We start from the raw sequence: 115,343 nt of genomic DNA, 5'->3' as shown, positions 1-115,343 counted from the left end.
CATTTGGCCATGATTGCTGCCCAAAATACTATCCCAATGAATAGTTCGCCGTCGCAAAATCATGCTTTATTGACAGAAATCCTGATCAATTCTGGCTATACCGGGCCAATCATCCACAAAGTTATCCACAGGTCATATTACAGGCCATATCACAACGTGGATCATGGCCCTGTTCCGTCATTTACCTGCCCGATACATCACCCGCCGGGTATTTGTCCGACCAATCTCTCCTTTGGCCCCATACAATGCGGGGCAAACCGATCCTTTACCGCTTCATCAGGGAACAGTGTCGCAATCAAATTGCTGCCACTGAAAACCGCCAGATATAAAAAGACTGGCCGTTGCGACGCAGCATTGCTAATCAGGGACAAAGACAAACGAAGGGATCTGACATGACCGCCGAAACCGCATTGAACGGACCGATGCTGCCGGCCGCATCGGGCACGACCAAAAGCATCGTGATCCTGCTGCATGGCTATGGCGCCGATGGCAATGACCTGATCGGGCTGGCACCGCATTTTGCTCGTGCCCTGCCCGACACCGCGTTTTATTCGCCCAATGCCCCGTTCCCGTGTGAAATGTCGCCGTTTGGGCGGCAATGGTTCAGCCTGGCCGAATATGATCCGGAATTTCTCCGCCGTCAGCCCGAAACCATGTCGGGCGCGCTGCGCGCCATGGCCGAGGGGGCAGCGAAAAACTCCGCCTATATCGACCGCTTCATCGATACCCTTCTGGCCGAACATGACCTTTCGGCAGACAAACTTGCCCTGATCGGCTTCTCGCAGGGCACGATGATGTCGCTGCAAACCGCACCGCGTCGCGATCCGGCTCTGGCCGGTGTCGTCGGTTTCTCGGGCGCGCTTCTGGGTGACGAGGCATTTGCAAGCGCGATCAAAACCAGACCGCCGGTTCTGCTGGTACATGGCACCGCTGATCCGGTCGTCCCGATCGAGGCATCCCGACAGGCACTTGATATCCTGACCGCCAACGGCTTTGCCGCCGAACTGCACGAACGTCCCGGCCTTCAGCATGGCATCGACGAGGAAGGCATTCTTCTGGCGATGAAATTCCTGCAATCGCATCTTGGCTGAAAACGCCCGGCAATTCCGACACACCGCCAGACACCTGCCCTCACATCGAAGGCAGGTGTTTTCGTATATGATGTTACAGGATTTTTTCTGCACCTTATTGAAAGACCAACGGCCCATCCCAAAGTATAGGAAATCTGTCTGGACAGCGGCAGAAAGCCCGACAATCATATTGTCGGGGCATCTATACATTCGGAGTGGGTCGGGAGAAATCATTACATGCTGCAGAAAATCAAAATCGGCTACAAGATCGCCGGTTTGTCCATCGTGGCCCTGCTCGGCCTGATCGTCATTTCAACCTTCGAACTTATGAGTTTGCGCACCACCCTGCTTGAAGACCGCAAGGAGAAAATCCGCGCCATCACCGAATATGCGGTGTCGCAGGCCAACGATTTTCAAAAGCAGGTCAAGGCCGGCGAACTTGATCAACAGGCCGCAATCGACGCATTCTACAAGGTCGTTTCCGCAGGCAAATATGATGGCGATATCGGTTACTTCTTTGCCCTGACCAAGGACAATATCATGGTCATGCACGGGGCCAACCCGGCACTGGTCGGCAAGGATTTCACCTCTGTCCAGGACCCGAACGGCGCTTACTTCATTCGTGATCTGGTGGCAGCCGGCAGCAACCCGAATGGCGGTTTTTCATCCTATCACTGGCCCAAACCCGGCGAGCCAAAGGAACTGACATTTGAAAAAATCTCCTTTGCGCATCCCCTGCCATGGGGGGCCATTCTTGGCACCGGCGTCTATATTGATGATGTTGACGTCGCCTTCTGGGATTCCGCGATCTGGGTCATCACGTTAAGTTTGGCGATCATTGCCCTTCTGATGCTGACCGGTTTCTGGATCGGACGTGATATCACCAATGGCCTGCGCAAGCTTTCCGAACGCATGACCTACATTGCCAATGGCGATCTCGACGGTCATATCGAAGGTCAGGACCGCGGGGACGAAGTCGGCGATATGGCACGCACCGTTGTGGCCTTCCGCGAACAGGCCCGTGAAAACCTGCAATTGCAGCAACGCCAGAAACAGATGGAAACCGAAGCCGAACAGAAACGCCGCAAGGACGTTCTGGAAATGGCCAGCAGTCTGGAAAATCGGGTCAAGGGCCTGATCCAGTCGATCTCGGCATCGATCTCGGACATGAAAAAGGCGACGGCAAACATGCAGTCCGCGACCGAAATGAACAGCAAGCTGTCAGGTGCCGTTGCAACCGCCACCGCCCAGACATCAGGCAACGTTCAAACCGTCTCTGCCGCGACCGAGCAACTGACCGCCTCGTCCGATGAAATCGCCCAGCAGATCGCCCGATCTGCCGACATTGCCAATCAGGCCAATGACGAAGCCACCCGCACCAATGAAACCGTCACCGGCCTTGCTGATGCGGCACAGAAAATCGGCGATGTCGCCAAACTGATCGGTGACATTGCCGAACAGACCAACCTTCTGGCCCTGAACGCCACCATCGAAGCCGCCCGCGCGGGCGATGCTGGCAAGGGCTTTGCCGTGGTTGCAAGCGAGGTCAAAAACCTTGCCAACCAGACCGCCAAGGCGACCGAGGAAATCAATCAGCAGATCACCTCGGTCCAGAACGAAACCGGCGAGGCGGTTGACGCCATCCGCCGCATTTCCGAAACCATCGCCAAAGTCGCCGACAGTTCAACCGCGATTGCCGCTGCGGTCGAGGAACAGCACGCTGCCATCGGCGAAATCGCACGCAACGTAGAAGAAGCCGCCAACGGCACCCGCGAAGTGTCCGAGCGGATCGAAACCGTCAATGACAATGCCGGCAAGGTTTCATCAGGCACGACCCAGCTTGCCCAGACAGCCGAGAAACTCGTCGCCGAAGCCGTGTCGCTGGATCAGGCCGTCGAAAGCTTCCTTGCCGAACTGCGCAAAAACGCAGCCGCCTGATATCGACTGCCGCGCCGAAATGAGAACAGCCGCCCGGTTGGGCGGCTGTTTTTTTGTTCATCGGACTATCGCGCTATCGGCATCATGACCGGGTCGCATCAATATCAATGCGGATGGTCACATCATCACCGACCTGGCTGGTGTCGCTCCACTGGCCCTGCCCGACGCCGAAATCCGTCCGCTTGATCGTCACCGTCCCCTCGGCTTCCGCCTCGTTGCCCTCGATCTCAAGCGTAAAGGGCAGAACGACTTCCTTGGTCACATCCCGGATCGTCAGATCAGCCGTCGCCTCATACTGGCCCGGCGCGATTTCGCGGAAGGATTTGGTTTCAAACTTTGCGGTCGGCCACTGCGCGACATCAAACCAGTCTGCTGAAATGATCTGGCTGTCGCGATCGGCATTTTCGGTATTAACTGATGCGATATCAATCAGAACGCTGACTTTCGATCCGGCAAGATCATCCGGCGAAAAACTGATTTCGGCGGTGAATTTATTGAACTCGCCCTCGAAATCCGCGCCAAGCTGGGTGCCGGCAAATTCGATATCGCTGTCATCGGTTTTGACCTGCCACTGATCGGCGGCAAAGGCCGGGCTGCAAATGGCCATCGCCGGTACAATCGCCGAAGCACGCAGAATGTTTTTAAACAAAGACGTCATGATCAATTCCCTTTCCCCGTCCCCGGAAGCATCCGGCGGAGCGTCGCATCGCGATTGATGAAATGATGTTTGAATGCCGCTGCCACATGCAGCCCGACAAGGCCGACAATCACCCAGGACAATATCCAGTGGGTAAAGCGAAGCTGTTCATAAAGTACCTTGTCCGGCCCGACGAGGTCAGGAAGCGTGAACAGGCCAAAGACACTGACCGAAAAATTCGCCGCCGACGACATCAGCCACCCGCTTAACGGCATCGCCAGCATGACGGCATAAAGCGCGAAATGCGCCAGTTTCGCCGCCTGACGTTCCCATGCCTTTTCACCGAGCCCCGCCGGTGTCTGTTCGGCCAGACGCCAGATAATGCGCAAAATCGCCAGGAAAAGGATGGTAACACCAATCGATTTATGGCGTGAAATCCATGCCAGCTTTTCCAGCCCCAGCGGCAAAAGATCCATATACCAGCCAATCGCAAACATCGTGGCAAACAGGATCGCCATCAGCCAGTGAAAACTCTTGGTCACCGGACCAAAGCCCGTTTGCGTGCTGCGAAGCGCCATATGTGATCCTCTCAGGACAAAAAACACCAAACCGGCGGGACAATCACATGCCGCCGCCGGTTTGTCAGTATCGTTATTTCTGCTGCAGGAACTCGGTCGAAATCTGCAGTTCGACTTCGTCGCTGACAGCCGGAACCAGATAGTTCATGCCATATTCCGAACGGGTCACGGTGCCGGTCGCGCCGAAACCAAGAACATGATCGCCGGTCATCGGGTGATCGCCTTCACCGGTCAGGGTCACGTCCAGAACCAGTGGCTTGGTCTGGCCCAGAAGGGTCAGGTTGCCGGTGATGGTGGCGGTCTTATCGCCGGTCATCTCGATCGAGGTGCTTTTGAACGTTGCGGTCGGGTTCTGTTCAACATTCAGGAAGTCGGCGGTTTTCATATGGTTGTCGAGGCCCTCGACACCGGTATCGACCTTGCTGAGGTCAATCGTAATGATCGCCGACGAGGCCGCCGGGTTTTCACGATCAAGCGTCAGTTCGCCGCTCGTGCCGCCAAAACGGCCCTGGAAGTTGGAAAAACCAAGATGGTTGACGATGAAGATCACGCTGGTATGGGTCGGATCAAGCTTATAGCTCTCGGCCGCCTGTGCCGAAACGGCAGCCCCGGAAAGACCCGCTGCAATCGCCAGAACGAAACCGGCCTTCTTGATTGACGTAAACATTATGCACATCCCTTGTTTAAAAATCGTTCGACGCGAATTGCCGCATCGCAACAAAACTGGAAAAAGGATGACAGCACATGCCCCTGGCCTCAAGCCGGACAGCCCGCAACACTCATTTTCCCCAGAGGAAACAATAAACGCCGTTTGCGCCTTATTTTATCCAAAATGAGAACGCACTGATATCAGAACCAAAATCGATATACTTTCCTACAAAATCCCCGGTTTACCGGGCACAGGCGCATCTTTCCCATTGCGAATCCCCTGCATGACGTAACGTCAAATCATCTGATATCCCGTCGTCACAAATCATTCCCCAAAACAATTGCGGCCGACGCACTGTGCATCGGCCTGCATTTGGAAACAATCTTGTCGGGAATATCATTCCGCGGGGGCGGGTTGCCCCTGTTCGACGGCCCCTGATCCCTGATCATTCGGATCAATGCATTCCTTGACCCAAACGTCATAAACCGGATGTTCAAGCCCCGAAAGACCCGGTGTTGACGCAAACATCCAGCCCGAAAACAGTTCGGCAACGGTGTTTTCGGCATCTTCACGCTGGTCGGAAATTTCAAGGAAACCGGCACTTTCCGGGCGTTCTTCCGGCGGGGTGCGATAGCATGCATCAACCCGGATCGTAAGGGTGCCGAATTTCGCCGTCTGGCCGACCGGCACCTCAAAGGTCGAAATGCGGGCGGTGATTTTATCCAGCCCCTGAAGCTGGGCAATCTCGGCCGGGCGATAATCCAGCGCAAAGGCAGACGTCAAAGAAGCCACAGAAACAACCGCGGCAACCGCAGCGCCAAACACTATCTTGGTTTTCATGAATAATCAGTCCTGATCGTCTGGCTTGCCATAAGGATTGTGCAGCTCTTCAACAACGCTGCGCATCACCTGGCGGAACTGTTCCTCGTCGCAACCCATCAGCAACGCGTCTTCCATTGCTTCCTGCATCATTTCGCGCAGTTCGCCGAAATTCTCGTTCAGAACCTTGATCTTCTCCACGCACGAAAGCGGTGCCCCTTCGGGGTCCTGCCATGTGGGAAAATTCCTGTTCACGCTATCGGACTTGCTCATCAAGCGGCTCCGCTGCCTTTCGATCTGATCAGGATATCGGTGTCGATATCACGTTACGCAAGCTCTCAAAGATACTTCGCGGCAAACTGACCGGTAAAACCGGCAAAATCATGGCCGGTTTCATAGCCGCCATTCCGGCCCGGTCACCAGACTCGCCACCCGGATCAACGCCTATTCGGGGCTGTCCGAAGAACTGCCACCAGAATTACCACCAGAACCACCACCGGACGAATAAATCACCTGCCCGATCAGTTCTTCGAGGTTAACCGACCCTTGCGTATATTCAATCTCGCCGCCCGGGGCCAGCATGTCGATATCCCCGCCCGGCTCCAGCGATACGAATTTACCGCCCAGCAATCCGTCGGATGCGATCTTGGCCGAACTGTCCGCAGGCAGTTCAACATCGGAACGCACCGTCATCTTGACCACCGCCATATAGGTCTTCGGGTTCAGTTCCTGTGCCGTGACCGAGCCAACCTTGACGCCCGAAATCCGCACATCATTGCCCACCGTCAGGCCATCAATGCGGTTGAAGCTTGCCGAAAGTTCGTATCCGTCAACAGACTCGATGCCCGCCCGGGAATAGGAATAGGACGCAAAGCCCACCGCCACGGCGATTACGGCTGCCCCTGCAAGGCTCTCGATCAGTCTGTTGCTCATGGACCTTATCCGTATCTGCTATCTTGTTGATCTGCATATTGTCGCGTGCGGGCCGAAAAAACAACCGGCTCGGGCACTTCGGTGCAAAAACGCGGTAGAAACACAACCGGGCGCCAACATATTGTCGCGCCCGGTTGCAGAATATAACGATTCCCGATCAGCCTTCCGGCGACCATGCCTGATAGTCGCCAGTCGCCTTGGCGCGCTGGCCGCCACTATATTCATGGCCTTTCGGGCGATAGGCATGCTTGGTCCCGGTCAGGTTCGGCAGGTGATCTTTCTGCCACTCGTAACGGTCTTCGGCCTTTTCCGACAGCGGCGCATCAATCGTGTAATGCAGCCATGCATGCCATTCAGCCGGAACCTTGGAACCCTCGGTAATACCTTTATAAATCACCCAGCGTTTCGCACGGCGACCATTGGCGGCTTTCTTTTCGGTGTAATAGACATTTCCAAAACGGTCTTCGCCGACGCGTTTGCCATACAGCGCGGTAAAAATGCGGGTCCCGACGGTGGCCATGTGTGGTCTCTCTCCAGATCTGGTTCTTCCGCCTTTGGTGGCGCGCAGACAAAAGGCCCGTATTTGCAAAGCGGTGTTTGCTGGCGGGCCCTGATTTTGCGGCCTGTGTCCGGCGGTCAATAAGGACCTTATATGTCGTGATGTTGCTGCAAAGTCAATGTTTCAGACAGGTACAGATACCGCATTTCCCGCACAGGCCCCCGCAAAGCCGGGGCAGACACACAATATGGGGTATGACTCCGCGAAAACACCGCCAAAACAACCCACAACCACTTGTGTATGCCCGACTCATTGCAACACAATCGTCACGCGGTCTTGTCCACCTGTTTATCCACAGCATTCCAAGGTTATCGGTCCTGCATATACCCTGCCCGGCTTGAAAATTCGCGCCGGATAAAAACAATGATTTTCATATAAATATCAAAATGTTATCAGACATCCCCGTGCTAGAAACATCTCCGAAACGGCATTGTCTGTGCTTGGCGCTGGATTTCAAATGCAAACGGCGTTAGCTTTGTTTTGCGTTGTGGGGGTCATCTCGTCCCGGCACAAGATGTAGTCCGAGTCTTATGGACTTGTGATGGCCGCACCATCGCCAGAAGCGCAGTATTCCGCGGGCTTGCGGGGCGTTTAAACAATCTTAACGAGATTTTCCAAACATCAGATATGCGCGACATCGATTGAAACACTACATCTAGTGATAAAAATCGCTGTCAACCACAAAGTTTGGTGGACTACCCCGAAATTTTGGCCTTATAGTCTTGGCCACGGACCGGATGGTTCCAAGGGGGGACCACCACCACAGATTACAGATTTCCGTTCGCCCAAACATGGCCATTTTATAAAGGCCAGGGGGCAGCGTATGAGCGTTGAGCAAACTATATAATGTTCAGGCCGTGTTGGTGCTTATGCGCACGACATCAAGTCTGACCAAAACGGAGCAGACCATGCGGATCAGCAGAAAGTTCACCCAGGAAGGTGTCAGCCCATACGCCGACATCGATTTTCGTAAGTCGTCCTGCGTTATCAAAAACCCCGACGGCTCGGTTGTTTTTGAAATGAAAGATATCGACGTCCCGTCCTCCTGGTCGCAGGTGGCAAGCGACGTCCTTGCGCAGAAATACTTCCGAAAGGCGGGTGTTCCGGTCGCGCTGAAACCGGTCAAGGAAAAGGACGTTCCGTCCTGGCTCTGGCGTCAGGCGCCTGACAAGTCCAAGCTCGAAAAAATGCCAAAAGAAGGCCGCTACACCAGCGAAACCAGCGCCACCCAGGTCTTTGACCGTCTGGCTGGCACCTGGACCTATTGGGGCTGGAAAGGTGGCTATTTCGATGCCGAATCCGATGCGCAGGCTTTCTTCGATGAAATGCGCTATCAGCTTTCCCACCAGATGGGTGCGCCGAACTCGCCGCAATGGTTCAATACCGGTCTGCATTGGGCCTACGGCATTGATGGCCCGGCGCAGGGTCACTCCTATGTTGATTTCAAAACCGGCGAACTGACCAAATCGGCCAGCGCGTACGAACATCCGCAGCCCCATGCCTGCTTCATCCAGTCGGTTTCCGATGACCTCGTGAACGAGGGCGGCATCATGGATCTCTGGACCCGTGAAGCACGCCTGTTCAAATTCGGTTCCGGCACCGGTTCGAACTTCTCGAATGTGCGCGGCGAAGGCGAAACGCTCTCGGGTGGCGGTCGTTCTTCCGGCCTCATGAGCTTCCTTAAAATCGGTGACCGCGCAGCGGGTGCCATCAAGTCGGGCGGCACCACGCGCCGTGCGGCCAAAATGGTCGTGGTGGATATCAACCACCCGGACATCGAAAACTATATCGACTGGAAAGTCATCGAAGAACAGAAGGTCGCGGCCCTCGTCGCCGGTTCGAAACTGGCCGAAAAGCACCTGACCGAGGTTCTGGCGGCCTGCACCAACTGGGACGGTGCCGCCGATTCCGAGGATCGCTTCCTGCCGCGTGCCAACCCGCAGCTCAAAGAAGCCGTGCTGGCCGCCCGTGCGGTGATGATCCCCGATAGCTATATCAACAAGATCATCGAATTCGCCCGTCAGGGCTTCACCGAAATCAGCTTCAAGACCTATGACACCGATTGGGACTCCGAGGCATACCTGACCGTTTCGGGTCAGAACTCGAACAACTCGGTTCGCGTCTCGAACGACTTCCTTCAGGCTGTTCTTGATAACGGTGACTGGGAACTGATCCGCCGTACCGATGGCAAGGTTTCCAAAACCCTTGCCGCCCGCGAATTGTGGGACAAGGTCGGCGAAGCCGCATGGGCCTGTGCCGATCCGGGCATCCAGTACGACACCACGATCAACGAATGGCACACCTGCCCGAATTCGGGTCGCATCAATGCGTCCAACCCGTGCTCGGAATATATGTTCCTTGATGATACGGCCTGTAACCTCGCCTCGCTGAACCTGATGAACTTCCGTTCGGATGATGGTGGCGTTGATGTCGCGGCATATGAACATGCCGTCCGTCTCTGGACCGTCGTTCTGGAAATCTCGGTTCTGATGGCGCAGTTCCCGTCGGATCGTATTGCCGAACTGTCCTATCGCTACCGCACGCTTGGCCTTGGCTATGCCAACATTGGCGGCCTGCTCATGAGCATGGGCATCCCCTATGACAGCGACGAAGGCCGTGCGATTGGCGCGTCCCTGACCGCAATCATGTGTGGCGTTTCCTATGCGACCTCGGCCGAAATGGCGTCCGAACTCGGTGCCTTCCCGGGCTATGCCGATAACGCCAAGCAAATGCTGCGTGTCATGCGCAACCATCGTCGTGCCGCGCACGGCGAACAGGAAGGCTACGAAGGTCTTTCGATCAATCCGGTTCCGCTGGTTGCCGCCGACAGTCCTTATGCCGAACTTCCGGTTGCCGCACGTGCCGCATGGGACAAGGCACTGGAACTGGGCGAAAAGCACGGTTACCGCAACGCACAGACCACCGTTATCGCGCCGACCGGCACCATCGGTCTGGTCATGGATTGCGACACCACCGGGATCGAGCCAGACTTCGCCCTTGTGAAGTTCAAAAAGCTTGCCGGCGGCGGTTACTTCAAAATCATCAACCGCACCGTTCCGGTCGCACTGGCAACGCTCGGCTATACCGAACGCCAGATCCGCGACATTGAAAAATACGCGGTCGGTCATGGCACCCTGGTGGGTTCGCCCTCCATCACCCATGACGATCTCAAGGCCAAGGGCTTTGACGATGATGCGATTTCGAAAATCGAAGGCGCACTTGCCAACGCATTCGACATCAAATTCGTCTTCAACAAATACACCTTTGGCGAAGAATACTGCGTCAAGCAGCTTGGCCTTGATGCCAAGGCGCTCAACAGCATGGACTTTGACATGCTGGCCGCCCTTGGCTTCGACAAAAAGCAGATCGAACTGGCAAACACCTATGTTTGCGGCGCGATGACGCTTGAACAGGCCCCGCATCTGCGTGACGAAGACCTTCCGGTATTCGATTGCGCCAACCCGTGTGGCCGCATCGGCAAACGTTACCTGTCGGCTGAAAGCCACATCCGCATGATGGCCGCGGCACAGCCGTTCATCTCGGGTGCGATTTCGAAAACCATCAACATGCCGAACAATGCCTCGATCCAGGATTGCAAGGACGCCTATATGCTGTCCTGGCGTCTCTGCCTCAAGGCGAACGCGCTCTATCGTGATGGCTCGAAACTCAGCCAGCCGCTGAACGCAGCGCTGGTCGAAGAAGACGATTACGCCGATCAGCCGACCGCAACCAAGGCGGCCGCTGTTTCCGAACAGATCGTCGAAAAAATCATCGAACGCGTCATTCGTGGCGACCGTCGTTCCCTGCCGTCACGCCGCAAGGGTTACACCCAGAAGGCCACCGTCGGCGGACACAAGGTCTATCTGCGCACCGGTGAATATGAAGACGGCAAACTTGGCGAAATCTTCATCGACATGCACAAGGAAGGCGCTGCTTTCCGCTCGCTGATGAACAACTTCGCCATCGCGGTTTCCATCGGCCTTCAGTATGGCGTGCCGCTTGAGGAATATGTCGAAGCCTTCACCTTCACCCGTTTCGAGCCGTCGGGCATGGTTTCCGGGAACGACGCCATCAAAATGGCAACCTCGATCCTTGATTACATGTTCCGCGAACTGGCGATTTCCTATCTGGGTCGTAACGACCTCGCCCATGTCCAGCCGTCCGACGTTCTGCCGGACGCCGTTGGCAAGGGTGTGGCCGAGGGCGACCTTGGCGAGGAAGCCAAGGCCGAAGACCGCGCGATCGAAACCATCCGCAAGGTCGCATCCAGCGGCTTCGTCCGTCGCAACCTTTACGTTGTCGATGGCGGTGCGCCGGTTGAAGAACGCGTGATCATGAAGGCAACCGGCACCGATCATGCCCACTCGCATGATCATGGCCACAGCCATCAGGCCGAAACCGCCAGCATCGCAACCACCGCTGCCCCGACCAGCAGCGAAACCGCGATCCTGAACGCCAGCGAAGAAGTCATGTCGGCAACGGATGCCAAACTCGACCGCATCCGCGAAGCCCGCATGAAAGGCTACGAAGGTGACGGATGCCCTGAATGCGGCAACTTCACCCTTGTGCGCAACGGCACCTGCCTTAAATGCGACTCTTGTGGCAGCACGACGGGCTGCTCGTAAGAGCCCCGGCACCACCGCAAAACCGACTTAACAAAAACCGGCCGGGATTGATTTCCCGGCCGGTTTTGTTTTTCCCGTTTGCATAGGAACCTACCGCATCCGCCCCAAAAGGCTCCGCCCAAGCAAAACCGCGACACAGGCAATCCCGGCAATCAGAATGCCGATACTGCCCCAACCAAATTGCTCGGCCATGGATCCCGCAATCGCCGGGCCAACCATCAACCCGATATTATTGCCCTGCATGGCAAAGCCGATGGTCACCGCGACAAGCGCGCTTCGCGGTGCGGATCGCCCGGCGGCATCAAAAACCACAACCGGGATGAACCCGCCGACGAATGAAAAGATCAAGGCCGCAGGGAACGGCACCAGAACCGAAATCCCGTCGATCAGAATACCGGCACTGCAAACCGTCATGACCGCAAATGCCGTCATCAGGATACGCTGCGCCTGATATCCCCGCGCCAGCATCACACCACAAACGATGTTCCCTGCCGCCCCGGCCAAGACAATCACCGCGCCCAGAACACCCGAAAGTTCCGGCCCGATCTGCATGCCTTTGGACAAAAGCATCGGCAAAAATCCGAACACGGCAAAATAGCACGCCGTATAGGCGGCAAAGATACCGCCCAATATCCACGGCGCGCCTGACCGCAATGCCCAGCCAAGGTCATCGCCAATCGCCCGATGATCAAAATCATCCCTCAGATCAGCATCGGGAATGGCGCGCATATATCCGCGCAACAAAACGGCATATCCCGCCAGAAGCACAGCATTGCCAAGCCACAATCCGCGCCACCCGATCAGCCCCAGCACCGGGGCCGCCAGCATGACAAGACAGATGCCAACCGGCATGAAAGTCGCCCAAAGGGCCATGGCTTTTTCGCGCCCGCCATCGCGCGTGGCCGCTGTGATCAATGTCGGCGCGGCAACAATCAGCAACAGAAAACCGATGCCCTCAAGAACCCTTGATGCAAGGATGATATCGAAAACAGGGCTCACCCCGCCAATCGCCGATCCAACCGCCTGCATCAGAAGCCCCGACAACGCCATGCCCTTTGCGCCAAACCGCCCCACCAGCAGGCCAAGCGGTGCCGCCGCCAGTGCGCCGACAAGCGCAAAGGCCGATAACAGCCAGGACGCACTCGCCAGCCCGACGCCAAGGTCATCCTGCAAGGCCGTCATGACAACCGGCACCTTGCCGACCTGGAATGCCGATACGATGCCCGCACCGACAATCACCGGCACAACGAAACGGCCAATTGCCACCGTTTGCTGCCGGTCACCGATCATGTTCATCATGCACTTCGGGCTTTAAGCAAATGCCGCCCTTCGGAAAGCGCAATTGCGGTCCGGGCCACATGCTCCCCCTGGAACCGGGCGCCGTCCAGCTCGTTTTCCGACGGGCTGCGATCCCCGCCCTCTCCATCATCGGCAATGGTCGATGCACCGTATGGCGAACAGCCGGTAACTTCATCCATCCGCCCCTGCCCCTTGAAGGTATAAGGCAGTCCGACAATCACCATGCCGAAATGCAATAACGGGATATGGGTCGATAAAATCGTTGTTTCCTGCCCGCCATGCTGGCTGCCGGTCGATGTAAAGACACTGCCAACCTTGCCGACAAGCTTGTCCTGCGCCCAGATCCCGCCCGCCTGATCAAGGAAGTTTTTCATCTGGCTTGCCATATTGCCAAACCGGGTCGGCGTGCCAAAAATGATCGCGTCATAATCGGCCAGATCGGAAACCGTCGCGACTGGCGCGGCCTGATCCCGTTTGTATCCGGCACTTTCCGCCACGGCATCCGGCACGATTTCGGGCACGCGTTTGATATCCACAATCGCCCCGGTTTTGCGCGCGCCCTCGGCAACCGCATTGGCCATGATTTCCATATGGCCATAGGACGAATAATAAAGCACCAGAACCCTTGTCATGACCGGTCTCTTTCAAATTGTTGCGACAGGGTTCCTTGCATCGCACAGCCATCCGTTCGAAATAAGTGGCAAAAGAACGATCAAAATGTTCTAAAATATCGATCATGCTGGATGGATTGACCCTTGATCAGATGCGCGTTTTGATCGCTGTTGCCGAAACCGGAAGCTTCCGGGCTGCGGCAAAGCGGCTTGGCCGCGTGCAATCTGCAATCAGCCACGCCATCGGCAATCTTGAAACCGAACTGGGGATTTGTCTTTTTGACCGATCCGGGCACCGCCCCACCCTGACCGTCGAAGGCCAGACCCTGCTTGCCGATGCCCGTGCGGTTCTTCTGAAAACCGATGCGCTGCGCGCCCGCGCGCGCGGCATGGAACAGGGTGTGGAACTCGAACTGCGCATCGTGGTCGATACGCTGTTTCCCCTGCCCGAAATCGGTGCGGCCCTTCTGGCGATGCGAAATGCCTTCCCCACCGTTTCGGTCAATCTCTCGGTCCTGCCGCTTGGCGGTCCGGTTTCTGCTCTTGATCAGAAGAAATGCGATCTCGCCATTACGGTCGGCGAGGAATTCCGCAACCCGCATATCGAGGCAGAGGCCGTCGGCACAACCGCGATGATTGCCGTGGTTGCCGCAACACATCCCCTGGCGCATGACATTCGGGGCGACACCCTTCTGCCCCAAACCGCCCTGGCCGAACATCTGCAAATCGTCATCGAAGACCCGACCCCGCTTTCAGACGGAACCGATATCGGCGTTTTATCGCCCGGCACCTGGCGTGTCGGCAGTCTGGATGTCAAACACAGCCTTATTCTGTCCGGGCTTGGCTGGGGCCGCATGCCGTTCTGGCGCATATCGCAGGACCTCGAAGACGGCCGCCTGATCCGCGTGCCCGCCGCCTCCTTCGGAAAGGACGGCGAAACGCTACTGCACTGCTATCTCCTCCATCGCACCGATCAGACAATGGGCCCCGCCGCCCGCCTGCTGCGCCGGGAAATACTCGCACGAACACAATCCAATCTTTGAATTCCTTGGGCTTCCCCCTAATCTGTGCCGATAAATCAGTTATCGCCCCGATTAACGGAGTATCCCGTGTCCGCCGCCATCACGCCACCGATCACTGCCAATACCGCCCTTATCGTCCTTGATGTGCAAAAGGCCATCGACGATCCGAAATGGGCGTCAAAAAACAATCCCGGCTATGTCGATAAAATCGTCGATCTGCTGGCCGCTTTTCGCGCAGCCAGCCTTCCGGTGATCCATATCCGCCATGACGAACTCAATCCCGCCTCGACCTATCATACCGATGGTCCGGGCAATGCGATCAAACCCGAAGTCGCCCCGCTGCCCGGCGAACCGGTGATTGCCAAAAACGTCAATTGCGCCTTTATCGCCACCGATCTTGAAAAATACCTGCACGATCATGGCATTACGCGCCTGATCTTTACCGGTGTCGTGATCCACAATTCGATGGATGCCTCGATCCGGGTCGCGCACTGTCTGGGCTTTGATGTCATCCTGCCGCTCGATGCCACCACCGCGATTGACGTCACCGACGCCAAGGGTATCCGTCACGATGCGCAAACCGTGTTTGACCTGTTTGCTGCGGTTCTGGGATCGGAATATTGCACACTTTCGACAACGGATGATGTGATCGCCGCCCTGCCCCGGTAACGATAATCGGCCCGAAAACCGGGCCCTCTATCCACTTTGCGCAACACCTATCCACTTAGTGTCAGAAAACGACACAACCCTCCCTTTAAGCGTAGCCCTCCCCATACGCCGCCCCTAAAGCTCTTGCAACGGACCGATGCATCGGCACCGGGCAAAAAGGGTATGGGCATGGCAAATAATGAATAAGATCAGAAGCACCTTTAAACCGGAACGATCTGATCGTTCGCACCTCGCCGGGTGCAAATCTGTCGTGAAAAAAGGGCTTTATGCGCTGGCCCTGACCGGCCTGTCACTTCCCTTCGCCAACGGCGCCCTCGCAATTAGCCTGGGTTGCAGTGATTGGAACCTGACAAGCACCAACGATGGCATTGCGGGCACCGGTTCTTATAACGCGTGGGAGGTCGCCAAGGTCACCTTCACACATCAAAGCGGCAATTCGCCAAACAACTATACCTTCACCTATACCGACAACAATAACGCCGCCAATTCACGGGCGGCCACGCCCGGCAGCACCATTATCGGCGACACTGTCACCCTCACCCTGCAAATCCCGGCCGATACGACAGACGGCCAGCTTTTCATAAAGGCCCTTGGCGCGACGTACAACATAACCGCGACCTGCGTTGCCGGATCGGCACCGGTCGCGGCATCAACATCCTTCGCCAGCACCTCGTCCGCCGTTATCAATGCCGTCTCGCGCTCCCAAACCACCGTCATTCAACAGAATATCAGCGCGCGGATTTCCTCGGTGATCAGTACTGCCAACAATACCAATACCGATAACGTGCCCGCCCAAACCGCCTCAATTGTCGAAACCGGCCCCCATCGCACCAGCCCGACCGACACAACGCCCCATGATGATCGCAATACCAACAGCATCACCGACCGCGATGACGCACTGCGCCGCATGGCGATGATGGGAAGCTTCGATAGCTCCACCGGCCTTGGCATGAACATGCTGGGCCTTGGCCCGACAGATCAGGGCGATACCGGCGGTGCCAGCGGCATTGATGGACGTGCGGCCTTCGCCACCACATCCCCCTTTACGGTTTGGGGGCATGGCTCCTTTACCTCGGTCGATAACGACCATGTCAGTGGCACCAGTGACAACCGCTATGACGGCGATGTGTGGGGCTATAATGTCGGGCTGGATTACCGTTTTGCCGATGCCCTGATTGCCGGCCTGTCACTTGGCTATAACGATACCGACCTGACCACATCCTTTAACAATGGCAGCTATCAGGAAACCGGCTGGGTCGCATCGCCCTATGTCATCTACCGCCCGATTGAAAACCTGACCATCTCGGGCGAAGCCGGATATGGCATGGGTGACATTGATGTCACCCGCGACAATGGTGTCGTATCGGGCAATACGGAATCAGACATGTGGTATGCCGCCCTCACCACCTCTTATCGGACCAATCCGATCAAAGCCATGATGGCGGCATCACTGACCCCGTCACTGGCCTTTATCGCCGCGCGCAAGACGGTCGATGCCTATACCGAAAGCGACGGCACCGCCAATGCCACCACCCGATCCAACACCCGACAGATCAAACCAGCCATCGAGGCCGCCTACGATTTCACACCGACCCAAAGCCTGATCATCTCGCCTTTCATTGAAACCGGCCTGATCCATGATTTCACCGATGAAATCAATAATGACAAAACCGCGTTCAATATCGGCGGCGGTGTGCGGTTATCCGATGCCATCACCGGGCTGAATGCCGCCCTTGAAGGCAACTATCTTGCCGGGCGTTCAGATTACACCGAATACACCATCGGCGGCACGGTGACCTATGGCTTTACCCTGACCGGGGACGATGGCCGATCCCTTGGGATCGTCACACCGTTCTTTGCCAGCAACCTCAACGAATATGGCAATCAGCGCATCCGCACCGGACTTGGCTTTGATACCGGTCCGCTTACCAGCGAACTTGCACTCAGCCACATGCTGTCGGTTGCCAACGATGATGATGATACCGACACCAGCAGGCTCGAAATCCGCATGTCGATGCCTTTCTGATTTCTGGCGACCAGCCGCCTGATACAGTCGCAAAACCCCCGGTCACAGGCCGGGGGTTTTGCATTTCACCATACATCCAGCCAGATCAATTATTTACCCGCGGGAACAACTTCGCCAAAGCCGCGTTGTGATCTCTGTTACACACGTCCCGCTTTCGGGACACGAGCAAACGCAAACAAGAATAACAGGAGCCCCCATGCCTATCAGTCGTATCGCAGGAATCGTCATCTGTATCATCGGCATCGCGCTTTTGGTTGTTGGCTTTAACGCGTCTGAAAGTGCGGCCGATCAGTTGTCCGAAACCTTCCTTGGCCGCTATACCGACGAAACCGTCTGGTATCTGATTGGTGGTGCTGCGGCTGCCATTGGTGGCTTTGTCATGATGATGTTTGGCGCCAAGGCCCGCTAATCATCCCGGTCTTCCTGTTGCCATTGTTTCCGCAAATCACCCTTTCGCGTGCAATGGCAACACACTGTTGACGAACGGTGACTGGTCAGGTGGCCCAAACAGGCACATATTCGCAATTCATGTTTTGTGAATGTCGAGGTGCCCCACCATGACCAGTCCCGTTGCCGCCTCTGTTTCCAGCTCCGTTTCTGCCGCCCCGCAGGGCAATCTCGCGCCGATCTTCATCTCGCACGGATCGCCGATGCTGGTTGCGCGCCAAAGCACCCCGGCCTTTGATTTCTTTGCCCGCGATCTTGGTGATCTGTTCGATGGCGCACGCGCCATTCTGATCGTCTCGGCCCATTGGCAGACCGCGACACCGACCATCTCGACCGCGCCCCGCCCGGAAACCATCCACGATTTTTACGGCTTCCCCAAACCGCTTTATGATCTGCATTACGATGTGGCGGGCGATCCCGCACTGGCATCCGAAATCGCCGGTCTGATCGCGGCAGAAACCGATGCCGCACGCGGTCTTGATCACGGCGCATGGATGCCGTTGATCATTGCGCGCCCCGGCGGCGATATCCCGGTGTTTCAGCTCTCCATGCTGGGCCATGGCAGCCCGGCGGATCATTATGAACTGGGTAAAAAGCTGCGCGGTTTGCGTGATCTGGGTGTTCTGGTGATTGGCAGCGGGGCGATGACCCATAATCTGCGCGCCCTTGACCGTAACGAGGGCCCGATTGATCCATGGGCGCAGGAATTTACCAACTGGATGCTTGGCAAACTGGGCAGTCACGATATCGAAGCCCTGCTCGATTACCGCGCACAGGCCCCGCACGCTGCCATGGCGCACCCCGAAGACGATCACCTGATGCCGTTTTATGTTGCCCTTGGGGCTGCGGTGGGGGCGGCGGGTGATGACTTCGTGCCCGAAACTCTGCATGACAGTTTTGAATTCGGCAACCTTGCCATGACGGCCCTGCGCTTTTACGATCCCCAAAGCGCCATTGCGGCGGCCTGATCACACCGATCATTCTGGCCGCCCGAAACAAAGCGGGATGCCATGCTTACGCAAGACCAGACCACGCTTGAAATCAGCACCACCGGACAGGGCCTTGTTGAAATCACCGATCAGGTCCAGTCATGGACCCTTCAAACCGGCATCAAAACCGGTCAGGTGACAATCTATTGCCGCCATACCTCGGCCAGCCTGACGATACAGGAAAATGCCGATCCCGATGTGGTTCTGGATCTTGAAACCTTCTTTGCAAGACTGGTCGAAGAAAACCCGAGCCTCTATCGCCACACCGCCGAAGGCCCCGACGATATGCCCGCCCACATCCGGGCTGCGCTGACCGATGTGTCACTCACCATCCCGGTCACAAACGGTCGGGCGGTTCTCGGCACCTGGCAGGGCATCTATCTGTTTGAACACCGCCACGCCCCGCACCGCCGCCAGATCATCCTGCATCTGCTCGGGGAATAATTTGGGAATAAGCCCGGCTTGCCGCCTTACGCCGCCATTTCCGGCCGACGCATCCAGATGCCGCGCACCTGGACCTCAAGCATCTCGCGAAGGGTTGCGCACATATCCTCGCAATCGAAATTCTGCGCGCTGACATGCTCGTGCACGGTAAACAGGAACAGCGCCATCATGGTTTTGTAAATCTGGTCGGGATCAAGGTTCGGATTGATTTCACCGTCAAGCTGCGCGTCCTCGACAAGGGCGCGGATCGCGGCAATCAACCCACTAGTGCGCATCAGATCATGCACCGCCCCCTTGCGCGGGGAAAACACCATCTGCTGCAAAAGAACCTGCCACATGCCGGGTCTTAGCGCGATCTGGGCAAAGCGGTGCGCTGCGATATGCATCAGCTTGTCCACAAAACACCATTCCGGGTCCATGGTATGAAGCGCCTGCGCGATCGTTGCCGCCATCTGCTCGCCCACACAGCTGATCAGCAATTGTTCCTTGGTCTCGAAATGGCTGAAAATCGTGCCCTCGGCCACACCGGCCCGCTCGGCAATCATCCGGGTCGATGTCTTGTCAAACCCGGTCTCGCAAAAGCATTGCCGCGCGGCTTCAAGGATGTTTTCGCGCGTCTGTTCGCGCTTGGCCGCCCGACTGTTCACACCGGTCTGCATAAGACATCCCTTATTTAATTGAGCACACTCACTGAGTAAACTCAATTAACCCTGATACCAACTGCTGTCAATTGCCTGCTGTGCAGACTGCTGCCCTAACGCGCCTCTGCCGCGCGGAGCCTGCGGCTGTTCCGAAGCCCCAGATAGCTATGTATCGCCAGTGTCGCGATCACGATTGATCCACAAATCAATGTCGTGCTGCTTGGCACCTCGTCAACCACCAGCCACACCAGAAGCGATCCGAAAATCGCCTCGTTCAGCATGATCAGGCCCGCCTCGGCCGCCGGAATTTTCTTGGCCCCGGCAGTAATGAACAGAAACGACAGCGGCAACACCACACAGCCCAGCAGGATCAGCCACACCGGATCAAGCGGCTGAAGGGCCATCGGGCTGGCACTTGGCACCATGATCAGCGTCGCCAGAAACGCACCGACCATCATCGCGCGCACCGCATCAATATGAATGCGCGTGCCGACCACGTTGAAATAACACGCCATGCAGATCGCCGTGCCAAGGGCAAGGATATCACCAAGCGTATTGGCCCCGCCAAACCCGGCCCCGACAATCGCCGCAAGCGAGACAAACACCACAAGTGATGCAATCCATGTCCGGGCTGCCAGAACGCGCTTGAACACAAACACCGCAATCAGGGCCGATAACAACGGGGTGGCGGCAATGATCACCAATGTATTGGCCGCATCGGTATTGCGGATCGACAGGATGAAACACGCACTTGTGCCGCCATAAAACAGCCCGGCCAGCATTTCATCGCGGGTCGGCATCATGGCATGGCGCAATGACTGACGGCGACGCACCCCGCGCCAGAATGCGATCAGGGCAAGTGTGGACCCAAGGATCAGCAACCGCCAGAACGCGGTCGTCATATCATCGGCCTTGACCAGCCTGACCAGAAGCGCATCGGGACTGATGATCAGAACCCCGATCAGCACAAGCCACGCACCGTGCAAATCGGCAATTTTAAACCGTCCTGATCCCATTTCGTCCGCGTCCCCTGATTATTTTATGCCACCCGTTTCGGGCTTGGCTTTCTTGTGCGACGGATTGCGATCCATGACAAATCCAAATTTCTCATCAATCGATCAGCGTTGCTTATGAAAGGCGGCCACCCCGGCACGTCGGGCCACGCCATTTCACACAAAAGAAATGGTTTTGTTTGCGCGCCAACGCCGATAAGTTGGAACCGTTTTCGCCACACCAAATCACGAGGATCAAATCCATGGCCGGAAAAATCGACGCCCGCCTTGCCGAACTCGGCATCACCCTGCCCCAGGCAAACGCCCCGGTTGCCAATTACGTGCCCTATGTCCGTTCCGGCAATCTTGTGCATGTCTCGGGTCAGATCACCATGGAAAACGGCGAACTGAAATTCATCGGCAAACTTGGCCGCGATTATCAGGTCGAAGACGGCCAGAAAGCCGCCCGGCTTTGCGCCCTCAACCTGATCGCACAGGTCCGGGCCGCGATTGGCGATCTTGATAACGTCAAACGCGTCGTCAAACTGAACGCGTTTGTCAATTCCGACCCCGCCTTCACCGATCAGCCCAAGGTCGTCAACGGCGCATCCGACACCATGGTCGAAGTTTTCGGCGATGCCGGCAAACATGCCCGCTCTGCGGTTGGTGTCGCGTCCCTGCCGCTCGGCGTTGCAGTCGAAATCGACGGCATCTTCGAAGTCGCATAACGACCCGATCCATCCGCCAAACCACAATCGTCATTCCCGCGAAAGCGGGAATCCAGTCAGTTGTGCCACAACCTCAAACCCCGCGACAGAACCCGCAGCCCCATGAACTCCCGCCTGCGCGGGAGTGACGAACGGATGGAAAGCGCCCTGCCCAAAACCGTCATTCCCGCGAAAGCGGGAATCCATATCCCATGCTGCTTTGTGGATCGTGGCTTCGGACCAAAATTAAGCCGGGCACATGCCCGGCTTTTTCGTTACTCGACAGTTTTTGCCAACTGTTCAATCACGGCTCCCCAGCCATCAAAGAATCCCATTTCCTGATGTTTCAGGGAATCTTCGGTATTTCGGTGCAGCACATGCGCCCGGTACCGTGTTCCGTTGCCTTCTGGCGTGAAGGTGATGATCGCGGTCAATGCCAGCCACGGCTCGATGGGGCGCCATCCCTCGCGCAGGACCGTCGTCCAGACAAGCCGGCTTTCGGGAACCGCTTCCAGAAAACAGCCTTCGACATGGGGCTGAAAATCTTCGTCCCCCTGGCGCATCTGCGTCTCGAACCCGCCCCCGGCCCGCAGGTTCAGCTTGATCACCCTGCATTCCATCGGGGCCGGTATCCACCATTTTTCAAGATGCTCCGGCGTGCTCCATGCTTTCCAGACGGCTGCTGGCGATGCCTTGATGAAACGCTCGACCGTCAGTTCGGACTGATTAACTGCCATCTTCGGATCTCCCGATCATTTGGATTTCGACATAATCGGCAAGGCGATCGGCCTGCGCCTGCCAATGTCTCCGCTGTTCTGAAAGCCATGCTTCGGCCGCGGCCAGTCTCTCGGCATTGATCCGGCACGTGCGCACACGCCCGACTTTTTCCGAACGGATCAGGCCATCACTTTCCAGAACATGCAGATGCTTCATGAAAGACGGCAAACCCATGTCAAAGGGTTCCGCCAGTTCCTTGACCGATGCCGGTCCTTGCGTCAGTCGGCTCAGCACCGCCCTGCGTGTCGGATCGGCAAGCGCATGAAAGGCCGCATCAAGGGATGATTGATAGTTTTCCATTTGGCGAACCATAACCAACAGTTCTCCTTTTGGCAAACTATTTTTCCCTAAAAATTCCCACTTGACCTTACCCTTACTTGAGGTTCTATGAACGAACGCATCACGAATTCAGGAGAATGGCGATGCGTGTTTTTATTCTGGGTGGAAGCGGCCTGATCGGGGCGGCAATCGTGCGCAATCTGGTTTCGGCCGGGCATCATGTTTTTGCGCTGGCACGAAGCGAAAACAGTGTCGCCAATCTTGCCGTCATGGGCGCATGGCCGATCCGGGGCGATATCCACAATCCCGGCCCATGGTGCGATAAACTGCCCGTCGTCGATGCCGTCATTCATGCCGCATGTGATTTTTCGGCTGATATGGGCGGGGTTGATGCCGGGATGCTGATCGAACTGCTCCGTACCCTGCATCGCCAGTCCGGGCCAAAGGCCCCCGCCCTGCCACGCTTCATCTATACCGGCGGAAGCTGGCTTTACCCGTCAAGCAAATCGGGTGATCACATCCATGATGAAACCGCGCCCTTTGCCCCGCAGCCGGGCTTTGAATGGATGATCGCGGGGCTCACCAAAATCCTGTCCGATCCGGCCCTGCATGGCATGGTGATCCATCCGGCCACGGTTTACCGCACCGATCCGCCGTCTCGAACACGCCCGCCCCTGCCGGGCGGGGCGCTTCATGACATGGCACGCGTGGCGCGCGATGAAAACCGCGTCCGGATTGTCGGCGATGGTTCGGTCATCTGGCCGCTGATCCATGCCGATGATCTTGCCGAACTGTACCGGCTGGTGCTTGAAAACGGCGAACGCGGCCAAAGCTATATCGGGGTTGGCATCGAAGGCATCGCAACCGGCGATCTTGCCCGCCAGATCGCGCGGACCTTTGGCCGGACTGATTGTGGGGTCGTGCATATCAGCCCCGATGACATCGCCCGCGAATATGGCGAATGGGCGCGGGGTCTGGCGCATAGCCACCGCATGACCAGTCAAAAGGCGATCCGCGAACTCGGCTGGCAACCTCGCCACAACGATATCACGCGCGATCTTCAAAGCTGTGTCGAGGTAACGGCACCCCTGCCCGTCGCCTCATGATGTGCAATCCTAATGCTTGCCGCCCACCGCATTAAGCCCGATCACACCAGCAATGATCATCAAAAGGAATACCGCCTTGAACGCGCTCATCGGTTCCTTGAAAAACATCACGCCAATCACCGCGACCGCCGCCGTGCCAAGGCCCGACCACACCGCATAGGCGGTGCTGACCGGCAGGGTGCGAAGGGTGAGCGAAAGCACCCAGAAACTGACGCCATAAAGCGACAGGGTCAGAACCGCAAACCGCCAGTCGGTAAACCCGTTCGACAGTTTAAGCGACACCGTCCCGACCACTTCAAGGCAGATCGCACCCAACAGATAAACCCATGCCAGCATAACCAACCCTTTCACGGTCAAAGATTTTGTGCGCCCAAAATGGCCAAAACCGCCGTGCGGGGCAAGCCATCCGTCGCGATAATTTTCGTCCTGCCCCGATCTGCATCAAACCACCCGCCAAAGCCATTGCGTATAATCTCACCTCAAGGCACATTGCGGGCGCATTGCAGCCCGTACACCAACATGCGACACTGCGCCCGGATTTGAAGCCCGAATAAAACAGGGATAAAGACATGATCGAAACCGATATTCTGATTGCAGGCGGCGGCATCGCCGGCATGAGTGCGGCGGCCCGCTTTGCCGCCGACGGGCACAGGATCATGATCGTAGATCCCGCCCCCGCCGACATTGGCGAAGGAACCGATCTGCGCACCACCGCCTTCCTGCAACCGGGCATCGAAACCCTGAAAAAGGCCGGTGTCTGGGACGCGATCAAACCGACGGGTGCCGAACTTCGCGTCATGCGCATCGTCGATGCCGGGGGCAATGAAATGACCCCGCGCGAAACCGCCGATTTTGACGGGGCCGAAACCAATCAGGGCTTCTTTGGCTGGAACGTCTCGAACAAGGCCGCGCGTGTTTCGCTGATGGCGAAACTTGAAACGCTGCCCAATGTCGATTTCCGCTTTTCCACCACCGTCACCGGCTTTATGGGCACTGCCCGCTATGGCGAGGCAACATTATCCGGCGGCGAAACCGTGCGTGCCAAGCTGGTCGTGGCGGCGGATGGCCGCAATTCATCGCTTCGCGAGTTTGCCGGAATCAAGCATCGCCGCTGGGCCTATGATCAAAGTGCGCTGGTCTTTGTCGTCACCCACGACAAACCGCATGACAATATCTCGACCGAAATCCACCGCACCGGCGGGCCGCTGACCTTGGTTCCCATGCCTGATCTTGATGGCAAGCCCTGCTCATCCGTCGTCTGGATGACCCCCGCCGACCGCGCCCGACAGCTTTACAACATGGATGACGCCACCCTTTCGGCTGAAATCACCCACGACACCATGTCGATGTTCGGCCCGCTTACGGTCGCAAGCCCGCGCGCGATCTGGCCGATGATCTCACAGGTCCCGTCACGCCTGATTTCGGCCCGTTTGGCCCTGGTGGCCGAAGCCGCCCACGTCGTCCCGCCGATTGGCGCACAGGGGCTTAACATGAGCCTCCATGACATCGAAACCCTGGCCGACCTGATGGCAAAGGCCAAGCTCAAGGGCGACGATATCGGCGCGACCACGTTGCTCAAATCCTACGAACGCAAACAGCTTCCCAAAACGCTCGCACGGGTTGGCGGGATTGATCTGCTCAACCGCGCATCCATGTTCGAACCCAGAACGCTGCGCGACCTGCGCTATGCGGGCCTCACCGCCATCAACCGCATCGGCCCGCTTCGCAAACTGGCCATCAAGGTCGGGGTGGGGAAATAACTTAGCCCCACCCGGTTCAAGCATTCAAACAATCAGCTTCCCATCCGGTCCGAAAAACGGATGCGGTCCGTCATACCGGTCAAGATAGGCCAGATGCGTCATAAGGCTGTGCTGCGCAGCATCCCACACATGCAGATGCATCGCGGGCGGCTCCATGACAAAGGCCGACGGTCCATCGGCGCGTAAATCAAACGCCACCTGATGGGCAACCGACGGCCCGATCATCAGGGGCACCCCGGCCCAGATCGTATGGATCGGGCGGTGCACATGCCCACAGAAAATTGCCTTGATCCGGTCGCGATGCACCGAAACGATTGCGGCGAGTTCTTCCGCCCCTTCGCCCAGATTTTGCGCGTCCATATGGGCAATACCGGTCCGGATCGGCGGATGATGCATGAAAATCGCGCAATCGCCCCCCGTCCCGTCCAGAAGCACATCGCGCAGCCAGTCAAGCTGCGCTGCCTCTAGAACACCACCCGGCCTGCCCTCGTCAAGCGTATCAAGCGCGATCAAGCGCAACGGAAAATCATCGACAACATAATTGACGAATGCCGTCGTCCCTTTGACCGGGGTTGCATCGGGGAAAGCCGCACGAAGCGGACCACGCCGATCATGGTTCCCCGGCACCATGAAATAGGGGATCGTCAGTTTGGTCAGCATTTCGGCGACCAGCGCATACTCGTCCGGCGCACCAAGGTCGCCAATATCGCCGGTAAACAGCACCACATCCGGGCGCGGCACCATTGCCATCACATGGGCAACCGCCTTTTCAAGCGCGCCTGCGGTATCCACCTTGCGATAGGCAAGCCTGCGGCCCGCCCCGATATGCAGGTCGGTCAATTGTGCAATCAGCATTTTCTTTGATTTCTTTCTTTTGTTTTATGACTGGGCCGCAACAGCGGGAAAAACCGTCAGCCGGTCGGCATTGACCCGGCAATGCACATCGGCCCCGGCTTCAATCACGTCATCAGCATGGGTATCCATCGTGATCGCCTGCTGGCCGATCCCCGACACGGTCAGACGCAACCGTTCGCCCAGATACGATACCGCCTCGACCCGGCCGGTAAAATGCGCCTCGCTCAGGTCACAGGGCGAAAGCCCGTCCGCCCGGAAATAAAGCTCCACCGGGCCCTGATCGATAATCGCCCCGTGGCGCGGATCAAACGCATCGACCGCATCAAAAACATGGGCACCAATATGCAATCGCCCGTCGCGCATCTGCCCTGTCATCCGGTTGGCCGCGCCGACGAAATCGGCAACAAACGGGTTTTGCGGCTTGCGGTAAATCTCGCGCGGGGTGCCGATCTGGGCGATCTCGCCCTTTTGCATCACCACAATCCGATCCCCCAGCGCCATGGCTTCTTCCTGATCATGGGTGACGTAAACCGCGGTAATGCCAAGCTTGCGCAGAAGCGCATTGATCTCGGTCCGCAACCTTACGCGCAGTTTCGCATCCAGTGCGGTCAATGGCTCGTCGAGCAACAGGACGCGCGGCTGCACCGCAATCGCGCGCGCCAATGCCACCCGCTGGCGCTGCCCGCCCGAAAGCTGATCAATCCGCCGATCCGCCAGCATGTCGATATGCATCATTTCCAGCATCGCATCGACGCGTGCATCACGCTCCGCGCTGGGTACCCCATGCACCTTAAGCCCATAGGCGACGTTTTCCGCCACCGTCATATTGGGAAACAGCGCATAGGACTGAAACACCATGCCGACCCGGCGTTTTTCAATCGACTGGCGGGTGACATCATCCCCGTCAAAGCTGATCACACCGCCCGCATCGGGGAATTCAAGCCCGGCAATCATGCGCAAAATCGTCGTCTTGCCGCATCCCGACGGGCCCAGCAAAACAATCGTTTCCCCGCCCTCGATGGTCAGGTCAAAGGGCGCCAGGGCGCGCGTACCATCGGCAAAGGTTTTCGCACAATTGCGAAGTCTGATCTGCGTACTCATAACGTATCCTCCGCCGTATCGATGCGTCTGGATGCGCGCTTGCCCCGGTCGGCAAGTGCCTGCATCGCAATCAGCAACGGCATGATCAAAACAAAGAAAATCAGGGTATAGGCACTGCCGATCTCAAGGCGCATCGATGCATAGGCATCGGCAAGTCCGACCGGCAATGTCTTGGTAAGCGGCGTATGCAGCATCCAGGTCAGGTTGAATTCCCCGATGGATAACGTCACCACCATAAGCGCCCCTGCCAGAATACCCGGCTTGGCATTGGGCACGATGACACCAAAGAACCGCCGCCAGAACCCTGCACCAAGGCTTGCCGCCCCTTCTTCCAGCATCTTCATATCCATCGCCGCCATAACAGCCGCGACGGAGCGCACCATGAATGGCAGGGTGAACAAAACATGCCCGGTCAGGATGAAAAGCCAGCTTGATCTGTATCCACTCACCCCGCCATAGGTAATCAGCAACGCCAGCGCCAATGCCAACCCCGGAATGGCCACGGGCAGCGTCAGCAATTCCTCAAACAGCCGCATCATCCGGCTGGGCCGTCGCACCAGCACATAGGCCAGCGGCACACCGGCGACCAGTGTCACCACAAGACACGCCATCGCAATGCCAAGCGACAGCAGGATGCTTTGCGCATAAAGGTCCCAGACCTCAAACACCCAGCGCAGGGTCAGCCCCGACGATAGCCCCTTGAACACATTGACCGTCACCCCGGCCAGGGCCGACATTACCACCGGCACCACGATAAACAGGCACAACACAATCGTCAGGCCAAGCTGGCTGTAAAATTTCCAGTCACGCCGCATGATCACGCTCCCCCACCGGTGCCCGATGTCGCACCATTGCCAACGAAAACGCGCACCGCTGCCAGAACCGCCCATGTCATCGCGCCCAACGCGATGCTAAGAGCTGCGGCCACCGCGATATTGGCGTTTCGGGTAAATTCGGTATAGATCACCATCGGCAGCACATCGATATCGGTCGCCAGCGTAAAGGCCGTGCCAAACGCCCCCATCGCGGTCGCAAAACAGATCGCACCCGACGACACAAGACCGGGCATAAGACCGGGCAGGATCACATCCTTCACCACCCGCCATGTCGGCGCGCCCAGCGACCGGGCCGCTTCTTCAAGCTGCGGATCAAGCTTCTCGGCCGATGCCATGACGGCCAAAATCACCCGCGGGATCGAAAAATAAAGATAGCCGACAAACAACCCGGTGATCTCATAGGCAAAAACGATCTTCTCGCCCCAAAGCGCATCACTGATTGACCCGATCACGCCCTGCCGTCCCGCCAGCATGATCACCATGAAGCCAACCACCGTGCCCGGAAACGAGAGCGGCAGGGTCAAAAGGGCCGTAATCACATTGCGCCCGGCAAACCGGTTACGCACCAGAAACAGCCCGCAAATCCCGCACAGCACAAGGGCCGTCACCGTAACGCCCGCCGACATCACAAGAGTCTGGATCAGGCTTGCCAGATACCGATCATTTGTCAGGATCACGAAATAGGTCGCAAGCCCGTCGGGGCCATCGGCCACCCGCATCGCCACCAGCGCCATCGGAATGATGAAAAACGCCGCGACAATGATCAGGCCGGGCAACATCAACAATGCCAGAATGGCCGGGCTTCCCGCCCCCGGCGTTGCCCGCCCGAACAAAGAGGATGGCAAAGCCCATGGGAAAGAAGGGCGCGAACGCCCCTCTTTGATATGTTCAACCGACGACACTTACCGCACCTCGGACAGATAACGCTCGCCAAAACCGGCCTGAACTTCGGCCATCTTGGCGTAATCGACCGGCTGGGAACGCTCATATTCCGCTGCCGGAAGGAACTTTTCGGATGCTTCCGGCGACATCGCCGATGCAATCACCGGGCGCAGGAACGCATTGGCCCAATGGGCCTGCCCCGCGTCCGACATCACATAATCCAGAACCTTCTTGCCATTGTCCGCATGCGGCCCGTTTTTAACCAGGCTCATGACATAGGGAACCGCAACCGTACCCTCGGTCGGGATGACAAAGGCCACACTCGCCTCGTCCTTGTATTTCGCACGATACGCATTGAAATCATAATCGATCAGGATCGGAATTTCGCCCGACAGAACCCGCGCATAGGCGGTCTGTTTCGGCACGATCGGATCGTTTTCCTTCAGCTTCTTGAAAAACTCGATCCCCGGCGTGAAATCGTCAAGCGACCCGCCCATCGCCCGGTTGATCGCAACCGCCCCGGCATAACCGACAAACGCGCTTGACGGGTCAAGATAGCCGACCATGCCCTTGTATTCCGGCTTCAGAAGGTCCGACCAGCTTTGCGGAACCGGCGCACCGCCAAGGGCTTCGGTATTCACGAAAAGCCCAATCGTGCCGGAATGAATGGCAAACCACGCGCCTTCCGGGTCTTTCAGGCCGTCCGGGATCTTGTCGAAATTGGCCGGTTTGTAATCGGCAACAACGCCTTCCTCTTTGGCCTTGATGCCAAACGAAACCCCGTAATAGGCAACATCGGCAACCGGATTATCCTTTTCCGCCAGAAGCTGCGACAAAGTCTGACCGGAATTCTTGTTGTCCTGCGGCACATCGATCTTAAGGTCGTGCGCAATGTTTTTAAGCTGCCCGCCCCAATCGGCCCATTCCGGCGGACAGTTATAGCAAATCGCAACATCTTCGGCGAAGGCGGGCTGCGCAGCCGCAACAGCAAACGCCGCACCCATGACAAGTTGTTTGAAACGCACTTTTGATCTTCCTATACTCGGGTTGATGAACGGCGTCGGGATGATCCACGGATTGATCCAATGGATTCCCCGTCGCTTAGATGATGAGGCAGCAACAAACTCTGCGGGTTTGTCTGCCCCTTGATCAGGCCGCGCAGGAATGCAAGCGCCTGCCGGCCCATCTCCTGGGTGGGTTGAACTGCCGAACACAGCTTTGGCGTGATCAGCCCACCCACCGAAATTCCGTCAATACCGCCAACCGAAACATCACCGGGGACGGATAACCCATGCGTGCGGCACGCGCTGATCGCGGCAATCGCCAGCATGTCGGTCGAACAGACAATCCCCGTGACCGCATCCGGCCCCAACAGCAAATCGCGTAATGGCTCCACCAGATCGGTCTCGCCAAACCGCACCTGCACCAGATGCTTTTTCTCAATCCCGGCCTGATCCAGCGCCCGGCAAAATCCGTCATAACGCTGGCGCGACCGGTCCGAACTTTCAAACTGGCCCGCCACCATCACAAGCGACCGGTGCCCCTTGGCAATCATCGCATTGGTGATGTCAAAGGCGGACTTGGCGTTATCAACACTGATCGCGGCAATGTCGGCGCGTTCGGGCTGGTTAAACAGCAACACGAACGGAATTTTCTCGGCCAGCAGCAAATCCACCACCGGATTGTTGTCCGCATTGGCAAGGGTTAAGATCAACCCATCGACGCGATTGTTCAAAAGCGCTGAAACCGCCCCCATCTCGCGCTCGGGATCATAGTTCGAGGATGTCAGAAGAACCGTAAGCCCTTCTTGATTGGCTTCCTGCTCGATCCCTTGCACCGATGTCGCAAAAACCGGGTTGGCAAGGGTCGGCACCAGAACGCCCACCGTGCGGGTATGGGTCATCTTCAACCGGCGGCCATTGATGTTGGGCCGGTAATTCAGATACCGCATCGCTGCGGTCACGATGGCAGCCGTCTCCGCCGGAACCTCGCCGGGGTAATTGATCACGCGCGATACCGTCGCGATGGATAGACCGGACTTGCGCGCCACATCGCGCATGGTGGGTTTTGACGACATACCAGAACTCCTGCAACGCCCCCACCATACGGAAATTACAAGTCAGTCTGATAACGCATTTGTTTCCGTTTTATGAATGTTTGAAACGTTTACATTGGCGGAAAACTGCCACTTCTCATATCGACCGATTGCGCCGGATTTTCCCGTATCGGCTTGCCGTTAACGGGGCTTCCACGCCACGTCCTCCCCGCTTTGCCTTCCCCTTGCCCGGTTTTCCGGTGTAACCTCGGCCAAGACAATTCCGATGATCAGGAGCCCCCGGATGCGCTTTCCCTTTCTTGCCCCCGCAACTGCCCTTGTCCTTGCCTTTGCCGTTTCGGGCTGCACGGGGAAAACCGGGGAATATGCCGGGCGCGGTGCCGGGGTCGGCGCAATTTCGGGCGCGGTCGGCGGCTTTGTGACCGCCGCGATCTTTGGCGGCAACCCGGTCGAGGCCGCGGCACGGTCCACCGTTTACGGGGTGGCTGCCGGGGCAACCGCCGGGGCAATTTCGGGGGCCTCGGCCGATGCGCAACAGGAAGAAACCTTCAGGGCCGCCCAGCAGGAAAAGCAGGATCGCATCCGCGCCAAAATCGGCAATGATGCCTTTGCCGGATTGACGGCCCTTGCCAAATGCGATCACGCAACCGCCCTGTCAAACGCCGCCACCGCGCGTAAATCCGCCACCCCGGATTACGCGCTTGCCGGTCTGTGGCTCGAAGCCATCACCTATTCCGATCAGGCACGGGAAGACACCGCACGCGGCCTTTACCCCGACATCATCGCCGCCGATCCCAAAATCGATGACACCACTGGTGCCGAGGCCCGGCGTCGCGAACTCGTCGAAGGGCTCACCCGCATTCGCGGTGAATATGACCTGCCAACCGTCTGCGCCTGATCATCGCTTCCGGCCAGTAGCGCAACGGTTCAGGAGATCATCCGGTCGAGCATCGCCCGGCAATCGCAAAGCGCGCCAGTATCCTGTCGGCTTTTGGCCATTGCCATCGCCCCGGAATAGGATGCGATGACAAACCCGGCAAGCCGCCCTGCTTCCGCCGCCTCATCCACAGCACCATCGCGCATCAGGGCCTTCGCAATCCCATCTTGCCAGCGATCAAAAACCGCCGCACAGGCCACCTGAAAATCCCGATCCCCGCCCGAAAGCTCGTGCGCAAGATTGTTAAGCGGGCAACCGGTGACATTGCCCCTGGCTGACAGTTCATCAATGATCGCCGTCATCACCCCAAGGATACCTTCCTTGGTGGTGTCGGCCTGCTGCACCGGTGCGATCCAGCTTTGCATCACCGCATCGGCAACCCGTTCCTTCAGAACCGCAAGGCCAAGCTGCTTTTTGCTGGGAAAATGATGCGCGAATGCCCCGCCGCTCACCCCGGCCAGATCGCGGATGTCGTTCATCGCGGTCGCGTGATAGCCCCGCGTGACAAACGCCTCAAACGCCGCATCCAGAATGCGGTTGCGCATGCCTTCCGGGTCATTGCTGCGTGAACGCACCGGGCTTGCTGGTGATCTCTTGGGCGCGCTCATCGGTGATCTCCTGACAGATTTGGGCATATCCTTCCGCCTTCCTATCCTATCGCAGCTTGACAAAACAGGACAAACATCCTGTTAATCAAAACAGGTCATTTATCCTGTTTTGTAATCAAGGTTCCAAACCATGCATACCAGCATCATCGAACTGCGCCGTTACCGCCTGAAACCCGGCACGCGGCAGGCCCTGATCGATTTGTTTGATCGTGAATTCATCGAAAGCCAGGAAGCCTGCGGCATGTCCGTCATCGGTCAGTTCCGCGATCTTGATGACGCCAACAGCTTCGCCTGGCTGCGCGGCTTTGCCGATATGGATGGCCGCGCCAAGGCCCTTGGCACATTTTATTCCGGCCCTGTCTGGGCGCAGCATTGTGACGCGGCCAATGGCACCATGGTCAATTCCGATAATGTCCTGCTTTTGCGCCCGGCCAATGCCACCACCGGCTTTGCCACCCCCGCACAGCCCCGCCCGGCAATAATCGAAAGCATCCCGGCAACCGGCTTTGTCGAGGCCAGCATCTGCGCACTCGCCCCCGGCCGGGCTTCCGAATTCGCCGCTTTCTTTGCTGAAAAACTACGCCCTGTCTTGCGCGATTGCGGGGCGGATATTCTGGCCGAACTGATCAGCGAAACCGCACCCAACAGCTTCCCCCGCCTGCCGGTCCGCGAAGGCGAAACCGTCTTTGTCTGGCTGGCCCGCTTTGACAGCCCATCGGGTTACGCCACCTTCTCCGATCAGCTTGCCAGCCACCCGGACTGGCAAAATCATCTGGCATCCGAACTTGATCAATGGCTATGGCGTCCGCGCGAAATCCTGCGCCTTGCGCCAACCGCGCGCTCACACCTGCGATAGGGATTGCCCCTATCCGCCCATCACCCGCGCCGGGTTGCCAACAACCGTTGTGCCCGGCGCGACATTCTTGGTCACCACCGCACCCGCGCCGACTATCGCATCATCGCCGATGCTGACCCCGGCCAGGATGATGGCCCCGCCCCCGATCCAGACATTCCGGCCAATCGTCACCGGCAGGGCAATTTCAAGATGCAGCTTTCGAAGTTCCGGGTCCTTGTGATGCTGCGCGCAGTAAATCTGCACATTCGGGCCCAGCATTGAATGATCACCGATGATCACCGAAGCCGTATCAAGGATCGTACAGCCGACATTGATGAACACATCGCGCCCAAGGTGGATATTGACCCCATAGGCACAATGAAACCGCGTTTCGATCCGCACGTCTTCGGCACATTGCGCAAACAGCGCACGCAGCTTTGGCGCGATATTGCCGCGATCAGACGGCGGCAGGATGCTGTGTTCATGCACCGCCTCATGGGCACGTGCGCGCATGGCGTCCAGTTCCGGGTCAAGGCAGCTATACCACTGCCCTGCCTTCATTTTTTCAAGCTCGCTTTGGGGCATCTCGATCCGGGGCGTTGTTGATGATGGCGGGGCTCAGACTACGCCTGCGCCTTACCTCGCGCAAACAAAGAAAACCCGCAAAAAAGAAACCCGCCCAAAAAGAAACCCGCATGTGTGGGGGCACATGCGGGTCAGGTCGGCAGATCACCATGGATCGTCACAGATCATCTGATCAGGGGGGAGACGGGAAACCTGCCAATCAGTTTTTCAGGGAGGAGGCAAAAAATCGTTACTTCACCACAAGCCTGTAATTCGGCGTGGTATTAAGCGGGCAGCTATAAAGATACTCACCGGGCTCAAGCGTCACCGCATAATCCTTGGTCTTGCCCTGCAAAAGGCCACCGCCCGATACCGAAATCTTCTGGCTCAGGATCTTGTCGGTCCAGTCATAATCCTTGTCGCGCAGCCAGAAACCGACCTCATAGGGCACACCATCATTGGCCACCCGGAAAATGTAATCACCGGGGGCCAGCGTCATCTCGCCGGCCTTTTCCACGCGCTGATCACCGCTTTCCTTGTTGATCGCGACGCAATCGGCTTTCTTGGTGCTGGTGTAATGATGGTTGGTGCCCTCGGGCTCCAGAAACTGGCAGGGCACCTGCGTGATTTCGATAACCTGCGGGGCGGCCTGCGACGGGGCGGCAAACCCCGCCAGCACCACCATCGCAATCCCGCCACCCATAACAACCGATTTCAACATCTGCTTCTCTCCGGATTGATCTTTCCATCCGGTGTAAACGGCTTTGACGATAATCGGAAATCAAGCCCCGATCACAGCTTGGCGAGCAGCGCGAGAGGAACCCTCCGGCCCCGCCAAACCACACACTCCCGTCATTCCCGCGCACGCGGGAATCCAGTCCTTCGTGCCACATCCTCAAACCCCGCCACCGAGCCCGCAGCCCCATGGACTCCCGCCTCTGCGGGAGTGACGAACGGATGGAAAAGCCATACCAAAAAAACCGTCATTCCCGCGAAGGCGGGAATCCAGTCCTTCGTGCCGCACCCTCAAACCCATCACCGAGCCCGCAGCCCCATGGACTCCCGCCTCCGCGGGAGTGACGAACGGGTGGAAAAGCCATACCCAAAAAACCGTCATTCCCGCGCACGCGGGAATCCAGTCCTTCGTGCCACATCCTCAAACCCCGCCACCAAACCCGCAAACCCTCCCCCGTCAATCCGGCGCAAACAGATCAAGGTCCAGTGTCGGCCGCTCGCCAATATCGCGCCGATGCTTGCGCAAAAACTTCGCCGCCGCCTCGCGCCCCTTGTCGCGCAGCATGGTCATGAAATCCCATTCGGCATTGAGTTTCGATGATTGATCAAGCTCCAGCATCACATCGCTTGCGATGCAATGCATCCGCATCGCCCCCCATTTGCTGGCTTCACACGCATGGTCGGGCATGTCCTTGCGGAGGATCGAAATCATCCGAAGCTCTTTCATCAGGCTGCTGTTGAACGATACCTCGTTCAGGCGATTGGCAATCTCGCGCGATGTTTTCGGCACACCGGGCCGTTTGACCGGGTTGATCTGCACCAGAACCGTATCATCCGATCCGCATTCGCGCACCAGCGGCCCAAGGCTCGGATTGCCGGAATATCCACCGTCCCAATAGGGCACCCCGTCAATTTCAATCGCCTTGTAAATCGTCGGCAGACAGGCCGATGCCAGCAGCACATCGACCGTGATATCGGGGTTGCGAAACACCCGCCCCTGCCCGGTTTCAACATTGGTCGCGGTGACAAAAAGCTTGGCCGGGCTTTCATTAAGCGCCCTGAAATCGACAACCTCGTTCAAGATCGCGGCCAGCGGATTATCCCCCGCCGGGTTCAGGTCATAGGGCGAAAACACCCGCGCACTCATATCAAGCCACATATAAGCCAGCGAGTTTTCAAGCGACCAGTTGCCAAACAGGATGTCAATCGGGCTGCGCTGAAGCGGGCTGAACCGGGCGGCTTCCGATACCGCGCGCCAGAATGTCTCAAGATCGATCCGTGCGCCCTCATAACCACCCTTGGCAAAGCCCGACGTCACCACCGCGGCATTCATCGCCCCCGCCGAGGTCCCGGAAATCGCCTCAACCGTGATTTCCTCATCCTCCAGCAGCCGGTCCAGAACGCCCCACGTAAACGCCCCATGCGACCCACCACCCTGCAACGCCAGACTGATATGCTTGCGCGGCTTCTTGGCCTTGCCGTTCCCGTTGCCGCTCCCGTTCGCCTTGCTCTTCGCCGTCGACTTCTTCGCACTCTCGCTCATGCCAACTCCTGCGCCATCTCACACATGGGCCACGCCCACCCTCATGATATGTTGCACATGCGAAGAATTACCAGTTTGGAGGGGTTAAAAGAAAATGGTGGCTTTGGCGGAACGCGCTCCGTCCACCAATATATGCGACCCAGCATCCGCCCTTCCCCGTCACCCCCGCGAAGGCGGGGGTCCATCGCGCCAAAAGCTCCGCTTTCGCGCATATGCACTTGACCCGTGCCGCCCATCACCAAAATATAAACCCATGATCGAAAAAGATGGAGGCACCCGCAATGACCCCAAAGCCCCCGAAATCCGTTTCCCTGCGTGGTAAGACTGAGGCGGCGGACACCTCGCGTGACCTCACACCAACCGATCAGCTATGGGACAGCTTCTTTGACACGCAAAGCGTCTCGGATGATTTCATGAGCAACCGAAACCAGACAACTATCCCCAAAAGCGAAATTTCAAGAGAATGAAAAAATCACCCGAAACGTATTTCGTGACATGGGAGGAATTCAAATCATGCGTCAAAGAACTCCCCACTGAATCAAGTGATGAAGGGGATCCCATAGAATGGATATTCCGTGGTCAAGCCGATAGTAAATGGGATTTGCAGTCAACGCTGGAAAGGCACTTCATTGAAAATGATAGGAAATACCATCCTGTTTTCCAAAGTAAGTATGTCAATTTTTTATGCAAAAAAAAGAAAACAGATAAATGACATTTCCCAAAAAGAATTTAAATTTTTCGATGAAAAAAATATAAATCCATCGAATATTCAAATGCAGAACTTCATGGATTTGACAATTTGGCTGCGCCACAATGAATTTCCATCACCAATACTTGATTGGACCCGCAACTGGAACGTCGCAGCTTTTTTTGCCCTAAATAACATTAATAAAAGCTCTGACGCATCCATCTACGCTTATGCGGGGCTTGACGAGACGAGAAGTGGATGGACCGGCGATTCAAACTTAATTGTATGGAGCCCTGATCACCAACACTCAGTCCGTCATCAAAGGCAGGAAGCCTGCTATTTGCTGTGCACTCAAGATTACCACACAGAAAAACAAGCTTTTCCCTCATATATGCTCGGCCTTGAGAACGACGTAAAAAACCACAGATTAATAGAGTTTGTCTTATCCCGATCAGAAAAAGCAAAGGTTCTTGCCGAGCTGGAACACTCTGGATACTCCAAAAACTGGTTGCTTCCAGCAGACAACGAACATCTTGCAAAAGATTTGGCCGCAGAACTAGATTTCGACGACCTCACCCGCTTTGAATAGTTCCCTCACCCCCACTCAATCGCCGCAGGCAGATCCATTTTGGGCGCCTGTTCGATCACCATCGCAAGGAATATCCGCGCAATCGGGGACAGGCTTCTGCTTTGCCGCGTGATGATACCAATCGGGCGTTTGCGGATCGGCTCGCACAGCGGCACGAAGACCAGCTTTCCGGGTGCGGCAAGGTCGGCGACGCGCGCGGCCAGTTCCGGCAGGACGGTGATCCCCACCCCTTCGGCCACCATGGCGGCCAGCGTGATCGTGTTGGATGTTTCGACAATCGGGCGCAATTGCGCGATCGGGTCGATCATGGTGCTGCCCGATCCGTCCGCCGCACGCCCCCCGTTTTTGGCGTCCTCCGCACGCTTCGCAAGGGCGGCCTTCGCCACCCGTTCAATCGCCCGTTCGCTGGCATTCGCCCGGCGCAAGGCCATTTGCGCCTCGGGCAGGCCAAGGGCCGCAGCCCGCTTCACCGCAGGCGATGCCGCGACCTCCGCCGGGTCAACACCGGCATAAGCGGCACCAGCAGCGCCCCCCGCCTCACCGGCGAAGCTTCCCTGTGCCGCCATTATCGCGCGCGTGCCCGATTCCGGGCCCAGCCCGACAAAGGCCTGATCGGCCAGTTCCGACCACGCAATCGCGCTGCGTCTGGCAAAGGCATGGGTCGGGCGGCACAGCACCCCGAACCGGTCGGAAAAGAGCGGGCTGAAGGCAATATCGGGCAGGGCATGCCATTCCCCGGCAATGCCAAAATCCGCCTCGTTGCGCGCCACTGCCTCATGCACCTCGCCCGCGTTAAGCTCGTCCAGGCGAAGCCGTGCATCGGGATGTTCATCGACAAACCGGCTGATCACGCCGGGCAAAATGCGCGTCAGGACCGAGGGGGCAGCGGCAATACGGATCGTCCCGCCAATGCCCTTGGACAGCGCATCAAGATCGCCAAGCGCCTCTTCAAATTCGCTGATCAACCGGCGGGCCGTGGGTAAAAACCGCGCCCCGGTGGCGCTCAAGGTCACCTGTCGCGTCGTGCGATCAAAAAGCGGCGTCCCCGCCACATCCTCGAACTGGCGGATCGTCGCCGTCAGCCCCGATGGCGTCAGCCCCAAAACCTCCGCCGCGGCGGTAAAGGTGCCATGATCGGCGACCGCCACAAAAACCCGCATATGGCGCAAACTGATGGAAGACAGCATGTTTCATCCGCTAACTGATTGACCGGACTGCAACACTAACGGGTAAATTGCGCGTTGTGCAGCGTTTCCTGCACTGCCCCGCTCATCCCGCACCAAACCGCCCCAAACCACGTGGCACAACATCACAGAACGGCCCGGTGCAGCGGACTGCATCGCTCCCACCGCCCCGTCATTCCCGCGCAGGCGGGAATCCAGTCCTTGGTGCCACATCTACAAAAATCCCCCCCGAACCCGCCGCCCAATGGATTCCGGGTCTTCGCCCGGAATGACGGATAGGGCGCAGGCCTGCCCACCACAAACCTCTCCCGCCACGCTCGGTTTTATATCGCCAAACGCTACTTTAAAGGGCATTGTGGTGCGCGACTTCACCTGCGCAAAACAAAGAATGAATTCAGGGATATGACGGAAGAAACTGAACAGGAAAGACCAACTCTGGAAGGCGAAGCAGTCCTTGACCTATGGCGTCGGGGTCAGGACGCTTGGAACAGTTGGATCGATCGCCATCCAGACAGGGATATCAGTTTTTACAAATTCGATTTCTCAAATGAACAAGACGCTGAGGGAGACCTGTCCTTCGCGGGATATCATTTTGGCAACGGTGCTATATTCTTCGATTATTCCACTTTCGGCAACGGCTACGTGGAATTCCATGGAGCGACTTTTGGCAACGGTACAGTGAGATTCATAGAATCTTTTTTCGGCGACGGCGATCTAAGATTCACTCAAGCCACGTTCGGCAGCGGAGTATCCTTCCTTTACACCACTTTCGGCAATGGTAACGTAGACTTCTCGAATACCACTTTCGGCATCGGCGAGGTAGACTTCTCGTGCACCACTTTTGGCAAAGGTAACGTGGACTTCTCGGATGCCACTTTCGGTAACGGCAACGTTGACTTCTCGTGCACCACTTTTGGCGAAGGTAACGTGGACTTCTCAGATACCACTTTCGGTAACGGCAACATTAACTTCTCGAAAACCACCTTCGGCGATGGCAACGTGGACTTCTCGGATACCGTTTTTGGCGACGTCGAAATAAACTTCAGTCAGTCGCGGATCGAAAACTTAAACTTTAATCCAAAAACTATAGGAGCCAGCGAAATTGATGCAAAAGGATTGTCCATCAAGGGCCGGGCTATTTTCGATCTTCCCCCTTCTGCCACCGCACTAAAATCCTTCAATTTACACAGCGCATCTTTTGACGGACCGCTCACGCTTACGGGCGATCTGGGGATCATCCCGGACCTTCGCGCCACCCGATATTCGCATCAAGTTGACCTCAGCGCGCTAACCGTCAAACTACAGCGCCGTTGGCAGAAACCCGGTCTTCGACCCGATCAATGGCGCGTGAAAGCTGTTTCGGAAACCGGCATCATTTCGCGACTTGTATACAAGTTTGCTCCCAAAAAACGGATAAGCCTGAAGTACTTCAACAAACTGCGCCGCTTTTGGAAACACCACTGCTGGCCCATAAAACTCTCGCAAGTCGCAAAAGACCCGCAAGACAGCGCACGACTGCGTCGCCTCAAAGAAATCGCCGAAACCAACAAGGACCATCAGGCCGCGTTACGTTTTTCCGCCGATGAAAACAGAGCGAAACGATGGATTGAAACCGCGTGGCTTGGATCGGTTCTCGACATGGCCTTTAGTTTTTTCAGCAATTACGGCCAGAGTATATTGCGGCCCTCTCTCTCGCTCGGTGTCATATTTGCGGCCGGTATGTCTGCCTACAAAGCCAAGCAGATACCAAAACTCGTCACCGATGGTTGGGCGGATTGGACACAAGCCTTTATCTTATCGGCGAGCAACAGCCTCCCCTTCCTGCCGCAATCACGCGATTTGCGCACGGATGCCCTAACCGCGCTTTACGGCAAAGACCCCGGCCTATGCGTCGATGCCCTCATGATCACCCAAGGCGTTCTCAGTTTCATCTTCCTGTTCCTGATTGGCCTTGGCCTGCGCAACCGATTCCGTCTGTAAGGCGCGGCACGGTCAATCCCACCACCCCGGTCATTCCCGCGCAGGCGGGAATCCAGTCCTTTGTGCCGCATCGACTAAAATCGCCACCGAACCCGCCGCGCGATGGACTCCCGCCTGCGCGGGAGTGACGGAAATGGGGGTGGGTATGGCCTTGCTCATGAGCGGCGGAAGGGACGAAAGGAGGCAGCAAAACCGAAGAAACCGCCGCCTCACCCCGCCCGCTTCTTCGCCCCGCCATAAACCGGATGCACCGCACTCAGGCAGTCGCAAAATTCGCGCGCCATGCGCGACAGCACGGTATTGGGGAAATGCGCCATGCACATGCCGATCTTGAAGCTGAGGAAATCGGGGCGAAGCGCCTTCATTTCCCCGCGTTCTTCCCACCGGGCGGCGAAATGGGTCGGAAGGAAGCTGACGAACCGGCCGCTTAAAATCAGGTGCGCCAGCCCCTCCATATCATAGGCCGTCGCACTCGGCGGATGTTTGAAAAGCGATTGAAACGCCGTTGCCACCGAATAGCCGCGTCTGGCAAAGGTAAGCTCCGCCACGTCTTCCATCGGCATTTTCGCGGTATCGCGTTCAAAAAGCGGGTGGCGCATGCCGCAATAAAGCCGCTGTTCCTCGTAAAACAGTTGCTGCATCTGCACCGCACTGTTCATCGGCTGGTTGGGCACAATCGCCACTTCCATCTGCCGGCTAAGCAACGCATTTTCAATCTGGTTGGGCGACACGATCAGAAGTGTGACATGCACATCGGGCGCGCGTTCGTTAAACGCCGCCAAGGCCAGATCAAGCGCGCAATTGGGGTTTTCCACCACCGCATCAACAACACCAACCCGCAATTCACCGACAAGGCTGCCACGGATCGCGCCGACCTCGGCCCTGAAACTATCCTCGGCGGCAAAAAGCTTGATCGCCTCGTTATAAATCTTCTGCCCATGTTCGGTTAAGGCAAAGCCGGACCGCCCGCGCCGACACAGCGAAACGCCCAGCCGCGTTTCAAGGGCCGACATCTGCGCACTGATGGTCGAGCGCGACAGGCCAAGCTGTTCCTGCGCGGCACTAAAGCCGTTGCTTTCGACAATGGCGCGAAAAATCCGCAATTGCCGCAGATCAACATCGCTTAACGGGGGAACGGTGGCTGCCATGATAGGTTGGAAACTTCCGACGTTTACTCTTGAAGTTCGATATTATTGGACACGTTACGCTGTGGCAACGTGAATGCAATCGCTTCACGGAGAAAAAACATGCCAAGCGACACCATTCCCACCGCAAAGCCCCACACCGGCCCCATCATCAAATCGTTCGAGCCACCATCGGCCATGGAAATCCCGCGTTTTGCCGGTGTGCCGACTTTCATGCGCCTGCCATTGCTGGGCCTGTCCGACACCGCTCTTGAACAGGTCGATATCGCCATTCTGGGCGTGCCATGGGATGGCGGCACCACCAACCGCCCCGGTCCGCGCCACGGCCCGCGCCAGTTGCGCGACCTATCCACCATGATCCGCCCGCGCCATCCGGTTTCCGGGCTTAATCCCTTTGCCGCGCGCAATGTCGCCGATCTGGGTGATAGCCCGGTCAACCCGGCCGACATCATGGATACGCTCGATAAGGTCTGTGCTTTCATCGGCGCGCTCAAGGCCAAAAACATCGCCCCCCTTTCGGCGGGCGGTGATCATCTGGTGTCCTATCCGATATTAAAGGCGCTGGGGGCGGATCAGCCGCTTGGCATGGTGCATTTCGATGCCCATACCGACCTGTTTGACAGCTATTTCAACGGCTATCGCTATACCCACGGAACGCCCTTCCGCCGCGCGATTGAGGACGGCTATCTTGATCCCAAACGCGTCGTTCAGATCGGCATTCGCGGCACCATGTATGATGGTGAGGATGTCGAATGGGGCCTTGCCCAAGGGGTCCGCATCATCCGCATGGAAGAAGTCGAGGATCGCGGCATTGATGCCGTGATGGCCGAGGCCCGCGAGATCGTCGGCAACAAACCCACCTATGTCAGCTTTGACATCGACAGCATCGATCCCGCCTTTGCGCCGGGCACCGGAACCCCCGAAATCGGCGGCTTCACCAGCCGGGAGGCACAGCGCATGGTGCGTGCGCTGGATGGGCTTAACCTGATCGGGGCCGATCTGGTCGAGGTCTCCCCGCCCTTTGATCCATCGGGCGGTACCGCATGGCTTGGCATTTCGATCATGTTTGAACTGCTTTGTGTTCTGGCCACGTCACCAGCAACGCGCAACCCTAACAATAAATGACGTCCATAAAAGGGGGGCCAAAGCCCCCATCCATAAAAACATCATCAGTGAACTTCACAGCGGAGACTTGAAATGAAACATCTGTTCAAAGGACTGTGCCTGTCGGCCATCGCCCTTGGTACGGTTTTGGGCCTGTCGGCCCCGGCATCGGCCAATCAGGAACTTACCATCGCCCATTCCACATGGGTCGGGTATGGCCCGCTTTATATCGCACGTGACAAGGGTTTCTTCGAAGAAGAAGGCCTTGATGTCGATCTGGTCGTGATGGAAGACGTCAAAACCCGCATGCCGGCCCTGGCCGCCGGCCGAATTGACGTTGCCGTCACCACCATTGATACGGTGCTGGCCTTCTACAGCCCCGAACACCCGTTATCCTATCTGTTCGCGCTTGATGATTCACGCGGCGGCGACGGCATTGTCGCGGGCAAGGACATCAAAACCATCGCCGACCTCAAGGGCAAATCCATCGCCTTTACCGAGGGCTCGGTTTCGCAGTTTTTCCTGAGCGTCCTTCTGAAAGACGCCGGGATGAAGCTTTCGGATGTTAACGCACTTAATATGTCGGCCGGCGATGCCGGTGCGGCCTTTGTCGCGCAGAAGGTCGATGCGGCGGTGACGTGGGAACCGTGGCTGACGCGCGGCAAGGATACCGATCATGGGCATGTTCTGGTCGACAGCACCAAAACCCCGGGCCTGATCACCGACATCATGGTCACCACCAATGACATGCTTGAAAAAAACCGCCCGGCAATGGAAGGCCTGTATCGGGCATGGTCCAAGGCGATTGCATGGCAGAAGGACAATGTCGAAGAAGCCGATGAAATCATGGCAAAGGGTGTTGGCGGCTGGCTTGAAGACCCGGCGGTGTTTGCCGAAACCCGTGCCGGTATCGTTTTCTATGACGATGCGATGAACAAGACCTTCATGGACCCGGCCAACGAAGGCGGCATTCTCGGCACGATCAAAAATGCCAAGGTGCTTGGCGAAGAAGGCGGCCTGTTTACCATTGATGCCGAACCGGCAAGCCTGATTGCCGCTGACATCGTGAAATAAGCAGTACTTTCCCGTCACATCGCCACCTTCCGACGACCATAAAAGAGCAAGCACCATGTGGACCAGATCGCTGTTTTCGCCCAAGACCGAAATACCGAAATCCGCCTTTATCGGATTGTCGCTCTGTTCGGTTTCTCTTGTCCTTGGTCTCTGGTGTTTGCTCACCTATGGCGGCATCACGCCAAAGGACTTCCTTGCCGCCCCGCACGAGGTGATCGAAGCCGCGATCAAGCGCATCGGCAATCTGTCGCTGTTTCATCATATCGGGGCCAGCCTCTCGGTCATTCTCTCGGGCTTTATCCTTGCTTCCATCTTCGCCGTTCCGATCGGCATCCTGATGGGAAGCTTCCGCGCCGTTCAGGCGCTGGTCGAACCGCTGACCGGTTTCATGCGCTACATCCCGGTATCGGCCCTGATCCCGCTTCTGATCCTCTGGGTCGGGATCGGCATCGAACAGAAAATCATGGTGATTTTCCTCGGAACCTTCTTTCAGCAGCTCATCCTGATTTCCGATGTCTCGGCCCGTGTGTCCAAGGATCTGATTGACTGCGCCTATACGCTCGGTGCCAACCGCAAACAGGTGGCGCTTCGCATTCTGGTTCCGGCCTGCATGCCCGGCGTGATGGATAACCTGCGCGTTACCATGGGTTGGGCCTGGACCTATCTGGTGGTGGCCGAACTGGTCGCCGCCGATACCGGCCTTGGCTATATGATCCTGAACGCCATGCGTGGCCTGTTTACCGACGTCATCCTGCTGGGTGTCTTCACCATCGGCATCCTGGGCCTGATCACCGATTTCATTTTCAAGGTGCTGCGCAAAAAGCTCCTGCCCTGGTCTGCGGATTTTTAAGACCATGCAAGACGGATACGCTCACATGCACCGTGACATGCATCAGCAACGCGCACAGCAGATGCCCCCAAAACGGCATCAGCAACCACCCGCAGCACGGCAACGCCCAAGCCTTGACCAAGAGTTATACGCTGCCTCCCGCAAGGCCCACACAACAAACCCGGCCCGGATCTATGCTGCCGATTGCAGGGCGAAAGCAGCACTCCCCCACCCGGCGACCAAACCCGCAACACGCCAACCGCGACCGCGAATTCTACGCTGCCTCCCGCAAAGCCCGCGCAACAAACACACCCCGGATATACGTTGCCCCGCGCACCGTTCCAACGCCCCACGCGGCCACGGCACGGGCAGGAACGGCAACACCAGCAATCCCGCAAGGTCCAAACCCTGGCCGAACGTTCTACGCTGCCGATTGCAGGGCTGGCGCGACAACCTCCGCCCGGCGACCCAGTCCGCAAACCCCAAACCTCCGTCGGCATCCATACGCTGCCTCCTGCAAGGTCGACGCGATAGCCCCCCCCCCCCTTTACCCTGCCCCGTGCAACCGGGTGCCCGGTTCCCGAACACATCAAGGATAACATCATGAGCATGCTCACCCTTTCCGATATCATGGTCCGTTTCGAGCCCAAGGGAAAGCCGCCGGTTCTGGCCCTTGATGATGTGTCACTTTCGGTTGCCCATGATACGTTTTCGGTGATTGTCGGCCCGTCGGGCTGTGGCAAATCAACCCTGTTGCGGCTGGTAGCAGGGCTGGAGGTCCCGACGTCGGGCACGATGGCGCTTGATGGGCAGCCGATTGCCGGGCCATCGGCCGACCGGGGTATGGTGTTTCAAAGCTACACCCTGTTTCCGTGGCTGACCGTGCGCGAAAACATCATGTTCGGGCCGCAGCTTAAAAAACTGCCGAAATCCGAATGCGAAGACATTGCCGATGATCTGATCCGGGCGGTGCACCTGACCGGGTTCGAGGGATCATATCCCAAGGAACTTTCGGGCGGCATGCGCCAGCGTGTGGCACTGGCGCGTGCGCTTGCCAATGATCCGCGCATTCTTCTGATGGATGAACCCTTTGGCGCGCTCGATAGCCAGACCCGCCAGCTGATGCAGGAACTGCTGCTTGATGTCTGGCAAAGCCGCCGCAAAACCGTGCTGTTCATCACCCATGACATTGACGAGGCGATCTTCCTTGGCGACGAGGTCCATGTCATGACCGCGCGGCCGGGCAAGATCAAACAATCGCTTGCCATCAACATCCCCCGCCCGCGCAGCATAGATGCCCTGACCTCGTCCGAATTCATGCGTTACAAAAAGACCATCCTGTCGCTGATGCATGATGAATCTGTGCGGGCCGATACGCCGGAACCGGCGATGGCGTGACAAGCGCAAATGGACATTTCCGGCACACGAACCAAAGGCGCGGATAGGGAACCCTGCGCCTTTCGCATTCCAGTCACACGTTGAAACTGAAACGCGGAGCGCCACCGCAAGGGTAACTTTTTGCTGGTGTCTTCTATACCAAGCTGGAACTCTCAAGACTTATTTCAAAAACATCAGAATTTCTTCTAATTCTGCGTTTTCATCTCCAGATTGATCGATTCCAATAAAATATTCGCAGAAAATGCATTTGGATGATTGCTGTCCTTATAAAGTATATAACCGTCACGCATCACTTCACACGCCCCATCATCGCAGTAGATATCTTGCGGATTAATCCATTTTATTTTACCTGGATGTTTTTTCTCCACCTGATACATGGCGCCTAAAACCGCTTCATTCAGGCTCTGGTAAGAGTCTTCCGAGATTTTGACCGCATTTTTGCTGTCCCCTTTCCAAATGTTCTGCGCGACCACGCCAGGGATATAAAATGAGGCTTCAGGAATGGGCATGACAATATGTACATCTTTCCCGAGGCTCACGACCTTCTCCATAGTCTCCTCATAAGACTTACGGAATAACTCAACGCGTTCCCGCTCGCTCAATCGACGGCCGTTTGCATCCATCAAATGGATCATTTCCCTCTGCCCGTCAAAGCCCCCGGTAGAGGTGCCGTACAGATACATGGAGTACCGACTGAGAATAACCACATGCTTGATCTCAGGATTGTTTGCGATCCGATCAAAAGCATGCTGATTATGGATTTTGCATGTCCCCGATAGATAAAATGTCACATTTACATTCAATAGCGCGGGACAACCGTGCAGCCCCAGCAATAACGCCGATGCTTTGTTCTTCTTCAAGCTTTGAGAAAGCGGTCCACTTAAGCTCCGCGCGTGGCTGTCCCCCCACAATGCCCATGTAGGAGCAACATCCTGGTCTCCAATGATGCAATAAGTATCCGTGAGGCTTCGGTGGATAATATCGTAGCCAAAATCAGGACATGTGGTTGGAATACGGTATTCAGACTGCTCAAGCACAGTAAGCGCCTCATCTGGAAGGCGATCAGGAAAGCCTTTGAAGTGGGTAAAGACACTGCCAGCCACAAGAAATAGAAGCAGACAACAAAAACTCCCCCCCCACAGAATCCTCGAATTGGAAATGATTTTCTTTTTATAGAACGGGTTTTCAACAAACCACCAAGACAGCCATCCAATTGAAAATATCAAGACCAGAAGAGTGATCACGTCACTTGCAATCAAAGATCTGTTCAAACTGTATTCGTAGAATAGAATAATCGGCCAATGCCAAATATAAGTTGAGTAAGAAGTCTTCCCCACCCATGAAAAAACGGAATTGCGCAAAAACTTTATAACGACCGCGTCACTATCGACGCAGTATAGAAGCATCGCCGTTCCAAGACAGGATGGCAGTGCGGAGTACCCGGGAAACAACCATGTGGCGTCATAGATAAACATGGGGGCAAGTACGAGAAGCAATCCCGTCACGCTCACGACATTATCAGATATCTTATGCCTAATGAACGGCACCAGCCCCAACGAGACCAGAGCCCCCAGACCAAACTCCCAGAGCCGGAAAGGAGTGAGATAGAAAACAGGGTTTAAGTGTTTTCCAACAAGAAGAACACTCGCCCCAAAAGACCCCAAAGAAATCAAAGATATTATAAGTATACTTTTATCGATTTTTTTTATTTTGCACAAAAGGACAAAAAATAAGGAAACCCCGACATAGAACTGAACCTCAACGCCAATACTCCACAAATGAATTAGCGGGGAACCAGAAGAAGCAAAATAATTAAATTCCTTCTCAAATAAAAAATTCGGAATAAAAAGAGAAACTCCGACAAGAGACGAACCATAAAATTCCAAATCTTCGGGAAGAAGGATGAAAAAAGATGCCACGGAGACGACGAGAAGCATAACAACAATAACCGGAACGATTCTCCTGAATCGCCGTTCCATATATTGCTTTAACGAGAATTCATCTTTCTCCAGTCTTCTGACAATACTGGAAACAATCAAATATCCCGATATCACAAAAAACACGTCGACGCCGGTATACCCTCCGGAAACAGTCGCAAGTCCGCAGTGATAAAAAATAACACCAAGAATAGCGATTGCACGAAGGCCATCTATAGACTTGTAATAAGCATTCATATCAAAGTTCTACATAACCATTATGGCCGATAACATGTTATAAAGCCGGTGCAAAACCGCTCTTTTCGCCACCCACAATATGAAAAGAATATCCCTCCGGGCGATTAAATACATGTCATAATGATAGGCTGATGCAAAATCAAACAGTCGCTCACCATCAACATCCCCCGCCCCCAAAATTCACACCCGGACCTCCCCGGAATTCATGCATTACAAAAAGACAATCCTGTCGCTTATGCATGATGAATCTGTGCGGGCCGATACGCCGGAACAGATATTGGCGTGACCCAGACGAATACCGGGACGGAAATGTGGCTCAGACAGCATTAAAAAACTCATATGATAATACTTTTATGATTCTCCGCGCTGACGGAGCCTCAAAGCTCTGAACATCGCAGGTTTCCTGGTGGATCGGCACCATTTGCGCGCTAAAACGGCGGTATAATTTATACAAAATTCACTTTAATCATATGATACGATTTTAACAAAACCGATCCCGGAGCCCTTTTTTGCCCCCTCGGCACGGTCGGCATGCGGTTGCCGACCGAGTTGAAAAATCGGATTATTCACTAAAAATGAATAATCCTTCGGAATTTTAAATTTGTCTATTTAATCCGCCTCCTGTCAAATGGGTCAAATGACGCCGCCCGCGCGCCGAACAAGAGACCAGAGAGACATCATGACCGCGCCCGCCCCGACCGCCAGATCAACCCCCGCCCGCCGCAGCTTTTCCCGGCTCAACCGCCTGCCGGTTCTGACCCCGGACCGGTCGCTTGACAGTCTCACACTTGGTTTCCTCAAAACCCTTGAAAAAGAAGGGAAATTTGCCGGTGAAATCCATGCCGATTTCCCGTCCCGCCTGATCAATGCGACAGATAACAGCGTCTATCAGGTGATGCCAACCGCCGTCCTGCAGCCAAAAAACCGCAATGATATCAACGTTGTGATGGAACTGGCCGGGCGCGAGGAATTCAGCGAGGTCAAAATCACCCCGCGGGGTGGTGGCACCGGCACCAATGGCCAGTCGCTTAACAACACCATTACGCTCGATACATCCAAGCATCTCAACAACATACTGGGTTTTGATGCCGAAAAGGGGCTGGTCCATGTCGAGCCCGGCGTGGTGCTGGATCAGCTTAACGCGTGGCTGAAACCGCATGGTTTCTTCTTCCCGCCCGCCGTTTCCACCGCCAGCCGGGCGACCATTGGCGGCATGATCGGGTCCGATAGCTCCGGCAAGGGATCGCGGATTTATGGCAAAACAAGCCATTATATCAATGACATGACCACGGTTCTGATCGATGGCACCGATTTCCGCACCCACGCAATGAGTGCCGCGGACGCCGCCGAAATCATGAACCGCGATGACCGCACCGGTCGGCTTTACCGCAAAATCCACGATGAAATCATGCCGCGCCGGGATCAGATCAACGCGATTTTCCCGGAAATGAACCGCGGGCTTACGGGCTATAACCTCAAGGAAGCCGTTTCGGATCAAGGGGATATGAATTTAAGCTTCCTGATCGCCGGGGCGGAAGGCAGCCTTGGCATGGTCAAGGAAATCACGCTGCGCGTCATTCCGCTGCCAAAGCACAAGGCGGTCACGGTGGTGCGCTATGACAGCTTTGATAGTGCGCTTCGCCATGTCGGCACCCTTGTGCAGTTTGACCCGGTCGCCATCGAAAGCATCGATGACAAGGTCATGGAACTGGCAAAGCAGGATGAAAGCTGGCACCTGCTGGGCAAACTGCTCGGGACCGAGGATAGCACCGTGCCAACACGCGGCTTCAATGTCGTTGAATTTGTTGGCGAAACCGCCGAAGAGGTCGGTGCCAAACAGGCGGAACTGCGCACCTATCTTGAGGCCAATCCGAATGCCGATTACGCCCCCATCGGCTTTGTCCAGGCCACCGATCCGACGCAGATCGCCGCCATCTGGTCAATCCGGGCGAAATCCGTTGGCTTGCTTGGCAACCTTGAAGGCAAACGCCGTGCGACCCCGTTTGTCGAGGATACCGCCGTCCCGCCGGAAAACCTTGCCGATTTTATCGCGGAATTCCGGGCTTTACTGGATGCGGAGGGGCTTGATTACGGCATGTTTGGCCATGTCGATGTCGGCTGTCTGCATGTCCGACCGCTGCTTGACATGTGTGACGAGCAGGACGAAGCGCGCCTGCGCCGTGTGTCGGACAGGGTTGTGGACCTGACCCAAAAATATAACGGCCTGATCTGGGGCGAACATGGCAAGGGTTTTCGCGGCGAATATTCGCCAACCTATTTCGGCCCCGAACTTTATGATGTGCTCAAGCGCATCAAGGAAGCCTTTGATCCGGAAGGACAATTAAACCCCGGCAAGATCGCATCCCCCTATTCGAGAAACACCCCGATCACCGCGATTGACGCGGCCCCGATGCGTGGTCAGCTTGACCGCCAGATCGAAGACAGGCTACGCGATGAATATCTCAACGCGACGCGGTGCAACGGCAACGGGGCCTGCTTTAACTGGGACCTGATGGATGCGATGTGCCCGTCCTATAAGGTCACGCGCGACCGCGTTCATTCGCCCAAGGGTCGGGCGGGACTGGTCCGTGAATGGATCCGGCAGCTTTCGGTCGGCACCGATCCGCGTAATCAGGACCTCGCCGTGATCAATGCGCGCGATTTCTCGCACGATGTTTACGATGCCATGGCCGGTTGCCTGTCGTGCAAGGCCTGTGCGGGGCAATGCCCGGTCAAGGTCGATATTCCGGAAATGAAATCACGGTTTCTGGAGGCCTATCACACCCGCTACAAACGGCCGGTGAAGGATTACGTGATCGCGCAGCTTGAAAGCATCGCCCCGCTGATGGCAAAGGCCCCGTTGCTTTTCAATGGCTTGCAAGCTGTTCCGCCGATGCCCTGGATTTTCAAAAGCCTGATCGGCTTGACCGACCTGCCGAAACTCAGCCGCCAAAGCGTAAGTTCGGCCCTGCGCAAACGCGGCATCGGCCCGTTCAAACTGGCCGATCTTGAAGCACTCTCCGATGCGGATCGCGCCAAATCCGTGGTGCTTTTGCAGGATTGCTTCACCAGCCACTATGACATCGATGTTTTCATCGCCCATATCGATCTTCTGCAAAAACTTGGCTACCGCGTTTTCGTGCCGCCCTATCGCCCAAATGGCAAGGCATTGCATGTAAAGGGCTTCCTCAAACGCTTTGATTATCAGGCCAAGCAAAACGATATCGTCTATGGCCGACTGGCCAAAACCGGCGTCCCCCTGATCGGGATCGAGGCCAGTGTGACGCTCACCTATCGGCAGGAATATGCCCAGCGCCTTGGCACGGACCGCCCGGATTACCGCGTGCATCTGTTCCATGAATGGTTGGCCGCCGAGATCGCGGAAGGCCGCCTCACCCTGCCCGCAAGCAGCGGGAATGCAGGGGGTACGGCCCCGGCAACGCTCTTCCCGCATTGCACGGAAAAAACATCGATCCCCGATGTCGGCGTCAAATGGCAAAAGATTTTCGAGGCCTTTGGCATCAAACTCGCGACCGAGAAAACCGGATGTTGCGGCATGGCCGGCGTCTACGGCCACGAAACCCGCCATCAGGAAACCTCCCGCGCGCTTTATGACCAAAGCTGGAAAAAGAAAGTCGATCAGACGGGCTTGGGTAACATGCTCGTCACCGGCTATTCGTGTCGTTGTCAGGTCGCCCGCTTTGAAGGCACGAAGCCCAGGCATCCGGTGGAGTATCTGCTGAAACGCGTGGCGTGATCAGCCCCTGCTCACGACTTTGCAAAACAGGACCTTCGCTCGTCCTCAGGTCAGCAATTCAATGCGCAGCGGGAACTCCCCCTTGACCTGTAATGGATCCAAAGGTCCCTCGATCTTTCCGAGCCGGATCAGGTCACCGCGATATTCATAGGTGTCGTAAAAGAACGCCAGATTGCCCCATCCGCGGAAATAGCACAGATCGCCGGGTGCTTCGTCGCTATAATTGACCAGGCCGCCTTCATCGAGACGCCGTGGCAGGTAGGCAATCTTTTCGTTGGTTGAAAAATCACTGATTGTCAGATCAAGCGACAACATGGAGACGAAATCGCGTGTCGTCGCGTTATCATTAAGCAGATAGGTGAATTCCTGATCGGAGAAGGTGCAACGGATACGCATCTGCTTTGCCCCCGATTGTGCAAGTGCCGGTCTGGTAGCCAGTAGTGTCGCCGTGGCACCAGCAATAAAGCCACGTCGGGTGGTGAGGAATGTGTGCGCACTTACCACGCCCGCCCCTTTCATGCTGAATGTTGACGACAAGAGATACGGTCGGGGTTTATCGCCCCGACCGCCCATCATGATCAAACCAGTGCATCACCAAAGAATGCCTCGATCCGGTCAAACGGGATCACATCAAGCTGATCATAAAGATCGGTGTGGTTTGCCCCCGGAATGATCAGCAGTTCTTTCGGCTCGGCCGCTGCTTCATAGGCGGTTTCGCTGAAATAGCGCGAATGGGCATTCTCGCCATGAATCAGCAAGACCGGACGCGGTGAGATTTCCTCGATATAGCTCAGGATCGGCATATTCATGAAGCTGAGCGGCGTCGTCTGCGTCCAGGCATTGCCGGAGTTGACCGCACGCGGATGATAGCCGCGCGAAGTCATATAGTAGTCGTGGTAATCGACCAAAAACTGCGCTTCTCCGCCTTTCAGTTCGTTATAGGGAGGCTGGAAGGCAGGCGTGCCATTCGCGGCATCTTCCCAACGCTGACGGCTCATTTGTTCGAGCGCCTGCGTGCGTTGTTCAAGTGTGACGCTGTCGTTGTAACCTTTGGACATGACGCGGGTCATGTCATACATAGTGCTGGCGACAACGGCTTTGACGCGCTTGTCTGCAGCAACCGCATTGAGCGCCATACCACCCCAGCCACAGATACCAATAACGCCAATCCGTTCACGGTTTACGGTGTTATGCAGGCCAAGATAATCCACAGCGGCCATGAAGTCCTCTGTATTGATATCGGGCGAGGCAACATTGCGCGGTTCACCGCCGCTTTCGCCCGTATAGGACGGATCAAAAGCCAGGGTAACAAAGCCACGCTCGGCCATGGTCTGGGCGTAAAGGCCGGAGGATTGTTCCTTTACCGCACCAAACGGCCCGCCAACTGCCAGAGCAGGCATTGCCCCCTGATTGCGATCCTTTGGCAGATAAAGGTCACCCACAAGGGTAATACCATAGCGGTTTTTGAAGCTTACCTTCTCGTGGTCAACTTTATCGCTTTTCGGGAAAACCTTGTCCCATTCGGTTGTCATGCTTAATGGCTTTGCCTTTGCGGTGTTGATCATAGCACCAATCCCGAATGCTGCAGCACCAGCACCGGCCATCTTTAACAAGCTGCGACGGTTAGGATGATCGGAAGGCATCTGCATCACGGTTTCGCTGGTTTTATTATTGTCGGTCAATTCAGTCTCCTGTGTGTTTTGGGGAGTTGACCGGCCTCAACAGGTTTTGCCCGTTGCCGATCAGAATTACGGCAAGGGCTGAGAGTGCCACGCTGCCGACGAAAGTTGCAGTAATTGAAAGATGATCGAGCAGCAGACCGCCCAAAATGGCGCCAAGCAGGATCGAGCCTTGAATGGCTGCAACCATCAGGCTGCCGCCAGCCTCGGGTGCATCGCTGACATTCTGTGACATCCAGGTCATGAAGATCACCGAAAGTGCGGTGTTCATCATGCCCCAGCCCGCCAGTAAAACACCGATTGCCAAGATCGAGCCGCTGGTGAACAGCAGTCCCAATGTGATGACGCCCATGACTAAGGCAGGCAATTTCAAAAGCGGCGCAACTCGCTGACCGATAAAGCGACCTGCGACCCAGGTCCCGACAAAACCGGCAAGCCCGAGCACCAGCAGCAGAAGCGAGAGTGTCAGGACATCTGCGCCGTTAAACTGTTCGAGAAACGGGCGCAGATAGGTAAACATGGTAAAGGCGGATCCCCAGCTGAGCATCGCTGCAATCAGGCCGCGCAAGAAGTATGGACGGGACAAAACATCGACCAACGCGCCGAAATTTTGCTGACCACGTGCGGGCAATGACGGCAAGACCTTCAATTGCCAAACAAGGTTGATGGCAACAAGCGGCGTCAATGCCCAAAAAACGGCACGCCAACCAAAGATATCGCCCAGCCATGCACCAAGTGGTGCCGCAAAAGCCGAAGCAATGGCCTGCCCGCCATACATGATAGACAATGCACGCGGCACATCATGTGACGGCACCAGCCGCATCATAACGGCCGTGGCCAGCGCCCAGAACCCACCGATGCAAATCCCCAGAATGGCGCGCGCCGTAATCAGAGCCGCAAAGTTGGGTGCCATGGCAACGATGACAAGCGATATCAGCATCAGCATCGTCAACCCCACCAACACCGATTTGCGGTTAACCCGCCCGGCGACGGTTGTGATCATCAGGCTGGCAACCAGGGCAAAAAGTCCACTGATCGAAATTGCCTGACCGGTCGCACCTTCGCTTACCCCCAGACCGTCCGCCATAGGCGTCAGCAAACTGACCGGCATGAACTCGGATGCCAGCAACAAGGCAACGCAAAGGGACATGGATAAAACAGCCCCCCACGCGGCGCATTGTCTGTTTCCTGTATCGGTTTGGGTCGTGTCAGTCATGGATACCTTCCGGTTCAACGTATCATTGCCAAAAGATAGTGGATCTCCGTCAATCTGATTAGACGGGAAAAATAGCATGGACTAATCGATGTAATCGATTAATGATAAGTGCATGGCAAATACCGATTTCAACGACCTGAAATGGTTCGGCATCGTTGCCGAAGAACGCAACTTCACCAGAGCCGCCGCGCGGATCGGCGTGGCGCAATCAACCTTGAGCCACGCGATCAAGCGTCTGGAAGACAATATCGGCATACGTCTTCTGACCCGGACAACGCGCAACGTTGCCCTGACCCAGGCGGGAAGCCAGTTATTGTCGACGGTTTCGCCGCGCCTCAAGGAAATCGAGGGCGAGATCGACGCCATTATGGAGTTCCGCGACAAGCCGTTCGGCTCCATTCGGCTGACATTATCGGATCACGCACTTGAAACAGTCGTCTGGCCAAAGCTCAAACCGATATTAATGGCCTATCCCGACATCAGCATCGAGTTCAGCATCGATAACGGCTTTCGCAACATCGTCGAAGACGGGTTTGATGCTGGGGTGCGGCTTGGTGAAAGTGTTGAAAAAGACATGATTGCCGTTCGTATCGGCCCCGATTGGCGCATGATCGCCGTCGCCTCGCCAGGCTATTTGGCAGAAAACGGCATGCCGCAACATCCGCAGGATTTGCTGAAACACAACTGCATCAATATGCGACAGGAACGACTTGGCGGCCTATATGCGTGGGAATTCGAAAAGGACGGAAATGAAATCAACGTCCGCGTCGATGGTCAGATGACCTTCAATAACTCTTACGCGATGATGGACGCGGCATTATGCGGAATGGGCATCGCCTTTGTGCCAAACAGTCTTGCCGACGATCATATCGCCGCAGGCACATTGCAGCTCGTGCTTGATGACTGGTCGCCGTTCTTTGACGGCTATTTCCTTTATTATCCGACCCGTCGTCAAAACCTGCCCGTGTTCAAGCTTATCGTAGACGCCCTGAGACATCGCAAACGCTAGGACGACAGCAGCAGACCTTACAACCGTGCACTCGGGTGTATGAAAAATGGGGTTTAATATGTGCAAAACTCGTATTGCTCGTTTTATCGACCAAATTGTCAAAAGATTGCCTTACAAAAACGGCAACAAATTCCGGATGTGATCCCCAAACGCACTAATCGCCGGGCTGCGCGCGGTGTTTGACGTCACGACCTGCAATCCAAGCTGCGGCAAGGCGGGCATTGGCGATTTGAGGATGTAAAGGTCCGCCGGGACGGCTTTTTGCATCATCACACTGATCGCAAGGCCAGACCGCGCCACCGCGATCAGGCCGGTCAGGCTGTTGCTGGCATAGGATATTTTATAGCGCATCCCAGCCTCATCCATCGCATCACAGGCCGCCTTGTGATCCATCGCGTTTGAGGCGGGCATGGCAAGCGGAATGGCGCCATCGGGGAAATCGTGAAGCTCCAGCGTCGGTTTGCTTCCGACCCAAGCGAGCTGTTCGGTACGCACGATCTTTTGCCGGTCATGGATTTCCGGGGTCGAGGTGATGGCCATGTCGATCTGGCTGGCATGCAGCAGGCGGGTCAATTCCGGGCTTGGCGCAGACACCACCTTGATTTCCACATCCGGGTGGATGGTGCCAAAGCTTTTAAGCAACGCCGGGAAAAACGTGATCAGGTAATCCTCGGGACAGCCAAACACCATCGAGCCATGCAATCCCTTGTCGGAAAAGGCCGAAACGGCCTCGTCATGCAGGCGTAAAATCCGTTCGGCATAGCCCAGAAACCGTTCCCCCGCCCCGGTCACGCTGACCCCGCTGCCACTTCGGTGAAACAGGCTTTGGCCCAGCATTTCTTCAAGCCGCTGGATTTGCATTGTCACGGTTGACTGGGTGCGGCCCACCTGAATGGCCGTGGCGCTGAGCGTGCCGGAATGCGCGGCGCGCACGAATGTCGCAAGCAGTTTGAGATCAAGCAAAGTCTGCATCGCCGCACCAGCACCATATCAATTTTTCCAATACCAGAATGCCATAACTATCAATTTTACGGCTTTCCTGCCAGCAGATACGATCGAGGTCAGTCAAAAGACACACGCTTTCAGGGAGCCCATCATGTCACGCAATACCGATCCGAAATTCTGGGACGCCGCCAAAAAACACCTGATCCGCTATGGTGGTTCGTTTGAACCGGCCATCATCGAACGCGCCAAGGGATCCTTCGTCTATGACGCCGATGATCGCCCCATTCTGGATTTTACATCCGGACAAATGAGCGCCCTTCTGGGTCACGGACACCCGAAAATCGTCGAAACCGTGCAAAGCCAGGTCGAAAAAGTCGCCCATCTGTTTAGCGGCATGCTGTCCCGCCCGGTTGTCGATCTGGCGGAGCGTCTGGCGGAACTGGCACCGGGGCTGGATCGGGTTTTGCTGGTTTCCACCGGGGCAGAGTCCAACGAGGCCGCGATCCGCATGGCAAAGCTCGTCACCGGCAAGCACGAAATCGTCGCCTTTTCCAAAAGCTGGCACGGCATGACCGGCGTTGCCGCATCGGCGACCTATAGTGCCGGGCGCAAGGGATATGGCCCGGCGGCCGTCGGATCACTCGCCATTCCCGCCCCCAATGCCTTTCGCCCGCGGTTCAAACATGCCGACGGGTCGCTTGACTGGCAGACGGAGCTTGATGACGCGTTTAATCTGGTCGATAGCCAGTCGACCGGCAATCTTGCCGCCTTCATTGCCGAGCCGATCCTGTCATCGGGCGGCATGCTGCCCCTGCCCAAGGGATATCTGGCCGCGCTTAAGCAAAAATGCGTTGAACGCGGCATGTTGCTGATCCTGGACGAGGCCCAGACGGGTGTGGGCCGCACCGGTGATATGTTTGCCTTTGAACGCGATGGTGTGACACCCGATATCATGACGTTATCGAAAACCATCGGCGCGGGCCTGCCGCTGGCGGCCGTCATGACCACGGCCGAAATCGAAGATGCCGCCCATGAAAAGGGCTTCCTGTTTTACACCACCCATGTGTCCGACCCCCTGCCCGCCGCGGTTGGTGTGACGGTGCTTGACGTGGTGCGTGACGAGAAACTGGTCGACCGTGCCCGGACATCGGGCCAGAAGCTGTTTGATGGCTTATCAAAGCTCAAAGACCGCTATGACTGTATCGGCGATGTCCGCGGGCGTGGATTGATGCTGGGCGTTGAAATCGTCAAACGTGGCGCGGACGGCCAGTTCAGGGAACCCGATCATGAACTGGGTGCAGCGATTGCGACCGAGGCATTTAAAAACGGGCTTAGCATGAATATCGTCAAGCTGCCCGGCATGGGCGGTGTGTTCCGCATCGCCCCGCCGCTGACGATCAGTGACGCGGAACTTGACCTTGGCCTGTCGATCATCGCCAAATCGATTGATGGGGCATTGTCGGGCCGCTGATCGCCCCTTCCTCGTTCCCCAAGACAAAAGCCCGGCTGATGCCATAACCAGCCGGGCTTTTATCGTATCGGATGTCTTCGGGACTAGCGCGTCAGCACTTCGGCAGCTTCGCGGGTGCGCTTGACCGAGCTCCCGACCCCGCCGGAAATCGAGCGGATTTCGTCAAGCCGCCGGGCAAGTTCATCGACCGAGACGGCCATTGTCTGCATGTTTTGCGACACGCTTTCGGTCACTGCACTTTGTTCTTCGACCGATGCCGATATGCTGGTGACACTGTCGCGCGCCGTTTCGATGGAGCCGCGAATGGTTTCAAGCGAGTTGACAACCTCGTTTGAAATTTCCTGAACCCCACTGATTTCGGCTGAAATCTGATCGGTGGCCTTGGCCGCCTGATTGGCAAGGTTTTTGACCTCGTTGGCGACCACGGCAAAGCCTTTGCCCGCCTCGCCCGCACGAGCGGACTCAATGGTTGCGTTAAGCGCGAGCAGGTTGATCTGCCCGGCAATGCCCTGAATGACCTCGACAATGCCCGTCATGGCCGCGACGACATCGGCCATTTTCTGGGTCGACTGGTTGGCACTGACGGTCTGGGAAAAGGCCCGTTCGGTTTCATCGCGGCTTTGCGCCATGCTACGCGAAATTTCGGCGATTGAGGCGGACAGTTCCTCGGCACTGGCGGCAACAGTCTGCACCGAGTTAGAGCTTTGCGCCGCGGCGGATGTTCCGCTCATCGCGGCCTCGTCAAGGCTTACGATGTTATCGTCAATTTCGGTGAAATTGGTATCGATCATTTTTTTAAGATCGACCAGAAGCTCCACCTGCTCGGTAATGTCGGTGGCAAGCTTGATGACCCGTTCGGGTTTGCCATTCTGATCAAAAATCGGGTTATAGGTCGCCTCAAGCCAGACCTCTTTACCCCCCTTTGCCAACCGCTTGAACTGTGCTGCCTGCACATCGCCCTTACGCAGGCTGGCCCAGAAATCCTTGTACTCGGTTGATTGGGCATAGGCCGGCGCAACAAACATGCTGTGATTCTTGCCGACAACCTCGCCTTCGGAATAGCCCATGGTTTTAAGGAAATTCCCGTTGGCCTTAAGGATTTTGCCCGTCAGATCAAATTCGATCATCGCCTGGGACCGGTCAATCGCGGTCAGAATGCCTTCATTGAGCGCGCGCTCCTTACGGCGCGCGGTGATATCGGTGGCGAATTTGATCACCTTTACCGGCTTTCCGGCCGCATTCAGGATCGGGTTATAGGTGGCTTCAAGCCAGACAGTTTCGCCGTCCTTGCGCACGCGCTGGAAAATGCCGGCCGCGAATTCGCCCTTTGACAATTTTTTCCAGAAATCACGGTATTCGGCACTTTGTGCGTAATCACGGGTCACGAAAACCGCATGGTGTTTGCCAACAATATCGCCAAGCTCATAGCCCATCGTAGCAAGAAAATTGGCATTGGCTGTAAGGATTTTACCGTCCAGCGAAAACTCGATCACGGCCATTGATCTACCGAGGGCTTCGTAAATCTGTTGTCCTTGCTGTGACGCGCCGCCGTTCCCGAAAATATTGAATGCCATGTCAATCTGCCCCTTATACGTCTGAATGGATCACCGGCCAGTAATCGTTACCTTATACAACTTTTCCTATCCTAAAGTATGAAGTCATTTCTTCAATTCAAGAGGCAAAATCGTGATATGTGTGCTATTTCACATGCCCCTCGACGCAACCCTTGGTTACAGCACAACAAACGGACGGACCGCTGGTTTATCACCACTATTGACACCGGTTGCGATATCCCGGTTCAATCGCGCTTCACCCCGGCTCCGGAAAGGCCCAAGCCATGATCCGTCATATCGTCCTGATCAAATTCAAACCCGGCATTGACGAGGCCGTGATTAACAGCCTGTTTGACGCCCTGTCCGACCTTGGCGACCAGATCGCGGGGATGCGGGGTTTTGACGGCGGGATATCGGTCAGCCCGGAGAAACTGGAACAGGGTTTCAAGCACGGCTTTTGCATCGATTTCGACAATGAAGCAGCACGTGATGCCTATCTTGAGCATCCGGCACATCAGGCGCTGGGCGCTGAGCTTGTCAAAGCCGCCGATGGCGAAATTTCAGGACTGATCGTGTTTGATCTGGAGATGTGAGCGGCGGGTTTACCTCCCCCAGACAAAATAGCTCTCAGCACATTGCAAATGCACCGGTCGGTGTTTTTTCAAGCGTTGCCGGCCTTGCAAAAAAGAAACCCTGCATTTCCTCAACGCCAAGCGCCTGCATCCTTTGTGCAACAACGGCGTCTTCGACGCCTTCGGCAACAACGCGGAGGCCCAGATCATGCGACGCTTTCACAATCCATTCTGCAAACGATGATTTGACGCAATCCCCGTTTGCCGTTGCGATGAATTCGCGATCAATCTTGACCCCGGCGAAAACACCGGTTTCCAGAAGCTCCACCGAGTTGCTTCCCGAGCCAAAATCATCGATGTAAATCGCAACACCCCGATTTTTGAGAATTGCGGCATTGGCAAGGAATGCCGGATCTTTGACGATGTCGCTATGTTCCGTAATTTCAACTTCGATCCGGATGTCACAAAGCAGCATGTCGCTTCTGAAATGAAGGATTTCCTCAAGGAAGCAGTTATTGCGAATGGAATAGGGCGAACAATTGATCGAAACCGTCGGTGAAAAATCAAACCGGGACCGGATATCCCTGGACTGTTTGCGGACTTCGTTCATCACCGCTGTGGTCAGCAGGTTGATCGCCGGATGGCCTTCGCAGGCCAGAATGATTTCCTCAAGCAGGAAACGTTTCTGCAGGTTCGGGAAACGCACCAGCACTTCAAGCCCGCAAGCCGATCCGGTCTTTGCGTCAATGCGCGGCTGAAAGACAACCGAATAACCGTTGTTTTTGATCGCGCGCATTACCAGCCCCGGCGTAATCAGAGTCCCGGCAAGGTCAATCGCCCGCGAACTTAACGCCTGCTCTATTGATTTGCGAATCAGCTCTATCGGTGCGGGCTTCGACAGAATGCAGGACACAAAAGCCGTATTGATGGCCTTGTTCATCGCAGAATTATCAAGATGCCCGGATAGAAGAACACGCGGAATATTCGGCGCAACGCTGACCATTTCACGCAGCAACCGCATACCGGAAAAACCCGGCATTGCCAGATCGGACAGGATCACATCAACTTTTCGGTGATTTTCCCGAAGCCAGGAAAGGGCCCCGGCCGGTTCGGAGAACGAAATCACATTGTAACGCTGCCCCAGGGCCCGTGTAACGCCGCGCAGCATGTTTTCGTCATCATCGACAAACACGACAGTCGGTTTAAAGGGGTTAACATTGATCACGATTGCAAAACCTTCCCGATGAAGCAGAACGCGTTCACGCCATTTCACACAGCAGATCGCCCGTTACATTCAGGAACCTACGCCGGGCCGGAATTTGAAAACATCCCCATTTGGGGACTGAATAACACCTCCCTGCCGGTATCGTCACAAACATGACACTTCATAATTGACGCCACGCCCGCATAATACCTGTGGTAGAATTTCATCCTTCACCACGGCACAGCGAAACGAGTATCGGGGGACGTCATGCGGATTGCTGTGTTTAACGTCGAAAACCTGTTTGACCGGGCGAAAGTATTTAACGATGAAGACCCGGAAGCACATCGCGATGTGCTGGATGCCCATGCAGAGCTGAACAAGCTGTTTGAAAAACCGGCTTACAGCGATGCCGACAGGGCGCGCATGTTAACGCTGATTACACAGCTTGGCATGTTACGTAGTGACGAGGGAAAATTTACCCGCATTCGCAAAATTCGCGGCCAGTTGATTTCTCGCCCCCGCCCGCCAAAGCAGCCCTTTATCAAGGCCAATGGCCGCGATGACTGGGTCGGCTGGTGCGAGCTTCGCATGGGGCCGGTGGACGAAGCCGCAATGTTAAACACCGCGCGCATGATCGGCGATGTCGGGGCGGATGTTCTGGCTCTGGTCGAGATTGAAAGCCGCCCGGTTTTGCTGGCCTTTCAGGATTTCATGCGCGAAAAGGGCGTTTTGCCGGTGCCCTATCGCCACATGATGATTATTGATGGCAATGACGGGCGCGGCATTGATGTCGGGCTTGCCACCCATGAAGGTTACCCGATTGGCGAAATGCGAAGCCACGTCGATGACCTGAAACCTGACGGCGCCCCGATTTTCAGCCGCGATTGCCCGGAATATGAAATCATCACGCCATCGGGCGCGCAGATCATGGTCCTGCCCAACCATTTCAAAAGCAAATATGGCGGCAATGACCCGGCAAGCAAGGCCAAGCGACTGGCGCAATCATTGGCGGTGGCGGCCTATTACAATCGCCTGATCGCCGAAGGGTTTGAAAATATCGTGGTTCTGGGCGACCTTAACGATACACCCGACAGTGCCGAGCTTGACCCGTTGCTGAACGGTACCGCTCTTCGCGATGTTTCGGCCCACCCGAATTTTACCGAGTTCGAGTTTAATGCCGGAAATGGCGACCGGGGAACCGGGACGCATGGCCTTGGCAATGATGATGATAAAATCGATTATCTGCTGCTTTCGCCTGCCCTGTTTGATCGAGTGACCAAGGGTGGCATTTATCGCAAAGGCATCTGGCCGGGATCACGACCGGCACGCTGGACAACATATCCGGACTTCACCAAAAAGCATCAGGCAGCATCGGATCATCATCTGATCTGGGCGGATATCGATATCTGAGCACGGCGGTTCACAATACCATCGGGCACATTCTTGATACTTTTCTAAATTGCGTAAGATCAAAGATTTAGCTTGCCGTTCAGGTCAGGATCATTCCAGACTTTATCGCGTTAAAGCTGTAACCTGCTTGCGATAACCCTGTATGCCGGTGGCACATCCGCTGCCAACAGCCCGGCAATCCTGTTCTGGAGGGCGGAATGAGCAAACTGCGCGTGCCTTTGGCGATCCTTGTCGTGATCATCGCGATTGCCGGAGGTGGTTATTATTACTGGCAGCAAAATCAGGAAACCCTTCCCGAATTCATCGCCAGCGGAAATGGCCGGATCGAGGCCGAAGAAGTCCGGGTGGCAACCAAATATGCCGGCCGCGTCGACGAGGTTCTGGTCGATGAGGGCGATCTGGTGCAAGCTGGTCAGGTTCTGGCCCGGATGGACACCGAGGAACTTCAGGCAAGCCTTGCCAAGGCCCGCGCCGAGGTTGCCCGCGCAGAACAGGGCATTTTCGAAGCCAAGGCTGATATCGTTCAGAAGGAAAGCCAGCTTTCCTTTGCCGAGCGGCAGCTTGAACGCGCCAACGAGCTTGTCAAAAACAACAATATTGCCCGCGAGCAGGTCGATCAGCGCAAATCGGATCGCGATGTTGCCGAAGCCGCCCTTGCCGCGGCAAAATCGCGCCTGACAAGCAGCGAACGTAATGTCGAAGCCGCCCAGGCCGAACTTGAGCGCATTCAGGTACAGATCAATGATTCCGTGCTTAAGGCACCGCGCGGCGGGCGGGTGCAATATCGCCTTGCCGAACCGGGCGAAGTTTTGGCCGGCGGCGATCCGGTGGTGACGGTTCTGGACCTGACCGATGTTTACATGACGATCTTCCTGCCGACCCGGCAGGCCGGTCTGGCCTTTGTCGGCAATGAGGCACGCATTGTTCTGGATGCGGCACCGGGCTTTGTCATTCCGGCCCATGTTTCGTTTGTCGCCGATGATGCACAATTCACCCCGCGCGAGGTCGAAACCAGAAGCGAACGCGACAAGCTGATGTTCCGGGTAAAAATCCGCATCGCACGCGAATTGCTCGAAGAACATCGCAAACGGGTCAAGACCGGCCTGCCCGGCGAAGCCTATGTCATGCTGGCTGACCATCAAAACTGGCCGGAACGCTTCACCCCCAATGTTCCCGATGACGCGACCCTGAACAAGAGCCTTCAGGAATGAGTAACGGTCCTGCAAATGGCGCAAGACTTGCCGCACGGCTGGACCATGTCAGCCACAGATACGGCCATGTCCACGCGCTTGACGATATCAGCCTGGATATCCCGGCAGGCCGGACCATCGGCTTCATCGGGCCGGATGGTGTGGGTAAATCCACCGCCCTTGCCCTGATATCAGGCGCGCGCAAATTGCAACGCGGCGGGGTCGAAACGCTGGGCGGACCGATGGACGATGCAGGCCACCGCAACAGCGTTCTGCCCAAAATCGCCTATATGCCACAGGGACTTGGCAAGAATCTTTATATGGATCTGACGATCCGCGAGAACCTTGAATTTTTTGGCCGTCTGTTTGGCCAATCGGCCCGCGAACGCCGCGACCGGATTGAACGGCTGGTCAAGGCGACCGGGCTTGAACCCTTTACCGAGCGCGCAGTCGGCAAGCTTTCAGGCGGGATGAAACAGAAACTCGGCCTTTGCTGTGCCCTGATCCATGATCCGGAAATCCTGATACTGGACGAACCAACAACCGGGGTTGATCCCCTGTCGCGGCGGCAGTTCTGGGAACTGATCGAGCAGATCCGCAAAACCCAAAGCAACATGACCGTTCTGGTCGCCACCGCCTATATGGACGAAGCCGCACGGTTTGACCAACTGATTGCGATGAATGACGGCAAGGTGCTGGCAAGCGGCACAGCAAGCGAGATTTTGGAACGCACCGGGGCCGATAACCTTGAGACCGCGTTTGTAAGGCTGCTGCCCGAAGAAGAACGCAAGGGTCACAAGGACCTTGTCATCCCACCCCGCACCACACATGGCGATGTTCCCGCCATCGTCGCCGACGGTCTGACCATGCGGTTTGGCGATTTTACCGCAGTCGATAATGTCAGCTTCCGGATTGAAAAAGGCGAGATTTTCGGGTTTCTCGGCTCGAACGGATGCGGCAAAACCACGACCATGAAGATGCTGACCGGGCTTTTGCCCGCAACCGAAGGCACGGCCGAACTTTTTGGCAAACCGGTCGACGGGCAGGATACCGAACTTCGCAAACGGGTCGGCTATATGAGCCAGGCCTTTTCGCTTTATGCCGAACTCAGCGTCTATCAGAACCTTGAACTTCATGCCCGACTGTTTCACCTGCCTGCGGACCGGATAAAGCCCCGAATTGACGAGCTTTCCGAACGGTTCGGCCTGACCGAATATCACGATGATCTGGCCGAAAGCCTGCCGCTTGGTGTGCGGCAACGGTTATCGCTTGCGGTTGCGATCATTCACAGCCCGGAAATACTGATACTTGATGAACCGACATCAGGCGTTGATCCGGTCGCACGTGATGGATTCTGGCAATTGCTGGTGGAGCTTTCCCGTGATCAGGGGGTGACGATTTTCATCTCCACCCATTTCATGAACGAGGCGGAACGCTGCGACCGCATCTCGCTGATGCATGCGGGCAAGGTTCTAATCAGCGACACCCCGGGTGAAATCACGCAGAAACGCGGTTGTGACACGCTTGAAGAAGCCTTCATCAGCCATCTGGAAGAAGCCAGCGGCATTGATGACAATGCCCCTGCCCCGGATGCATCGGCGATGCAAGGCGACGGCGAAAACGGGACTGGGAAATGGAAACCGGCCAAGGCATCGATTTTCAGTTTGCGCCGTTTGTGGGCCTATTCACTGCGCGAAACCATGGAACTGATCCGCGATCCGATCCGGTTGATGTTTGCCTTGCTGGGCACGGCGATCCTGATGCCGGTTTTCGGTTATGGCATCACGTTTGATGTCGAAAACCTGACCTATGCCGTACTGGACCGCGACAGGACCGAAACCAGCCGCACCTATCTTGAAAACCTTGCAGGGTCCCGATATTTCAGTGAACAGCCACCGTTAAACAGCAATGACGAACTTGAACAAAGATTGCTGTCGGGTGACATTGCACTGGCGATTGAAATCCCACCCGGTTTTGGCCGTGACCTTGAAGCCGGACGCAGTCCCGAAGTCGCCGCCACCATCGATGGCACCATGCCGTTTCGCGCCGAAACCATCCATGGCTATGTCGAAGGCATTCACAGCAAATATCTAAACGAACGCAGCATGCGCAATACCGGTTTGCCGGTTCAAACCCTGCCGGTCAGTATCGAAACCCGCTATCGCTATAATCAGGATTTCAAAAGCATCTACGCCATGGTGCCATCGGTGATTGCACTGTTGCTGATGTTCATTCCTGCCGTTCTGATGGCGGTCGGCGTCGTGCGCGAAAAGGAATTGGGATCAATCACCAACCTTTATGTCACCCCCGTCACGCGGATCGAATTCCTGATTGGCAAACAATTGCCCTATGTCGGGCTGGGCCTGATCAATTTCGTTCTGATGGTCGTGATGGCGCTATTCTGGTTCGACGTGCCGATGCGGGGCAATCCGCTTACCCTTGTTGTCGGGGCCTTCCTGTTTGTGATTGCCACAACCGGACTTGGGCTTTTGATTTCATCCTTTACCCAAACGCAGATCGCCGCGTTGTTTGGAACCGCGATCGCAACCATGGTGCCATCGGTCATGTTTTCGGGGATGATGCAGCCGATTTCGTCACTTGACGGTGCGCCCGCCGTGCTGTCGACCATCATGCCGACATCGCATTTCATGTCGATCAGTGTCGGGGTCTTTACCAAGGCGCTTGGTTTTGCCGAACTCTATCCCCAAATCCTGACGCTGGTGATTTTCTTCCCGGCATTGACCGCCCTTTCAATGCTGCTGCTTAAAAAGCAGGAGGCGTAAAATCGATGTTTGGCAAACGGATTGAAAATATCTATCGCCTCGGCATCAAGGAGCTTTTCAGCCTCCGTCGCGATGTCGTGTTGCTAATCCTGATCTGCTGGGCGTTTTCATTTGCGATTTACAATGCTGCGACCGGCTTTTCCCATGACCTTAAAAACGCATCAATCGCGATTGCCGATCTGGACAAATCCAAACTGTCCCGCCAGATCGGTGATGCGTTCCTGCAGCCGTTTTTCAAGAGACCGGCGGAAATCAGCGAAGGCGACATCGACGCCGCCATGGATAGCGGCGAATATACCTTTCTGCTGGTGATCCCGCCCGATTTTGAAAAAGACCTGATTGCCGGTCATCAACCGGAAATACAGCTTAATATCGATGCTACCGCGATGATGCAGGCCGGGATCGGCCAAGGTTATGTCAGCAACATCATTGCCCAGGAAATCCAGACCTTCATGGGTGGTGTTTCGGCCTATGTCGCGGCCAGCCACGAACCACCGACACAGCTTGTCACGCGTTATGCCTATAACGAAAACGCGACCAGTTCATGGTTCACCAGCGCGATGGAGATCATCAACAACATCACCATGCTCTCGATCATCCTGTCCGGGGCGGCACTTATTCGTGAACGCGAACATGGCACGATTGAACATCTGCTGGTGATGCCGCTTGATCCGTTTGAAATCATGCTGGCAAAGGTCTGGGCCAACGGACTTGTGATTCTGATCGCAAGCGCGCTATCGCTGTTTTTCGTCGTCGAACTGATGCTTGGCGTGCCTATTATCGGCTCCAAACTGTTATTCCTGGCAGGGACGATGCTGTATCTGTTTTTTGCCACCGCCCTTGGCATTTTCCTTGCGACCATGACAAAATCAATGCCGCAATTCGGGCTCCTATTTATCCTTGTCGTTTTGCCAATGCGGATGTTGTCGGGCGGGAATACGCCGCTTGAAAGCATGCCTGAAACGCTTCAGAACATCATGCAATTCGTCCCGTCCAGCCACTTTGTCAGCTTTGCACAGGCGATCCTGTATCGCGATGCCGGGATCGATGTTGTCTGGCAGGAATTCCTGATCGTCTTCGTGATCGCCGCCCTGTTCTTCGCCTTTAGCGCCATGCGCTTTCGCAAAAGCATCGCGGCAATGCGATAGAACCGGAAGGCCCGGTTATCCGTGGCGAAGCTTGAAAAACAGGATGGTCGAGGCCAGCACAAGGGTAAAACCGTTGGCAATGATCACCGGCCAGTCACCACGGATCAGGCCATAAACCAGCCAAAGCGCGATCCCCGTGCACAGTATCAGAAACATCACAAGCGAGATATCAGCCGTCGAGCGCGTGCGCCAGGTACGTATAACCTGCGGCAGGAAGGCAATCGTGGTCAGTGATCCGGCAAGAAGGCCAAGGACAGTTTCAAAAGACATGATCATGGAAGGCCTCCGTCAGATCGCCCGACCCGATGACAGGGCATCAGACCGGAACAAAACGCTCGATTGAATGCATTCAACACATAACACAACCAACTTCAAGCGGGAAATATGTGAGGGCACCGTGACACGCCAGAAGCCTTGATAAGCTTGGGGGAAAGCCGGAATTTAAAGCCAGAAACACAAAACCCCGCTCGGAAACCGGCGGGGAGGAAATGGTGGGCCTAACAAGACTCGAACTTGTGACCTCTCGCATGTCAAGCGAACGCTCTAACCAACTGAGCTATAGGCCCCTGTATTTGGGGAAAGATGGTGGGCCTAACAAGACTCGAACTTGTGACCTCTCGCATGTCAAGCGAACGCTCTAACCAACTGAGCTATAGGCCCTCTAACCCATCTTTCATCTGACCGGCCTTCAAAGCGGAAGGCTTGGCCAGCGCCGTTTGTGACGGCGAGGCGGTATTTAGCCCAAGGCAGAAAAAGGTGCAACCCCTCAATTGGTTTTTTGACAAAAAATCTTCATCTATGGGGGACGGGATGGATCGCTGTTGCTATGATCATCATCCAGTTTAGGGAAGATATAACAAACGACAATGAACCAGTTGCCATCGGATCTTACCGGCAGTGGACCGGCAACCGTCATCCTGCCATCCCGGCAAACCCTGCCGGTGGTGTTTGCATCGCCCCATTCCGGGCGCCATTATCCGCAGGAATTGATCGAGATTGCCCGCATTGACTCGTTTGCGCTCCGTGCATCCGAGGATGCCTTTGTCGATCAGCTTTTTGCCAGCGCGCCCAAGCTTGGCGCACCTATGCTGTGCGCGACATTTCCGCGTGCCTTTGTCGATGTCAATCGCGGGGCGCTGGAGCTCGACCCGCGCATGTTTGATGGCCCCCTACCCTCGGATGCGGATATTCATTCGATGCGGGCCCTTTCGGGGTTGGGATCAATCCCGCGCGTCGTCAGTGGCGGGATCGAGATTTACAAGGCGCGCCTGCCGGTCGCCGAGGCGATGCACCGGATCGATACCTATTACCACCCCTATCACAGTGCGCTTCGCAAGCTGATTGACGCAACGCGTGACCAGTTTGGTTATTGCATCCTGATTGATTGCCATTCGATGCCCGGGGATTCTGTCGACAGCAGCAAAAACCGCGTTGATCTGGTTCTGGGCGATTGCTATGGAAGTTCCTGCCATCCGTCTTTGACGCGCTTTGTCGAAGATCGTGTCCGCGATCTGGGCTTTACCCCGTCGCACAATGATCCATATGCAGGCGGGTTCTGCACGCGCCATTACGGGCAACCGGAAAACCATGTGCACAGCCTGCAGATCGAGCTTTCACGCTCGCTTTACATGGACGAGGACACGATCACGCCCCATCGCGGATTTGACACCCTGCGCGAACAGATGACGCATCTGATATCGTGCTTCCACGATCTTGACGGGAATCCCTTCTGATGACCACCAGCCCCGTTTCTTCCTCGCCATCGGGCAAACCGTTGCCAAATGGCGACGCCTCCCTCGAGGATCTTGTGATCCGGGATGCCGAGCCAGAAGATTTTGGCCGCATCACCGAGATTTACGGCCACCATGTCCTGCATGGCCTGGCCTCGTTCGAGGAACGCGCACCAGAAATCGCCGAACTCACATCGCGCTGGCAGCATGTCCGCGAACGCGGCCTGCCCTATCTGGTCGCCGAAATTGACGGCCGGGTCGAAGGCTTTGCCTATGCCGGCGCCTATCGCCCGCGTCCGGCGTATCGTTTTACGGTCGAAGACACGATCTATATCGCGCCCGATGTCGTCGGCAAGGGTGCCGGTCGCGCGCTTCTGTCCGAGCTGATCAGACGCTGTACCGCCCTTGGCTATCGCCAGATGGTCGCCGTAATCGGCGACAGCGCCAACGTGGCCTCTATCGGGTTGCACGCACGCCTTGGCTTTCGGGTGGCAGGCACATTGCAATCGGCAGGCTTCAAACTTGGCCGCTGGGTCGATAGCGTGATCATGCAGCGCGGCCTTGGCGACGGTGACGGCAACTTCCCGGAACACGATCCGGGACGGGAAAAGTAATTCGACACAATCCGCCCTATCGCACGGCAAACCACCAAAGGCACTGGTTAGACAGACAGTGCCTTTTCTTTTGGATTGCCGAGTACCAATCAGGCAGGAGATCCCCATCCCGAAAAAGATCAGCACCGGCCTTTAACCAAGGCGCGATTTGCACTGCACAATTCCGCGTAGGCGGCATGATGATATTTTCGGTGAAAATTCCTGCCCCCTGAAATTCCCGCAACTCGTTGGGATTCAGGCAAAAAAGAAGGCCGCCTGTGACAGCGGCCCAAGTCTAGGGAGGAAACGTCCAAGAAACGAGCGACAAGTCGCTCGCCGGAATGCACTGCGTCCTACCGCAGCGCACAAATAGACATTACCCATTAGATCGCGCGGACGCAACACGTTTTTGACTATTTTTTTATCAAAAAAATAAATGCACTTTTTTTGATCAAAATTTCACCAAACTGACACTTTTTCGAACTGAATCCCGCCCATCTGAGGTCACTTTTTCAGCATTGCCCCAATTCCCGACGCCGGTTCATTTGTGAAAATTTGGCGACTCACAGCGAATCAGAATGCAAGGGAATGACAGAAAACCTGCGATTCCATCGATAAATTCGAAAATTCCCCCTTCGATTCCCGTCATGAGAATATGCTCGAAACCCGCAGAAACTCTCAACTTCACGGTTTCAGGAGCGTTGACGCGGGAAAATACATTGGAAAACATATTGGCCGAACCGGCCCGACAAAACCGGGATTCGCTTCGATACGGCATAAAAAACGGCCACAGAACGTGTGACCAGCAAAAAGGCAGGATGATTGATTTCGGAAACAGGCCTAGTTCAGGGTCTGATTGACGATCTTGCCATCCGCCCGGACCGATGATTTGACCGATACCGGTTTTGCCACCTTGCGGCCCGACAGGCCATCAGCAACGATCTGTTCGCGGTCATGACGTTTTTTGGCGTCATACATCCGCTGATCCGCCAGATCGATCAGGTTATGCGGCTGAGAAATGGCGTCTTCGATCCGTTCGGCAAGGCCGTAGCTGGCCTGCTGCGTCATGCCATTGGCAAGAGCAGCCAGACCGGGTGACATGACGCGATGCATGACATCGTTCGCACGATCAAGCGTCAGATCCGGCAGAATAACAAGGAATTCCTCCCCGCCCCAGCGGATCACCAGATCGGCACGACGGAACCGTTGCGCCAGATTGCGCCCGGCTTCCTCAAGAATACGATCACCGTAATCATGACCAAACTGGTCATTGATCTTTTTAAAATCATCAAGATCGACAAAAGCCACGGTAAGCGGGCTGCGTTTCCGATAGGCGGTTTCAAAATTCAGTCGCAGCATTTCCATGCCAAAGGCACGGGTATAAACGCCTGTCAGCGGATCAATCGCGATTTCCTGGGCGGCAACAATCGTACGGTAAAGCTGCACCGATGCCGCCATTACCGCAAGCGGCAGCAGGACCGACAGGATCATTTCAACCGGAACATAGCCACTGGCAACCGGCCCCTGCGCCCCAAAAACCAGCAGGACGAGTATCGGCGAGACCATTATCCCCGCTTCAACCAGCGTCAAAGGCATGATGGCGACCAGGACAACGATACCAAGCAGAAGGAAACTGTGCGCGGTCAGCATCTTGGGCGAGGCATCCGGATCAAGCCCGGAAAAACCGCAAAGCAGGGTGGCAGCAATCACAAGGAACAGCATCGGCAGATAAGGCGCACGTCGTCGCCATCGGGAACTGACCGCACGATTAATCAGCACCGCAATCGCAATCCCCATGACGAGGAAGCGCATGATCACGGTTTGCGATTGCCAAAAGCCATTACCAAAAGCCCCGTCCCAGATCGGGACAAGCGCCAGCAGAACGAGGGTAAAAAAGGCCGCGAAGCGTGCCGTCAGCTGGACCGATTCCTTGCGCCGCAGATGCAGCAATTCTGCATGCCGGGGCGTGTAAAGGAAATCTCGATAGCGGCAACGCAGTGGCCCTGCGAAGCGCCGACTATCTCTTCGGGGACCAGATAGCACGCGGATCAGCTCCAACTCATCTTTGCGAAGGAGCCACAGCAGCCCCGAAATTTTTATGATCGTTCCCTGATTTAACCGCCAATTCAACTATCCAGAAGAGGTGGCTGTATAAATTTGAATTAATTTTCAACTAACCGCGAGTGAAAAAATGCAAATAAGTACCTGTTTCAACACAAAGTCGAACGTAGATTAACGTCTTCAGGTTGTTTTTCCGATACACTTCACCCGCAAAACCCTAAGGCGAACTAAGAAACGTTCGCGACTCGCAATAAAGGGCAAGGCCGTCATGCGATAAAAAGAAACCGCCACACCGGAAACCCGGTATGGCGGCAATAATCAAGGCAGATCGCAACCCTTCTGGAACAGGATCAGCCCCAAAGCGCCCGGTCGGGAAGCCCCATAACACCCTTGTCAAACGCCAGACCATTTTCGCGGTCCTTTGCCATCCAGAGAGGCCCGTCAAGATCGACAATGCGCGCATCGGCAGCAACGATCATGGCCGGCGCCATCGCAAGCGACGTCCCGACCATGCAGCCAACCATGATCTGCATGCCGACCTTGGCGGCAGCATCGGCAAGTTCGAGTGCCCCGGTAAGACCACCGGTTTTATCGAGCTTGATATTGATCATGTCGTAAAGCTGCGCAAGGCGCGGGATATCGGCGACGGTATGGATCGATTCATCGGCACAAAGCAGCACCGGACAATCAAGATCAAGCAGGCCATCATCCTGCCCGGCAGGCAGCGGCTGTTCGATCATTTCCACACCAAGCGCGTCGAGTTCGGCCCCGATATCTTCAAGCAGTTCAATCGACCAAGCCTCGTTGGCATCAACGATCAAACGCGATGTCGGCGCGCCTTCCCGAACCGCACGAACGGATTCGAGAACATTTTCACCGTTAAGCTTTAGCTTGAGCAACGGTGCCGATGCCGCCCTGCGCGCGGCTTCACGCATCGCATCAGGCGTATCAAGGCTAAGCGTTTCTGCCGTAATCAGGCCTTCGGGCGCCTTGCGCTCGGCAAGTTCCCAGGCGCGGCGGCCAAACCGCTTTGCCTCAAGGTCCCAATAGGCACAATCAACCGCGTTGCGCGCCGCACCGGCCTTCATTGCGTCCTGCAGTTCCTTGCGCGTCATACCACGCGAAAGGGCATCGGCCTGGGCCTCGATATCGGCAATCACTTTTTCGACGGTTTCACCATAACGGGCATAGGGAACGCATTCCCCATATCCGGTGAATTCACCATCGGTCAGCGTGACCTTGACGACATGGGCCTCGGTCTTGGCCCCGCGCGAGATTTTGAACGCCCCGCGCAGCGGCCAGACTTCGGATGTGACACTTATGCGCGGCACATCAGATCTCCTGCAGTTTGTCGACGATCGGCGCAACACCAGTCCGAACCGGGTCAACACATGGCAGACCAAACTCGGCTTCGACTTCGGCCAGAAGCTTTTTGGCCGCCGCATCGTCAAGCGACTTGGTATTGATCGCGAAACCGGCCACCACGCAATCGGGGTTGGTCAGGCGCGCATGCATCAGGTTGACTTCCATCGTGGTTTTCAGGTCCGGAAGCTTGTAACCCGGCAGACCGCGCATGTGGGTACGGGTCGGTTCGTGGCAGACGATGATCGCATCGGGCTGCGAACCATGGATCAGGCCCATGGAGACACCGGCAAACGATGCATGGAACAGGCTGCCCTGCCCTTCGACAACGTCCCAGTGATCAGGCTCGTTGGCCGGGGCAATGGTTTCAACCGCGCCGGAAATGAAGTCCGAAATCACGGCATCAACCGAAATGCCCTCGCCCGCGATGAAGATACCGGTCTGGCCGGTCGCCCGGAAGGTCGACTTCATGCCGCGCTTTTTCATTTCGGCATCAAGGGCCAGTGCGGTGTACATTTTCCCGACCGAGCAATCGGTGCCAACCGCCAGAACGCGTTTGCCCGGGCGCCTTTCACCATTGCCAATCGGCAATTTTCCGTCGAAGTGACGCACATCGAAAAGTTTTACGCCTTTGGCATTGGCGGCTTCGACCAGTTCGGGAATCGTCGACAGGCGCGTATGCAGGCCATTGGCGATATCCATACCGGCATCAATCGCTGCCAGAAGGGTTTCCATCCATGCCGGTCCGATAACGCCGCCACGGTTGGCAACGCCCAGAACGATGGTTTTGACGCCTGCGGCCTTGGCTTCGGCAATCGACATTTCCGGCAGGCCAAGATCAGCCTGACAGCCCGGAAGGCTTAGCTGTGCGACACACCATTCCGGGCGCCACTGCTTGATGCCAATCGCGGTTTTTGCAGCCAGTTCGTCCGGCGCATCACCAAGAAACATAAGATACGGATGTTCGATTTTCATTTTACCTCCTTGACCAGCGTCCAACCGCTGCCCTTATAATCTGGGGCGACTATAACGCAACTTGGTGGGAGCCATCCAGATATATGAATTGATATCTTCGACTATCCACCGAAATGTTCGCACAAAATTCGAATATCGAAACAAATAACAAAAAAACATTCTGAATTCATCGAAGACAAACCTCCTTTCTTGTGAATTTCACCGGGAAACGCCCGGAAAAAGCAAGAAAATGCAATTTTGAAGGACTGGCGCGAAAGCGTCCGACTACACATGAGTACCGATCTCAAAAAGTGGCTTTCTGACCGCAAAATTGAAGAAGTCGAATGTATTGTCCCAGATATGTCCGGGGTGGCGCGAGGCAAGGTTCTGCCAACGCAAAAGTTTTTGCGCGGGCTTGAAGCCAAAAGCCTTGCCATCCCCGAGGCAATTTTTTCCATGACGGTCACCGGGGGTTACCCGGAAGAAACCGACGCGTTTCTGGACCCGGCGGAAAAAGACGTTGTCATGGTACCCGATCCGGAAACCATTCGCGTCGTGCCGTGGTACGAAGAACCGACAGCACAGATTATTTGCGACTGTCACCATTTTTATGGCGACGAGGTGTCGATCTCGCCGCGCCACGTTCTCAAACGCGTCCTGGCCGCCTTTGAAGAACGCGGCATGAAGCCGATCATTGCCCCGGAACTTGAATTTTATCTGGTGGCAAAAAACACCGACCCGGACAACCCGCTTGAACCGCCAATCGGTCGTTCGGGCCGCCCGGAACGGGCATCGAACGCCTTTGGCATTGATGCGATCAACGAATTCGATCCGCTGATCGAAGACCTCTATGACTATTGCGAAGCCATGGATATCGACGCCGATACCATGAGCCACGAGTCGGGCCCCGCCCAGCTTGAAATGAACTTCAATCACGGTGCGCCGCTTGAACTGGCCGATCAGGCATTCCTGTTCAAACGCACGCTGCGTGAAACCGCGCTCAAACACGGGGTCTATGGCACATTCATGGCCAAACCAATGGGCAACCATCCGGGCAGTGCCATGCACATCCATCAGAGCGTCATCGACATCAAAACAGGCAAAAACCTGTTTGCCGATGACAATGGCGATAATTCACAGATGTTCCTGAACTATGTCGGCGGCCTGCAACGTTACCTTCCGGCGGCAATGCCGCTTCTGGCCCCGAACATGAACAGCTATCGCCGCTTGCAGCCCTGGTCGGATGCGCCGATCAACATGCACTGGTCACTTGATAACCGTACGGTCGGCCTGCGCCAGCCTAACGGCCCGGCCAATGCTCGCCGCATCGAAAACCGGATTCCGGGTGCCGACGCCAACCCTTATCTGGCGATTGCGGCATCGCTTGCCTGTGGCTTGCTCGGTATTATCGAGGAAATCGACCCGACCGCCCAGATCGAGGGTTCGGGTTATGACCGGGCACATTCCCTGCCCCGCCACATCCACGAGGCGCTGGCAAAGTTCCATCGGTGCAAACCGCTAAAAGACCTGTTGGGCGAAGAATTTTCGGCCGCGGTTCTGGCCGTCAAGGAAGCCGAATGGGATGCCTACCAGACGGTGATCAGCGCGTGGGAGCGTGAACACCTTCTGCTGAACGTTTGATTGAATTCTTGCGCCGGGGCATCATCCCCGGCGCAAGAATGTTGCATGATGAATGCCTAATTTTTCACTTGATGCGAAAAATGCTCAAAAATCCATCTTGTGTTTGACAAAAACCTGAGGCATTCGAAGGATATGAAGGTCTTGGAGAAAGCAATAACAGGACCTTCAAATTTTCAAACGCTGCCACATGGGAGGCTCAGCGAAATGAAATCACTTCTTAAATCTTCAAGCCTTGTTGTCCTTGCCGCAGCCCTTTCGGGCTTTGCCGCAAGTGCATCGGCACAGGAAGTCCTTAACGTTTATAACTGGTCTGATTATATCGGCGAAGAGACCGTGGCCAATTTCGAAAAGGAATATGGCGTAAAGGTCAATTACGACGTTTATGACAGCAACCAGGTTGTCGAAGCCAAGCTTCTGGCAGGAAATTCGGGCTATGATCTGGTCGTGCCGACGCTGGCCGATGCGCAGCGCCTTATCCAGGCAGGCATCTTCCAGAAAGTCGATAAATCGAAACTGGAAAACTTTGGTAATCTGGACAAGGTGATCCTGAACCAGACCGCCAAATACGACCCGAACAACGACTATGCTGTTCCTTACCTTTGGGGCACCAACGGCATTGGCTATAACGTTGCCAAGGTTCAGGAAGCTCTGGGCGACGATGCACCGCTCGATAGCTGGGCGCTGGTATTTGACCCGCAATATGCCGAAAAGCTGTCGAAATGCGGCCTGACCATGCTTGATGATCCGGGCGAGATCGTACCGCTGGTCAATTTCTATCTCGACAAACCGGATTCCAAACAGTCGAACGAAGACATCGAAGCCGCGATGGCCGAACTCGAAAAAGTCCGTCCCTACATCACCTATTTCCACAGCTCGCAATACATCAACGACCTTGCCAATGGTAACGTCTGCGTATCTATCGGCTGGTCGGGTGACGTTGGTCAGGCTGCCCTTCGCGCAGAAGAAGCCGGCAACGGCAACGAGATCAAATACGTGATTCCGAAGGAAGGCACGCTGATCTGGTTTGACGTGATGATGATCCCGGCCGATGCGCCGAACCCGGAACTGGCCCACAAATTCATTGATTACATCCTGCGTGCCGATGTCGGTGCGGATCTTGCCAACTATGTCGAATATGCCAGCCCGAACGAAGCGGCCATGGAATTCATCGACGAAGATCTGAAATCCGATCCGGGCGTTTACCCGTCACAGGAAGTGAAGGAACGCCTGCGCTCCAAGATCGAGCCGGGTCCGAAAGAACTGCGTACCCGTACCCGTCTGTGGACCAAGCTTAAAACCGGTCAGTAATCGATCCGGTTGATATCGAAACCTGTCGAAGGGGCGCTGCAGTCATGCTGCGCCCCTTTTGCATGACGGTGATATACGGCTGCGGCATTGTGACTCGCGATGGTGTGCGTGAAACCGCGCAAGGCACCCAGGCAGGACAGCAGGAAATGAAACCGCGAACAATGCCCATTTTCTGAACACCCCTGCTGACTTTTCCGCCATTTATCGCAACATTGGTCACAAAACGTTCAAAATATCGCACACCCCTCTTTACAGATTGTGGAATTGCTTCATCCTGTTAATCAGGAAAAACCAAAACATCGGACGGCACGTCAAACGCAATCGGACTGAAAAGACCAGCCGGGCATGTCGCCCGATGTTTTGGGTATATCTCGACAACAAACAAGGGGAGAAGCTTGGTGTCGCAGGGGGCTTTGCAGAAAGCACACGAGGATGTGCACAAGACTCAGCCTTGGAACAATCCCGACGCGGTCCCGTTTATCCGTTTCGAGAATGTGACCAAGAAATTCGGCGACTTTTATGCCGTCGATGATGTGTCGCTTGATATTTATCGGCATGAATTGTTTGCCCTTCTGGGCGGATCGGGTTGCGGCAAAACAACGCTTTTGCGCATGCTGGCCGGGTTCGAGGAACCAACAGCAGGTAAAATATTCATCGATGGTGTCGATATGGCTGGGGTCCCGGCCTATGAACGCCCGACCAACATGATGTTCCAGTCCTATGCCCTGTTCCCGCACATGACGGTTGAACAGAATGTGGCCTTTGGCCTGCATCAGGACGGATTGCCGAAATCGGAAATCCGCACACTGGTTTCCGATATGCTGGCCCTTGTGCAGATGACCAAGTTTGCCAAACGCAAACCCCATCAGCTTTCCGGCGGCCAGCGCCAGCGTGTTGCCCTGGCACGATCCCTTGTCAAAAAACCCAAGGTGCTTCTACTCGACGAACCGCTGGGTGCGCTTGATAAAAAGCTGCGTGAACAGACGCAGTTCGAACTGGTCAACATTCAGGAAAAGGTCGGCACCACCTTTGTCATGGTCACCCATGATCAGGAAGAAGCCATGACCATGGCATCACGCATTGCCGTGATGAATGAAGGCGTGATCCGCCAGCTTGGCACCCCGTTCGAGCTTTACGAATATCCCAACAGCCGCTTTACCGCGAACTTCCTGGGTCAGGTCAACCTGATCGAGGGAACGCTTGTTGACGACGATGAAAAATACGCGGTCATCCAGTCCGACGATGCCGGTGGCGAGATTTATATCGACCACGCCGTTCAGGGCCACGAAGGTGCGACACTTTGGATCGCGCTCCGCCCGGAACGCTTGCGCCTGCTGACTGAACAGCCAACCGATACGAAATACAATTGCCTGTCGGGCAAGGTCGAGGAAATCGGCTATCTCGGCGGGCTGTCGACTTACCATGTGCGCCTTGACAGCGGCTTCCGCATCAAGGTCACCGAACCCAATTCCAGCCGCCATGTCGAACCGCGTTACACGTGGGAAGATCGCGTTTGGGTGACGTGGGAGGCCGGGGCTGCTTCGGTTCTGAACCAATGAGCAGTGACAAGCCAACCCTGAAACAACGTTATGATCGCCTGATGCTCAAGCACGGCCGGGTCATAGTGATCGGCCTGCCCTATCTCTGGCTGATGCTGTTCTTCCTGATCCCGTTCCTGATCGTGCTCAAGATCAGCTTCGCCACCGCCGAATATGCCCAGCCGCCCTATAGCGCACTGTTCACGTGGATTGACGAAGGCGTCAATATCACGATCAATTTCGGCAATTACCTGTTTCTGCTCAGCGACAGCCTTTATATCTCGGCCTATCTGAATTCGATCCGGATTGCGGCGATTTCAACAGTGATCACGCTTCTGATCGGCTATCCGATGGCTTATGGTATTGCGCGCGCACAAGGATCGCTTCGCAGTGTCCTTCTGATGATGGTGATCCTGCCCTTCTGGACCAGTTTCCTGATCCGGGTTTATGCCTGGATCGGCATTCTGGACCGCGAGGGGTTGATCAATGCCCTGCTGCTGAACCTTGGCATCATTTCCGAGCCGCTGATCATGCGCCAGACCGAATTCGCGGTCTATATCGGCATTGTCTATACCTACCTGCCCTTCATGATCCTGCCGCTTTATTCCACGCTGGAAAAAATGGATGTCAGCCTGATCGAGGCTGCCCTGGATCTTGGTTGCAAGCCATGGCAGGCCTTCATGAAGGTAACATTGCCCCTCTCCATGCCCGGCATTCTGGCGGGATCACTTCTGGTATTCATTCCATCCGTTGGCGAATTCGTTATTCCGGAACTTCTCGGCGGGCCAAATACCCTGATGATCGGCCGGACATTATGGAACGAATTCTTTGCCAACCGTGACTGGCCGATTGCGTCCTCGGTCGCGATTGCCATGCTGCTGTTCCTGGTGGTGCCGATCATGTGGTTCCAGCATATCCAGACCAAGCAGGAGGAAAACGGACAATGACCGGCAAACGTTCGACTTTCCTTCTAAGTGCTCTGGTGTTCGGCTTTGCATTCCTCTATGTGCCGATCCTGCTTGTGATCATTTACTCGTTTAACGAGGGCAAGCTTGTGACCGTTTGGACCGGCTTCTCGTTCAAATGGTATGTGTCGCTGTTTTCCAATGACGGCATGATTGACGCCGCCTGGAACAGCCTTCGGATCGGGGTGATGTCGGCAACGCTGGCATTGGCCGTCGGGACCCCTGCCGGGCTTGTCATGTCCCGCTTTGGCCGGTTCAAGGGTCGCACCCTGTTTTCGGGTATGGTTGCCGCCCCGCTTGTCATGCCCGAAGTCATCACCGGCCTGTCCTTGCTGCTGCTGTTTGTTACCCTTGAACAGCTTATCGGCTGGCCAGCCGGGCGTGGCGTTACGACGATCGTGATCGCCCATACGACCTTCTGTGCGGCCTATGTCGCGGTTGTGGTGCAATCACGTCTGGCGGGTATGGATACCTCGGTCGAAGAAGCCGCCATGGACCTTGGCGCAAAACCGGCAAAGATTTTCTTTGTCATTACGCTGCCAATGATCCTGCCAGCACTTCTCGCTGGCTGGCTGCTGTCTTTCACCCTGTCGCTTGATGATCTGGTGATTGCAAGCTTCGTCGCCGGTCCTGGTTCCACCACCCTGCCGATGAAGGTTTTCTCGTCCGTACGACTTGGCGTTTCGCCGGAAATCAACGCGCTCGCAACGCTCATCATCCTTGCGGTATCGGTGATGATCGTGATTTCGAGCCTACTGATCCTGCGATCCGAACGCGCACGTACCCGATCCATGAACCAGGCAACAATCGACAACTGATCCGATGTTGCCCAAAACAAAAAAGCAGCACCTGCAAAGGTGCTGCTTTTTTATGATCCGGATGGAAAATCCGAATACAAACCTGAAATCAGACCTGATTCTGTTCCGCCATCTGCCGCAGGAATTCACGGCATTTCATGCCCGGCGCAAGGACACGCCAATAAGACACAACGGCTTCTTCGGCTGCCACACTGAAATCGATAATCAGGTTATCCAACGCGTTCTGGCGCATCAGTTCGGCAACACGATCCGGAATCTGTGACATCTGCCACATGCCAATCACCAGTGCATACGATGTACGCATCAGCTTGTTGGCATCTTCGGGCGTGATGGCATAAAGCTCGGACAGGGCATCGGCTGTACGTTTGACCATTGAAGAAACAAATCTTCGATGGCTAAGCACGGCTTCATCATCCGTCCCCTGTTCCAGAACCCCTTGTGACAGGGATGCCAGATGCAGGAACTGCTTCCGCTTGACCAGATATTGCACGAATTGCAGTGCAACGCGCGCCGAATCCCGTTCTTCGGGACGCCGCAACGCTTCCTGTTCAATCACTTCAAGATTGTTTTCAAACCACCCCTTCAGGAATCCGCGCAGGACTTCCAGAAAAAGGGCTTCCTTGCTTGAAAAATAAAGATATAGCGTGCCTTTGGCGAGGTTTGCCTTCTTGGCGACTTCGGCTGCCGATGGCAGTTGTCCGTCCCCCTCAAGGTAAAGCGCCTCAGCCGCGACAAGTATATCGTTTCTACGTTTAAGCTTTTGCTCGTGGCTACGCGCACGAACAAGACATTCGTTTTCCATAGAGAATTATTCCCCCAACATTCTCCCTGAACTTATATTAATGCCTTTTAATTCATTCAAAAGTCAAATCGCGCGGCGACTTTTGATAGAAAAAATCAAAGAAACTTTTATGTAACAAACAGTTCGCCTGTGTTTTTTGAACGCGCGATAGATGAACATTGGTCACTATATCTCAATCAAGGAACGTTTCGGCGCACAAAATCGAAAAATCCGTACAGATTTGATTCGCTGCGGCTGCGAACTGGAACGGAGTATCAGACCGGCAATTCGGTCGTGCGTTTGACTTCGCGCAGCGTGATGATGGTCTGAACACGCTCCACACCCGGAAGCTGGGTCAGAACCTCGCTATGTATGCGTTCATAGTCGGCTGTGTTACTGTAGACCACATGCACCAGATAATCGCTTTGCCCGGCCAGCAGATAGCATTCGACCACCTCGGGCACTGACTGGATTTCCTTTTCAAAGGTTTCCAACGCTTCGCGGGTCTGGCGTGCAATCGAAATATTGACGAATGCATTGCCCGGTTTGCCGATGCGGGCCGGATTAAGCAGCATGGTGTAACGGTCAATCAGACCGGCTTCTTCCAGAAGCCGGACACGGCGCAAACAGGCAGAAGCCGACAGATTGACCTTTTCGGCCAGTTCGGCGTTGCTGATACGGCCATCGCGTTGAAGCAGCCGCAGGATCATCCGGTCACGTTCGTCCATCTGCATTTCGAATATTCTCCCTGCCTGAAGCGGATTTTTTAAAATTATATAGCATTAATACCACCAAACTCACCGATGATTGAAGGGAAATTGCCACAATTTTCGGGTATCCTGCATAGACAACTAAAAACGGGACAACCCGTTATCGCTGCCACGTTTGTCCGGGAGAAACACAATGCTTATTGGCATTCCGAAAGAAATCAAAAACCATGAATATCGCGTCGGCCTGACCCCAAGTTCCGTGCGTGAAGTCACGGCACACGGGCATGATGTGATCATCGAAACCAATGCTGGTGCCGGTATCGGTTGCAGCAACGATGATTACCTCGCAGCCGGCGCAAAAATCGTCGACACCGCGGCCGAAATCTTTGCCAAATCCGAAATGGTCGTAAAGGTCAAGGAACCGCAGAAAGTCGAATACGAGCAGCTCCGCGAAGGGCAGCTTCTGTTTACCTATCTTCATCTGGCACCCGACCCCGAACAGACCGCAGGTCTGGTCAAATCCGGTGTGACCGCGATTGCCTATGAAACCGTGACTGATAAAAATGGTGGCCTGCCGTTGCTGGCCCCGATGTCCGAAGTTGCCGGTCGCATGGCCCCGCAGGTTGGGGCTGCTGCCCTGCAAAAGGCCAATGGCGGACGCGGCATGTTGCTGGGCGGTGTGCCCGGCGTTGCCCCGGCCAAGGTCGTTGTAATCGGCGGCGGTGTTGTCGGCACCAATGCCGCCCGCATTGCTGCGGGCATGGGCGCGGACGTCATCATTCTCGACAAGAATGTCAAACGCCTGACACAGATTGACGATCTGTTTGGCCCACGCATCAAAACGCAATATGCCACCATCGATGATACCGAGGCACTGGTCTATGATGCCGACATGGTTGTCGGTGCAGTCCTGATCCCCGGTGCCGCGGCACCAAAGCTGATCCACAAGGACCAGCTTTCAAAAATGAAGCCGGGTTCGGTGATTGTCGATGTCGCGATTGATCAGGGCGGCTGCTTTGAAACATCCAAAGCCACCACCCATGCCGATCCGACCTATATCGTCGATGACGTAGTGCATTACTGCGTTGCCAACATGCCCGGCGCAGTGGCCCGCACATCGACCTTTGCGCTCAATAACGCGACCCTGCCCTTCACCTTGGCACTGGCCGACAAGGGCTGGAAAAAAGCCTGCCAGGATGATCCCCATCTGGCCGCAGGGCTAAACGTTCACGAAGGACGCATCACCTATGAGGCCGTCGCGCGTGATCTTGGCTACGATTACCTGCCCCTTGACCGGGTGCTTGCGTAAACCAGCTTAATCCAACCTCCCGGCGGGGCTAGTCACCCTGCCCCAGCAAACCCCGCCAGTCAGTTTGGCGGGGTTTGTTGTCTCAGGCTGTGCTAGCATTACCGAAAAGACATACGGGATGAAACAACCATGGAAATATCGATGCTGATCGGGGCGATGGTCGCGGCCGCCATCTATACCCTGACACCCGGCCCGGCCTTTTTGGCGATGCTGGGCATTGGTGCCGCACAGGGCCGCCGGGCAAGTGCCGGCTTCCTGTTCGGGCATTTTGCCGGGGATATCATGTGGGCCAGTCTGGCACTGGTGGCGATCATCGGGTCACGCGTCCTTGATCCGATGGTGTTTGATATTCTGGCGATGATTTGCGGTGTTTATCTTTTCTGGCTTGGCATCCGTGCGGTTACCGCAAAGCGCAAGGTCGACGGTGCGGTCAATATTACCGTGCGCCGTCCGTGGCGACGCGGCTTTATCTTCGGGATCACCAATCCCAAGGGATATCCGGTCGCGGTCGCGATGTTCACAGCCCTTCTGGCACAGGATGCCGCATCGCTTGGCTGGGACAGCATGACAGGGCTTTTGCTGGCCTCTGCCGTAGGGTTTCTGATTGCCGATCTGATCCTGATCTGGATTGTCGGGCTTGGCATTTTGCGCCGGGCCTATCAGCGCCATGAAATCTGGATCGTGCGCGCCACCGGAATTCTGTTTATCGGTTTTGCCGTGCAGGCGATAGCCAATGCCCTGCCCAACCTTGGCCACAGCCTTGCGCATGGGTTCAGCACGCTGCGCAAACCCTGATCATCCTCGCGCCAAAACAAAAGCCGCCCGGCGAACCGGGCGGCTTTTTTGATGTTATGGTTTGAACGACTTAAAATTCGACCTGCGTCACATCGCGGACCGCACCCTGATCGGCGCTGGTTGCAAGCGCGGCATAGGCACGAAGGGCCGTTGTGACCTTGCGTTTGCGCGGCTTGGCCGGTTTCCAGGCATCCTTGCCCTTGGCTTCCATTTCCTGACGGCGTGCAGCCAAAACCGCGTCATCGACCGCAATTTTGATCGAACGGTTCGGAATATCGATTTCGATCATATCACCCGGCTCGATCAGGGCAATTTCACCGCCTGCCGCCGCTTCGGGCGATACATGGCCAATCGAAAGACCCGACGTCCCGCCCGAGAAACGGCCATCGGTGACAAGCGCGCAGGCCTTGCCCAGCCCCATCGATTTCAGATAGCTGGTCGGATACAGCATTTCCTGCATGCCCGGACCACCTTTGGGCCCTTCATAACGGATGACGACAACATCGCCTTCCTTGACCTCACCACCCAGAACCTTGGCGACCGCCTCGTCCTGGCTTTCGCAAATCACGGCCGGACCGGTGAATTTCAGGATGCTTTCATCCACACCACCGGTCTTGACGATGCAACCATTGGTCGCAAAATTGCCAAACAGAACCGCAAGACCGCCATCCTGACTGTAAGCATGCGCAACGTCGCGAATACAGCCTTCTTTTTCATCAAGATCGAGATCATCCCAGTAACGCTCCTGACTAAACGCGGTCTGGGTCGGAATACCGCCCGGCATGGCGCGATAGAACTTTTGGACGGCTTCGTTCTTGGTGCGTTTGATGTCCCACTTTTCCAGGGCATCGGCCATGGTTTTGGCATGTACGGTCGAAACATCGGTATGGAGCAAACCGGCACGATCCAGTTCGCCCAGAATACGCATGATACCGCCCGCACGATGAACATCTTCCATGTGGAATTTCGGGTGGTTTGGCGCCACTTTGGACAGATACGGGATCTTGCGCGACAGCCGATCCATATCCGCCATGGTAAAATCGACCTCCGCTTCCTTGGCGATAGCCAGAAGATGAAGAACCGTATTGGTCGAACCGCCCATCGCAATATCAAGCGCCATGGCGTTTTCAAAGGCTTCAAACGTCGCGATGCCGCGCGGGGTCGCGGTAACGTCTTCTTCCTCGTAATAACGGCGCGCCAGCTTGACGGATGTGCGCGCTGCCTCAAGGAACAGTTCCTGCCGCGCGGCATGCGTCGCCAGCACCGAACCGTTACCCGGAAGCGCAAGACCAAGGGCCTCGGCCAGACAGTTCATCGAGTTGGCGGTAAACATACCGGAACACGAACCACAGGTCGGACATGCCGACCGTTCGACAACAGCAACCTGTTCGTCCGAGATTTTCGGATCGGCGGCTTCTACCATTGCATCAACAAGGTCAAGATGACGTTCCTGACCATTGATGGTGACCTTCCCGGCCTCCATCGGGCCACCGGAAACGAACACCGCCGGAACGTTAAGGCGCATGGCAGCCATCAGCATGCCCGGCGTGATCTTGTCACAGTTCGAAATGCAGACCATCGCATCCGCGCAATGGGCATTGACCATATATTCGACGGAATCCGCGATGATTTCACGTGACGGCAGGCTGTAAAGCATGCCGTCATGGCCCATCGCAATACCGTCATCAACGGCAATGGTATTGAATTCCTTGGCAACACCACCGGCAGCTTCGATTTCGCGTGCCACCATCTGACCAAGGTCTTTCAGGTGAACGTGGCCGGGGACGAACTGGGTAAAGCTGTTGACGACCGCAATGATCGGCTTGTCAAAGTCTTCATCCTTCATGCCCGTGGCGCGCCAAAGGCCGCGCGCACCGGCCATATTGCGGCCATGGGTGGTTGTACGGGACCGATATTCCGGCATGGTCGAACCTCTCTATCTTCGCGGGGTATTTATCATTGTCACATATTTAGGGCTTCTAGCACAGTCTTCGCGCCCAATGACAGTTTTTTGCCCGAAAATTTCGTGTTTTTGCGCCATATGGAACGAATGCTACCTGAAAGATAGCCGCCCTTTCCAAGACAGCACTTTCAATCACCGGGTTAAGTTTCGGGAATTCCACCACCTTCCCCTAGCCAACCTACCCGAAAGACCCAAAATGCTATCCCATTAGATAGGCGACGGCCTCGACCACAATCCATATCTTAATAGGTGATTATCGCCGCCAGGCGATTCTCCCACTCCCATTCTCACCCCGGCCTGCTTGCAGGCTCGGGGTTTTTTTTATGCTTTTTCCCGCGCCATCATTCTTTTTCCTGAAATGATGAAATGCTTTAAAGCAATGACAGAACGTTCCTTTTTCTGCATGCTGCCCCATATGACAGCGATCAGGACTGTCCATCTTACGAGGTAAAGCATATCGATGTCGGCCGATCTCAAGACCCTGCTCAGGCGTGGACTAAGCGCGCATGAAGGCAACCGTCCTGATGAGGCCGAGAAGATTTACCGTCGTGCCCTGTCGCTTTCGCCCGGAAATCCCGAAGTCGAACATCTTCTGGCGACTCTTCTGACCGGCATTGACCGCCACCGCGAGGCGTTGGAACTGTTTGATAGCTGCCTGCCCCGGCTTGGCGCCAATCCTGCCGTTCGGTGCAATTTCGCGATTGCGCTGGAACGCGCCGGACAGATCGAAAAAGCCATCGACGAATTCCGCCAGGCCATCAGCTATCACGGCGATTTCCCCACTGCCCTTTATCATCTCGCCCGCCTTGAAATGCCACGCGGCCATATCGGGCAGACCGTGGACCTTCTGGGGCGGTTGCTGGGCCTTAAACCCGATCATTACGAAGGCCTTTTGTTATTTGGCGAGGCATTGCACGCACTTGGGCAGGAAGAAGCCGCACTCGCGTCGCTTGACCGCGCCGCCGAGGCCGCCGGCATCACCCCGAATATGATTTGCCGTGTCGGCGATGTTTCGCTGCGGCTTGGCTATCCCGGCATGGCGCAAAACCTTTATCAACGCGCGCTTAGCATCGATCCCCGTCATGTCCCGGCCCTGCACGGTTTGGGCCGCGCGCTCTCGGCACAGGGCGATTATGCCAAGGCGATCGCGATCCTTAAAACCGCCAAGCGCCTTGCCAAGGGCAGGATCGAAATCGATCTTGAAATTGCCGATATCGAATTGCAGTGCGGCGATATCGCAAGCGCGATTGCCGAACTGACCGTTCTTGTGGAAAAACACCCGGCAAATGCCGCGGCCCACACCGCCCTTCTGGCTGCCGTTGCCAGGCTGCCTGATATCGGCGGGGTCGAATATCTTAAACAGGCCCGCCAATGGGCACGCAGCCACATGCCAGCCTTGCCCGAGCCGAACTTCACCAACAGCAAACAGGTCGATAAACGGCTTCGCATCGGATGGCTGTCACCGCATTTTTGCGAACATGCTTCCTTCGCCCTGCTGTCCAGCGTTGCTCGACACCTTAACCGCAACGAGGTCGAACTGTTTCTGTATTCGGCCACCCCGCGCCAGGACCAAACCACCCGTTCATGGCAGGTCATGGCCGATGGCTGGCGCGAGGTTTACGGCCAAAGCCCGCTTCAGATCGCTGAGCGCATCCGCAAGGACAGGATCGACATCCTGTTTGACCTGACCGGCCCGGTCGCCAATCAGCCGATCACGGTATTTGCCCATCGCGCTGCCCCGGTTCAGGCCAGTATCGCTCCGATGACAACCGGCATCAGCCAGATGGATTATATCCTTGTCCATCATCGTGGGATTCCGGCCAAACCTGCCGAAAACAAGCTGTTTTGCGAAAATGTGCAGCATCTGGGATCAGGACCTTTCGCCTATGCCGGTGCCGATGATGCCGCGCCCCTAAGCCTCCTTCCGGCGGCAATTGACGAGGTCGTGACCTTTGGCTGCTTTGACCAATTATCAAACATCAGCGACGCCAGCCTGAACTGCTTTGCGCGTGTTTTAAACAAGATCAAGGGCAGTCGCCTTGTCATTCAGGATGATGTTCTAGGCGACGCCTTTGCCAGAAAGACGATGCTGGATCGGCTGCGTCAGGCCGGGCTTCACACGGATCGTGTCAATCTGATTGGTGCGGTCAGTCCCGAAGACAAACCCGATCTTTATGCCCGGATCGATATCGGCTTGGCCCCGTTCCCGATGATCGATATCGCGCGCTATTTTGATATGCTGTGGCACGGTATTCCGTTTGTCACGATGGCCGGGGAAACACCGGCATCCCGCACGGGACTTTGCCTGCTGTCCGATGTCGGGCTCGATGCACTGGCGGCGGAAACGCAGAAGGGTTACGTCGAAAAGGCCCTCCTTCTGACACAGGATATCAACGCCCTTACCACCATTCGGGCCGGCATGCGCGACCGGATGAAAAACAGCAAGGCCATGAGCGGCCAAGCCGCCGCCCGCGAGCTTGAAGAAGCCTGCCGGGATATGTGGAAAACCTGGTGCGCGTTATGATGCGCCTAACGCGCCAGAACACCGCGCGCGAATAATTCCGAGACAGCCGCCTGCAAATCATCGGCGATAAAGTCGGCCTCTGCCGCCTCGGGCCAGGTGGTTTCCTTTGCGCCATGCCCGGTCCGCACGATCACCGCGTGGGTTCCGGCCGCACGTCCGGCACGGATATCATTAATGCGATCCCCGATCAGAACACTGTCAGGCAGCGAAATCGCAAAATCCTCGGCCGCAGCAAGGATCATGGCCGGGCCCGGTTTTCGACATTCGCTGTCTCGGCGATACTCCTCAATCCCATCCGGATGATAGGGTGAATAATAAATCCCCTGCACCGATGCCCCCGCTCGTGCCAGCATCGCAATCATCGCCTCGTGCAGATCACGAAGACCCTCTTCGGACAGATAGCCACGCGCCACCGCCGACTGGTTGGTCACGATCACAACCGGAATACCGGCATCGTTAAGCTGCTTGATCGCGCTGGCGGTTCCGGGGATCAGGGCAAGATCATCAATCTTTGACAGGTAGTGAACCTCTTCATTCACCACCCCATCGCGATCGAGAAAAACCGCAGGCACAGGATTGCGCTGATCGCGCCAGCGCGGAGCCGGATCGATGAAATGGCGGCGAACGAAATCGTATTTCCTGTGGCTCATGTCGAACACTGTATCTTGTCTTGCTGCGCCAATATCGCGCTAACATGCACCATCAGCATCCGAAATGACAAGTTTTCACGACGCAGGTTTGCGTCGACTTATAGCGATGCGGAAAACCAACTGGTATTACCATTATTCGCTTGCTCCGCGACTATCGGTCATGACAATTTCACCCGGGGCCATTTGGGCCAAGCCATCTGGGGATAATGAATTTCATGTTTGCCGATATCTTTGCCATTCTTGCACCGGTTTTCATAACCACGGGTCTTGGTTATATCTGGGCACGATCCGGCAGACATTTCGATACGGGCCTGGTGACATCCATCGTCACCTATTTTGCGACCCCCTGCCTGACCTTTGCAGCCCTTGCCACGGTCGACCTTGGTGCGGATGCGCTGGTATCAATGGGGACTGCTGCCCTTGCCGCAAACATCATTTTCGTCCTGATCGGCTGGCCAATCCTGAAAGTTTTCAAACTGGCCCCGCGGACCTATCTGCAATCGCTGGCCTGGCCGAATGTCGGCAATGTCGGTCTGCCGCTTTGCATGCTGGCTTACGGCCAGGATGGTCTGGCACTGTCGGTTGCGTTTTTTGCTGTTTATGTGGTTTTGCAACTGACCATCGGGGTGGCGTTCGTTTCGGGCAGTTTCTCGCTTAAATCGATCATCAAGATGCCGATTATCCCGGCAACCCTGATTGCAACAGGCTTCCTTGCGACCAATACCGAAGTCCCCGCATGGCTTTACAACACGACCAACCTGATCGGGCAGCTGACCATTCCGTTAATGCTGTTTACATTGGGTGTGTCACTGGCCCGCCTTCGCCCGGTCAGCCTTGCACGCAGCACCGCACTTAGCATGCTGCGCCTTGCCATGGGCTTTGCGGTTGGCGTCGGACTTTCAGAAGTCATGGGACTTACCGGGATCGAACGCGGGGTCGTGATCCTGCAATGTTCGATGCCGGTTGCGGTGTTCTGCTATCTGTTCGCGCAGCTTTACAACCGCGAACCCGAAGAAGTTGCCGGTGTTGTCATCAGCTCCAGCTTCCTTGCCGCCATCGCCCTGCCCGGCCTGCTGTGGTACGTGCTCTAGACCTACCGAACGATCAGGCGATAGCTGCCCTCACCCGTGCCATCGCGGTAAAACCCGATGGCACATTCATATCGTCCCTTTTTAAGGTCCGGGTCGCCATTTCCCGATGAAAGTTCGCCGATATGCGCCCGGCATTCGGCAACGTCATCAAACCTTGCATCCGAAATACGGATATCGGTTTGTTTCTGCGTGTCGGGATAATAAACCGCCGTCACCTTTTCCCAAGGGGCAGCATCATCCGTCCAGATCAGGTCGGCCACGAAACGGCGTGATCCATCGGCAATCGTGGCAACAACCAGTGCCGTCACCGCAACCAGAAAAAGACGCCGTTTGGTTCGATCCGTCAGTCTGAATGTCATACGCCGTCCCAGCCAAGGTCGTGAAAATCGGTGCCGCGAAATTCGGCATCACAATCAAGATGATATTCGTCAAGCTGCGGCGGCTTTTGCGATGTACCGCTCAGCATCGCATGCACCTGCCCGCGATGATGGGTCTGATGCACGAAAAGATGCGATAAAACCGCCCCCTCCGTTTCATGCGCGGTCTTCCCGTTACCACGATCCAACGCCACCAGCCGTGCCGCATCGGCATCGGACAGATTTTCGCAAAAGTTCAGCAATGTCTGGTCACTCTCACGCTGGGCATCGGAAAGTGCCGCAATATCGGAAAACGGGTTTTCATCGGCAAAGCAATCACGCCCGCGCCCACCGGCCACAAGGGCATCAATGTAAAACCAGTCGACAATCAGGATGTGATTAAGCGTCCAAAGGATTGTCGGAAAGAACGATGTGCGCTCCGCATTCAGCTCCGCGTCACTCAACCGCGAACAGACCGTCAGCAAGCGATGATTGGACCACGCATTGTTGCGCGCCTGATGGAAAAAGGAGGTTCCCGGCATGGCATTTTCTCCGTGCATGAAACCCCGTCTCCTTACTCGCCGGTAACGGGGTGGGCATGGTTAAGCGGACCATTGCCCTTGCCAAAATCAGGGGCTGTGCGGATCGCTTCGCGCACGAACGCCCGCGCACGTGCGACAGAATCACTCAACCCCATGCCCTGCGAAAGCCCGGTGGCAATCGCACTGGCAAGCGAGCATCCCGTCCCATGATTGTTTTCCGACGGAATGCGATCCGCCTCGAACCCTTCGATATCGCCATCATGGCGCCAAAGAATATCAACAATGCGGTCACCCTCGGTATGACCGCCCTTGACTAGAACCGCCTTCGCCCCCAGTTCACCGATCTTGCGGGCGGCTTCGATCATGTCGCCCTCATCCGTGATCTTCATCCCCGAAAGCACTTCGGCCTCGGGAATATTTGGGGTCAGGACGGTCGCCAGCGGCACCATGTTTTTGATCAGGGCATCAACCGCATCTTCGTTCAAGAGACGCGATCCGCTTTGCGATATCATCACCGGGTCAACGACAATCGGAATATCGGCGGCTTTGGCCCGGATGAATGCGGCCACTGCCTCGATCACCGGGACGCTATGGAGCATACCGGTCTTGATCGCATCGGCCCCGATATCATCAATCGTGACTTCTGCCTGATGGACGATCAGTTTCGGATCAATCCCCAGAACATCGAAAACACCGGTGGTGTTTTGCACCGTCAACGCCGTGATCGCGGTTGCGGCATATCCGCCCAGAACGGTCACGGATTTGATGTCGGCCTGAATTCCGGCCCCGCCGGAACAGTCAGAACCGGCAATGATCAACACGCGACCTTTCATGATCGACCTCCAAGCACTTCTGATATTCGGTCCAGGGTCAGGACCCTAAGATAGTTCTGCTGCCTTAACCCGCAACAGCCATGATTTCGGCAACAATGCCATCAACGATCTGTTCGACCTTGATCGCGTCATCGCCTTCGGCCATCACACGGATCAGTGGTTCGGTTCCCGATTTGCGGATCAGAACGCGACCATCGCCGTTAAAGGCACGTTCGGCACTGGAAATCGCATCAACCACACTGCTGTGTGACAGCGGATCGGAACCCGCTGCATACCGCACATTTTTAAGGATCTGCGGCAGCGGATCAAACACGCGGCTCATTTCCGAAACCGGACCTTCACGATCAGCCAGAACCGCCAGAACCTGAAGGGACGCCAGCAGGCCATCACCGGTGGAAGCAAAATCCGACAGAACGATATGGCCGGACTGTTCCCCGCCGACATTGCAATCAAGGGCGCGCATCTGTTCCACAACGTAACGATCCCCGACCTTGGTACGGATCAGGCGCAGACCATTGCTTTCAAGGTAACGTTCAAGGCCAAGGTTTGACATCACCGTCGCAACCAGCGCATTGCCGCGCAACTGCCCGGTGCGTTTCCAGTGCGTGGTGACAAGGCCCATCAGCTGATCGCCATCAATCAACTGGCCTTTTTCGTCGCACATCTGAACGCGGTCGGCATCGCCATCCAAGGCAATCCCGACATCGGCCTTTTCGGCCAACACCCGGTCACACATGGTCTGGGTATGCGTCGATCCGCATTCAGCATTGATGTTAAGGCCATTCGGCTTGGTGCCGATTTCAATGACATCCGCTCCCAATTCCCGCAACACCTTGGGGGCGACGGAATAGGCAGCACCATTGGCGCAATCCAGAACGATCTTGAGCCCTTCAAGCGTCACCGAAGACGGCAGCGATGATTTGACCGCCTCGATATAGCGTCCAGGCGCATCATCAATGCGTTGCGCCCGGCCAAGTTTGTTCGCAGGTACAAGCAACGCGGACATATCGCTATCCATCATGGCTTCGATCTCAAGTTCGACCTCGTCAGACAGTTTGAAACCATCCGGGCCAAAAAGCTTGATCCCGTTATCCTGATAGGGATTGTGCGAGGCCGAAATCATCACACCGATATCGGCACGCATCGACTTGGTCAGCATGGCAACGGCCGGGGTCGGCATCGGCCCGACCAGCATCACATCCATCCCCATGGACGTAAAACCGGCAACAAGGGCTGGCTCAAGCATGTAGCCCGAGAGACGGGTATCCTTGCCAATCACCACACGATGACGATGATCGCCCCGCGTGAAATAATGGCCTGCGGCCATCCCGACCTTAAGCGCAACTTCGGCTGTCATGGGGGCGGTGTTGGCGGTTCCGCGGATACCGTCGGTCCCGAAATATTTACGGCTCATGCTCGTCTTCTCTGCTTCCATCCCGACGCATTGATGCGCGGGTTATTTTTCCTGACTGCCGGTTATATCAAAGTGTCCGCGCAATGCTACCGGCAAGTGACCGATTGTACCGGGAATAAACAACCGATCCGTTAATCGCATCCTTGATGCTTCGCTTATAAAAGCCATGACCTTGCTTTTAAAACCCGGTATCTAGAATGCAAAGCGTTTGAATATTCCGAAATCGGGGGCATTTTGCGGAAAGTCGGTTACCGCAACGGCTATATGGTTGTGATCATATTACAGGTCATCTTTTTGATGATTTCCATGATCCGCCCTGCCCTTGCCCATCCTGGCAATCATGAACTTGTCATCGGATCCTATTCCGAAGACGAGGACAATATCGACCTTACCCCGTTGATTGAACGGCTGAAAGCAGACCGGCAGGCCCGCACCGCATCCGAGGTCGCAAGCCTTCCCGCAGACGATTTCACCTCGGTTGTTGGCTCTGTAGGTGCGGGTTACACGCTTGATACCGTCTGGTACCGCATACAGATCCATGTCACACAAGCCGGTGCTGAACCCCTTCAATTCAAACGCTATCTGGAAATTTCGCCGCCCTATCTGAACCGGATCGCGCTGACCATTCTTGATCGCCAGACCCAATTGCCGGTCTGGAACAACATCGTCGGTGACCATATTACCCCGAATGCATCAGAAGCCCGCGGGCGACAGCATCTGAGCACTTGGCCAAACCTGCCTGCGGGCAGTTACTGGCTGGTGATTGGCGTTTCCAGCAACAGCGCCCAGCTTTTGAATGCACATCTCAAATCCGATACGGTTCTGATTGCCGAAAACGTGCAGGATACGTTCCTGTATGGCCTTTATCTCGGCATTCTTTTTATCGGCTTTATGGTCTATTTCACGCTCGGTTTGCTGATCCGTGACCGGGCGATTATCTGGTACGGCCTTTACATTCTTGCCCTGTTCACCGCGACGGCGGGTATTTCGGGATATGCCCATCTTCTTCTGGCTGGAACGTGGCAGCGGGCAAGTGACGCGATCACCGGATCGGGTACGGCATTTTCGATTGCAACCAGTGTTATGATGTGGGCCTACATCATTGGACTGGACCGGTTTAAACGCAATGTTTTCAGGGCCATGGCGATTTATGCCACGTTTGCCGGTCTATGTGCCCTTACATCGGTCAGTGACACCTATATCTATTTTGCCCGCGGCATGTTCCTGCCACATATCGGTGTCCTGCTGATCCTGCTCGGATATCTGTTCTATTTCGGCTGGACCAGATCAAATGCCCGAATGCTGCGCGTGTATTTTGTGGCTCTTGGTTTGCCTGCGGTTGCGGCGATCGTGCATCTTTTGATGCTGATGGGCATCGTCCCGGCCAATGTCTTTACCAGCAACTGTTATCAGGTGGCATCCCTTGCACATTTGCTGTTGCTGGGGATCGCGATGGCCGGACGAACGCATGAGCTCGCCAATCAGCGCGTTTCGGCCTACCGCAGCAATACGCGCGCCAACCAGCTCGCGGACGAGCAGCGTGAATTCATTACCATGCTGTCCCACGAATTCCGGACACCGCTTGCGATTATCCAGCGCGCGGCGGAAATGGTCGCGCTGCATGTTCAGAACGCCCCCGAAGCTGTCACAAGCCGTATCGCGACCATCCGCAGCAATGCCTCGCAACTGTCAGAACTGGTTAATGTGTTCCTGACCAAGGAAACCCTGGACAGTACCAATTTCAGTATTTCGCCCAAACCAACCATTATGGCCCCGTTCCTGAAGGATCTGGTCAAACGGCGTCAACGCGAAAACCCGGATCATGATGTCGATCTGGGCGAAACCGATTTCACCGTTATCCGGATCGACCGCACCCTGATCGAACGGGCACTGAGCAATCTGATTGAAAACGCCCGGAAATATGCCCCGAATGCCAGTGTTCGTATCGGTTTCACCCATCGAAGCGATGGCAATGTCTATATCCGCGTGACCGACAACGGGCCGGGAATATCCCAGGATGATCTGGCACTGGCTTCAGAAGCGTTCTATCGCGGCAATACATCAGGCAGCACCCATGGTGTCGGCTTGGGTCTGCACATTACCAACCGGATCATCAATGCCCATCGTGGCCGGATGACAATCAGCGTCGGTGAAACCGGCGGCACGACCATTCTGATCCGTTTGCCTTATGACCGGGAACTGACCAACAACAATATCGAAGCCGCACGAACCGATAATCTTGATCCGCCAGCCATGCCTGTTTCCCGCGAAGGAAATCCGTCATGAGCCACCGGAAAACCCTGTCTGGATATTCTGTTTGGCAACACGTCATGCTGGCTGTCACGACATTGCTGTTCGGGATGGCGATCCTGTCATCGGCCAGGGCTGCGGAATTTGGCAAACTGACACTTCTGCCGAGAATTTCCAGCCCGGTTAATCTGCATAATCATGTTCTGTCACTTGAAGACAGGACAAATGATCTGACACTTGAAGACATCCTGCAAATGCCGGCCGAAAACTTTGCCCCCAGCCCCGGCATTCCAAGTTTTGGTTATACCGGTGACACCGTCTGGTACCGGTTGGCGCTTTCGGTTCCCGAAGGATTAAACGAACCGCTGCATCTTGAAATTCGCCCAAGCTATATGAACTTCATCGATGTTTATCTGATCAAACAGGGAACATCGCGACATTTCTGGCAAAGCCGGATGGGGGACCATGTCCCGGCAAGCCAGCGGCCAATAAAAGGCAGTGAACAGGTCGACCGCTTCCCCCCGCTGGAAGCCGGCGATTATGTGCTTGTTATCCGAACCAAATCAAACAGCACTCAGTTCCTTATGGCCAAGCTGTGGCCCACCAATCAGCTGGTTTCCAGCCTGACCTTGCGGGATTCCGGACTAAGCATCTATTTCGGCGTTATTCTGATGCTGGGGGTTGTTTACATCATTCTGGGAACACTGGCACGTGACCGGGCCATCGCGGCATATGGATCCTGTGTCCTGTCGATCGGGACCCTTGCATCATCGGCAAGTGGCCTTGCACTGTCGATCCTTCAACCCGAATGGCCCTATGCCAATGATCTGATCGTTGGTGGAAGCAATGCCATGGCTGCTGCGGCCACCATTTTCCTGTGGTTCTATATTCTCGACCTGAACCGCCAGAACAATGTCGTGGCAAGGATCATCAAAATTTATTGCGTGCTTTCAATTGCCTGCGCACTGACCGCAACCAATAATTTTTACGCGCTTTACGGTACCTATATTGTGCCCCTGCATGCCGTACTCCTGACGACATTCTGCATTGTCCTCGCCTACCGGATCATACGCGCCCCGACCGAATGGCTGTTATGGCTTTATTTCGTTGTGCTTGCCCTTCCGACAGGGGCTGCCGTCTTGCTGCAACTGACACATGCAGGCCTGATCGAAGCCACGCCACTGCGGCTCGGACTGCATCAGTTCACATTGTTTTTCCATATGTGCGCCATGAGCGTGATCATGGGCTTTCGCCTGTCCAGAATCGAAAAAGAACGCATGGACATGGTCAAAATCGCCGCGGCAACAACATCGCTTGTCGGTGAACAGCGCAAACTGATTTCCATGCTTTCCCATGAATTCCGCACACCGCTTGCCGTCATTCAACGATCGTCCGAAATGCTTTCGCTGCGCCTGCGCGAAGCACGAAGCGATGTGACGGACCGCCTGCAGCGAATTCAGGATCAGGCACGAAAACTATCCCGTCTGGTGGATATTTTCCTCAACAAGGATGGCATCGACGACGGCGACTTTGCGTTGGCCCGTGAACTGGTGCCGGTCAATCACCTGCTGGCCGACTTCGTATCGAACACGTCACGCGCCGATGCCGAAATCACGCTTGAATGCATCGGAACCGAAGGGCTGGAAACCTACGTCGATGTCACGCTTGTCGGCCTTGCCATCACCAACCTGATCGAAACGGCACGCCGATATGCCCATGGCGCCCCCATTCATGTGGCAGCACGCCCCAACAGTGACTGGCTTGTGGAAATCGTTATCCCCTATCACGGGCAGGATTTGAACAGTGATGAAATCCGCCGCATCAGCGATGCCCTGTTCCGCCGCGAGGTTGAGGCAGCATCCCTGCAAAGCGCCCTCGGCCTGCATATCTCGCAGCGCATTGTCGATGCACATGGTGGATCGATAAAAATGCGCGACAAGGGTACAGACGGTGTCGAACTTTGTCTGTTGCTGCCCTGTGACGAGATCACCGGATCATTCGGCAATTAGGATCAGGCGCTTTCGGGCACGCCCACAATAACGGCAGAGGATGTAAAGGCATAGCCACGGCCATAAGCGGTCCGGATCGGCAATTCCTCGCCAACTTCGCGAAGCACCTTCTGGCGGACACGCCGGATCGCCGTATCAAGATTGCGGCAGTTTTCAGCCGTATCGGCCTTGCCCAGTGCCATGACAATTTCCGGGCGCGTCAACCAGGCACCGTTGGCTTCAACCAGCAACCGAACAATCGTGCGCTCGGTCGCCGTCAGGGTCGAAGAATTGCCATCGGAATTGCTAAGCGTCCAGTTCAGCATATCGAGCGTCCAGCGATCGTCTCGGGCCAGTGCCTCAAGTTCGGCTTCCGCCTCGTTCTCGCTCCTGCCAACCCGGCGCAGCAGCGGGCGCAGGGCCGCCTCGATCACCGAAAGCGGGCTGTCTTTCGTCAGGTAAACATCCGCACCGGATTTATAGCCCGTAAGATGATGATCCATCCCCGCAAGCGAGGTCAGCATCATGATCCCGCAATCAAGATTGGCGCGCGCATATTTGGCCAACTCATAGCCATCCGCATCCGGCAGCATGATATCAAGAATGACCGCCGCCGGTGACTTGGTTTTCAGCGCACGATGAAACGCTGCGCCGGTGTCGCAACCGACAACATCAAAGCCGCACATCTCGAGGTACTCACACAAATCCCGATTAAGATCGGCATTGTCCTCAACCACGAAAACACAAGTCGCCATTGTTTCCTGACCTGCAGCCGCTCCGGACTGCTCAACGCGCACGCGCGCGCTGTATCCGTTCATTCAACTTCGCTTTCAATGTTTGCTCAGAACCAACCATTCGCGCGACCTTCCTGGTCGCATTTAGTTTTATCTATAATGGTATGTGGCGATTGGGGAAAATCCGCAAGCCCCAAGCACAATCTGTCAGAAATTGCCAGATTCCCCACACCAGTAAAAAGGCCCGCAGCCCCGGCACCCGAAAGTACACAAAAACTGCAGACCTTTTATAAATCGTTGGTAACAACCGTCAATCTATACATCCATAGATTGACGGTCGAAGAAGCCTATACCAGGGACGTTGCCGTCGTGACGGAAATCGACTGAACCGTGTCATGAACATCATGCACCCGGATCATCTGAACCCCGTGCCGCCAGCCATTGATCGCCGATGCAATCGACCCGCCAAGACGCTCCTTGGGGGATGCTGCCGGATCAATCTTGCCGATAAACGATTTGCGCGATGTCCCCAACAGGATCGGGCAGCCCAGACCATGAAAAATCGCCAGACGCGATAACAGTTCCAGATTGTGCGACAATGACTTGCCAAAACCGATACCCGGATCAACACAGATGCGATCACGCGAAATACCCGCCCGTTCGCAACTTTCAATCCGGTCCAGCAGATAGTCATACACATCCAGAACCGCACAATCATATTGCGGGTTTTCCTGCATGGTGCCCGGTTCGCCCTGCATATGCATCAGGATCACCGGCTTGCCCGATGCGGCGGCAACTTCCATTGACCGCTCATCCCCCTCAAGCCCGGTAACATCATTGATGATGGCCGCACCGGCCTCAATGGCGGCTTCCATCACACCCGCATGGCGGGTATCGATGGAAACGCAATGACCGTCTTCGGCCAGGGCACGGATCACCGGAACAACGCGCGCGATCTCGTCCGCTTCGGAAACGGTTTCCGCCCCCGGGCGTGTCGATTCCCCACCGATATCAAGGATGGACGCCCCCTGCTCGGCCAGCACGCGCGCACGCGCAATCGCCTGATCGGTGGTGTTGTAATCGCCACCATCGGAAAAGCTGTCCGGTGTCACATTGACAATGCCCATCACATGGCAGGACGCCATATCAAGCCCGGCAAAATCGGCACGCTTTGTGGTCAGACGGTTCAGAACGTCATTGATTTCATCAACCCGTCCCGAATTCTGGACCCAGCCTTCAAGCGCCAGCAACGGCAGGATCATGCTTTCCGCCCCGCCACCTTCGCGACGACGGATGATTTCAAGCGCGGAAAATCCACGGCGGGATCCGGCCAAGGGTAACGTATTGGGATCATCGGCATGGTCGATGAAACCGGTAGGTGCGTAATATAACGGTCCGTCAAAATCAGCAAAGCCCCGCACATCGGCGGGGCTTCGCAGGACCGATCCTTCGATCTTGTCCATCAGTCTCTTTCAGTTAGCTGCCCGGCTGCGGCTCCGGGGACAGATCCCCGCCACCTTCACCCGGGTTTTCCTTGCGTGCGCCGCCGGTGGTCGGCACGGTCGAACGGCGTCCGCTGCCCGTATCCTTGCCGCTGCCATTGGAATGGCCCGAACGGTTGATTTCCTCACCACGCAGAAGCGCTTCGATTTCCTTGCCCGACAAGGTTTCGTATTCCAGAAGCCCCTTGGCAAGAACATGCAGATCGTCAAGATGCTCGGTCAGAACACGCTTGGCAAAGACATATGCCTCGTCGGAATAACGACGCACTTCCTCGTCAATAAGCTGGGCTGTTTTCTCGGAAACATTCTTGTGCTGGGCAACACTGTGGCCCAGGAACACTTCTTCCTGATTGTCCACATATTTGACATTGCCAAGCTTGTCCGAGAAGCCCCACTCGGTCACCATCTTGCGCGCATATTGCGTCACCATATTGATGTCCGAAGACGCACCCGTGGTGACCTTGTCCTTGCCAAAGATGATTTCCTCGGCAACGCGGCCACCCATGGCAACCGCAAGGTCGGAAATCAGCTGTTCATAGGATTTGGAAACCTGATCACGTTCCGGCAGGCGCATCACCATACCCAGCGCACGACCGCGCGGAATGATGGTTGCCTTGTGGATCGGATCGGATGCCGGGGTATGCAGCGCGACAAGCGCATGACCACCTTCGTGATAGGCCGTCAGCTTCTTCTCGTCGTCGGTCATGATCATGGAACGGCGTTCCGCCCCCATCATCACCTTGTCCTTGGCATTCTCGAAATCGGCCATGGTGACAACACGCTTGCCAAGACGGGCCGCAAGAAGTGCCGCCTCGTTAACAAGGTTTGCCAGATCCGCGCCCGAGAAGCCCGGCGTACCACGCGCAACAGTGCGCAGGTCAACATCGGGTCCCAGCGGAACCTTGCGGGCATGAACACCAAGAATATGTTCACGGCCTTCAAGGTCCGGGTTCGGCACAACGACCTGACGGTCAAAACGACCGGGGCGAAGCAATGCCGGGTCCAGAACGTCCGGACGGTTGGTTGCCGCCACAAGGATCACGCCCTCGTTGGCCTCAAAACCATCCATCTCGACCAAGAGCTGGTTCAGGGTCTGTTCGCGTTCATCGTTACCGCCACCAAGACCGGCACCACGATGGCGGCCAACGGCGTCGATTTCATCGATGAAGATGATGCAGGGCGCGTTCTTTTTGCCCTGTTCGAACATGTCACGCACACGAGAAGCACCGACACCAACGAACATTTCAACGAAATCGGAACCCGAAATCGTAAAGAACGGCACATTGGCTTCACCGGCAATCGCACGCGCCAAAAGCGTCTTACCCGTACCCGGAGGTCCGACAAGAAGCATGCCTTTCGGGATTTTACCGCCAAGACGCTGGAATTTCTGCGGATCGCGCAGGAAGTCGACGACTTCTTCAAGCTCGCCCTTGGCTTCCTCGATCCCGGCCACGTCTTCAAAGGTCACCCGACCGGATTTCTCGGTCAGCATCTTGGCCTTTGATTTGCCAAAGCCCATGGCTTTGCCACCGCCGCCCTGCATCTGACGCATGAAGAAAATCCACACACCAATAATCAGCAGCATCGGGAACCAGCTGATCAGCGCGCTCATAAGCGGCGACAGGCTTTCTTCCGGCTGGGCGATAATACGAACGCCCTTGTCGTTTAGACGTTCGACAAGGCTCGGATAATCAGGGGTATAAACACTAACGGTCCGGTTATCGCGGGTTTGCGCTGTAAGAGTGTTGCCCTGGATCGTAACTTCTGAAATCTGGCCGCTGTCAACTTCGGCCAGGAAGTCCGAAAACGCCAGCGTTGACTGGCCGCTCCGTCCTGATGGCGACTGAAACAGGTTAAACAAAGCCACCAAAAGGATGGCAATGATAACCCACAGTGCGAGATTTTTTCCCATATTCATTCCAAGCTACTGATCGCAATTTGTGTTCGCCATGACGCGCAATCGCCCTGCGCACGGCCTGATCATCAGATAATGATAAGGTACCTTTACGCAAGTAGGACGTCGGGTTTCGGCGACGATTTAAACCCACTTTCCCACAAAGGTGTCGGGGGTGCAAACCGCCATCGCATTCCGATTGCGTTTTCTGCTCCCATCGGGGCCGTCCGGCAACCGGCGGCGGATAATACGTCGGAAATGCCCGAAACCTCAAGCCCGCCAACGGAAAGCAGGACTTCTTTATCATAAAGGGCGGGTATGGATGCAAGGGCGGCGCGCGGTAAACGATCAACAAACGGCGCGATTTTGCCAATGGCGGCCCGAAATGCCCGTGTGTGAAACGCATCACAAGCAGACAGCGGCGCAATCACAAACCGGCCAAAATCAGCATAATCAGCGGTTGCAACCTGCCTGATGCCGTCAAAAATCAGCTCGAAACGATTGTCCCAGCGCTGACCAGCCGGCCCCGTCACCAATGCCGGATTGATGCGAACCGGCGCGATATCCATCCGCCCGACTTCGCGATAAACCAGTAAAATATCGCCGCGGCGGTGCAACACACATCCGCCCAGACTGACGCGCGCGTCTTCCTGCCCCCTCAATTGCAACAAGGCAGCCGCCAGCGCATCAAAAGCAGGCATGTAATTTTCACCGCCAATCACCCGGACAATATGCCCAAGCCCATAGCAAGCCGTGGTTTCACCGGTTCCGGTATCCCGCCATTTTGAAAATGCAACTTGGGCAATACCGCAATTCGCGACCTGAACGGTCGCGGCCAGAAGATCACCGATAAGATATTCAGCCGCCTGACGTTCTTCCGTGCCACGATCCGGATCAGCACCACCTGCATCATCCGTCAGGGTCGCACCGTGCCGGATGCGAACCCTTTCGAAACCGGTATTGCGATTTGACGGGTCTTCGACCCAATCCTGCCGGTATGCCTGCACCGTTGCGATCAGGTCGGCCTTGGCAATGGGCAATAACGGTCGCAACAGGCGCGCATTGCGCAGAAAACGACGTGCGCTCATCCCTGCCCGTCCAATGACGCCGCTTTCACGGTTCTGCCGCATCACAAGCGTCTCACGCTGATCATCCCGGTGATGGGCGACCAGCAGATGCAGGATACCCAACGCACCCAATTGGCGATCAAGCAATTCATACCGGGCCTTGCGCGCCGCTTCCTGAATGCCGCTTTGTGGCTTTTCCCCCTCCCAGCGCAGAATGCGGTGCGCAATACCGTGTTTTTCAAGCTGCTCACCGACCCAGATGGCTTCTTGCGCAGCATCGGCTCGCAAACCGTGATCGACCGTCATGGCGATCAATTCGCCACCGTTTGACCGGCACCATTCATTCGCCAGCAACGCCAGCGCCATGCTGTCCGCACCACCGGAAACAGCCGCGGCAATTTTGGGGCTGTCTTCAAACGGCGCAAACGCATTCATCAGGCGCGAAAAGACAACGGCGTCCAATGGTGTTCCATCGGACGCCGGATCAGATTTGATCATATCGTTTGATCGATCTGTCATCAGTCTGCTTTTACGAACAGCCGCGTGTTTTGCGTTCCTGGCGGGCACGGTCAAGCACCACCGCCGACGCATTCGGGAAATTCGCAATCAGATGGCCAAAAGTCGTGCAGGCATCCTCGTTCTTGCCAAGATTGCCCAACGACATACCAAGTTTCAGCAGGTTATCCGCCGCCTTGCTGCTATCGGGATATGTCTGGAAGCCCTCGGTAAAGGCAACAGCCGCCTGATCATACTGTTCGCGAACATAGAATGTCTCGCCAAGCCAGTATTGCGCATTACCGGCCAATGGATTGTCCGGATGGCTTTTGACAAACGCGGCAAGTGCTGTTTCAGCCGCGGCGAAATCCTGCCGGCGCAAAAGATCAAAAGCGTAACGATATTGCTCTTCCGGTGTACCGGCCGGAAGTGCTGCACCACCGGCCGCGGCACTTGCCGTGCGGGCCGGTGCCGCCGAAGACGTACCTGCCGGACCTGACGGAACAGAGGGCGGCGAGCCTTCGTTTTCAATCACGCCAAACAATTGGGTGCCACGATCATCGACACGTTGACCCGCGCCTGCGGTATTGGGCTGTGCCGCCGAACCGGTTGCATTATTCGCAGCCGCCCCTGCCGCAGCCCCCGCCGCCGCAGATGGCGCAACAGCACCCGTCTGGGTACCGGTCGCAGCACCGCCTTCAAGCTGGCTCAGGCGATAATCGACATCGGACACCAGCCGTTCAAGACGATCTTCGATCTTGCGGATACGGAAATCGAATTCCTCGATTTGCCCTGTCAACTGTGTGACGGCGCGCTCGATATCGTTGATCTGGACCTGCTGACGGGCCGCGGCCGGGCTTCCGCCACTTGCACCACCACTGTCAGGCACGCCCCCCGAAGGAACACCCTCGCGATAGACATAACGCTGCAACAGATCAAGATCATTGCGAAGCTGTTCGACCTGACGGGTCATATTGGCGTCCTGCGCATGCACAGGCGCACTGCCAAGAACAGTCATTCCCATCAGGGCCGTGACGGCAAACACCGACAGATAGCCGATCGGGCTGCGTCGCAACGCCCCCTGTTCCCCCCCAACGGTTGGTGAAATCGCAACGGCCGACATACGGGGCGGCAGGGCGTCATTTCGGTAACCGGTTTTCGGGCCAACTCGGATCATTTTCGGGTCCTTCGTCGTAATTTCGAACATCATATTCCCCGTGTCATCAAGGAATATCTAATGTTGCAACATTTTCAGGCGGCAAAAATAAGGCGCCTGTTCCTTACGGAACAGGCGCCTTGAAATTCAGGCTTTCACCTGCACGCTCTTAACGGATAACCGAAACAGAGCGGCGGTTTTTCGCCCAGCTTTCTTCGTCGTGGCCCAGAGCGACCGGACGTTCTTTACCATAGGAAATGGTTTCGATACGCGACGGATCAATGCCCAGAGCAACGAGGTAATCTTTCACGGAGTTCGCGCGACGCTCACCCAGTGCAAGGTTGTATTCACGCGTGCCGCGTTCGTCGGCATGGCCTTCGACAACGACTTTGTACTGCGGGTATTTTTTCAGCCAAGCAGACTGAAGTTCCAGCGTACGGCGTGCTTCGCCCGACAGGTCATATTTGTCGAAGCCAAAGAATACGCGATCGCCAACATTAACCGCGAACCATTCCGGGCTGCTTTCCGAAAGCGCGCTCGAAGTGGAAGACGGCTGATTGGTGGTCGAGACACCTTCGCCAGCAGAGGTTGCAGAGCTGTCAGGTGCGGTTTCACAGGCAGCCAGAAGTGCGGCAGCAGCAAAAACACTCAGAATCCGAAGTTTCATTTAAGTTTTCCCCTTAACACCGGACACATTCGCCCGATTGTGGTGTTTTCCATGTCTCGCGACACCGAAAATGCCCGCGATTAATGCGAATCGCATTCAGTGCTTCGCGATGACTATACTCTTGAGATATCAGGGAATCAAGGGCGACCATGCTGGATCTGATCCATCCGCCGGTGTAACGATCTCTCGTTCGTTATAACCGGTCAAATCGATCGAATACAGACGGTATCGATCCTTGGTCCCGTCCCTGGACGGGTGCTGGCGGTGATACATCAACACTCTTCCGTTCGGTGCCCATGTCGGGCCTTCGACAAGGAAGCCCTCGGCCAAAAGCCGCTCTCCACTGCCATCCGGACGCATGACACCGATATAGAACCGACCTCCTTGTGATTTGGTGAAGGCGATCAGGTCTCCGCGTGGCGACCAGACCGGTGTGGCATAAAGACCACCACCGAAACTGATGCGCTGGACGCCGCTACCATCCGCATTCATCACGTAAAGTTGCTGTGATCCGCTACGGTCAGAGTTGAACGTGATTCGCGAACCATCAGGAGAATATGACGGCGATGTATCAACTGCAGGATGCCGCGTCAACTGGCGTTTTTCACGCGTACGCAGATCCAGCTCGTAGACTTCACTATTGCCGTCCAAAGCCTGGGACATCACCACGGAATTGCCATCTGGGGCAAAGCGCGGGGCAAAGGTCATGCCCGGGAAATCGCCAAGCAATTCAAGCTCGCCGGTATCGATATCCAGAACATAGACACGTGGTTTGTCGTTGAAGTACGACATATAAACCACTTCCTGGGCCGTCGGAGAGAAACGCGGGTTCAGGACAAGAAACTTGCCGTCTGACAGGAAACGGTGGTTCGCACCGTCCTGATCCATGATGGCAAGCCGCTTGACGCGTTTATCGCCCGGGCCCGATTCGGAGACATAAACGATACGGGTATCGAAATAGCCCGATTCCCCGGTAATGCGTTTATAAATCTCGTCGGCAATCTTGTGTGCGATGCGCCGCCAGTTGTTCGGCTGGGTGCGATAGGCCACCCCTGCCATCTGGTTTTCAGCCAGAACATCCCAAAGGCGGAATTCGACACGCAGAAGCCCGTTCGGTTCGGTTACGACCCGACCATTGACGAGTGCCTGTGCATTGATTGCGCGCCACTCGGCAAAGTTCGGATTAACCGCCAGCGAACTGGCACTCTGGATAAAGGCTTTTTCGTCAATCGGCGCAAACAGACCCGATCGCGCCAGATCATTGCTGATCACCGATGTGATGTTCTGGCCGACTTCGGTTTCCGAAACACCTTCACCCGGGAAACGGGTAATGGCGATCGGCATCGGCTTGACTTCACCGCGGGTGATGTCGATACGGAGTTCGGCATGCGCCGGTGCCGAGGGTACAACGGCCAGGCCAGCGACAACGGCAAGGGCACACAGTCCGGCCAGACTGCGTGTAACCCAATATCGTTTGAATGCGTTGGTCTTGATGGTCATCCTGCCTCGCTATTTTCCACGCGTTTTGAGGGACTTATGATTTTATTCATTACAGGCCCAGCATTTCACGCATGTCAAAATTGAACGTGAATGTGCGCCACATTTCGTATTTATCCAGCGGCAGTTTTAGAGGACTGCATTGCGGATTTAGCACAGCTCGAAGGGCACTTTCTGCAATCGTACGGCGTGATGGATCACCACCAATCTCGCCAGAGTTGCTAATTCGTGCCTGCCGGACGGTACCGTCCGGGTTCGCGCTGACATGAATTTCAACCGCGAAGTTCCCGGCTTCCTTGGCTCCGGCCGGTGGGCTCCAGCAGCGTTCGATCTGTCTTTTGACGGCGTCAAGCTCGCTCATAGTCAAACGTGCGTCCAGACGCGTCGCGACAACCTCGCTGGCATTGTCCTCGGGCGTATCTTCCGGTGTATCCTGTGGTGTCGGCTGTGCGCTCGGTTCGGTTTTACGCACATCCTTCAGAATATCGGCAAGCGTCCGCTTCGGTTCCGGATCGGGCTGTTTCTTCGGCTCGGGCTTCGGTTCCGGTTTTGGCTCCGGCTTTTTGGCTTCAACCGGCTTTGGTTTCGGCTTTTCCGGGGTCGGGGTCGGTTCCTTCTTCACTTCCGGCTTCGGAACGGGTTTGGGTTCCGGCTTGGGCTGTGGTTTGGGTTCGACCTTCGGTTCCGGTTTTGGCTCTGGCTTCGGCTCCGGTTTTGGTTCCGGTTTCGGCGCGGGCTTTGGTTCCGGCTTGGGTTCCGGTTTTGGCTCCGGCTTCGGAACGGGCTTTGGCTCTGGCTTCGGGGCCGGTTTCGGTTTCGGCTTTTCTTCGGCTTTCGGCTTTGGCAGCGCCTTGGTCGGAGCCGCCGAGAATTCATCGACCGTGACCACCTCGACCGAAATCGACTGCAGTTCCAGCGGCGTTTCCTCGAACAGTTCCGGCAGGCCTAACCAGGCAATCAAAAAGATCGCCAGATGGGCTGCCAGGGAAATCAGAACACTGCGTAACATGTCGGTTTACTTGCCCTTTTCGGGCAGCTCCGCGATCAGCGCAACTTTGCTAAACCCGGCTTCACTGATCAGGCCCATGACTTCCATCACACGGCCATAATCGATTGCCCGGTCACCGCGCACGAAAATGCGGGTATCGCGTTTGTTCTCGGTAATGGCCGAAAGCTTCTCGGCCAGCGTGTCCTGCGGGACTTCACTATCCATAATATAAAGGGTGCCATCACCGGTGACCGACACGACCAGCGGTTCGTCCTGACCGGTCATCGGGGCTGCCGATGTTTCCGGCAGGTCGACTTCGACCCCGACCGTCATCAGGGGTGCGGCAACCATGAAGATCACAAGCAGGACAAGCATCACGTCAACCATCGGGGTGACGTTGATGTCGCTCATGGCCTTGCGGCGGTTGCGACGACCGCGGCGGCGTCCTCCGCCCGATCCGGATGCGAGTTGTGCGCCCATATCAGTCTCTCGCGTCGTCAAGCTGGCGCGACAGGATCGACGTGAATTCGTCGACAAACGCCTCAAGGCGATTACCGTAACGGCTCAGGTCGCTGGAAATCTTGTTATAGGCCACCACCGCCGGAATAGCAGCGACAAGGCCCATCGCCGTTGCCAGCAACGCCTCGGCAATACCCGGTGCGACAACCGCAAGCGATGTGTTTTTCGATGCTGCAATCGACTGGAAGGACACCATGATGCCCCAGACGGTACCAAAAAGGCCGACAAACGGTGCGGTCGAGCCGACAGACGCCAGGAACGTCATGTAACGTTCAACCCGGTCCATTTCCCGGCCCAGCGTGGTTTCCATCGACCGTTCAAGACGCTGCTGCAGGCGGGCGCGCATTGTTTCGCCCTTGACCCCGCGCGCGTTGGAACGACGCCATTCGCGCATGGCCGACACAAAAATGGCCGACATCGGATCGCGCGGCTGATCGGCGATACGATCATACAGGTCTTCAAGCGACCCGCCCGACCAGAATGCTTCTTCGAATGTATTTGCCTGGGCGCGCAGTTTGCGCAACCGCATCAGTTTTTCAAAAACAATTGCCCATACCCAGACCGATGCCAGCATCAGCCCGATCATCACCGTTTTGACGACAATCCCGGCCTGCATGAACAGGCCCCACATGGACATGTCATGAGCCATGACCGACTGCCCCAGCGTTACCGCGTCGACCACCTGATTTTCCATATTCTCTTCAGTCCTCGTTCACATCCAGATAGGTTGCGTAAGCCATTCTCAATTCTTCGGGCAGCCTTTGCGCCCGTAACTCTTGCAGCGACATGCAGGCGAGATATATCTCGATAACCACGAGTAGCTCGTCGTCCCGCATGATCTTCTGCTCGAATCCCAGCGACGCGCCCCCCAGTTTGATCAGGCGACTTTCCACAATCAGCCTGTCTTCCAACCGGGCCGCCCGGCGAAAATCGAGCGTACAGTGTCGAACGGCTATGGCAACTTTGTGGCGCTCTGCAACACTTCTATTGCTAAACCCCAACAGGTTAAGCATCGCTGAACGCGCCCGCTCGGCAAAGGCGAGATAGTTGGCGTGATACACAACCCCGCCCGCATCGGTATCCTCGTAAAACACCATTAACGGGAAGATATGCCGCTTGCCTTCGATATAACCGAGCAGACCGGTATCGTGCGTATCCGTCATTCGTCTGTCCCGTCTGCGGCATTGGCCGCGCGCTGGTCAAACAGATCCGCCAGCGGCACACCATTGCCTTCACGCGGTGGCACAAGGCCCAGATGCTTGTACCCCTTGATGCCCAGCATACGGCCGCGCGGGGTGCGCTGTATCAGCCCTTGCTGCAAAAGATACGGCTCAATCACATCCTCGATCGTGTCGCGTTCTTCCGACAGGGCTGCGGCCAGCGTATCAACGCCCACCGGCCCGCCGCCGTAATTCCCGGCGATACAGTTCAGGTAACGCCTGTCCTGACTATCAAGGCCAAGATTATCAACCTCAAGCCGCGTCAGGGCCGCATCGGCGATGAATTTATCGACCGGCGATTTACCTGCAACCACCGCAAAATCACGCACACGCCGCAACAAACGCCCGGCAATACGCGGTGTTCCCCGTGACCGGCGGGCAATTTCCATCGCCCCCTCGCGCGTCATATCGAAATTAAGCAACCGCGCACCGCGCGCGACGATCTCGACCAGCTCTTCGGGCTCGTAGAATCGCAACCGCAACGGAATACCGAAACGATCTCGAAGCGGCGTGGTCAGAAGCCCCGACCGTGTCGTCGCCCCGACAAGGGTAAAGGGCGGCAGGTCAATCCGCACCGAACGTGCCGCCGGTCCCTCGCCGATGATAAGATCAAGCTGGAAATCTTCCATCGCCGGATAAAGGATTTCCTCGACCGCCGGATTCAGGCGATGGATTTCATCAATAAACAGTACATCACGCGGCTGAAGATTGGTCAGAAGGGCCGCAAGATCACCAGCCTTGGCAATGACCGGGCCGGATGTCGCCCGAAAACCAACACCAAGTTCGCTGGCAACAATCTGCGAAAGTGTGGTTTTCCCCAGGCCCGGTGGCCCGAAAAACAGCACATGATCCATGGCTTCTTCGCGGCCACGCGCGGCCTGAATGAAAACATCAAGATTTTCGCGCACTTCCTTCTGGCCGGTAAAATCGTCCAGCCGACGCGGGCGCAGCGAACCGTCCTGATAATCCTCTTCGCGGCGTTCCCCGCTGAGTAAACGGTCTTCTTCCTCGCTCACGCGCTAAGCTCCTTCAGTCCCAGACGGATCAGGGTATCAAGTGTCTTGTCTTCACCGGCCTGCTGGGCCGCCTTGCCAACCGCGCCAAATGCCTCGGACCGGCCATAGCCCAGATTAACCAGTGCGGAAACCGCATCGGCCAGAACCGCACCATCATCCACAACCGGCGCGGCTTCGGCTGTGTCGATGCTCACATCACTGACCGGTTTGGCAGATTTGGCAGATTTTTTTGACGAAGTTGCGGCAGGTGATGCTGCCGGTGCGGCTGGTGCCGCTACCGGACCAAGATTAAGACGCGCGGCCTTGTCTTTAAGCTCGCCAACGATACGGGTCGCGACCTTCGGGCCAATCCCCGGCGCACGGCAAAGGGCGGTGGTATCCTGTGCGGCAAGTGCCCGCAAAAGATCGGTCGGGCTTAAAACAGACAAAAGGGCCAGCGCCACCTTGGCCCCCACCCCCTGCACCGTCGTCAAAAGCGCGAACCACTGTTTTTCTGCGTTATCGGCAAATCCATACAGATGAATGTGATCTTCGCGAACATGGGTTTCGATCATCAACCCCGCCTCGCCACCTTTTTGCGGCAGCATGGTCAATGTTCTGCGCGATGCAAAAACAAGGTATCCGACCCCGTTCACATCGATGATGACACTGTCCTCGCCGATGAAATCGACAATTCCGCGAAGTTTTGCGATCACCTGTATTTTCTCCCCGGACCGGCTGTTATCCCCGCAAGCGCACGGGTTCCGGCATGTTGTGCATGACAAATCGCCACGGCCAAGGCGTCGGCCGCATCTGCGCCATGGATCTGACATCCCGGCAGCAACGTGGACACCATCATCTCAACCTGTTGCTTGGCCGCATGACCGGCACCCACCACCGTCTTTTTGACGGCATTGGGTGTATATTCCGTTACCGGAATGCCACAGCGTGCCGGGGCGAGCAGTGCAACACCGCGCGCCTGCCCCAGCTTAAGGGTCGAAACAGGGTTCTTGTTAACGAAGGTTTCCTCGACCGCGGCCTCGTCGGGTGTCCAGGTCGCAATCACATCCATAAGCCCGCTATGAAGCTGATCAAGACGCTCCGCCAGCGACAGCGTCTGTGTCGAGGTCACGACACCGTTGGCAACATGACGCATCCGGTTGTCTGTAAGGTCGATCACCCCCCAGCCCGTGCGTTGAAGACCGGGATCGATACCAAGAACCCTGACCACGTCGCCCCACCTTATTATTATGAGCAAAATAAAATACGCCCGTCATTCAAAAGGGAATGACGGGCGTAAGCAAGCGTAATCAGTTATCAAGCGCGGCAACGATCTCGTCGGTCCAGTTCACATTGGTCCAGACATTCTGCACATCGTCGTTATCTTCAAGCACATCAACAAGCTTCATGATGCTCTGTGCCTGTTCAACGTTGATATCGGCCTCGGTAACCGCACGGAAAACAAGCTTCGCGCTTTCCGGATCGCCGAACTTCTCGGTCAGGGCCTCACGCACCGCGTTAAGATCTTCGATCTCGGTTTCGATGATGTGATTCTCATCATCGGTTTCCGCATTCGCAGCACCGGCCTCAAGGGCGGCTTCAAACATTTCGTCCGCACCGGCCTTGTCCAACGGGTAAACGATTTCGCCAAGACGGTTGAACATGAAGCCGACCGAACCGGTTTCACCAAGGTTGCCACCGCTTTTGGCAAATGCGGCACGCACTTCGGATGCGGTACGGTTGCGGTTGTCCGTCAGGGCCTCGACGATAACGGCAACACCGGCCGTACCGTAACCCTCGTAACGGACTTCTTCATAATTGTCGCCCTCGCCGGCACCGGTCGCCTTTTTGATGGCGCGATCGATGTTGTCCTTGGGCATGTTCTGAACGCGCGCGGCGGCAATGGCCGCACGCAAACGCGGGTTGCTGTTGATATCGTCACTGATTTTCGCCGAAACCGTGATTTCACGGGCGAGTTTGGTGAAGATTTTGGCGCGCTTTTTATCCTGCGCGCCTTTGCGGTGCATGATGTTTTTAAATTGGGAATGGCCGGCCATAACCTGAAACCTGTATTCTTTTCGTGTTGTCGATCAGTGCAAATCGGGCACCGGCCGGTAACTGCGGGATCTTCCCGGGCAGACCGGTCTCGCGATGATTGCGCGCCAGTCGGGCGGACCGAACCGGACCGGACAACTGGCAGGCAGAAATTTCGACCGCTCCTATATCCTGTTTGCGACACAAGGTCCAGCTATCCGTCATCTGTTCGCATCCATCAACCGGCACGCACCGGAAACCCGGTCGCATCACCTGTGATTTATACAACTTATGGATTTAATCGTGATTTTTTGTCGCAGAACTGCTTACATCTTGCAGTTCTGTGAATAATATTTCAATAATGTCCCTTAATAAGAAAAAATAACTCTAAAGTATAACTCTCGGGGGTTACGAACCGGGCGGCGAAAACAACAAAATGCCCGTTGCCTGATCCAAGAAACCCGGTCGGACGAAGAAGCCGCCCGGGGAAACAGCACAAGAAGGTAGGACAGAATGGGAACTAAGTTCGGGGTCCAAAGCAAGCTTTTGATATCGTTTGCCTTGGTCGGTTTAATGGCAGTCGTGTCTGCCGTTGTGGGTGCCGTTTCTTTCAACAAGTTCGGCGAAGCTCTGACAACCATCACAGAAGAAAAACTGCCGCCAATCGCCGCCGCACAGGAACTGGCGACCGAAAGCGCGGAAATCGTGGCGATTGCGCCACGCATCGTTGCATCCAATTCCACCGACGAAGAACAGGCCATCAAGGAAGAACTTGATTTCCGCCTGCTGGAACTGGTCAACAAGATCAACGAAATCGAAGCCACCGGCTTCATGCCCGAAGTCATTGCAACGATCAATGACAACCGCATTCAGTTGCAGGACACCCTTGGCCAGTTACACACCGTAACCCAGGAACGTTTTGCCATTTCCGCCGAAAAGGCCGAAAAACTGGGCGAATTCCAGGATCTTGCCAAACGCTATGGCGACACGCTGAAACCGGTTCTGTCCTATACCCAGAACGACATCGCGCAGGGCAATGCCTATGCACAGTCGCTCAAAGACGATCCGTCCGCCAAATACACGGCAAGCACCGAAGAAGTGATCGAGAACTTCATAAAAATGAACGACGCCATCAGCGCACGTTCACCGGTGCTGGAAATCGAACGCCTTGGTTCGTCCGCTGCCAACATGATCATCGCGTCCACCACCGAAACGCAGGCCGTCCGCCTGTCGATCATTCCGGTGCGCATCCGCGGCACCTATGCCGATGCCCTTGCCGCACTGGAATCGATTGGCAACGAACGGCTTAAAAACTTCTATGTCGAACTGATCGACAAGATGTCGAAGCTTTCGGTGGGTGATGACAGCCTGCCCGAACTTCGTAAACGCGAACTGGCCGCTGCCGAAGAAAGCCAGCGTCTGGTCATCCAGAGCGGTGAATTCGCCAACGCGATGCGCAGCAGTGTCGCCGAACTGGTCGCTGCCCTGAACTCCGAAGTTCAGGATGCCGCCGCACAGGCCAAAGTGGTCGAGAAACAGAGCCTGACGGCACTGGCTGTCGTTGCCGCCGCCGCCATCCTGATCTCGCTGATCATTTATGTCGTCTATGTCCGTGGCAATCTTCTGCGCCGTCTTGCCGGTCTGCAGAAAACCATGGTGACACTGGCCGATGGCAATCTTGATATCGACGTCCCGGTCAAGGGTAACGACGAAATCACCGCCATGGGCCGCGCGGTCGAGGTGTTCAAGGACAACGCCCTGAAAGTCC

Annotated in this window: 102 protein-coding genes and 2 tRNA genes; 42 read left to right on the top strand and 62 right to left on the bottom strand. The window is 56.0% G+C overall.

What is annotated here, in order from left to right:
• The first annotated feature begins 392 nt into the window (after positions 1-392).
• Positions 393-1,091 carry an alpha/beta hydrolase gene (locus AUP42_RS11530; protein WP_062951763.1) on the top strand — a complete coding sequence of 233 codons (699 nt, stop codon included), beginning with the start codon at positions 393-395 and terminating at the stop codon, positions 1,089-1,091.
• 216 nt (positions 1,092-1,307) lie between these two features.
• Positions 1,308-3,008 (top strand): methyl-accepting chemotaxis protein, encoded by a 1,701-nt coding sequence (locus tag AUP42_RS11525; RefSeq protein WP_062951762.1) that lies wholly within the window; start codon positions 1,308-1,310, stop codon positions 3,006-3,008.
• An 82-nt stretch (positions 3,009-3,090) separates the two neighbouring features.
• Here AUP42_RS11525 and AUP42_RS11520 read toward each other — a convergent pair whose 3' ends face one another.
• From AUP42_RS11520 to AUP42_RS11490, 7 genes are all read right to left on the bottom strand, one after another.
• Positions 3,091-3,666, bottom strand: coding sequence for a YceI family protein (locus AUP42_RS11520; protein WP_062951761.1), 576 nt, complete (start codon positions 3,664-3,666; stop codon positions 3,091-3,093).
• A 2-nt stretch (positions 3,667-3,668) separates the two neighbouring features.
• Entirely contained in the window at positions 3,669-4,223 is a 555-nt protein-coding gene (locus AUP42_RS11515) for a cytochrome b (protein ID WP_062951760.1), read from the bottom strand.
• 73 nt (positions 4,224-4,296) lie between these two features.
• Positions 4,297-4,890: a YceI family protein gene (locus AUP42_RS11510; RefSeq protein ID WP_062951759.1), complete on the bottom strand. Its 594-nt coding sequence runs from the start codon at positions 4,888-4,890 to the stop codon at positions 4,297-4,299.
• 378 nt (positions 4,891-5,268) lie between these two features.
• Positions 5,269-5,712, bottom strand: coding sequence for a DUF2155 domain-containing protein (locus AUP42_RS11505; protein ID WP_062951758.1), 444 nt, complete (start codon positions 5,710-5,712; stop codon positions 5,269-5,271).
• Between the two features lie 6 nt (positions 5,713-5,718).
• On the bottom strand, positions 5,719-5,964 hold the full coding sequence (locus tag AUP42_RS11500; RefSeq protein ID WP_062951757.1) for a hypothetical protein: 246 nt from the start codon (positions 5,962-5,964) through the stop codon (positions 5,719-5,721).
• A 171-nt stretch (positions 5,965-6,135) separates the two neighbouring features.
• A complete protein-coding gene (mlaD, locus tag AUP42_RS11495; protein WP_062951756.1) occupies positions 6,136-6,624 on the bottom strand; it encodes an outer membrane lipid asymmetry maintenance protein MlaD in 489 nt (162 codons plus the stop codon).
• Positions 6,625-6,781: 157 nt separating this feature from the next.
• Positions 6,782-7,144, bottom strand: coding sequence for an NADH:ubiquinone oxidoreductase subunit NDUFA12 (locus AUP42_RS11490; protein ID WP_062951755.1), 363 nt, complete (start codon positions 7,142-7,144; stop codon positions 6,782-6,784).
• 947 nt (positions 7,145-8,091) lie between these two features.
• On the opposite strand from AUP42_RS11490, the gene AUP42_RS11485 reads away from it, so the two are divergent.
• Positions 8,092-11,808 (top strand): vitamin B12-dependent ribonucleotide reductase, encoded by a 3,717-nt coding sequence (locus AUP42_RS11485; protein WP_062951888.1) that lies wholly within the window; start codon positions 8,092-8,094, stop codon positions 11,806-11,808.
• Positions 11,809-11,898: 90 nt separating this feature from the next.
• On the opposite strand, the gene AUP42_RS11480 is transcribed toward AUP42_RS11485, so the two are convergent.
• The gene (locus AUP42_RS11480; protein WP_156484606.1) at positions 11,899-13,107 is read right to left on the bottom strand and encodes a CynX/NimT family MFS transporter; all 1,209 of its coding nucleotides are present in this window, start codon (positions 13,105-13,107) and stop codon (positions 11,899-11,901) included.
• Entirely contained in the window at positions 13,104-13,739 is a 636-nt protein-coding gene (wrbA, locus tag AUP42_RS11475; RefSeq protein ID WP_062951754.1) for an NAD(P)H:quinone oxidoreductase, read from the bottom strand. Before wrbA ends, AUP42_RS11480 begins: the two co-directional genes overlap by 4 nt.
• 104 nt (positions 13,740-13,843) lie before the next feature.
• On the opposite strand from wrbA, the gene AUP42_RS11470 reads away from it, so the two are divergent.
• From AUP42_RS11470 to AUP42_RS11445, 6 genes are all read left to right on the top strand, one after another.
• Positions 13,844-14,761, top strand: a complete 918-nt coding sequence (locus tag AUP42_RS11470; RefSeq protein WP_062951753.1) for a LysR family transcriptional regulator — start codon at positions 13,844-13,846, stop codon at positions 14,759-14,761.
• A 66-nt stretch (positions 14,762-14,827) separates the two neighbouring features.
• The gene (locus AUP42_RS11465) at positions 14,828-15,409 is read left to right on the top strand and encodes an isochorismatase family protein (protein ID WP_231858249.1); all 582 of its coding nucleotides are present in this window, start codon (positions 14,828-14,830) and stop codon (positions 15,407-15,409) included.
• A 178-nt stretch (positions 15,410-15,587) separates the two neighbouring features.
• On the top strand, positions 15,588-17,435 hold the full coding sequence (locus AUP42_RS11460; protein ID WP_062951752.1) for an autotransporter outer membrane beta-barrel domain-containing protein: 1,848 nt from the start codon (positions 15,588-15,590) through the stop codon (positions 17,433-17,435).
• 196 nt (positions 17,436-17,631) lie between these two features.
• The gene (locus AUP42_RS11455; protein WP_062951751.1) at positions 17,632-17,844 is read left to right on the top strand and encodes a DUF3185 family protein; all 213 of its coding nucleotides are present in this window, start codon (positions 17,632-17,634) and stop codon (positions 17,842-17,844) included.
• A gap of 148 nt (positions 17,845-17,992) precedes the next feature.
• Positions 17,993-18,850, top strand: a complete 858-nt coding sequence (locus tag AUP42_RS11450) for a DODA-type extradiol aromatic ring-opening family dioxygenase (protein ID WP_062951750.1) — start codon at positions 17,993-17,995, stop codon at positions 18,848-18,850.
• 42 nt (positions 18,851-18,892) lie between these two features.
• Complete coding sequence (locus AUP42_RS11445; protein ID WP_062951749.1) at positions 18,893-19,315, top strand: secondary thiamine-phosphate synthase enzyme YjbQ; 423 nt, start codon at positions 18,893-18,895, stop codon at positions 19,313-19,315.
• 26 nt (positions 19,316-19,341) lie between these two features.
• Here the strand turns inward: AUP42_RS11445 and AUP42_RS11440 are convergent, their stop codons facing one another.
• Entirely contained in the window at positions 19,342-19,974 is a 633-nt protein-coding gene (locus AUP42_RS11440) for a TetR/AcrR family transcriptional regulator (protein ID WP_062951748.1), read from the bottom strand.
• 95 nt (positions 19,975-20,069) lie between these two features.
• Complete coding sequence (locus AUP42_RS11435; RefSeq protein ID WP_062951747.1) at positions 20,070-20,972, bottom strand: DMT family transporter; 903 nt, start codon at positions 20,970-20,972, stop codon at positions 20,070-20,072.
• Positions 20,973-21,211: 239 nt separating this feature from the next.
• On the opposite strand from AUP42_RS11435, the gene AUP42_RS11430 reads away from it, so the two are divergent.
• Positions 21,212-21,676 (top strand): RidA family protein, encoded by a 465-nt coding sequence (locus AUP42_RS11430; RefSeq protein WP_037987824.1) that lies wholly within the window; start codon positions 21,212-21,214, stop codon positions 21,674-21,676.
• 254 nt (positions 21,677-21,930) lie between these two features.
• Here AUP42_RS11430 and AUP42_RS11425 read toward each other — a convergent pair whose 3' ends face one another.
• Both AUP42_RS11425 and AUP42_RS11420 read right to left on the bottom strand, forming a co-directional pair.
• Positions 21,931-22,392, bottom strand: a complete 462-nt coding sequence (locus tag AUP42_RS11425; protein WP_062951746.1) for an SRPBCC family protein — start codon at positions 22,390-22,392, stop codon at positions 21,931-21,933.
• A complete protein-coding gene (locus tag AUP42_RS11420) occupies positions 22,382-22,744 on the bottom strand; it encodes an ArsR/SmtB family transcription factor (RefSeq protein WP_231858248.1) in 363 nt (120 codons plus the stop codon). Before AUP42_RS11420 ends, AUP42_RS11425 begins: the two co-directional genes overlap by 11 nt.
• 110 nt (positions 22,745-22,854) lie before the next feature.
• On the opposite strand from AUP42_RS11420, the gene AUP42_RS11415 reads away from it, so the two are divergent.
• A complete protein-coding gene (locus tag AUP42_RS11415) occupies positions 22,855-23,817 on the top strand; it encodes an NAD-dependent epimerase/dehydratase family protein (protein WP_062951745.1) in 963 nt (320 codons plus the stop codon).
• A 9-nt stretch (positions 23,818-23,826) separates the two neighbouring features.
• Here the strand turns inward: AUP42_RS11415 and AUP42_RS11410 are convergent, their stop codons facing one another.
• On the bottom strand, positions 23,827-24,153 hold the full coding sequence (locus AUP42_RS11410; protein WP_062951744.1) for a DMT family transporter: 327 nt from the start codon (positions 24,151-24,153) through the stop codon (positions 23,827-23,829).
• A 233-nt stretch (positions 24,154-24,386) separates the two neighbouring features.
• Here AUP42_RS11410 and AUP42_RS11405 point away from each other — a divergent pair, with 233 nt between their 5' ends.
• Entirely contained in the window at positions 24,387-25,577 is a 1,191-nt protein-coding gene (locus AUP42_RS11405) for an FAD-dependent oxidoreductase (RefSeq protein ID WP_062951743.1), read from the top strand.
• 24 nt (positions 25,578-25,601) lie between these two features.
• On the opposite strand, the gene AUP42_RS11400 is transcribed toward AUP42_RS11405, so the two are convergent.
• Genes AUP42_RS11400 through AUP42_RS11375 form a run of 6 tightly spaced genes read right to left on the bottom strand, consistent with a single transcriptional unit; the run spans position 25,602 to position 31,328 of the window.
• A complete protein-coding gene (locus tag AUP42_RS11400) occupies positions 25,602-26,432 on the bottom strand; it encodes a phosphodiesterase (protein ID WP_062951742.1) in 831 nt (276 codons plus the stop codon).
• A 24-nt stretch (positions 26,433-26,456) separates the two neighbouring features.
• Entirely contained in the window at positions 26,457-27,533 is a 1,077-nt protein-coding gene (locus tag AUP42_RS11395; RefSeq protein WP_062951741.1) for an ABC transporter ATP-binding protein, read from the bottom strand.
• Positions 27,530-28,348, bottom strand: coding sequence for an ABC transporter permease (locus AUP42_RS11390; protein WP_062951740.1), 819 nt, complete (start codon positions 28,346-28,348; stop codon positions 27,530-27,532). The genes AUP42_RS11395 and AUP42_RS11390 overlap by 4 nt, the downstream gene beginning before the upstream one ends.
• Before the next feature lie 2 nt (positions 28,349-28,350).
• Entirely contained in the window at positions 28,351-29,271 is a 921-nt protein-coding gene (locus AUP42_RS11385) for an ABC transporter permease (RefSeq protein ID WP_197468275.1), read from the bottom strand.
• Positions 29,272-30,276 (bottom strand): ABC transporter substrate-binding protein, encoded by a 1,005-nt coding sequence (locus AUP42_RS11380; protein ID WP_156484605.1) that lies wholly within the window; start codon positions 30,274-30,276, stop codon positions 29,272-29,274.
• Between the two features lie 11 nt (positions 30,277-30,287).
• Positions 30,288-31,328 carry a LacI family DNA-binding transcriptional regulator gene (locus tag AUP42_RS11375; RefSeq protein ID WP_062951738.1) on the bottom strand — a complete coding sequence of 347 codons (1,041 nt, stop codon included), beginning with the start codon at positions 31,326-31,328 and terminating at the stop codon, positions 30,288-30,290.
• Between the two features lie 262 nt (positions 31,329-31,590).
• Between AUP42_RS11375 and AUP42_RS21780 the strand changes: the two genes are divergently transcribed.
• On the top strand, positions 31,591-32,205 hold the full coding sequence (locus AUP42_RS21780; RefSeq protein WP_062951737.1) for a hypothetical protein: 615 nt from the start codon (positions 31,591-31,593) through the stop codon (positions 32,203-32,205).
• Between the two features lie 29 nt (positions 32,206-32,234).
• On the opposite strand, the gene AUP42_RS11365 is transcribed toward AUP42_RS21780, so the two are convergent.
• A complete protein-coding gene (locus tag AUP42_RS11365; RefSeq protein ID WP_062951736.1) occupies positions 32,235-32,852 on the bottom strand; it encodes a TetR/AcrR family transcriptional regulator in 618 nt (205 codons plus the stop codon).
• A 130-nt stretch (positions 32,853-32,982) separates the two neighbouring features.
• On the opposite strand from AUP42_RS11365, the gene AUP42_RS11360 reads away from it, so the two are divergent.
• A complete protein-coding gene (locus AUP42_RS11360) occupies positions 32,983-33,708 on the top strand; it encodes an NIPSNAP family protein (protein WP_062951735.1) in 726 nt (241 codons plus the stop codon).
• 9 nt (positions 33,709-33,717) lie between these two features.
• Here AUP42_RS11360 and AUP42_RS11355 read toward each other — a convergent pair whose 3' ends face one another.
• The 3 genes from AUP42_RS11355 to AUP42_RS11345 form a co-directional block, all read right to left on the bottom strand.
• Complete coding sequence (locus tag AUP42_RS11355) at positions 33,718-34,272, bottom strand: sugar O-acetyltransferase (protein WP_062951734.1); 555 nt, start codon at positions 34,270-34,272, stop codon at positions 33,718-33,720.
• Between the two features lie 229 nt (positions 34,273-34,501).
• Positions 34,502-34,972, bottom strand: coding sequence for a hypothetical protein (locus tag AUP42_RS11350; RefSeq protein WP_062951733.1), 471 nt, complete (start codon positions 34,970-34,972; stop codon positions 34,502-34,504).
• A 471-nt stretch (positions 34,973-35,443) separates the two neighbouring features.
• Positions 35,444-36,529: a patatin-like phospholipase family protein gene (locus AUP42_RS11345; protein ID WP_062951732.1), complete on the bottom strand. Its 1,086-nt coding sequence runs from the start codon at positions 36,527-36,529 to the stop codon at positions 35,444-35,446.
• A 575-nt stretch (positions 36,530-37,104) separates the two neighbouring features.
• Here AUP42_RS11345 and AUP42_RS11340 point away from each other — a divergent pair.
• Positions 37,105-37,806, top strand: a complete 702-nt coding sequence (locus AUP42_RS11340) for an FRG domain-containing protein (RefSeq protein WP_156484604.1) — start codon at positions 37,105-37,107, stop codon at positions 37,804-37,806.
• 5 nt (positions 37,807-37,811) lie between these two features.
• On the opposite strand, the gene AUP42_RS11335 is transcribed toward AUP42_RS11340, so the two are convergent.
• Complete coding sequence (locus AUP42_RS11335; protein ID WP_062951730.1) at positions 37,812-38,993, bottom strand: LysR family transcriptional regulator; 1,182 nt, start codon at positions 38,991-38,993, stop codon at positions 37,812-37,814.
• A 399-nt stretch (positions 38,994-39,392) separates the two neighbouring features.
• Between AUP42_RS11335 and AUP42_RS11330 the strand changes: the two genes are divergently transcribed.
• The gene (locus AUP42_RS11330; RefSeq protein ID WP_062951729.1) at positions 39,393-40,970 is read left to right on the top strand and encodes a pentapeptide repeat-containing protein; all 1,578 of its coding nucleotides are present in this window, start codon (positions 39,393-39,395) and stop codon (positions 40,968-40,970) included.
• A gap of 209 nt (positions 40,971-41,179) precedes the next feature.
• Here AUP42_RS11330 and AUP42_RS11325 read toward each other — a convergent pair whose 3' ends face one another.
• Positions 41,180-42,118: a LysR family transcriptional regulator gene (locus AUP42_RS11325; RefSeq protein WP_062951728.1), complete on the bottom strand. Its 939-nt coding sequence runs from the start codon at positions 42,116-42,118 to the stop codon at positions 41,180-41,182.
• Between the two features lie 99 nt (positions 42,119-42,217).
• Between AUP42_RS11325 and speB the strand changes: the two genes are divergently transcribed.
• The 4 genes from speB (at position 42,218) to AUP42_RS11300 (ending at position 46,520) form a co-directional block, all read left to right on the top strand.
• Positions 42,218-43,240: an agmatinase gene (gene speB / locus AUP42_RS11320; RefSeq protein ID WP_062951727.1), complete on the top strand. Its 1,023-nt coding sequence runs from the start codon at positions 42,218-42,220 to the stop codon at positions 43,238-43,240.
• Between the two features lie 72 nt (positions 43,241-43,312).
• Positions 43,313-44,293, top strand: a complete 981-nt coding sequence (locus AUP42_RS11315; RefSeq protein ID WP_062951726.1) for an ABC transporter substrate-binding protein — start codon at positions 43,313-43,315, stop codon at positions 44,291-44,293.
• 55 nt (positions 44,294-44,348) lie between these two features.
• A complete protein-coding gene (locus AUP42_RS11310) occupies positions 44,349-45,143 on the top strand; it encodes an ABC transporter permease (protein WP_037987857.1) in 795 nt (264 codons plus the stop codon).
• A 582-nt stretch (positions 45,144-45,725) separates the two neighbouring features.
• Positions 45,726-46,520: an ABC transporter ATP-binding protein gene (locus AUP42_RS11300; RefSeq protein ID WP_062951724.1), complete on the top strand. Its 795-nt coding sequence runs from the start codon at positions 45,726-45,728 to the stop codon at positions 46,518-46,520.
• A gap of 185 nt (positions 46,521-46,705) precedes the next feature.
• On the opposite strand, the gene AUP42_RS11295 is transcribed toward AUP42_RS11300, so the two are convergent.
• Positions 46,706-48,694, bottom strand: coding sequence for an acyltransferase family protein (locus AUP42_RS11295; RefSeq protein ID WP_062951723.1), 1,989 nt, complete (start codon positions 48,692-48,694; stop codon positions 46,706-46,708).
• Between the two features lie 679 nt (positions 48,695-49,373).
• On the opposite strand from AUP42_RS11295, the gene AUP42_RS11290 reads away from it, so the two are divergent.
• Positions 49,374-52,451 (top strand): FAD-binding and (Fe-S)-binding domain-containing protein, encoded by a 3,078-nt coding sequence (locus tag AUP42_RS11290; protein ID WP_062951722.1) that lies wholly within the window; start codon positions 49,374-49,376, stop codon positions 52,449-52,451.
• A gap of 45 nt (positions 52,452-52,496) precedes the next feature.
• Here AUP42_RS11290 and AUP42_RS11285 read toward each other — a convergent pair whose 3' ends face one another.
• From AUP42_RS11285 to AUP42_RS11275, 3 genes are all read right to left on the bottom strand, one after another.
• Positions 52,497-52,955, bottom strand: a complete 459-nt coding sequence (locus AUP42_RS11285) for a cyclophilin-like fold protein (RefSeq protein ID WP_231858247.1) — start codon at positions 52,953-52,955, stop codon at positions 52,497-52,499.
• Between the two features lie 74 nt (positions 52,956-53,029).
• Complete coding sequence (locus AUP42_RS11280; RefSeq protein ID WP_062951721.1) at positions 53,030-54,133, bottom strand: alpha/beta hydrolase; 1,104 nt, start codon at positions 54,131-54,133, stop codon at positions 53,030-53,032.
• Between the two features lies 1 nt (position 54,134).
• On the bottom strand, positions 54,135-55,346 hold the full coding sequence (locus AUP42_RS11275) for an MFS transporter (protein ID WP_062951720.1): 1,212 nt from the start codon (positions 55,344-55,346) through the stop codon (positions 54,135-54,137).
• 112 nt (positions 55,347-55,458) lie between these two features.
• Here AUP42_RS11275 and AUP42_RS11270 point away from each other — a divergent pair, with 112 nt between their 5' ends.
• Positions 55,459-56,355 carry a LysR family transcriptional regulator gene (locus AUP42_RS11270; RefSeq protein ID WP_062951719.1) on the top strand — a complete coding sequence of 299 codons (897 nt, stop codon included), beginning with the start codon at positions 55,459-55,461 and terminating at the stop codon, positions 56,353-56,355.
• A gap of 111 nt (positions 56,356-56,466) precedes the next feature.
• Here AUP42_RS11270 and AUP42_RS11265 read toward each other — a convergent pair whose 3' ends face one another.
• Positions 56,467-57,327 carry a LysR family transcriptional regulator gene (locus AUP42_RS11265; protein ID WP_062951718.1) on the bottom strand — a complete coding sequence of 287 codons (861 nt, stop codon included), beginning with the start codon at positions 57,325-57,327 and terminating at the stop codon, positions 56,467-56,469.
• A gap of 124 nt (positions 57,328-57,451) precedes the next feature.
• Here AUP42_RS11265 and AUP42_RS11260 point away from each other — a divergent pair, with 124 nt between their 5' ends.
• A complete protein-coding gene (locus AUP42_RS11260; protein ID WP_062951717.1) occupies positions 57,452-58,771 on the top strand; it encodes an aspartate aminotransferase family protein in 1,320 nt (439 codons plus the stop codon).
• 83 nt (positions 58,772-58,854) lie between these two features.
• On the opposite strand, the gene AUP42_RS11255 is transcribed toward AUP42_RS11260, so the two are convergent.
• Positions 58,855-60,345: a methyl-accepting chemotaxis protein gene (locus tag AUP42_RS11255; RefSeq protein WP_062951716.1), complete on the bottom strand. Its 1,491-nt coding sequence runs from the start codon at positions 60,343-60,345 to the stop codon at positions 58,855-58,857.
• A 263-nt stretch (positions 60,346-60,608) separates the two neighbouring features.
• Here AUP42_RS11255 and AUP42_RS11250 point away from each other — a divergent pair, with 263 nt between their 5' ends.
• The gene (locus tag AUP42_RS11250) at positions 60,609-60,917 is read left to right on the top strand and encodes a Dabb family protein (protein ID WP_062951715.1); all 309 of its coding nucleotides are present in this window, start codon (positions 60,609-60,611) and stop codon (positions 60,915-60,917) included.
• Positions 60,918-60,951: 34 nt separating this feature from the next.
• On the opposite strand, the gene AUP42_RS11245 is transcribed toward AUP42_RS11250, so the two are convergent.
• A complete protein-coding gene (locus AUP42_RS11245) occupies positions 60,952-62,169 on the bottom strand; it encodes an EAL domain-containing protein (protein ID WP_062951714.1) in 1,218 nt (405 codons plus the stop codon).
• 198 nt (positions 62,170-62,367) lie between these two features.
• Between AUP42_RS11245 and AUP42_RS11240 the strand changes: the two genes are divergently transcribed.
• The 4 genes from AUP42_RS11240 (at position 62,368) to AUP42_RS11225 (ending at position 68,631) form a co-directional block, all read left to right on the top strand.
• Positions 62,368-63,510 (top strand): endonuclease/exonuclease/phosphatase family protein, encoded by a 1,143-nt coding sequence (locus AUP42_RS11240; protein ID WP_062951713.1) that lies wholly within the window; start codon positions 62,368-62,370, stop codon positions 63,508-63,510.
• Between the two features lie 197 nt (positions 63,511-63,707).
• Positions 63,708-64,721, top strand: coding sequence for an HlyD family secretion protein (locus AUP42_RS11235; protein ID WP_062951712.1), 1,014 nt, complete (start codon positions 63,708-63,710; stop codon positions 64,719-64,721).
• Entirely contained in the window at positions 64,718-67,483 is a 2,766-nt protein-coding gene (rbbA, locus tag AUP42_RS11230; RefSeq protein ID WP_062951711.1) for a ribosome-associated ATPase/putative transporter RbbA, read from the top strand. Before AUP42_RS11235 ends, rbbA begins: the two co-directional genes overlap by 4 nt.
• Before the next feature lie 5 nt (positions 67,484-67,488).
• The gene (locus tag AUP42_RS11225) at positions 67,489-68,631 is read left to right on the top strand and encodes an ABC transporter permease (protein ID WP_062951710.1); all 1,143 of its coding nucleotides are present in this window, start codon (positions 67,489-67,491) and stop codon (positions 68,629-68,631) included.
• A gap of 15 nt (positions 68,632-68,646) precedes the next feature.
• Here the strand turns inward: AUP42_RS11225 and AUP42_RS11220 are convergent, their stop codons facing one another.
• From AUP42_RS11220 to AUP42_RS11210, 3 genes are all read right to left on the bottom strand, one after another.
• Positions 68,647-68,907 carry a SemiSWEET transporter gene (locus AUP42_RS11220; protein ID WP_082824739.1) on the bottom strand — a complete coding sequence of 87 codons (261 nt, stop codon included), beginning with the start codon at positions 68,905-68,907 and terminating at the stop codon, positions 68,647-68,649.
• A 213-nt stretch (positions 68,908-69,120) separates the two neighbouring features.
• Positions 69,121-69,197: transfer RNA gene (locus AUP42_RS11215), tRNA-Val, on the bottom strand.
• Positions 69,198-69,214: 17 nt separating this feature from the next.
• Positions 69,215-69,291, bottom strand: a tRNA-Val gene (locus AUP42_RS11210).
• A 206-nt stretch (positions 69,292-69,497) separates the two neighbouring features.
• On the opposite strand from AUP42_RS11210, the gene AUP42_RS11205 reads away from it, so the two are divergent.
• Together AUP42_RS11205 and AUP42_RS11200 are read left to right on the top strand one after the other, a co-directional pair.
• On the top strand, positions 69,498-70,364 hold the full coding sequence (locus AUP42_RS11205) for an N-formylglutamate amidohydrolase (protein WP_062951709.1): 867 nt from the start codon (positions 69,498-69,500) through the stop codon (positions 70,362-70,364).
• Positions 70,364-70,975: a GNAT family N-acetyltransferase gene (locus AUP42_RS11200; protein ID WP_062951708.1), complete on the top strand. Its 612-nt coding sequence runs from the start codon at positions 70,364-70,366 to the stop codon at positions 70,973-70,975. Before AUP42_RS11205 ends, AUP42_RS11200 begins: the two co-directional genes overlap by 1 nt.
• An 819-nt stretch (positions 70,976-71,794) precedes the next feature.
• Here the strand turns inward: AUP42_RS11200 and AUP42_RS11195 are convergent.
• The 3 genes from AUP42_RS11195 to dgcN form a co-directional block, all read right to left on the bottom strand.
• On the bottom strand, positions 71,795-72,904 hold the full coding sequence (locus AUP42_RS11195) for a sensor domain-containing diguanylate cyclase (protein WP_231858246.1): 1,110 nt from the start codon (positions 72,902-72,904) through the stop codon (positions 71,795-71,797).
• Positions 72,905-73,365: 461 nt separating this feature from the next.
• Positions 73,366-74,346: an N-acetyl-D-Glu racemase DgcA gene (gene dgcA, locus AUP42_RS11190; protein WP_062951707.1), complete on the bottom strand. Its 981-nt coding sequence runs from the start codon at positions 74,344-74,346 to the stop codon at positions 73,366-73,368.
• Between the two features lies 1 nt (position 74,347).
• Positions 74,348-75,352 (bottom strand): N-acetyltransferase DgcN, encoded by a 1,005-nt coding sequence (gene dgcN, locus AUP42_RS11185; protein WP_062951706.1) that lies wholly within the window; start codon positions 75,350-75,352, stop codon positions 74,348-74,350.
• A 270-nt stretch (positions 75,353-75,622) separates the two neighbouring features.
• Between dgcN and AUP42_RS11180 the strand changes: the two genes are divergently transcribed.
• The 5 genes from AUP42_RS11180 to AUP42_RS11160 all read left to right on the top strand — a co-directional run bounded on the left by AUP42_RS11180 (position 75,623) and on the right by AUP42_RS11160 (position 81,601).
• Entirely contained in the window at positions 75,623-76,972 is a 1,350-nt protein-coding gene (locus AUP42_RS11180; protein WP_062951705.1) for a glutamine synthetase family protein, read from the top strand.
• 204 nt (positions 76,973-77,176) lie between these two features.
• On the top strand, positions 77,177-78,280 hold the full coding sequence (locus tag AUP42_RS11175) for a polyamine ABC transporter substrate-binding protein (RefSeq protein WP_062951704.1): 1,104 nt from the start codon (positions 77,177-77,179) through the stop codon (positions 78,278-78,280).
• 398 nt (positions 78,281-78,678) lie between these two features.
• Entirely contained in the window at positions 78,679-79,839 is a 1,161-nt protein-coding gene (locus tag AUP42_RS11170) for an ABC transporter ATP-binding protein (RefSeq protein ID WP_062951703.1), read from the top strand.
• On the top strand, positions 79,836-80,765 hold the full coding sequence (locus AUP42_RS11165; RefSeq protein ID WP_062951702.1) for an ABC transporter permease subunit: 930 nt from the start codon (positions 79,836-79,838) through the stop codon (positions 80,763-80,765). Before AUP42_RS11170 ends, AUP42_RS11165 begins: the two co-directional genes overlap by 4 nt.
• Positions 80,762-81,601, top strand: coding sequence for an ABC transporter permease subunit (locus AUP42_RS11160; RefSeq protein ID WP_062951701.1), 840 nt, complete (start codon positions 80,762-80,764; stop codon positions 81,599-81,601). The genes AUP42_RS11165 and AUP42_RS11160 overlap by 4 nt, the downstream gene beginning before the upstream one ends.
• Before the next feature lie 88 nt (positions 81,602-81,689).
• Here AUP42_RS11160 and AUP42_RS11155 read toward each other — a convergent pair whose 3' ends face one another.
• Entirely contained in the window at positions 81,690-82,403 is a 714-nt protein-coding gene (locus tag AUP42_RS11155; protein ID WP_062951700.1) for a TetR family transcriptional regulator, read from the bottom strand.
• 254 nt (positions 82,404-82,657) lie between these two features.
• Positions 82,658-83,116 (bottom strand): Lrp/AsnC family transcriptional regulator, encoded by a 459-nt coding sequence (locus AUP42_RS11150; protein WP_007092109.1) that lies wholly within the window; start codon positions 83,114-83,116, stop codon positions 82,658-82,660.
• 169 nt (positions 83,117-83,285) lie between these two features.
• On the opposite strand from AUP42_RS11150, the gene ald reads away from it, so the two are divergent.
• Entirely contained in the window at positions 83,286-84,401 is a 1,116-nt protein-coding gene (gene ald / locus AUP42_RS11145) for an alanine dehydrogenase (RefSeq protein WP_062951699.1), read from the top strand.
• Between the two features lie 129 nt (positions 84,402-84,530).
• Positions 84,531-85,196 (top strand): LysE family translocator, encoded by a 666-nt coding sequence (locus AUP42_RS11140; RefSeq protein WP_062951698.1) that lies wholly within the window; start codon positions 84,531-84,533, stop codon positions 85,194-85,196.
• 70 nt (positions 85,197-85,266) lie between these two features.
• Here the strand turns inward: AUP42_RS11140 and ilvD are convergent, their stop codons facing one another.
• Positions 85,267-87,120, bottom strand: coding sequence for a dihydroxy-acid dehydratase (ilvD, locus tag AUP42_RS11135; protein ID WP_062951697.1), 1,854 nt, complete (start codon positions 87,118-87,120; stop codon positions 85,267-85,269).
• A gap of 499 nt (positions 87,121-87,619) precedes the next feature.
• Between ilvD and AUP42_RS11130 the strand changes: the two genes are divergently transcribed.
• Positions 87,620-89,683, top strand: coding sequence for a tetratricopeptide repeat protein (locus AUP42_RS11130; protein WP_062951696.1), 2,064 nt, complete (start codon positions 87,620-87,622; stop codon positions 89,681-89,683).
• Positions 89,684-89,688: 5 nt separating this feature from the next.
• Here AUP42_RS11130 and AUP42_RS11125 read toward each other — a convergent pair whose 3' ends face one another.
• Positions 89,689-90,333: a D-glycero-alpha-D-manno-heptose-1,7-bisphosphate 7-phosphatase gene (locus tag AUP42_RS11125; protein WP_062951695.1), complete on the bottom strand. Its 645-nt coding sequence runs from the start codon at positions 90,331-90,333 to the stop codon at positions 89,689-89,691.
• A 215-nt stretch (positions 90,334-90,548) separates the two neighbouring features.
• On the opposite strand from AUP42_RS11125, the gene AUP42_RS11120 reads away from it, so the two are divergent.
• Positions 90,549-91,424 (top strand): AEC family transporter, encoded by an 876-nt coding sequence (locus AUP42_RS11120; RefSeq protein WP_062951881.1) that lies wholly within the window; start codon positions 90,549-90,551, stop codon positions 91,422-91,424.
• 2 nt (positions 91,425-91,426) lie between these two features.
• Here AUP42_RS11120 and AUP42_RS11115 read toward each other — a convergent pair whose 3' ends face one another.
• The 4 genes from AUP42_RS11115 to glmM all read right to left on the bottom strand — a co-directional run bounded on the left by AUP42_RS11115 (position 91,427) and on the right by glmM (position 94,569).
• Positions 91,427-91,783: a hypothetical protein gene (locus AUP42_RS11115; RefSeq protein WP_062951694.1), complete on the bottom strand. Its 357-nt coding sequence runs from the start codon at positions 91,781-91,783 to the stop codon at positions 91,427-91,429.
• Positions 91,780-92,322, bottom strand: a complete 543-nt coding sequence (locus tag AUP42_RS11110; RefSeq protein ID WP_062951880.1) for a DinB family protein — start codon at positions 92,320-92,322, stop codon at positions 91,780-91,782. Before AUP42_RS11110 ends, AUP42_RS11115 begins: the two co-directional genes overlap by 4 nt.
• Positions 92,323-92,354: 32 nt before the next feature.
• Positions 92,355-93,155: a bifunctional hydroxymethylpyrimidine kinase/phosphomethylpyrimidine kinase gene (thiD, locus tag AUP42_RS11105; RefSeq protein ID WP_062951693.1), complete on the bottom strand. Its 801-nt coding sequence runs from the start codon at positions 93,153-93,155 to the stop codon at positions 92,355-92,357.
• A gap of 64 nt (positions 93,156-93,219) precedes the next feature.
• The gene (gene glmM, locus AUP42_RS11100) at positions 93,220-94,569 is read right to left on the bottom strand and encodes a phosphoglucosamine mutase (protein ID WP_062951879.1); all 1,350 of its coding nucleotides are present in this window, start codon (positions 94,567-94,569) and stop codon (positions 93,220-93,222) included.
• Positions 94,570-94,875: 306 nt separating this feature from the next.
• Between glmM and AUP42_RS11095 the strand changes: the two genes are divergently transcribed.
• The gene (locus AUP42_RS11095; RefSeq protein WP_197468273.1) at positions 94,876-96,855 is read left to right on the top strand and encodes a sensor histidine kinase; all 1,980 of its coding nucleotides are present in this window, start codon (positions 94,876-94,878) and stop codon (positions 96,853-96,855) included.
• Entirely contained in the window at positions 96,852-98,828 is a 1,977-nt protein-coding gene (locus tag AUP42_RS11090; protein WP_062951691.1) for a sensor histidine kinase, read from the top strand. Before AUP42_RS11095 ends, AUP42_RS11090 begins: the two co-directional genes overlap by 4 nt.
• A 2-nt stretch (positions 98,829-98,830) precedes the next feature.
• Here the strand turns inward: AUP42_RS11090 and AUP42_RS11085 are convergent, their stop codons facing one another.
• The 15 genes from AUP42_RS11085 to AUP42_RS11015 all read right to left on the bottom strand — a co-directional run bounded on the left by AUP42_RS11085 (position 98,831) and on the right by AUP42_RS11015 (position 113,598).
• Positions 98,831-99,562: a response regulator transcription factor gene (locus tag AUP42_RS11085; protein ID WP_231858245.1), complete on the bottom strand. Its 732-nt coding sequence runs from the start codon at positions 99,560-99,562 to the stop codon at positions 98,831-98,833.
• A gap of 326 nt (positions 99,563-99,888) precedes the next feature.
• Positions 99,889-101,004: a dihydropteroate synthase gene (folP, locus tag AUP42_RS11080; protein ID WP_062951689.1), complete on the bottom strand. Its 1,116-nt coding sequence runs from the start codon at positions 101,002-101,004 to the stop codon at positions 99,889-99,891.
• Positions 101,005-101,017: 13 nt separating this feature from the next.
• Positions 101,018-102,961: an ATP-dependent zinc metalloprotease FtsH gene (gene ftsH / locus AUP42_RS11075; RefSeq protein ID WP_062951688.1), complete on the bottom strand. Its 1,944-nt coding sequence runs from the start codon at positions 102,959-102,961 to the stop codon at positions 101,018-101,020.
• An 86-nt stretch (positions 102,962-103,047) separates the two neighbouring features.
• Positions 103,048-104,523, bottom strand: a complete 1,476-nt coding sequence (tilS, locus tag AUP42_RS11070; protein ID WP_062951687.1) for a tRNA lysidine(34) synthetase TilS — start codon at positions 104,521-104,523, stop codon at positions 103,048-103,050.
• Between the two features lie 10 nt (positions 104,524-104,533).
• A complete protein-coding gene (gene ybgF / locus AUP42_RS11065) occupies positions 104,534-105,676 on the bottom strand; it encodes a tol-pal system protein YbgF (protein WP_231858244.1) in 1,143 nt (380 codons plus the stop codon).
• Between the two features lie 148 nt (positions 105,677-105,824).
• Positions 105,825-106,322 (bottom strand): peptidoglycan-associated lipoprotein Pal, encoded by a 498-nt coding sequence (pal, locus tag AUP42_RS11060; RefSeq protein WP_062951685.1) that lies wholly within the window; start codon positions 106,320-106,322, stop codon positions 105,825-105,827.
• 129 nt (positions 106,323-106,451) lie between these two features.
• On the bottom strand, positions 106,452-107,822 hold the full coding sequence (gene tolB / locus AUP42_RS11055) for a Tol-Pal system beta propeller repeat protein TolB (RefSeq protein ID WP_062951684.1): 1,371 nt from the start codon (positions 107,820-107,822) through the stop codon (positions 106,452-106,454).
• Positions 107,823-107,871: 49 nt separating this feature from the next.
• Positions 107,872-108,828 (bottom strand): hypothetical protein, encoded by a 957-nt coding sequence (locus tag AUP42_RS11050; RefSeq protein ID WP_062951683.1) that lies wholly within the window; start codon positions 108,826-108,828, stop codon positions 107,872-107,874.
• Positions 108,829-108,834: 6 nt separating this feature from the next.
• Entirely contained in the window at positions 108,835-109,287 is a 453-nt protein-coding gene (gene tolR, locus AUP42_RS11045; protein ID WP_062951682.1) for a protein TolR, read from the bottom strand.
• 1 nt (position 109,288) lies between these two features.
• Positions 109,289-110,020, bottom strand: a complete 732-nt coding sequence (gene tolQ / locus AUP42_RS11040) for a protein TolQ (RefSeq protein WP_062951681.1) — start codon at positions 110,018-110,020, stop codon at positions 109,289-109,291.
• Positions 110,021-110,027: 7 nt separating this feature from the next.
• Positions 110,028-110,489, bottom strand: a complete 462-nt coding sequence (locus AUP42_RS11035) for a YbgC/FadM family acyl-CoA thioesterase (RefSeq protein WP_062951680.1) — start codon at positions 110,487-110,489, stop codon at positions 110,028-110,030.
• Positions 110,486-111,562, bottom strand: coding sequence for a Holliday junction branch migration DNA helicase RuvB (gene ruvB / locus AUP42_RS11030; protein ID WP_062951679.1), 1,077 nt, complete (start codon positions 111,560-111,562; stop codon positions 110,486-110,488). The genes AUP42_RS11035 and ruvB overlap by 4 nt, the downstream gene beginning before the upstream one ends.
• Positions 111,559-112,257 carry a Holliday junction branch migration protein RuvA gene (gene ruvA / locus AUP42_RS11025; RefSeq protein ID WP_062951678.1) on the bottom strand — a complete coding sequence of 233 codons (699 nt, stop codon included), beginning with the start codon at positions 112,255-112,257 and terminating at the stop codon, positions 111,559-111,561. Before ruvA ends, ruvB begins: the two co-directional genes overlap by 4 nt.
• Positions 112,254-112,772, bottom strand: a complete 519-nt coding sequence (ruvC, locus tag AUP42_RS11020; RefSeq protein ID WP_062951677.1) for a crossover junction endodeoxyribonuclease RuvC — start codon at positions 112,770-112,772, stop codon at positions 112,254-112,256. The genes ruvA and ruvC overlap by 4 nt, the downstream gene beginning before the upstream one ends.
• A 79-nt stretch (positions 112,773-112,851) precedes the next feature.
• A complete protein-coding gene (locus AUP42_RS11015; RefSeq protein ID WP_062951676.1) occupies positions 112,852-113,598 on the bottom strand; it encodes a YebC/PmpR family DNA-binding transcriptional regulator in 747 nt (248 codons plus the stop codon).
• A gap of 550 nt (positions 113,599-114,148) precedes the next feature.
• On the opposite strand from AUP42_RS11015, the gene AUP42_RS11010 reads away from it, so the two are divergent.
• Positions 114,149-115,343: HAMP domain-containing protein (locus AUP42_RS11010; RefSeq protein WP_231858243.1), on the top strand; the 1,195-nt coding region annotated here is incomplete at its 3' end.

This window comes from Thalassospira lucentensis, assembly GCF_001613805.1.
GTDB classification, from domain to species: Bacteria; Pseudomonadota; Alphaproteobacteria; order Rhodospirillales; family Thalassospiraceae; genus Thalassospira; species Thalassospira lucentensis_A.
This window is presented reverse-complemented; position numbering and strand designations above follow the sequence as displayed.

Bases quoted from the DNA above. Each gene is read 5' to 3' on its own strand.
- AUP42_RS11450 (WP_062951750.1), top strand. From the start codon at position 17,993: ATGACCAGTCCCGTTGCCGCCTCTGTTTCCAGCTCCGTTTCTGCCGCC.
- AUP42_RS11050 (WP_062951683.1), bottom strand. From the start codon at position 108,828: ATGTTACGCAGTGTTCTGATTTCCCTGGCAGCCCATCTGGCGATCTTT.
- AUP42_RS11425 (WP_062951746.1), bottom strand. From the start codon at position 22,392: ATGGCAGTTAATCAGTCCGAACTGACGGTCGAGCGTTTCATCAAGGCA.
- AUP42_RS11115 (WP_062951694.1), bottom strand. From the start codon at position 91,783: ATGACATTCAGACTGACGGATCGAACCAAACGGCGTCTTTTTCTGGTT.
- AUP42_RS11270 (WP_062951719.1), top strand. From the start codon at position 55,459: ATGGCAAATACCGATTTCAACGACCTGAAATGGTTCGGCATCGTTGCC.
- AUP42_RS11490 (WP_062951755.1), bottom strand. From the start codon at position 7,144: ATGGCCACCGTCGGGACCCGCATTTTTACCGCGCTGTATGGCAAACGC.
- AUP42_RS11110 (WP_062951880.1), bottom strand. From the start codon at position 92,322: ATGCCGGGAACCTCCTTTTTCCATCAGGCGCGCAACAATGCGTGGTCC.
- AUP42_RS11295 (WP_062951723.1), bottom strand. From the start codon at position 48,694: ATGAATGCTTATTACAAGTCTATAGATGGCCTTCGTGCAATCGCTATT.
- AUP42_RS11015 (WP_062951676.1), bottom strand. From the start codon at position 113,598: ATGGCCGGCCATTCCCAATTTAAAAACATCATGCACCGCAAAGGCGCG.
- thiD (WP_062951693.1), bottom strand. From the start codon at position 93,155: ATGAAAGGTCGCGTGTTGATCATTGCCGGTTCTGACTGTTCCGGCGGG.
- mlaD (WP_062951756.1), bottom strand. From the start codon at position 6,624: ATGAGCAACAGACTGATCGAGAGCCTTGCAGGGGCAGCCGTAATCGCC.
- AUP42_RS11400 (WP_062951742.1), bottom strand. From the start codon at position 26,432: ATGCTGATTGCACAATTGACCGACCTGCATATCGGGGCGGGCCGCAGG.
- tolR (WP_062951682.1), bottom strand. From the start codon at position 109,287: ATGGGCGCACAACTCGCATCCGGATCGGGCGGAGGACGCCGCCGCGGT.
- ftsH (WP_062951688.1), bottom strand. From the start codon at position 102,961: ATGAATATGGGAAAAAATCTCGCACTGTGGGTTATCATTGCCATCCTT.
- AUP42_RS11310 (WP_037987857.1), top strand. From the start codon at position 44,349: ATGTGGACCAGATCGCTGTTTTCGCCCAAGACCGAAATACCGAAATCC.
- AUP42_RS11125 (WP_062951695.1), bottom strand. From the start codon at position 90,333: ATGAGCCACAGGAAATACGATTTCGTTCGCCGCCATTTCATCGATCCG.
- dgcN (WP_062951706.1), bottom strand. From the start codon at position 75,352: ATGAAAATCGAACATCCGTATCTTATGTTTCTTGGTGATGCGCCGGAC.
- AUP42_RS11220 (WP_082824739.1), bottom strand. From the start codon at position 68,907: ATGATCATGTCTTTTGAAACTGTCCTTGGCCTTCTTGCCGGATCACTG.
- AUP42_RS11335 (WP_062951730.1), bottom strand. From the start codon at position 38,993: ATGCTGTCTTCCATCAGTTTGCGCCATATGCGGGTTTTTGTGGCGGTC.
- AUP42_RS11500 (WP_062951757.1), bottom strand. From the start codon at position 5,964: ATGAGCAAGTCCGATAGCGTGAACAGGAATTTTCCCACATGGCAGGAC.
- AUP42_RS11355 (WP_062951734.1), bottom strand. From the start codon at position 34,272: ATGCCCCAAAGCGAGCTTGAAAAAATGAAGGCAGGGCAGTGGTATAGC.
- AUP42_RS11435 (WP_062951747.1), bottom strand. From the start codon at position 20,972: ATGGGATCAGGACGGTTTAAAATTGCCGATTTGCACGGTGCGTGGCTT.
- AUP42_RS11485 (WP_062951888.1), top strand. From the start codon at position 8,092: ATGCGGATCAGCAGAAAGTTCACCCAGGAAGGTGTCAGCCCATACGCC.
- AUP42_RS11530 (WP_062951763.1), top strand. From the start codon at position 393: ATGACCGCCGAAACCGCATTGAACGGACCGATGCTGCCGGCCGCATCG.
- AUP42_RS11200 (WP_062951708.1), top strand. From the start codon at position 70,364: ATGACCACCAGCCCCGTTTCTTCCTCGCCATCGGGCAAACCGTTGCCA.
- AUP42_RS11350 (WP_062951733.1), bottom strand. From the start codon at position 34,972: ATGTTGAAATCGGTTGTTATGGGTGGCGGGATTGCGATGGTGGTGCTG.
- AUP42_RS11405 (WP_062951743.1), top strand. From the start codon at position 24,387: ATGATCGAAACCGATATTCTGATTGCAGGCGGCGGCATCGCCGGCATG.
- pal (WP_062951685.1), bottom strand. From the start codon at position 106,322: ATGAAACTTCGGATTCTGAGTGTTTTTGCTGCTGCCGCACTTCTGGCT.
- AUP42_RS11315 (WP_062951726.1), top strand. From the start codon at position 43,313: ATGAAACATCTGTTCAAAGGACTGTGCCTGTCGGCCATCGCCCTTGGT.
- rbbA (WP_062951711.1), top strand. From the start codon at position 64,718: ATGAGTAACGGTCCTGCAAATGGCGCAAGACTTGCCGCACGGCTGGAC.
- AUP42_RS11275 (WP_062951720.1), bottom strand. From the start codon at position 55,346: ATGACTGACACGACCCAAACCGATACAGGAAACAGACAATGCGCCGCG.
- wrbA (WP_062951754.1), bottom strand. From the start codon at position 13,739: ATGACAAGGGTTCTGGTGCTTTATTATTCGTCCTATGGCCATATGGAA.
- ybgF (WP_231858244.1), bottom strand. From the start codon at position 105,676: ATGATCCGAGTTGGCCCGAAAACCGGTTACCGAAATGACGCCCTGCCG.
- AUP42_RS11140 (WP_062951698.1), top strand. From the start codon at position 84,531: ATGGAAATATCGATGCTGATCGGGGCGATGGTCGCGGCCGCCATCTAT.
- AUP42_RS11455 (WP_062951751.1), top strand. From the start codon at position 17,632: ATGCCTATCAGTCGTATCGCAGGAATCGTCATCTGTATCATCGGCATC.
- AUP42_RS11510 (WP_062951759.1), bottom strand. From the start codon at position 4,890: ATGTTTACGTCAATCAAGAAGGCCGGTTTCGTTCTGGCGATTGCAGCG.
- AUP42_RS11515 (WP_062951760.1), bottom strand. From the start codon at position 4,223: ATGGCGCTTCGCAGCACGCAAACGGGCTTTGGTCCGGTGACCAAGAGT.
- AUP42_RS11415 (WP_062951745.1), top strand. From the start codon at position 22,855: ATGCGTGTTTTTATTCTGGGTGGAAGCGGCCTGATCGGGGCGGCAATC.
- AUP42_RS11360 (WP_062951735.1), top strand. From the start codon at position 32,983: ATGCATACCAGCATCATCGAACTGCGCCGTTACCGCCTGAAACCCGGC.
- folP (WP_062951689.1), bottom strand. From the start codon at position 101,004: ATGGACAAGATCGAAGGATCGGTCCTGCGAAGCCCCGCCGATGTGCGG.
- AUP42_RS11480 (WP_156484606.1), bottom strand. From the start codon at position 13,107: ATGATGAACATGATCGGTGACCGGCAGCAAACGGTGGCAATTGGCCGT.
- AUP42_RS11430 (WP_037987824.1), top strand. From the start codon at position 21,212: ATGGCCGGAAAAATCGACGCCCGCCTTGCCGAACTCGGCATCACCCTG.
- tolQ (WP_062951681.1), bottom strand. From the start codon at position 110,020: ATGGAAAATCAGGTGGTCGACGCGGTAACGCTGGGGCAGTCGGTCATG.
- AUP42_RS11345 (WP_062951732.1), bottom strand. From the start codon at position 36,529: ATGAGCGAGAGTGCGAAGAAGTCGACGGCGAAGAGCAAGGCGAACGGG.
- ilvD (WP_062951697.1), bottom strand. From the start codon at position 87,120: ATGCCGGAATATCGGTCCCGTACAACCACCCATGGCCGCAATATGGCC.
- AUP42_RS11390 (WP_062951740.1), bottom strand. From the start codon at position 28,348: ATGCGGCGTGACTGGAAATTTTACAGCCAGCTTGGCCTGACGATTGTG.
- AUP42_RS11240 (WP_062951713.1), top strand. From the start codon at position 62,368: ATGCGGATTGCTGTGTTTAACGTCGAAAACCTGTTTGACCGGGCGAAA.
- glmM (WP_062951879.1), bottom strand. From the start codon at position 94,569: ATGAGCCGTAAATATTTCGGGACCGACGGTATCCGCGGAACCGCCAAC.
- speB (WP_062951727.1), top strand. From the start codon at position 42,218: ATGCCAAGCGACACCATTCCCACCGCAAAGCCCCACACCGGCCCCATC.
- AUP42_RS11525 (WP_062951762.1), top strand. From the start codon at position 1,308: ATGCTGCAGAAAATCAAAATCGGCTACAAGATCGCCGGTTTGTCCATC.
- AUP42_RS21780 (WP_062951737.1), top strand. From the start codon at position 31,591: ATGCGCTTTCCCTTTCTTGCCCCCGCAACTGCCCTTGTCCTTGCCTTT.
- AUP42_RS11160 (WP_062951701.1), top strand. From the start codon at position 80,762: ATGACCGGCAAACGTTCGACTTTCCTTCTAAGTGCTCTGGTGTTCGGC.
- AUP42_RS11470 (WP_062951753.1), top strand. From the start codon at position 13,844: ATGCTGGATGGATTGACCCTTGATCAGATGCGCGTTTTGATCGCTGTT.
- AUP42_RS11235 (WP_062951712.1), top strand. From the start codon at position 63,708: ATGAGCAAACTGCGCGTGCCTTTGGCGATCCTTGTCGTGATCATCGCG.
- AUP42_RS11410 (WP_062951744.1), bottom strand. From the start codon at position 24,153: ATGCTGGCATGGGTTTATCTGTTGGGTGCGATCTGCCTTGAAGTGGTC.
- AUP42_RS11420 (WP_231858248.1), bottom strand. From the start codon at position 22,744: ATGGTTCGCCAAATGGAAAACTATCAATCATCCCTTGATGCGGCCTTT.
- AUP42_RS11255 (WP_062951716.1), bottom strand. From the start codon at position 60,345: ATGGCATTCAATATTTTCGGGAACGGCGGCGCGTCACAGCAAGGACAA.
- AUP42_RS11180 (WP_062951705.1), top strand. From the start codon at position 75,623: ATGAGTACCGATCTCAAAAAGTGGCTTTCTGACCGCAAAATTGAAGAA.
- tolB (WP_062951684.1), bottom strand. From the start codon at position 107,822: ATGACCATCAAGACCAACGCATTCAAACGATATTGGGTTACACGCAGT.
- AUP42_RS11265 (WP_062951718.1), bottom strand. From the start codon at position 57,327: ATGCAGACTTTGCTTGATCTCAAACTGCTTGCGACATTCGTGCGCGCC.
- AUP42_RS11205 (WP_062951709.1), top strand. From the start codon at position 69,498: ATGAACCAGTTGCCATCGGATCTTACCGGCAGTGGACCGGCAACCGTC.
- AUP42_RS11460 (WP_062951752.1), top strand. From the start codon at position 15,588: ATGAATAAGATCAGAAGCACCTTTAAACCGGAACGATCTGATCGTTCG.
- AUP42_RS11035 (WP_062951680.1), bottom strand. From the start codon at position 110,489: ATGACGGATACGCACGATACCGGTCTGCTCGGTTATATCGAAGGCAAG.
- AUP42_RS11090 (WP_062951691.1), top strand. From the start codon at position 96,852: ATGAGCCACCGGAAAACCCTGTCTGGATATTCTGTTTGGCAACACGTC.
- AUP42_RS11130 (WP_062951696.1), top strand. From the start codon at position 87,620: ATGTCGGCCGATCTCAAGACCCTGCTCAGGCGTGGACTAAGCGCGCAT.
- AUP42_RS11155 (WP_062951700.1), bottom strand. From the start codon at position 82,403: ATGGAAAACGAATGTCTTGTTCGTGCGCGTAGCCACGAGCAAAAGCTT.
- AUP42_RS11395 (WP_062951741.1), bottom strand. From the start codon at position 27,533: ATGAGTACGCAGATCAGACTTCGCAATTGTGCGAAAACCTTTGCCGAT.
- AUP42_RS11085 (WP_231858245.1), bottom strand. From the start codon at position 99,562: ATGGCGACTTGTGTTTTCGTGGTTGAGGACAATGCCGATCTTAATCGG.
- AUP42_RS11250 (WP_062951715.1), top strand. From the start codon at position 60,609: ATGATCCGTCATATCGTCCTGATCAAATTCAAACCCGGCATTGACGAG.
- AUP42_RS11330 (WP_062951729.1), top strand. From the start codon at position 39,393: ATGACGGAAGAAACTGAACAGGAAAGACCAACTCTGGAAGGCGAAGCA.
- AUP42_RS11175 (WP_062951704.1), top strand. From the start codon at position 77,177: ATGAAATCACTTCTTAAATCTTCAAGCCTTGTTGTCCTTGCCGCAGCC.
- AUP42_RS11375 (WP_062951738.1), bottom strand. From the start codon at position 31,328: ATGTCGTCAAAACCCACCATGCGCGATGTGGCGCGCAAGTCCGGTCTA.
- AUP42_RS11165 (WP_062951702.1), top strand. From the start codon at position 79,836: ATGAGCAGTGACAAGCCAACCCTGAAACAACGTTATGATCGCCTGATG.
- AUP42_RS11260 (WP_062951717.1), top strand. From the start codon at position 57,452: ATGTCACGCAATACCGATCCGAAATTCTGGGACGCCGCCAAAAAACAC.
- AUP42_RS11445 (WP_062951749.1), top strand. From the start codon at position 18,893: ATGCTTACGCAAGACCAGACCACGCTTGAAATCAGCACCACCGGACAG.
- AUP42_RS11120 (WP_062951881.1), top strand. From the start codon at position 90,549: ATGTTTGCCGATATCTTTGCCATTCTTGCACCGGTTTTCATAACCACG.
- AUP42_RS11095 (WP_197468273.1), top strand. From the start codon at position 94,876: ATGATCCGCCCTGCCCTTGCCCATCCTGGCAATCATGAACTTGTCATC.
- AUP42_RS11225 (WP_062951710.1), top strand. From the start codon at position 67,489: ATGTTTGGCAAACGGATTGAAAATATCTATCGCCTCGGCATCAAGGAG.
- tilS (WP_062951687.1), bottom strand. From the start codon at position 104,523: ATGACAGATCGATCAAACGATATGATCAAATCTGATCCGGCGTCCGAT.
- AUP42_RS11290 (WP_062951722.1), top strand. From the start codon at position 49,374: ATGACCGCGCCCGCCCCGACCGCCAGATCAACCCCCGCCCGCCGCAGC.
- ald (WP_062951699.1), top strand. From the start codon at position 83,286: ATGCTTATTGGCATTCCGAAAGAAATCAAAAACCATGAATATCGCGTC.
- AUP42_RS11440 (WP_062951748.1), bottom strand. From the start codon at position 19,974: ATGCAGACCGGTGTGAACAGTCGGGCGGCCAAGCGCGAACAGACGCGC.
- AUP42_RS11505 (WP_062951758.1), bottom strand. From the start codon at position 5,712: ATGAAAACCAAGATAGTGTTTGGCGCTGCGGTTGCCGCGGTTGTTTCT.
- AUP42_RS11300 (WP_062951724.1), top strand. From the start codon at position 45,726: ATGAGCATGCTCACCCTTTCCGATATCATGGTCCGTTTCGAGCCCAAG.
- AUP42_RS11520 (WP_062951761.1), bottom strand. From the start codon at position 3,666: ATGACGTCTTTGTTTAAAAACATTCTGCGTGCTTCGGCGATTGTACCG.
- AUP42_RS11325 (WP_062951728.1), bottom strand. From the start codon at position 42,118: ATGGCAGCCACCGTTCCCCCGTTAAGCGATGTTGATCTGCGGCAATTG.
- AUP42_RS11150 (WP_007092109.1), bottom strand. From the start codon at position 83,116: ATGCAGATGGACGAACGTGACCGGATGATCCTGCGGCTGCTTCAACGC.
- AUP42_RS11365 (WP_062951736.1), bottom strand. From the start codon at position 32,852: ATGAGCGCGCCCAAGAGATCACCAGCAAGCCCGGTGCGTTCACGCAGC.